This window comes from Kribbella sp. NPDC003505, from assembly GCF_040610875.1.
Lineage (GTDB): Bacteria > Actinomycetota > Actinomycetes > Propionibacteriales > Kribbellaceae > Kribbella.
Genome location: NZ_JBEXNA010000009.1, coordinates 56,577 through 165,702, shown reverse-complemented (window position 1 = coordinate 165,702; position 109,126 = coordinate 56,577). Strand labels below are relative to the sequence as shown.

Sequence of the window (109,126 nt, the reverse complement as noted above, 5' to 3'; positions counted from 1 at the left end):
TGCTCGGCGTCACGTTCGTCGGCCCGGGGGTGACCGAGCTCCTCCACTCGGCGACGGTGGCGGTCGCGGGTCAGGTCACGATCGACCGGTTGTGGCACGCGGTTCCATCGTTCCCGACCATCAGCGAGGTCTGGTTGCGCCTCCTCGAGGCGTACCGAGGCTGAAGGAGCGCGGGCATGATCGACTGGGAACAGGTGACGCCGGCCGAGGTCGAGCGGGCGATGGACGAGTACGACCGGCTCGGTGCCGAGCCCTTCTTCGCCGAGCACGGCTACGCGCCCACGACGACGTACGAACTGGTCCGCGACGGGCGGACGTACCCGCCGAAAGCGATCCTCGGGACGGCGTTCGAGTTCGCGACCGGACACCGGCTGGCGTCCGCCGACTTCGAGGGCGGCAAGGCAGGTGCGGTGAAGGTGCTCGGACAGCTGGGCTTCACTGTGCAGCGCAAGAGGGAGCGGTGATGGAGCCGTCGAGCAACGGACAGGTTGTCGGCCTCGCGGACATAGCGCGGGCGGCAGGTTCTGCTCGTTCTGGCCGCCGTCGTACCGGGCGACCTACGACCTGCGGTGGATCGTCGAGGACGGGACCGCGGTCGGGCTGACGTTCGTCGACCAGGCCCGGGGATCGCGCTTCGACGGGCGGTACGAGCGCTAGCAGGTGATCTGAGAGGAGTAGTGCGATGGGGCTGGCGTGGCAGCAGGGGCCGTTGGCTGGTGGAGCGGTCGGAAGGTTTCTGGTTCCGGTGGAGCTGCCGGAGCGGTTGTTGTACGCGGAGCCGTCGCGGCGGCGGATGCGGGTGCGGTTCGGTGACAGCTGGATCGCGGACAGCGAGGACGTGGTACTGCTGCACGAGCCGGGGCGGTATCCGGTGGCGTACTTCCCGCTCGAGGACGTGGTGCCCGACGTGCTGACGACGGAAGACCGGACGACGAAGCACAAGGATCTCGGTACTACGACGTGGTTCACGGTGACGGCCGGTGATGCGCAGAAGACCCGTGCGGCGTGGCAGCACACGGACCTCCCGAACCACGCCGGCGACTTGAAAGGGCGGGTTGCGTTCGCCTGGCGGGCGATGGACGCGTTCTACGAAGAGGACGAGCGCATCGTCGGGCACGCGGCCGACCCGTACCACCGCATCGACATCCGGCGGACCAGCCGGCATCTGGTGGTCCGCGACGGAAACCGGGTCGTCGCGGACTCGTCCCGCCCGATGGTGCTGTACGAGTCCGGCTTCGCGCCGCGCTGGTACGTACCGCGCGAAGACGTCGACGACACCGCCCTGACCGCGGTCGAGGGCCAGACCTTCTGTCCGTACAAGGGTCTGTGCAGTTACTACGACATCGGGGCCGCGCACCGGGCGGCCTGGTCCTACGAGGACGCCTGGACCGAGGTACGGCGGATCTCCGGGCTGGTGTCGTTCGAGCCGGACAAGGTCGAGGTGGAACTGGACGGCACGCGGCTGCGATTGGAGCCCGGTCAAGGAGTGGTCTCCCACGGTATTGATCGTGACCTCTCGGTGGAGGAGTTGTCCGGATGAGTGAAGCGACTGTGGTGTCGGTGAACGTCGGTCTGCCGAAGGACGTCGAGTGGAACGGGAAGATCGGCGGCGCCGAGCTGGAGGTCACCCAGCCGCGGGTGACCTGCTACCGGGGACTGAGGCATGTGACGTACCCACCCGCTGGAGCTGCCGCACGGGCGTTTGCCACAACTGCATCACGCCACTGTTGTCGGATGAGCTCACGTACTCGCCCCTCGAACCACCACCGGACGGCCAGGTCCTGATCTGCAGCTTCCGTCCGGGCACCGACCTCGTTCTGGACATGTGATGGACTACTCGATCCAAGTACTCACGATCCCCGTCAGCGATGTGGACGCGTCGCTGGCCTTCTACAAGTCGCTGGGCTTCGCCGTCGACGTCGACTACCACCCGCGCGACGGGTTCCGTGTCGTGCAGGTGACGCCACCGGGATCGGCCTGCTCGATCCAGTTCGGCGAAGGGCTGACGGACGCGTCGCCGGGGTGTTCGCGGTCGAACTATCTCGTGGTCCGCGACCTCGAGGCGGCGCATGCGGATCTCGTGGCCCGAGGCATCAAGGTCGGTGACGTCCGGCACAAGGCACCGGTCGAGACCTGGGCCGGCGACTTCGCACCGGGAGTCGATCCTCAGCGCCGGCCGTACGCAAGCCTGGCCGACTTCGCCGACCCGGACGGCAACACCTGGATCCTCCAGGAGATCAGGGCCACTGAGCACGCGATGTGAACCGCAACCTTCGAAAGGCGACTGATGACGATTCAGACACCACCCGATCCGGGCGCGGCCGACCTGGCGAAGCAGCTGCCGGCGGCGATCATGAGGTACCTGCGCCAGGCCGATCCCCAGCGCAAGGCGAATGCCCACGACCTGTTGTCGGCGTTCGCGGCCGACGCGACGGTGATCGACGACGACGGCACCACCTACACCGGCCACGACGAGATCCACCGGTGGCGGGAGAGCGAGACCAGCGAATACACCTACACGGTCGAGGTCGGCCACGTCGAGAAGTTCGATGACGCCCATTACGTCGGCGCTGGATAGGGATCGGCCGGGTGTTGGGTGGGGCCGGCTGGGAACCGGGGGTGGGAAGAGTTCGACGCCCTCGGATCGGAGTTGCCCGTGATGTTCTGCCCCGTGTGCTCGTGTAGTGCGGGCGCAGCGATCGGGGGCTGACGATGTCCTCCGAGCACCGCCTGTTGGCTGGGCGCTACCGTTTGCTTGATCAGCTCGGGCGCGGCGGCATGGGGATCGTGTGGCGGGCGCGGGATGAGCTCCTCGGCCGGCCGGTTGCAGTGAAAGAAGTCGTTGTTCCGCCGGAGCTGCCCGAAGACGATCGGGACGTACTTCGCCGGAGGACCTTCCGCGAGGCCCGGTCAGCGGCCCGGTTGACGCATCCAAATGTCGTCATGATGTACGACGTGGTCGAGGAGGACGGCCGGCCATGGCTCGTGATGGAGCTGGTGCCGTCACGCACGCTCGGGCAGGTGATTCACGAGCGCGGGCGGCTGTCGTGGCGGGAGGTGGCCGGCATCGGCCTCGAGGTACTGGCCGCTCTGCAGGCCGCGCGCTCGGCCGGCGTGCTGCATCGAGACGTGAAGCCGAGCAATGTGCTGCTGGCGGACGACGGACGGGTGGTGCTCACCGATTTCGGTATTGCCAACCTGGAGGGTGACGCATCGCTGACTCGTTCTGGCGCGCTGGTCGGTTCGCCCGCGTTCATCGCTCCTGAACGGGTCCAAGCGCGCGGCGCGGTACCGGAGTCGGATCTGTGGTCGTTAGGTGCCACTCTGTACACCGCCGTGGAGGGACGCTCACCGTTCGACCGGGGCTCCGCCTTGCCGACGCTGGCCGCCGCCGTCGCCGAGCCGCCCGACCCGGCTCACCATGCGGGACCGCTGTGGCCGGTTATCGAAGGCCTGTTGAGCAAGGATCCGGCCGCGCGGATGACGGCGGCCGAGGCGACCCGTCTGCTGCGCCTGGCGGTGTGGACGCCAGACGTCGCTGATCGATCAGCTGCGCCACGTCTCGAGTCCCCGCCAGCTGGTGCTCAGCGGACGTGGGAGGACCCTGACCGGGACAGCGGTCAGCGAACCCGCCTGCTGCCCATCGCGGCGTTCACGCCGGAGTCCGATCCGCCGACGCCATCGGGGCGTTCCCCACTCGCTGCAGGCGGCGATTCCAGTACAGGTGGGAACGATGGCGACCGGCCTCCTTCGGGCGCCGCGGCTCTCGCAGGACCGCCGAATCGGATTGTGCGAACAGTCCTCCCTGCTGCTGTGGCGTGCCTCTTGGTGCTGACGGCTGTGGCGGGGTGGGCGATGATGAGACAGACCGCTGACCCCTCGGAGGGCCGGTCGGCACCGGCCGCGCAGCCGACTCAGGCCAGCCAAGCGTCGCGCAGTACATCGACCGCCCAACGCCCACCGAGCGCCTCACCGACCGCGAAGGGCACCCGAACCGCGACGCCGACAGGTGCCACACGGGCGCCGACGGCAACTCGTACGCCATCCGTCACTCGGTCCCCTTCGACACAGCAGTCCACCCCGGTCGCGGCCGTGCCTGCCGGGTTCGAACGTCACCGTGACCCGACCGGATTTTCCGTCGCGGTACCCGAGGGGTGGAGGTCCGAACGAGACAGCGGCCAGGTGTACTTCCGCGAGGCTTCCGGCTCGGGCCTGCTGATTGTCGACCAGACGGATCGACCGAAGGCCGATCCCGTTGCCGACTGGGGCCATCAGGAGGCTGCACGTCGCAGCGGCTATGCCGATTACCGCCGGATTCGGATCGAAGCAGTCGACTACTTCGACAAGGCGGCGGACTGGGAATTCACCTACGCCGCACGGTCCGGGCGTCAGCACGTCCTGATTCGTGGTGTCGTCACCAGCGCGAAGAAGGCGTACGGAATCTACTGGTCCACACCCGCCGACCAGTGGCAGGAGAACCTGCCGGTCTTGCGAACCATCTTCGAGACCTTCCAACCCGCCTCGTAATGGGTTAGCCCTCGACCACGCCGTGCGAACAACAACAGGCCGGCAGTCCCTGGCTTCCATCTGCGCGAGTGCTTTGACGGAGGCCCCGCGTGGGGGTCTCGATGCCGCATCGGGCGACACGAGTAGCAGGGCCTCCGCGATCAAGGGGCAGTGCCCGATCCATCCAAAGGTGTGAGTCACGTCAGGTACCCGGCTCCCAAACCCGGCAGCATCCTGACTGACATTGCGGGGTTCCGAATGCACCGCTGTTTCAGCCGGATTTGCTCACCCCCGACACCGCCGCGGTTGCGCGCGGCCTGCACGCGATTTCGGGGCGATTGTTTCAGGTTCGCGGGGGTACCGGATTGCGCACAGATTGAGATTGCCCGCGATCGGCTGGGGAGATCAGCCGGGCTGGTCGAAGGGACACAAACCCATGGATCTCACCAAGTCCTGGAATGACGCGGTCGGAGCGATCATCACGTTCCTGCCCAAGTTCGCGATCTTCTTGGTCATCCTCCTGGTCGGGTGGCTGATCGCCAAAGCGCTGCGCAAGCTCGTCGACGTCGTACTGAGCCGCGTGGGCTTCGACCGAGCAGTCGAACGCGGCGGGGTCGGCCGCGCGCTGGAGCGGTCGAAGTACGACGCGAGCGGGCTGATCGCGGCATTGGTGTACTACGCGGTGTTGCTGATCGCGTTGCAGTTCGCGTTCGGCGTGTTCGGGCCGAACCCCGTCAGCGATCTGCTCGCGACCATCGTCCGCTGGCTGCCGAGGGCAGTCGTCGCGATTGTGATCGTCGTCGTCGCGGCTGCGATCGCCAACGCACTGCGTGACCTGGTCGGCAGTGCGCTCAGCGGGCTGAGCTGGGGCCAACTGGTGGCGCGGATCGTTCAGGTCTTCGTGATTGCGTTGGGCATCATCGCTGCCCTGAATCAGATGGGCATCGCCACCGCGGTCACCACTCCGGTCCTGATTGCGGTCCTCGCGACCGTCGGCGGCGTGATCGTGGTCGGCATGGGCGGCGGGCTGGTTCGGCCGATGCAGCAGCGCTGGGAGCGCTGGCTGGATCGCGCCGAGCGTGACCTGCCCCGGGCGCGCGCCCGTGAAGAGGCCTACCAGCGCGGGCGCGAAGACGCTGAACGCGACGCTTGGGCGACGCCGGCGAGCGGTCGCGAGTCGGCCGCGCCGTACGGAGCGTACGGTGCGGAGGGTACGGCGGACCGTCTGCGTCAGGGGCACCTGCCCGAGGAACCCGGTTCCTCGACTGGATCTGCCCGGGACGACGGGACTTACTGAACCGTCGTCGTCACATCTCCTGCACTTGCGGTGACGAGAGAACACGCCGCCGCAAGTCGCAGGCCGACCCAGTCGGTGCTGAGGTCGGCGCCGGGCCGCCAACCCCGACCGAAAGCGCCGTCCTCGACACCTTGGGCATACCCGGCCAGCTCAACCGGTCCGATCCGGCCCGGGCTGATGGCGAGAATGTCGCGGACCGCCGCAGCGTGCTGGTCGATCGCGGCCTGAACGGCCGGCGTGACGACCATCCTGCTGAGGACGAGCCGGGACAGCGCACCCAGTTCGCGCCGCGCGGAAGCTTCCAACCATCTGCCCAGCCACATCATGGCGAACAAGAGTAGGACCGGCCCTCGTCGCGGTGATCCCACGGGTGGGATGAACGACACGGCGTGATCGACCGCTGACGACGTGCTGCGCACCCACTTCTGCACCGGCCGTTCCCACCATGGGCGTCCGCGGGCAAAAGTGGTCAGTGATCCGGACACGCCACGTCAGGAGCTGAGCGGATTCTGTTACGGCCCCGGGCCGTTTCGTTATGTCGCCTCCGAGCTCATACTGAGCTGTAGGGAGTGCGGTTCCGGCCTTGCGCCGGCGCCGCAGGGGAGGGCTGTTTTTGGGGGTGAGTGCGATGGAGGCTCGCACGCGTTCGGCTTCGTCGTTGACTCGGCGTACGTTCATCAAGGCGGCGGGTGGCACCGCGGTCGGCTTCGCGCTGTACACGTACCTGCCCGGGGGAGGAGTCCGCGCGATGGCGGAGATCCCGGGCGGCACGCTCGGCCCGGGCGATGTTCCCAAGTTCCAGACCGCCCTGTTGATTCCACCGGTGATGCCGCGGGCCGGCATCCTGACCATGCCGGGCGGCAAGCCCGCGGACTACTACGAGATCTCGATGCGGCAGATCTCCCAGCAGATCCTGCCGGCGCCGTTGCCGAGCACCACCGTCTGGGGGTACGGCGCGGTCAAGACCGCGAGCAGTCGTGGCCTGCTGATCCATCATGCGCCGTCGCTGACGATCGAGGCGAGCGTGAACCGGCCGGTGCGGGTGAAGTGGATCAACGACCTCGTCGATGCTGCCGGCAACTTCCTGCCGCATCTGCTGCCGGTCGATCCGACGCTGCATTGGGCGAACCCGCCGGGCGGTGTCGCGGACCGGGACAGCCGGCCGGACTTCACCGGTCAGCCGACGCCAGGCAGGTACACAGGCCCGGTTCCGATGGTCACGCATGTGCATGGTGCGGTCGGGGTGGCCGACGACAGCGACGGGTACGCCGAGGCGTGGTACCTGCCCGCCGCGGCCGACGTCGGGGACTTCGCGCAGACCGGCACCTGGTACGACTTCTTCGCCGGCAAGGCGAAGGCGAGCTACGGAGTCACCTGGGGCCCGGGTTTCGCGACCTTCCAGTACCCGAACCTGAACCGGGCCTCGACGATCTGGTACCACGACCACACGCTCGGCATGACGAGACTGAACGTGTACGCCGGACCGGCCGGGTTCTTCATCCTTCGCGGTGGTCCGGCCGGCGACAAGACGGTGCTGGACAGCCGGACCGGTACGGTCGCGGTGCTTCCGGGGCCGGCGCCGATCGAGGGCGACAAGTTCCCGCCCAACAAGACCTACTACGAAATCCCGATCGCGATCCAGGATCGCGCGTTCAACACCGACGGCTCGCTGTTCTATCCAGACACTCGCAGGTTCTTCGACGAACTGGCCGACCCGTACATCCCCGACGGTCCCTTCTCACCGATCTGGAACCCCGAGTTCTTCGGCAACATGATCATGGTCAACGGCAACACCTGGCCGTTCCAGACCGTCGAGAAGCGGCGCTACCGGTTCCGGTTCCTCAACGGCTGTCAGTCGCGGTTCCTGATCCTCGACTTCAGTCGCATTCCCGGTGCAGAGGTGTGGGCCATCGGCAACGAGGGCGGTTTCCTCGCCGCGCCGGTGAACCTGACCGCGACCAACAACAGCCGGCTGTTGATGGCTCTGGCCGAGCGTGCCGACCTGATCGTTGACTTCACCAACGTTCCGGCCGGCAACTACCTGCTCGGCAACGTCGGGCCCGACGAACCGTACGGCGGCGGTCTCCCCGGGGCCGAGTTCCAGCCCGCCGATCCGGACTCGACCGGGCAGATCCTGCAGTTCCGGGTCGTGCCGGCGGTCGCACCCGACCCCACGACGCCGCCCCGGTTCCTCCGGCTACCGTCCAGCACGCCGCTGCCGACGGCCACCGTCACGCGGCAACTGGCGCTGATCGAGGAGGCCGACGTCGGCCTGAACGAGGTCGAGGAGGAGGTCGAAGGACCCGTCGAGGCACTCCTCGGAATCGTCCAGAGCGGCTTCACGGTGAAGAAGCTGTGGATGGATGACGTGACCGAGAACCCGGCCGTCGGCTCGACCGAGATCTGGGAAATCTACAACACCACCGCCGACGCACATCCCATGCACATCCACGAAGTCGCCTTCGAGGTCGTGAACCGCCAAGACATCCTGTCCGACGACGACACCGGCGCCGTCCAGATCGCTCCAGGATCCGTACCACTCCCGCCGGAATCCTGGGAAACCGGTGTGAAGGACACCGTTACCGCGCTGCCCGGTCAGGTGACCAGGCTGCGGCTCCGATTCAGCACCCCCGGGCAGTTCGTCTGGCACTGCCACATCGTCGAGCACGAGGACAACGAGATGATGCGGCCCTACCGCATCGGCCCGCCCCAGCCCGGCCAACCAGCCTGAAGGGTGAACGGAGTGCCCCGGTGTGAATCGGGGCACCCGTCCCGTGTGCGGCCTTGGGTGGCAAGGCCAGATCACACGATGGGGGGATTTCAGCGTACGCCCTCGTCCGAGCTGCTGTCCCCTGCTCAGAACCTCGGACATGACGTCTACCGCGAACTCTTGGCCAGCTCGTTCGTGCATTTCCGGACCATCGCCGCGAGGACGCAGGCATCGCGCTCCCCGCGTCGTGTGCGTATGTCAGCCGACCTAGTCTGATCCTGGCAGTGGTGCAGCGGCATCGTGAAGGGACTGAGTGGCCATGTCTGAACCTCGGCTCACGAAGGCCGACGTCCGGCGCTACCGTGCAATGCTTGCGGCCGAGCGGGACGCGGCTGCGCTCTACCAGGCGTTGGCGGCGGTCGAGAGTGGGACGCGGCGGGACGCGTTCACCGAGTTGGCCGCCATCGAGGAGCGGCATGCCGCGCACTGGGAGGCGAAGCTTCGCGAGGCGGGTGCCGAGGTGCCGGCGGCCGGTCGGCCCGGGCTGCGTACCCGACTGCTGGGCTGGCTGTCGCGCCGGGTCGGTGCCGGGCCGCTGTTGCCGTACGTCGAGCGGATGGAGCGTGCCGATGCGAACAAGTACGACGCCGACCCGCAGGCCGCGGAGGGGATGGCCGCTGAGGAACGCCGCCATGGACGACGCATCGCGCGGATGCGCTCGGGAGGTGCGGGCACGCCGACAGAACAGATCGCGCAGCGTGAGCGATGGCACCGTGGCGATCGGTCCGGTGGTCTGCGTGCTGCCGTGTTCGGCGTCAGCGACGGGTTGGTGTCCAACGCCGCGTTGGTGATGGGTTTCGCCGGCTCAGGGGCAGGGCGGTCGACGGTGCTGCTGGCCGGCGTTGCCGGTCTGCTCGCCGGGGCGTTCTCGATGGCTGCGGGAGAGTACGTCTCGATGTCCAGCCAGCGGGAGATGTTCGAGCGTGAGATCAGCTTGGAGGCGGCCGAACTCGACGAGAATCCTGAGGAGGAGCGGCTCGAGTTGGCGCTGCTGTACGAGGCGAAGGGCATTCCGAAGGACGAGGCCGCCCGCTTGGCCGACCAACTGATGGCCGACCCGCCTGCGGCCCTGGACTCGTTGGTCCGTGAGGAGCTCGGTCTGGATCCCGACGCGCTCGGCAGTCCCTGGACGGCCGCGGCCTCGAGCATGATCGCGTTCGCGGCCGGTGCGTTCGTCGTGGTTCTGCCGTACCTGATCGGCGGCGGAACGGCGGCGTTCGTCGCGGCGCTGGTCGCCGCGCTCGTCGCCATGTTCGCCGTCGGCGCCGGCATCGGCGTGCTCAACGGCCGCGCAGCCCTCCGTTCGGGCCTCCGCCAGCTTGTCGTCGGTGCACTGGCCGTTGCTGTGACGTACGGCGTCGGCAGCCTGATCGGTACGACGGTCTCGTAACGCATCGGCTGCACCAGGAATCATCGCGGCGAGCGCTGTCCGGAGCCGACGCGGGGAAGCGTCATTCGACGACGCGGAGGGCTGCGGGGATGTCCATCCGGCGTTGGCGTCGCAGGCCGAGGAGGGGCGCGAGTGCAACGATCGTGGTGCCGAGGAGCAGGACCGCGACGATCGTCGTGGTCGAGAGGGTCGGTCGTACCAGCAGGTCCGGGGTGACCTCGCCGAAGCCGGACACGATGTACCTGAGTCCCACGTACCCGCCGGCGATCCCGGCGAGTGTGCCGAGCAGACCGATGACCGCGTTCTCGGCGACCGCGATGCCCAGCACGACCCGTGGCGTCAGGCCGAAGGCGAACATCGTGGCATGCTCGCGGGTGCGTTCGTCCGCGGTGATGCCGGCGGTGTTGAACGCGATCAGCAGGGCGAGCAGCAGGGTGGCGACCTCGATCACGCGAAGGATGCCGGTGAACTGGGCGAGGGCGTTGTCGAGGACGTCGGCGAAGGCGGCGGCCGCATCGACGGAGGAGACCCCTGGCAGCCCGAACACCGCGCGCTCGAGGTCGTCGACGTTCCCCGACGGCAGCACGAGGACTTGGTTGGCGGTGCCGGTCAACCCGAACCGTGCGGCACCGTCGGCGTCGAGGTAGGCGAACGTCCGCCAGGGGTCGGGGTGGAGTGCGCGGACCGGAACCCGGCTGGTGACCAGGCGGAGGCCGTCGGAGGATCGGACCGGGTGCCGCAGCTCGACCATGTCGCCGGGGGCCACGCCGAGGTCTTCTGCTGCCTTCTCCGACAGCACGATCCCGTTCTTCGGGCCGCGGTCGGCGAGCAGCGTCGGAGTCCAGATTCTGTTGGTGAAGTCAACGACTTGGACGATCGAATCGATGTCGGCGCCGTGGCCGAGGAGCGTCGCCGGCACCGCCAACTGCGGCTGTGCCGCCGCGACGGCGGGAGTGTCGCGGATCGCCCGCAGCGGCGCGGAGTCGAGCGCGTAGTACGTGTCGAAGCTGACGACCAGTCGACCCGGGCTGCTGTGCCCGACCTCTTCGGCATGCGCGTCTCCGGCAGCGCTGAAGGTGTCCAGAAGGCCGAGGACCGCGACCAGCGATGTCATCGCGGCGGCGACACCGAGCGCGGTGAACGCGGTACGGCGGGGGGTACGGAGGACGTTGCGCAACGACATCGACAGGTAGGTGCGGCCGGGTAGCTCTGCCCTGGACAGCAGTGTCAGGAGGCGTCCTGTCGGCCGCGCCGACGTGTACGCACCGGTGCGAATCGCCTCGACGGGACGCATCCGGACCGCTCGCACGGTAGGCACGACCGAAGCGATCACGGGGAGGACGAGACCGAGCACGGCGGCCTGGGCGAAGCGGCCGCCCTGGAACGGGGTGACCCAGATCGGCAGCGGAAGCAGATCGGCCATGACGTTGCCCATGGCGCTGCCGATGAGCCAGCCGACGCCGATCCCGGCGACCACCCCCACGGTCGCGATCTGTACGCCGACGAGCAGCGGCCGGACGGCGAGCATCCGCGGTGGCACGCCGAGCGCCATCCCGACGCCGATCTCCCGGCGCTGCGACTCGATCATCCGGCTGACCAGGTTGAAGGTGGCGAACGCCGCGCCGAACAGGATCAGGAACGCGAAGACGTTCCAGGTGGTCTGGTCGTTCCTGGCGTCCTCGTACAGTGCGCGGTGGACGGGATCCTCGGCACGGGTGGTGACCGTTCCGCCCAAGGGTGCGACGGCAGCGGTCAGTTGCCGGCGTACCGCCGCGTGATCCGCGCCGGGGCGCAGCCGGACGACGAGGTCGTTCACCTGACCGACGTGACCGGTCGCTCGCTGTGCCACCGCGAGCGGCGTGAACATGACCGCGAAGCCGGTCTCGCCGAGCACCATCCCGCTGCGGCCGGTCACCTGGAAGTATTCGGGCGTGTAACCGGTCCCGACGTACTCGAGGGTCGTGCCCGTGCCGAGCAGGAGCCTGCCGGTCGAGGGCAATCCGTGGCCGGCGGCGAACTTGGACTCGAGTACGGCGACCGTCGAGGCGGGACCACGCGCACCGAGGCCTTGGCCGCGGTCGACGTACAAGGCGTTGACCGGCGAAGAACCCGACGGCATACCGACGACCTCACCGGGGACGAGCAGTTGGTCCGCGCCGGTCGAGGCGTCCACCAGGGTCGGCGCGATCAGGCGCTCGACCGCCGCGTCGACGGCGGACGCGTCCGCTGTGCCTCCGATCGCTCGGAGCAGTGATCCCTGTGGGACGAACGCGCCCGCGGGCAGCTGCACCCGCAGATCGTGCATCCGAAGACTCGCGTAGCTGCGGTCGTTCGATGCGAGCCGCCAGGCGGTGGTCCCGCCGAGGCCGGCGTACGCGCCGGTGCCGAGGGAGATGACCAGAGCCAGCGCCGTCACCAGGAGCCATCGTCGTCGCAGGTCGCGCCACGACCAGATGACCCACAGACGAAGCGACCCGGTGCGCATGACGCCTACCAGTGCAGGTCGGCGGTGCGGCTCTTGCCGCCGGCGGGTGGACCGTCGCTGACGATGCGGCCGCTCGACAACTCGATCACCCGGTCGGCGACCCGGGACAGCTCACGGTTGTGCGTGACCACGAGCACCGTCTTGCCTGCCTCGGCTTGCTGCTGGAGCAGCTCCAGGATCTGTACTCCGGTGCGGAAGTCGAGCTCACCCGTCGGTTCGTCGGCCAGCAGGATCGGGTTGTCGGTGGCCAATGCCCGGGCGATCGCGACCCGCTGCTGCTCGCCACCGGAGAGTTGGTGCGGAAAGTGATGCAGGCGATCGGCCAGACCGACCCGCGACAGCTCCTCCCGGGCGACGTCCGCCGCCGCCGGACGGGCCGCGACATCGGCGCCGAACTGTACGTTCTCGAGGGCGGTCAGCCCCGGGAACAGGTTGAACGTCTGGAAGACGAAGCTCACCGTGTGGCGCCTCAGCTCGAACTGCCGGCGCCGTGACGCCCTGGTGGTGTCACGTCCGTTGAGAGCGACTCTGCCGCCGGTCGGCGTGTCGAGCAGGCCGATCATGTTGAGCAGCGTGGTCTTGCCGCTCCCCGAAGGACCGAGCACGACCACGAAAGCGGCCTCGTCGATGTGCAGGTTCACCTCGGCCAACGCGGTCACCGTAGTGTCGCCGACGACGTACCGCTTGACCACGTCGTCCAGGTCGACCCGCGTGCCGACGGACAGGTCGGGCGACGACGTCCGGAGGTGCGTACTGATGTCCTGCCCCATTCGTTCACCGTCGCAGTCCGATCGCACGGACGGCAGTGACCAAAGTCCTCTCGACCGCGGGCCATGCAGCCTCGGGCCGGCCGTTGGAACACATTGTGGTTCTGCTTCGGGGAAGTGGAAGCGCCCCAGGCGGGACTCGTAGCGGGGCCCGCGCGGACAGATCCGCGGCGAGGAGCCGGTGAACACGAAGTCGTTATGAAGCTGGGCTTCGAGAAGTACTTCCTGTGGAAGATGCGTCACGGGTACGTGCAACTGCCGTGAACCTCACCCTGCCAGGGTGATCGAGATCTCCGGCGGGGTGGTGATCGAGTTGTGCACGGTGCAGTGGTTGACGACGGCCAGCAGGGCGTCGCGCCGCGCGGGCGGGAGGTCGACCGGGAGCTTGACGGTGACGTCGATCCGGTCGACCCGCGCCGGCTTCTGCGCCAGTCCGAAGCTGGTCTCGACGCTGAGGCCGGTGGTGTCCAGGTTGTGCCGGTGCAGGTAGCGCCGGGCGTAGAACGCGACGCATGCGGCGAGGGACGCGACGAAGAGTTCCGTCGGCGTTGGGGCGGTGTCCTCGCCGCCGGCGTTCTTCGGCTGGTCGACGGTGAGCGTGTGCTCCCGGATCTGGATGCCGAACCGGTCGCCGTCCAGATGGCCGACCCGAATCGTCGTAGTGCCGTTCGGCTCGGAGGCCGGCGGTGTAGCTCGGCGCAGCCAACGGAAGTGCTCCTGGTTTCCCAGCAGGTCGAGGCGGTGCCAGAGCACACTCGTGGGGACGGCCTGCGAGGCGTGCGCGAGGCTTGCGATGCGCTGGTTCTCCCGGTCGACCGGAACCACCAGGTCGATGTCTCGCGAGTCGTGCCCGGCGAAGGCTGTCCAGAATTTCCGGTTCAGCCGGTCGGCGATCAGGCGCGGGATTGTCCAGCCGAGGACGGGCAGGTCCACGCAGCGAGCAGCTGCCAGCGCGGCGGCGGTGGCGGCCGAGTGGTCGGGATGCCCGCTCACCCCGGACGGGTCGAAAACGAGGATGCCGTCTGCGCCCGATGCCCTGATCTGGGCGAACACGTCGCTCTTCAACGTGTTCAGGTCGACGGTGGCCAAGGCGCCGTCGGGATGATCGAGCAGGACGGCCGAGTCGACGCCCAGTGCGCCGGCTGCGATCTGCAGCTCCTTGGCACGAAGGACGGCGAGGTCGCCGGCAGGTCCGAGCGTCGAGGCCTCCCCGTGCGTCAGGCACAGCACCGAGACGGCGCTGCCGGCCCGTGCGAAGGCGTCGAGCGCCGCGCCGAGCCCGAACGATTCGTCGTCCGGATGCGCGACAACCGCCAGCACGGACGACCAGCGGGGCAAGGTACTCGTCACGTCGATGGTTGATCGGACTCGAGTCATCGTGCACCTCCGGACCGTCGGCGGGCTCGCCACGAACGCCGCACCGTACGTCGATCGTCCGTCCGGCGCAGCGCCGACCGAACGGACGAAGGTCCCGACCTCCGTCCGCAGACGTCCCGCTGCTCCGCACCGATGTCGGCCAAGGTCTCAAGCACGGGCCGGGTCCTGATCAGAGGCGGACGCGTTCGAGATGCCTGGGCGTCACTGCGGTCCAGTCGAGTTCGTCGCGGATCCGCCCGGCCAGTACGGCGCGGGCGTGGTCCTCGCCGTGGACGACGTACACGGTCTCGGGAGCGCTCGGCGCCGCCGACAGCCAGTTGAGCAGTTCGTCGGAGTCGGCGTGGGCGGAGAACTCGGACAGCCCGACGACCTGAGCGCGGACCGGCACGTAGCGGCCGTGGATCTTGAGCGCGCGGGCGCCGTCCAGCAGTGCGCGGCCGCGGGTGCCGGGAACCTGGAAGCCCGGGAGTACGACGGTGTTGCGCTTCCCGGGCAGCAGCCGCGCCAGGTGGTACAGGACCCGTCCTCCGGTCGCCATGCCGGACGCCGAGATCACGACCGACGGACGGCCGGGGTCGCTGATCCGCATGGACTCCTCGACGGAGTGGACCAGGCGCAGCGTCCCGGGGTCGAACGGGTCCGGCCCGCCGAGGATCCCGGGGCGCAACTCGGGTGACTTGTTCGCGACCGCTGCGCGGTAGACGTCGAGGGCGGCCAGGGCCATCGGGCTGTTGACGTACACCGGCAGGTGCGGGATGAGACCGTCGCGCATCAGGCCGGCGAGTTCGTGCAGGAGGATCGCGGTGCGGTCGATCGCGAAGGCCGGCATCAGGACGACACCCCCGCGTGCCGCGGTGGCGGAGATCAGGTGCGCGAGCTGGGCATGGTCGAGGGCGTCGTGGTGGCGGTCGCCGTACGTCGCCTCGATCAGGACCGTGTCGACGGCCGGCGGCGGCTCGGGCGGGCGGAGCAGCGGATGCTCTTGGCGGCCGAGATCCCCGCTCACCAGCAGCCTGCGCCCGTCGAACTCGAGCTCCGCGAAGGCCGAGCCGAGGATGTGGCCGGCCCGGTGCAGTCGTACGGAGGCGCCGGACAGGTCGACGCCGTCGGTCACGGGGCGGAAGAACCGGATCGCTCGTTCGGCGTCCTCGGAGTCGAAGAGCGGTTGCGGTGGATCGTGCTTGGAGTAGCCGCCGGCGCGGGCGTGCTGAGCGTCCTCCATCTGGAGCCGGGCGGCGTCACGGAGCACGATCGCGGCGACGTCCGCCGTACCGGGCGTGCAGATCACCGGTCCGTGGAAGCCTTGCCGGACGAGGCCGGGCAGGTAGCCGCAGTGGTCGAGGTGCGCGTGGGTGAGTACGACGGCGTCCAGCGACGCCGGGTCGATCGGGAACGGGTCCCAGTTGCGGCGTCGCCAGCGCGCCTCGCCCTGGAACAGGCCGCAGTCGATCAGGATCCGCTCGTCGCCGTGTTCCAGCAGGAACTTGCTGCCGGTCACCGTTCCGGCCGCGCCGAGGAAGGTGAGCGCCGTCATGTCCACTCCTCTCATGCCGGTCTCGTCAGGCTCGCCGGTGGAAGGAAGCGAAGGCAGCGGGCAAGAGTCCCGAGCTTCGGGGCCGTTCGGCACCCGCTACGGCTTGAGGCGCTGCTCGAAGAACGTCAGTACGCGATCCACGGCTTCCTGCTGGCGGTGCTCGGTCAGTGTGGCGTGTCTGCGGCCGGGGAACTCGACGGCGATGAACTTGTCGCCGAGCTCACGGCGAAGGGTGTCGAAGCGTGTCCCGACCGCAGGATCACCCGCGTAGCGCAGGCCGAGCACCGGACAGCCGGCGGCGACCTTGGCCTTGACAGCGCCGAGGTCGCCCGGGCTCAGTCCGAGGTCGGCCTTCCGCGCTCGTCCCACCGGGGCCGGCGAGGCGGGCTGAGCGAGCACAGGCGCGACGACGGGTGCGTCGGCCAGCATCGCGAGCGCGAAGCCTCCGGTCAGGCACATGCCCACGGCCCCCACGCCGGATCCGCCCAGCTCACTATGGAGCTCGCGCGCCAGGGACCGTAACCAGGTCGCCACCGGGCTGGTACGACCGAGCGCGAACAGGCTGAACTCCCGACTGACGCACACCTGAGCGATGCTCCGCACGGACTCCCGGACGGTCGCCCGGGCCCCCGGGTGCCCGAACAACGAAGGCATCACCACCGTGAAGCCGCGCCCGACCACCTCCTCGGCGAACGCGATGACCGCTGGTGTGATCCCCGGGATCTCGTGGATCACGATCACCCCCGGACCGGCGCCCTTGCGCAAGGTCGGATGCGTCGTCCCGCCGGCGGTGTAGCTCCCCGGCGCCCAGGAGTCGAGTCGTCCCATACCTGCACAGGCTACGGCCGACCTGGCGGGGACGTCAGCTGCTCCTGATGGGGCTCCGTCAGTGGGATGTCGGCAGGGCCCAAGGTCCCGCGGACACAGGACATTCCACCCTACGGAGGAATCCGCCCGCCGCGGTGGACTGAAAGCTCATCCTCCTCGTCGTTCGATGCACCGTCACCGATCCGCTGGAGCGGCCTGTCGAGGGGATTGCCGCTCCGGCCGCCGGGTGCCGGGCGACCGAACCTCACCGGCCGCTCGGCACCCTGCTTCGCGCGTGCCGGCGTCTTTCACCCCGGTACTGCGGTCATCTGCGGTAGGCGGATCCGCAGGCCGAGCCGGCGAGCAGGTCGGCGCGGACCTCGCGGTCGGCGAGGAGGTCGAGCAGATCGTCGCGGCTCAGCGTTCCGACCACTCGATCGTTGTCGACGACCGGCAGCAATGCCGCCGTGGTCGACCGGATCAGGTCGATGGGCACCGCGATCTCGTCGTCGCACCGTACGCAGGCGGTACGGCGTACCTGGACCTCACCGACGCGGTGGGTCGGCGCCGCGTCGCGGTCGGCGCCCTGCTCGGTTTCGTGCGTGCGCAAGTCGCTCAGTTCGACGGTACCGACGAGTGCCCGGGAGTCGTCGACGACGACGATCGACGTGAGCTGTTCATCGCCCATCAACCGCGATGCCGCGCCGATCGAGGTCTCCGCGGTCACGGTCGTCGCCGGTGTGGTCATCACGTCCCGGACCCGCATCGTCTAGGTCCCCACCCTCACTTTGCGCGGTCGTGCAGTTGCTCGAGCTGTTCCGCGGTGAGGATGTGCGTCCCGGGACCGGGCACGAAGACGGACTCGGTGCCGGTGTCGTCCCAGCGGACGAGGTACGGCGGGGAGCCGTCCGGACCATGGACCTCCATGATCAGGCCCTGCCGCTTGTGCTCGTTCAGGTGCGTGCTTTCGACGATGATCCAGTTGCCGGTGACTGCGTGCATGGCCGTTCCTCTCTCTCACTTGCACGCTGACGCTTCCGCTCGCCACGGGCCAGGACCGTTGGTCACCGAAGTCGGGCCGTTGGGCCCTGCTCGGGCGGCCGTTCGGGCCGGGACGCTCGGAGGGTGAGCACGATGCTGGATCGGCTGCGGCGCTTCCGTCCGGTCGGTACGCCGGGCGGCGCCGGGCCTGTCGGCGTGCCGATGGACAGCCGCACCGGCGTACCGGCCGAGCTCGTCCCCGTCTTCAGGGCACTCGATGCCGCGATCGCCGACAGCGAGGAGATCCGGGCACGAGCGAGCGAGCAGGCTGCCGGCCTCATCGCGACCGCCCGGACCGACGCCGCCGGGATGGTCATGGACGCTCGAGCGCGGGCGACCGGCGAGCAGGCGGAGGTGACCGCGGCGATCCAGGCCCGGGCAGACTCGGCGGTCGAGCAGCTGCTGACGACCGCGGCAGCCGCCGCGGTCCAGCTGCAGGAGGCCGGATCGCAGCGGATGGACAGCCTGGTCGCGGCGGTCCTGGACCGGCTCCGCGCGGATGTGTGGAGGACGTCCTGATGGGCGCGGGCTGGGTGGCGGCGACCGTTCGGGCGAAGGCGATGGCCCGCCGCCGGATGGGGGCCGGCGCGGCACGGCGGCTCGCGTCGTCCGCAGGGCTGCCCGATGCGCTCCGTCTGCTCGACGGTACGGCGTACGCGCGGGCCGCCGTACCGGGGACGACGCTGCCCGAGGCCGAACAACTGGTCACGGCTGCCGAGCTGTGGCAGCTGCGGGTGCTGTCCGGCTGGATGCCTGGATCCGCCGGCGGCCTGGCTCGGGCGCTCGCCGGACGCTACGAACTCGCCAACATCGAGGCGCACGCCCGGGGGCTGGCGGATGGACGGCGGCGGACCTATCTCGAGCTGGGCAGTCTGGCGACGTCCTGGCCCAGGATCGCGGTGACGACCTCGGCGGACGGCTTGCGGCGTGCGCTCGCCGCGTCACCTTGGGGTGATCCCGGTGATTCCATGGCCGAGAACCTGCACGACGTACTGGTGCTGCGCTGGCTGCGGATGGTCGTCGCCGAGGCGCCGCAGACGATCGGATGGGCGTCCGGCGCCGCGGTCCTGCTGGCCGCCAAACAGTTGCTGACGGCAACAGGAGGGCACGCCGTCGGCAGGGCCGCGACGCCACTGATCGGGGACGGTTGGCTGCGAGCCCGGTCGGTGGCGGCCCTGAGGCCGGCGGTACCGGTCGCCGGACGCTGGGTTCTGGAGGGAGTCGGCTCGCCGGCGGAGCTCTGGCGCGCCGAGGCGGGACTTGCCGGCCGGATCGAGGCGGACGGGTTCCGCCTGCTGCGACAGGGAACGCCCGGCATGGATCCGGTCCTGGGGGCAGTCGCTGTGCTGGCGGTCGACGGCTGGCGGGTGCGGGCCGCGCTCGGAGACGCGTCGTACGGCGCCGGTCCGGGGGAAGTGCTCGATGTCCTGGCGTGACGCCGTCCGACCCGTGCGCATGCAACGGATCGCGCTGGTCGCACCCGGTGCGCATGAGCGCGAACTGCTCGCCCGGCTGAGCTCCGCGGGCGTCGTCGAGCTCGATCCGGTGCGGTCCGACATCGAACTGGCCGTCGCGGCCGACCGGCAGCCGGACTGGTCGGATCGCGAACTGGAGGTCCGCCGGCGGACGGCCCAGGCGACTCCGCACGGCCCCGTGGTGGCACTCCTCGGCTGGACGCCGGCGTCGGCTCTTCCCGAGCTGACGGAGGCCTTGACGCCCGTCGGCGGGACCGCCGTACCGCTGCCGCCGCCACCCGGCGTGCAACCGCCGACCTTGTTGCGTCAGCACGGACGCGGCCGGTCGTTCGAACTGCTGGTGCAGACGTACACCACGGTTCCGTACGCCGATGTCGACCCCGCACTCGTCGCCGGACTCGCCTACGTGGCGATGTTCGGGATGATGTTCGGCGACGTCGGCCACGGGATCCTGCTGCTGCTCGGCGCCGTGATCGTCCGCAGCGGACGTCTCGGCCGATTGGCGAAGCTCCGGCCGGCCTGGCCGTTCCTCGCCGGAGCAGGCGCCGCGAGCGTCGTGTTCGGCGTGCTGTACGGCGAGATGTTCGGGCCGACCGGTCTGGTTCCGGTGGTGTGGCTCTCGCCGGTGGACGACATCACCACTTTGCTGCTGACCGCGATCGGGGTGGGGGCGGTGCTGCTGGCCGGCGCCTATGCGCTGGGCATCGTCAACCGGTTCCGCGAAGGTGGCTGGGCGTTCGCGCTCTACGCCCGGACCGGGATCGCCGGTGCGCTGCTGTTCCTCGCGCTCGGTGCGGTGGCCGGGGGCGCCTACTTCGGCAGCGGCTGGTTGCTGATCGGTGCGGTCCTGCTCGGGATAGCGGGTCTCGTACTCACCTTCCTCGGTCTGCTGGCCGGCTCGGGCGGCGGCGGCGCCGGTGTGCTGCAGGCGAGCGTCGAGCTGTTCGACGTCGTCGTCCGGCTGGGATCGAACGTGGTGTCGTTCGCGCGGCTGGCCGCCTTCGGCCTCACGCACGCGGCGCTGGGAGCGATCGTCTGGGCAGGCACCGTCGCGCTGTGGAACAGCGGCTCGGTGCCCGGCCGCCTGGGCGCGGGGCTGGTGCTGGTCGTCGGGACGGGCATCGCGTTCGCGCTCGAGGCTCTGGTGGCAGGTATCCAGGCGTTGCGGCTCGAGTACTACGAACTGTTCTCCCGGGTGTTCGCCACGGACGGACGCCCGTTCCGGCCCTGGCGACTGCCGGCGGACGACCTGGAGGTGACCTCATGAGGGAGTTCCTGCGGCGGCATCCCCGGGCGGCGGTGCTGCTGACCGTCGCGAACCTGCTGTTGCTGACCGGCGCAGTCGCCCTGCTGATCGTCATCGTGACCGCCGACTGGGGGTTCGCGGCCGGCCGCCCGGATGCGGCCGGGAGCCAGACCGTGCAGGCCAACGGGTCCGCACTGCTCGGCGCGGCGATCGCGGTGGCCGGCTCGGCAATCGGGGCCGGGATCGCGGTCGCCTACACCGGTGCCGCGGCGCTGGCGGCGATGAGCGAGCGGCCGGAGTTGTTCGGGCGCGCGATGGTGGTGGTCGGACTCGCCGAGGGCATCGCGATCTACGGCCTGATCGTCGCGATCATCCTGGTCGGGGAAGCACGATGACTCGGGTGGCCGTCCTGGGCGAGCCGACCCGGACGGCGGGCTACGGGCTCGCGGGCGTCACGTTGCTTCCAGCAACTACAGAGACAGAGGTGCGGCGGCAGTGGCGCGAGTTGCCCGCCGACGTCGGGGTCGTTCTGCTGACCGGCGCGGCGGCCGGGGCGCTCGGCGAGGAATGCCTGCGGACCGCTGCGGTGCTGACGGTGGTGCTGCCGCCGTGAGCCGGCCGCTGTCCGCAGCCGCCGATGCGGCTCTCGAACCGGTCCGCGCGGCGTTGCTGGCCGCGGCTCGTGCCGAAGCGGCCGAGGTCGCGCGCCAGGCCGAGGCTCAGAGCAGCCGGCTGCGCGAGGAGGCACGCTGTGCCGCCGACCGGATGATCGCCGATGCTCGCGCGGCGGGCGAGGCGACCGCGACCGCAGCCCTCGCGGTCCGGCTGGCGCGAAGCCGGCGGGAAGCCCGCCGATCGGCCCTGTCCGCGCAGCGCGGTCTGTACGAGGAACTCCGCCGCCGTTGCCGGCAAGCCGCCGCGTCGATCGCCGGGACCGCCGAATACGAACTGCTTCGGCGGCGGTTGGTCGATCGGGCGCGGGAGCAACTGGGCATGGAGGCGGACGTGGTGGACAGTCCGGACGGAGGCATCCTGGCGTCGGTCGGGAGCAGGCGTGTGGACTTGAGCCTGCCTGCGCTGGCGGATCGAGCGCTGGAGCAGTCGGGGCCGGAGGTGGCCGCACTGTGGACGGCTTGACTCGACCGGCGGCCATGGCCGGCCGGATCCACCGGGTCAACGGTCCGCTCGTGACGGCGACCGGCATCCCGGACGTAGCGATGTACGAGGTCGTGGAGCTCGGTGCGCAGCGGGTTCCGGCCGAGGTGGTCGCGATCGACGATGAGACGCTCACCCTCCAGGCGTTCGAGTACACGGGCGGGCTGATGGCGGACGACGTGGTCCGCCGGACCGGCAGGCCGCTGTCGGCACGGCTGGGGCCGGGTCTGCTCGGCCGGGTCTTCGACGGCCTGCTGCGACCGTTGTCGTCGGCACCGACCTGGTTGTCGCCACAAGCCCTGGCGCCGAGCGAGCAGGCTTCTGCCCGCTGGCACTTCGAGCCCAGGGCCGCTCCGGGCGACGAGCTCCGGCCGGGCGTTCTGCTCGGTGTGGTGGCCGACGCCGGGGCGATCGAGCATCGGGTGCTGGTGCCGCCTGGAGTGAGCGGCGAGCTGCGGTTCCTGGCCGACGCCGGAAAGGTGCCCGAGGCAGCGGTGGTTGCGAAGGTCGGAGAGGTCGAGCTCGGCCTGTTCGAGCAGTGGCCGGTCCGGCGGCCGCGGCCGTTCGCGGCGCGGGAGGAGACGTTCGCGCCGCTGCACACCGGACAACGGGTGCTGGACCTGCTGTTCCCGATCGGCGCCGGCTCGAGTACCGCCGTACCGGGTGGCTTCGGGACCGGGAAGACCGTGTTGCTGCAGCAGTTGGCGAAATGGTGTGACACCGACGTCATCGTGTACGTCGGCTGCGGCGAACGAGGCAACGAGATGGCCGACGTGCTCGGCGAGCTGGCCGAGCTCACCGACCCGCGGACCGGCGGCCGGATGATCGATCGGACGGTGATCCTGGCCAACACCTCGAACATGCCGATGATGGCGCGGGAGGCGAGCGTCTTCACCGCGCTCACCGTGGCGGAGTACTTCCGGGACATGGGATATCACGTGGTCGTGGTGGCCGACTCGACGTCGCGGTGGGCCGAGGCGCTGCGCGAGTTCGCCTCCCGCAGCGGCGCGTTGCCTGCCGAGGAGGGCTATCCGGCCGACCTGTCCTCGTCGCTCGCGGCGTTCTACGAGCGCGCGGGACGGGTCCGGACCGAAGGCGGCCGGATCGCGGCGGTCACGGTGGTGGGGGCGGTCTCGCCACCCGGCGGGGACCTGACGGAGCCGGTCACCACCGCGACGGAACGGTTCGTCCGCGGAGTGTGGAGCCTGGATCGCGATCTCGCCTACGCGCGGCACTACCCGGCGGTCAGTTGGTCGGCGTCGTACTCGCACGACGCGGAGGCGGTGGCCGCGTGGCAGGCCGGCCACGACAATCCGGGCTGGGCGGCGCGCCGCGCACGGGCGATCACGGTGCTCGCCGAGGCGGCGCGGCTGAGCGAACTCGCCGAGATCGTCGGGACCCGGACACTGCCGGGCCGGGAGCGGATGACGATTCTCGGGGGCAGGCTGCTGCGGGACGCTGTCCTCGCGCAGAGCGCGCTGAGCCCGGTCGACGCGACCTGCTCCGCCGAGCGGGGCGCGAGCTTGCTGCAGTTCGCCCTCGATGTGATCGACCGCTGTCTGAGCCTGATCGATCGGGGCGTGGCCGCGACCGAGGTCGAGCAGTTCGATTTCGGTGCGCTGGTGCGGGCGCGTGAGGAAGCCCCCTCGGCGGCGGAGCTGGACGCTTGCCGCAGCACGCTCATGACGGCGCTGGAGGCCTTGGCATGAAGGATCTCGAGTACGGTGACGTCCGCTCGCTGGAGGGATCGCTCCTGGTGGTCCGTGGCGTCCGCGGGGTGGGCTGGGACGAGTCGGCGGTGATCGGGGTCGACGACGGCAGCGAACGTCATGGCGTGGTGCTGGAGGTGGCCGGCGACCTCGCCGTACTGCAGGTGCTGGAAGGTACCGCGGGCATGCGGCCCGGCGGGGTCCGGGTGCGATTCACCGGCAGTCCGTTCCGGATTCCGCTCGGCCGGAGCTGGCTCGGCCGCACCTGCGACGGCCGTGGCCAGCCCCTCGACGGCGGCCCGCCGATCCTCGGAGCGACGGCGGCGGCGGTGAACGGGTGGCCGCTCAATCCGGTCGAGCGCGAGCCGCCGCGAGAACCGGTGCGCACCGGAGTGTCGGGGATCGACGCGCTGACCACGGTCGTCCGCGGGCAGAAGCTGCCGATCTTCTCGGTACCCGGTCTGCCGCACCTGCAGCTGGCTGCTCAGATCGCGGCCCAGTCATCGGCCGCCGGCGACCCCTTCGTGGTCGTCTTCGCGGCGATGGGACTGCCGCACGCCGAGATCGACTTCGTCCGGACGGCGCTCGAGGAGCGGGCCGCCGCGGGTGAGCTGGTGATGGTGCTGAACGGCGCCGACGACCCGGTGATCGAACGTTTGCTCACACCACGGATCGCCCTCACGGTCGCCGAGCACCTGGCATTCGTCGAGGGCAGCCACGTACTGGTGGTGATGGCCGACATGACCAGCTACTGCGAGGCGGTCCGGGAGGTCGCCGCGGCACGCCAGGAGATCCCGGCCCGGCGGGCGTATCCGGGCTACCTCTACAGTGACCTGGCCTCGCTGTACGAGCGGTGCGGCCGGATCCGCGGGCGCCCGGGATCCGTGACGATCATGCCGGTGCTCACCATGCCGGCGGGTGACATCACCCATCCCGTGCCGGATCTGACCGGCTACATCACCGAGGGACAGATCGTGCTGGCAGAGGATCTGCACGCCCGCGGCCTGTACCCCCCGCTCGATGTCCTGGGATCGCTGTCGCGCCTGATGCGCCACGGCGCCGGCCCGGGACGGACCCGGGACGATCATCTCGAGATCGCCGCACAAGCCGTCGCGGCGCTGGCCCGGGCCCGTCAGGCGGCCGAGCTGGCCGACCTGATCGGTACAGGTGCGCTGAACGACACCGATCGTGGCTATCTGGCCTACGCCACCGCGCTCGAGGACTCCTTGCTGCGACAGCGGCCGGATGAGGCTCGTACCTTCGAGGACACCCTCGACCGGTTGTGGCAAGCAGTGTCCGTGCTGCCCCGGCGCGAGCTGACCATGGTTTCGAAGGCGTCACTGGCCGAGCACCTGGCGGGCACCCGATGAGCCGCGCGGTGACCGGGCGATCGGGACGGCTGGTGCTCACCGGCCGGCTGGCGACCGCCCAGCGGGCGGTGGAGTTGCTGGATCGCAAGCAGCGTGCCCTGGCGATCGAACAGGAGCGGCTCGAACTCGTCGCGGGACGTGCCGCCGAGACCTTCGAGCGGGAGGCCCGAACGGCCGCCCTCTGGTTGCGGCGCAGTCTCGCGCTCGACGGGCACCGAAGGTTGCTCGCCTCGGCGCCGACGGCGGCCGTCGACGTCGTCGTGGGGTACGACGTGACGATGGGCGTCCGGCACCCGACCGGCGCGGAGATCACCTTCGGCCCCGAACTGCGGCCGGCCGGCTCGTCCGCGCTGGTTCAGGCGCTGCGTGCACACCGGACGGCGCTCGTCGCGGCGGTCGAGCTCGCCGCCGCCCGGCGCTCGGTCGTCCTGATCTCGGACGAGCTGGCGCTCACCCGTCAGCAGCAGCGGGCGCTCGAGCTGCGCTGGATCCCTGAACTGCGGCGGCAGTTGACGGTACTGGCGCAGCGCCTGGACGAAGCCGAACGGGAGGAGAACCTGCGACTGCGGTGGGCGGCCAGGCGGAGGGGATGGGAGCGATGATCAGGCAGATCCTTGCGGTGGTGGACGACTCCGCCGCGGCCTTGCGCGCGGCGCAGTTGGCGATCGACCTGGCGTCGGTGGTCGGCGCCGGGCTGACGCTGGTCACGGTGGTCGAGGACCACGTGCTCGATGCGCGACTCGGGGCGGCCTCGATACCGGAGGCGGCCGAGCGGCGGGTTCAGGGCGCGGTGGCGATGATGACGCGAATCACCGCCCGTGCGTCGCTGCGAGGTCTGCAGACCCACCAGGAGATCCTGTCCGGACGCGGCGCAGAGCAGGTGCTGGCGACCGCCGTACGGTTCGGAGCCGACCTGATCGTGGTCGGCCGCGACCCCGGCGGCAATGCGTCGGTGAACCTGGCCCATCTGCTGGAGTTCACCGGTGTTCCGGTGCTTGTCGTACCTGCCGGCGACTCAGGCGCGGGACCAGCTGTCACGTACTCAGGAAGCTGATGCAACCGGTCATCGTCCGAAGGGCGGGGTAGTCGTCCTCGTCGATCCGGCGGCCCGAGCCGGTGCTGAGCAGTTCCACGAAGCTGAGGAAGTCCAGCGAGTCCAGTTCGAGTTCGTCCCGGAACTGCGCGTCGTCTCCGAGCGCGTCGAGGTCGGCGTCGGGGACGATCCGCAGCAGCGAGTTGCCGACCAGTTCGCGTGCGTCCTGCAGGGTCAGGGTCATAGCTCCTCCGGTGTTTGCAGCAGGCGGTCGACGGTGGCCAGGAAGCGGCCGCCGGTGAAGCCGTCGGTGGCGCGGTGGTCGGCGGCGAGCGTGAGCGTCAGCGTCGGTCGGACGCCGAGCAGGCCGTCGACGGCCCACGGCCGCTCGACGATCCGGCCGGCGCCGACCAGCGCGACCTGAGGCGGGTAGATGATGCCGTGCACACTTTCCACGCCTTGGTCGCCGAGATTGGTGACGGTGATGGTCGCCTCGGTCATCTCGGTCCGGCGCAGTCGGCCGGAGCGCGCACGTTCGACCAGGTCCCGGAGGCCGGCCATGAGTTCGCGGACCGGCAGCGACGCGGCGTCGTGCAGGGCCGGCGCGACCAGGCCGCCGCCGCGGAGTGAGACGGCGACGCCGAGATGGACCTGCTCCGCGGCCCGGAAGGCGTCGTCGGTCCAGTATCCGTTGAGTTCGCGGTGGCGGTGCGCCGCGAGTGCAGTGGCCTTGAGCAACAGAGCCGCCGGCACCAGTCGTTCGGCGACGGGGAGCTCGCGGTTCGTCCGGGTCAACCAGGCGACGGCCGCGCCCATGTCGACGGTGGTGGACAGGTAGTACTGCGGGATCTCTTGGTTCGCCCGCACCATCAGCCGCGCAATCACTCCCCGCTGCGCGGCTCCTTGTCCGGCATGCCGCGCCGGCGATGCGCTGTCCGACGTCGGGGTGGTGGTGGGCACGGACTCTCGTTCAGCGGGGGTTGCGGCGTAGCGGCGCACGTCTTCGGCGGTGACCATGCCGTGCTGCCCGGTCGCCGGTACGGCGCTCAGTTCGACGCCGAGCGAGTAGGCGAGCTTGCGTGCGTACGGTGACGCCTTCTGCCGTTCAGCCGCCGGGCCGGACCTCACCGGACGCGGTGCAGGGACCTCGGCCGGTGGCGCCAGGGCGGTGGGTTCGGGCCGTGATGCCGGGGCGGCGGGTTCGGCGTGGGCGACTGGGGCGGTGGGCTGCGGGGCCGCCGGCGCTTCGGTGCCGTTGATGGTGGCGAGCGGGGTCCCCACCTGGACGCGTTCGCCGACCGGTACGAGGAGGCGGTCGATCGTGCCGGCAGCGAAGGTCTCGACCTCGATGGCGGCCTTGTCGGTGTCGACGACCGCGACCGGGTCGCCCTTGTGGACCGTGTCGCCCGGCTTCACCAGCCATTCGATCACGGTGCCCTCGTCCATGTCCGCGCCGAGTGACGGCATCCGGAACTCAGCCATCGCCGCCCACCACCTTCCGGGCGGCCGCGACGATGCCGGCCGTCTGCGGGAGCGCGGCGTCCTCGAGGTGTTTCGCGTACGGCATCGGCACCTCCGCGCTGCAGAGCCGCTCGACCGGGGCATCCAGATCCTCGAACGCCTGCTCGGTGATCCGCGCGCTGACCTCGGCCGACAGGCTCCCGCTGCGCCACCCCTCGTCGACCACCACAGCGCGGTGCGTACGGCGGACCGAGCCGACGACCGTGGCGTCGTCGAGCGGCCGCAGCGTGCGCAGATCGATCACCTCGGCCGAGATGCCCTCGGCGGCGAGCTCTTCGGCGGCGTCCAGCGTCTTGCCGAGGCTGCCGCCGTACGTCACGAGTGTCACGTCGCCGCCGGGCCGGCGGACCGCGGCGTGGTCGATGTCGACCGGCGCGGCGTCCGCGGCGAGTTCGCCGGCCTGGTTGTACAGCGAGCCGTGCTCGAACAGCAGCACCGGGTCGGGATCGAGCAGCGCCGGCCACAGCATGCCGCGGGCGTCCTCGAGGGTCGCGGGAGCGATCACCCGCAGGCCGGGAATGTGCGCGAGCCAGCCCTCGAGACTGTGCGAGTGCTGGGCGGCGAGCTGGCGGCCGGCACCGGTGGTCATCCGGATCACCAGCGGTACGCCGACCTGGCCGCCGGACATGTGCCGCAGGGTCGCGGCGTTGTTGAGGATCTGGTCCAGGGCGAGCAGGCTGAAGTTCACCGTCATGATCTCGACGATCGGCCGCATTCCGGCCATCGCCGCCCCGATCCCGGCGCCGACGAACGCCGACTCCGACAGCGGCGTGTCCCGGATCCGGTCCGGTCCGAACTCCTCCAGCAGCCCCAGGCTGACCCCGAAACAGCCGCCGTACGCCCCGACGTCCTCACCCATCAGAAACACCCGCTCGTCGCGGTGCAGCGCTTCGCGGATGGCTTCCCTGAGCGCCTCCCGGTACGTCGTGGTCATGGCTGCTCCGCATACACGAAGCGGGTCAGGTCCTCGACCGGCTCGAGCGGCCCGGCTTCGGCGCCGGCGATCGCCCGCCGCAGCTCGTCGTCGACCTCACGGTTCACCGCCTTGAGCGCGTCGTCGCTCAGGTCGTCCTCGGCCCGCATCCGCCGGGTCAGCGTCTCGATCGGATCGCGTTCCTTCCAGCGCTCGATCTCGGCCTTGTCCCGGTAGCGGTCGGAGTCGTACATCGAATGCGCCCGGAACCGGTACGTGCGCAGCTCCAGGAAGCACGGCCCGCCCCCGCCCCGGATCTCTCGGCCGCCCGCTGCGCGGCCTCCTCCACGGCGAGCACGTCCATCCCGTCGACGGCCCAGGCCGGCATGCCGTACGACGCTGCGCGCAAGGCCAGATCCGTCTGCGCCTGCGCCCGCGCGAGCGCGGTACCCATCGCGTAGAGGTTGTTCTCGCAGCAGAACAGCACCGGCAGCTTCCACAGCGCGGCGAGGTTCATACACTCGTGGAACTCGCCCTCGGCAACAGCGCCGTCGCCGAAGAAGCACGCCGTCACGTGGCTGTCGCCGCGGAGCCGATCGGCCAGCGCGATCCCGGTCGCGAGCGGCAGTCCGCCGCCGACGATCGCGTTGCCGCCGTAGAACCGCCGCTTGGCGTCGAACAGATGCATCGACCCGCCGCGGCCCCTGCTGCACCCGGTGGTGCGGCCGAACATCTCTGCCATCACGGCCTCCATCGGGATGCCGCGGGCCAGCGCGTGGCCGTGCTCGCGGTACGTCGTGACGATCGCGTCGTTCGCGTCCAGGCTGTTCATCACGCCGGCCGCGACAGCCTCCTCCCCGACGTACAGGTGCAGGAAGCCGCGGATCTTGGTCGCGCTGTAGAGCTCGACGCAGATCTCCTCGAACTTGCGGATCCGCAGCATCTGGCGCAGCAAGCCGGTGCGCTGTTTGACCACTTCGGTGTTCATCGTTGCCGCTCCAATGTCGACAGGTCGCCCTCGGGCAGACCGAGTTCGCGGGCCTTGAGCAGGCGGCGCATGACCTTGCCGCTGCTGGTGTGCGGGAGGTTCTGGTCGAACGCGATCTCCCGCGGTGCGACCGCACCGAGCCGGCGCCGCCCGAACGCGATCAGCTCCGCGCGCAACGCGTCGTCCGGTGCGTACCCCGCGCGCAGCGTGACGAAGGCCTTGACGATCTCGCCCGCGACCTCGTCCGGTACGCCGATGACTCCGGCCTCGGTCACGGCCGGGTGCTCGAGCAGGGCGCTCTCCACCTCGAAGGGTCCGACCAGGTGCCCGGAGGACTTGATCACATCGTCGGCGCGGCCAACGAACCAGAAGTAGCCGTCGGCATCGATCCGGGCCAGGTCGCCGGTCAGGTACCAGCCGCCCGCGAAGGACTTGCGGTACCGGAGCTCGTCGTGCAGATAGGTGCGGAACATCGACGGCCACCCGGGCCGCAGCGCCAGTTCCCCGACCTGGTCCGTACCCAGTACGTCGACCTGATCGTCGGTGACCGCGGCGCGTCCGTCCTCGGCGCAGCGCAGGACGGCGGCGTCGACCCCCGGCATCGGCCGGCCCATCGATCCGGGCCGGATCGGCATCGAGGGGTAGTTGCTGATCATGATCGCCCCGGTCTCGGTCTGCCACCAGTTGTCGTGGACCGGTAGGCCGTACGCGTTCTGTGCCCAGACGACTACTTCCGGTTCAGTGGCTCGCCGACGCTGGCGATGTGCCGCAGGGCGGACAGGTCGTAGCGCGACGCCATCTCGGCGCCGGCCCGCATCAGCATCCGCAAAGCGGTCGGTGCGGTGTACCAGACCGTCACGCGGTTGTCCGCGAGCACCTGGTACCACCGGGCGGCGTCGAAGTCACCGTCGTCGGCCAGCAGTGTGACGCCGTGCGTCAGGGGCGCGATGATGCCGTACGACGTACCGGTCACCCAGCCGGGATCCGCCGTACACCAGAACACGTCGTCGGGCCGCAGGTCGAGCGCGAACGCGGCCGTGACGTGGTGCGCGACGACAGCGTCATGGACATGGACGGCGCCCTTCGGCGTGCCGGTCGTTCCGCTGGTGAAATGGAGCAGCGCCATCTGTTCCGGGTCGGTGGCGGGAATCGTCCACAGGTCGGGCTGCGCCGCGAGGGCCGCCTGAAGGTCCAGCGTGCCGCGCGGCGGCTCGTCGGGTGCGTCGATCAACAGGACATGGCGGAGCCCGCAGAGCTGGTCGCGTTGGGGGGCGATCTTGCGCCGGTACAGGGAGGTCGTGGTGACCAGGACCTGTGCGTCGCCGAGCAGCAGCCGGTTCCGGATCGGTTCGGGGCCGAAGGCGGCGAACAGCGGCGACAGCACGCTCAGGCTCTTCCAGCACCCGAGCGCCACGGCGTACAGCTCAGGTTGCCGGCCCAGCAACGTGAAGACTCGTGCGCGCGGCCCGACGTCGAGCGATCGCAGCAGGTTGGCGAAGCGATTGCTCTGCTGACTCAGCTCCCGATAGGTCACGTCGCGCGTCCCCGTGCGCCCGATCGCCCGGATCGCCACGTGCTCGCCCCGGCCCGTAGCCACATGCCGGTCGACCGCCTCGTAGGCGATGTTGAGGCCGTGTCCTCCGGGGAGGCCGCTCAGCAGCTGTGCCGCAGCGCTCCACGAGAAATCCTGCCTGGCCTTCTCGTAACTGATCAGGTTGGGCGGTCGTGTGATCGGCATCGTGATCTCTCCTCCGCACCGCGGGGCTGTCCGGCTCTCGGCACCGGCAACCCGTCCCTGCGAACAGGGCGCTCATAGCACGACACTGCGCCGCCCTCGGCACCCCGCACAGAGCCGAAGGTCCCTAAGGGGTGAATCTGCACAGCGCGGCGATCGGCGGCGGGCCGTTCTCGATGATGCGGATCTCCGCGTCGGTCAGGACGGCGGCGCGGATCGCGACGTCCTCGAGCGCGGCCTCGTACGCCGGGATGCCCGCCTGCCGAAGCTGGTCCGGCCGCAGGTCGACGGCTGTCGGAGCAGGGCCGAACCAGGCGCGGGTGTCCGGCGACGGAGTCGCGGGCAGCAGCAGGACGCGGACGCGGCCGGCGGCGAGTGCCGCGACGGTGTCGCCGGCGCCCTGCACCGCTGACCCGCCGGTGCCCACGTGGGCGGCGAACTCCGCGAGGAGTCCGGCGTTCTGCTCGGCGACGATCTGCCGGGTCTGTACGGCGAGTTGTCCGGTACGCCGTTCTGCGGAGCCGTCCTCGCTGCGCCCTCCGGTGACGCGACGTACTGTCACGCCGGTGTGGATCCAGCGGGGGAGGTGCTCGTCGAGGTACTGCAGAGCGCGCACGTCACCGGCGAGCAGCAGCACACGGGCATCGAAGCGTTTGACGAGCCGGGCGAGAACCTCGGCCACGGCGACCGCGTTGTGCTCCCAGGAGTCCTCGGCGCGGTGCTGGTAGCGGCCTTGTGCCCATCCGCCCGGCGCATTGCGCTCGATCTCGTCGTCCGGCCCGGTCACGGTCGTGTCCACGGGCGAGGTGCTGCCGGCGGCGTAGACCGAGAGATCCGCGCCCGTCCGGTCGAGGACGGCCAGGACCCGGGCCGGATGGTCCTGTTCCCACGCCAGGAGCGGTCGCAGGTACGGCAGGGCGCCGTACCGAGCGGTGTCCGGCATCGACAGGTCGGGCAGATCGACGGCGAACCTCACCGTGGTGCCGTGCGCGAAGGCGGCCAGCACTCCCGGCCCCGGCACGGCATCGAGCACTCGCCGCTCCAACGCATCGATGATCTGCGTCGGTGCGCCGTCCTCGGCGAGCCGGCCGGCCAGTGCTCGCCAGCGGATCGGGACGTCCGCGGTCGCCCGCACGTCGAAGTACACCGAGGCGACCGGCACGGGCTCGATCAGCAGGGCTCTGATGGGCGTGTTGTTCGGCATGGTGCTCACCCCTTCGCGGTTCCAGCCCAACTCGGCGACGTGCTGCGGAACAGGGCACAAATGCCTGGCCGCGGGTACCGAACGCCCCTGCCGATCGCCGCGGACCTCAGGGCCTGGTGACGAAGCGGTAGCCGGTGACGAGTTGGAGGTCGATGCCGATCAGGACATCCAAGGGGAGGTCGGCCCACGGCTGGACCAGTGGGGTGTAGCGGGCGATTCGATCGGGATCGTCGATGGTGCGTGCCGTGCCGGTGACGACGACACTCCACCCCAGCCTGCGGATCGTGTCGAGATCGTCGGCCTCGTACGCGACCACTTCCCCTGCCGCGCTGCTGACGCACGCCGACAGTCGGGTGCGCATGACGATCCGTCCGTCGATGACGGCGTGGTTCACCGGGCGAATGGCCGGCAACGCGTTGCGGGTGAACACCACGCGACCGACGCGGACGCTCGCCAGCAGGGCGACTGCTTCCTGGCGATCGACCTCCACCAGGTGCCTCGCCTCGTCGACCGGCGCCTGGAGGCCGCGAAGATCGCCGTACCGAGCGGACATGGTCTGGGTCCTTTCGTACGGATGGCCTGCGCTCACGATGCTGCCCCGGAGGCCCGCATTCCAGGGCCGAAAGTCCTGATCTCGTCGAACCCGGCGGGGTCGCTCCGACGGCGGTGGCGACTTACGGGTCACTCACCTTTCGCGGGCAGGGGCGCGGCTCGGCCGGTGGCGTGCGAAGGTGGGGAGATGGTGATTCAGTGGTGGGACGGGGACCGTGAGGTGTTGCGGGGACTGTTCCTGGAGGCGGACGACTCCGAGGCGGAGATCGATCGGTACCTGGGATCCGGGGACATTCTCGTTGCCGAGGACAACGGACTGGTGGTCGGGCATCTCCAGGTCGTGGACCGTGACGGCGCCGTCGAGTTGAAGAGTATGGCGGTGCTGGCGGAGCGACGGGGGACCGGTGTGGGCCGGGCGTTGGTGGCGGCTGCCGTGGAGCACTGCCGGCGCGGTGGGGCTTCCAGGATGGTGGTCTCCACCGCGACGGCGGATGTGGGGAATCTCCGGTTCTACCAGCGCCAGGGGTTCCGGATGCTTCGGGTGGAGCGGGACGCTTTCACTTCCGCGTCCGGCTACCCGGACGGCATCGTCATCGACGGCATCCCGTTGCGAGATCGGATCTGGCTGGATCGGGAGCTCGTGGCGGACGAGTCGTGACCGGCCGGCTGTTCTGCGACCTCGGGCTCGCCGAGCGGATCGAGCAGGCCGAAACCGGGCTGATCGAGGCCAGCGCCCGGGCCACACATCGCCGGTTGGGCGACGGCCGGGGATTCGTGATCCCGGTGGGCGGCGGGCTGGCGAGCTTCGCGGCTGACGACTCGCCGTACAACAAGGTCGTCGGGCTCGGCTTCGGCGGCGTACCTGCCGAGCGGGAGCTGGACGAGATCGAGCGTGCCTACGCCCGGGTCGGGGCACCGGTGCAGGTCGAGCTCGCGCATCTCGGCGACCCGGAGATCGGCGTCCTGCTCAGTCGGCGCGGGTACCAACTGGAATCCTTCGAGAACGTACTCGGGCTCGCGATCGAGCAGCGCTACGACGTGACGCCGCCCGAGGGGATCACGATCCGGGTGAGCGGCGACGACGAGCTCGACCGGTGGCTGGACGTCATGGCCGACGCCGTCGCCGCACCGGACACGCAAGGGGTTCCGTGGCGCGAGGAGTTTCCGCGCGAGACCTACATCGAGGCGGAACGCGACGCCGCCGCCGCGGACATCACTCGGTACGTCGCCGTGCGGCACGGTGAGATCGCGGGCGGGGCCGGGCTGCGCACGGTCGCGGGCATCGCTCAGTTCGCGGGCGCCGCCACACTTCCGGAACACCGACGACACGGTATCCAGTCAGCATTCCTGACGACCCGCCTCGCCGACGCCGCGGCCGCCGGCTGCGACGTCGGAGTGATCACCACGCAACCGGCCTCCAAGTCCCAGCAGAACGCCCAGCGCAGCGGCTTCGACCTCCTCTACACCCGCGCGGTCCTCGTCAAGCACCCCTGAGCCTCGGCGGCTTGGCCGGTGCGAGCCCAATCGCGACGCCGGAAGGTGGTGCGGCCGGCAGCAGGGCGTCAGGACAGGACGAAGTAGCGCAGCCAGAGGTACGGCGCCGCGACGGCGATGGTGATCGCGGTCATCACTACGCCTTTGCGGGTGAATTCCCAGAAGCTGATCGGGTTGCCGGCGCGCAGGGCGATGCCGATCACCACGACGTTCGCGCTGGCGCCGATCGCGGTCGCGTTGCCGCCGAAGTCGGCGCCGGCCGCAAGGGCCCACCACAGGGCGTGGCCGTGGGCCGGGTCGGTGACGGTCTTGGTCAGTTCCAAGACGACCGGGCTCATCGTGGCGACGTACGGGATGTTGTCGACGACGCCGGACAGTACGGCGGACACGACCAGGATCAGCATCGTCGCCAGCAGGGGTCTGCCGTTGGTCACCTCGCCGACTGCCTGGGCGAGGTCGGCGATCACCCCGGTCCTGACCAAGGCTCCGACCATGATGAACAGACCAGCGAAGAAGAGCAGCGTCTGCCACTCGACACTGGACATGTAGTGGCGTGTGGGGACCTTCGAGATCAGCACGAGCAACCCCGCACCGAGCAATGCGACGACAGCCGGCTCGATGTGAAGCACCGTGTGCCCGATGAATCCGGTGAACACCAGGAGCAGGACCGCGCCGCACTTGATCAGGAGGCGGGTGTCCTGGATGGCTTCGCGCTCGTTGAGGCGCAGCACATCGGCGACGCGGTCCTCGTCCACCGCGAACGCGCCTTTGAACAGTCGCGGCAACACCACGACGAAGACAATGAGCTCGATCACGACCAACGGCGTGAGATGGATCAGGAAGTCGTTGAAGGTCAGTCCGGACCGGCTGGCGATGATGATGTTCGGCGGATCACCGATCAGGGTGGCGGTGCCGCCGATGTTGGACGCCATCACCTCGGCGATCAGGAACGGCACCGGGCTGATCCCGAGCCGGTCGCACACCAGCAGCGTCACCGGCGCGATCAGCAGGACGGTGGTGACGTTGTCGAGGAACGCCGAGGCGAGCGCCGTCATCAGCGTGAGCAGGATCATCACCCGCAGGGGTGATCCCTTGGCGCGTTTGGCCGCCCAGATCGCGACGTACTCGAAGACGCCGGTGCGGCGCAGGATGCCGACGATGATCATCATGCCGAGCAGGAGGAAGATGACGTCCCAGTCGATGCCGGTCTCATGGGAGTAGAAGGCATGCTCGGAATCGGTGACGCCCACTGCGAGCAGGACCGCTGCACCGCCGAGCGCGGCGAGGAGTTTGTGCGTCCACTCGGTCGCGATCAGAAGGTAGGCGACGAGGAAGACAACGACGGTGAGGGCCGTCACGCCGTCACCGCCAAGCGGTCAGGCGGCCCTAGTGCGGTATCACCAGTTGCAGCAGCCTCGCGGCGGTGATTGCTCCGACGATGTCCTTGTGCTTGACGACGGCAACCAGCGGACACCGCAGGCGGGCCATGATCGCAGCCACTTCCAGGACGGTGTCGTCGTGGTTCACCACGGGTAACTCCGCGGGCTCGTCCGGCAGCATCTGCCGGACGGTCACCTGCGCGAGCTTGTCGGCGACCCGATCCGCCAGCGACTCGTCGATCACCCGCGCGAGCGACGGGTCGTCCTGCACATAGCTCGGCACCAGGCAGCGGACCACTTGTGACGCGGGCAGGACCGAGTACGGGCGTTGGTCGTTGTCGACCACGATGATGCCGGGCAGCCGCTGTGAGGCGAGCAGCTCGGCCGCCTCGCGAGCGTTCGTGTCCAGCCTGACCACTGGATACGGCTCGGCGATCTGTTCTGCGTGCACAATCGCACCATACGCCGACGGCGACCGACGCACAGGATCTGTCCTCGGCGCTCGGGCTCGTGGCCGTCCACGTCACAGTGCCTCCTGGGATCGCCGGTCTGCCCGCACCCCAGGTCGAGGACGGGTACTGCCGACCAGACTTCCCGGCACACCGCGGCCCAGCTTCCCCCATCGACCGCGCCGAACGCAAACGATCGCCGCCCTTCGGCGCGGGCGGTTCCCACGGACTGCCGGCTCTGTCGTCTCGGTGGCTACCCGTGGGCACGGCGACTACCCGCGGAGCGCAGCCGTGAGTACGCGAGCCAGGCGCCGGCGATCGCGACACTGGTGGTGCCGCCGATCGCGACGAGACCCGAGACGCCGGATGGAATCCCGGTGTCGGCGGCGAAGTCCTCGGCGTCCACGAGAGCCATGACCTGAGACGGGTCGTCGGGCTTGTAGAGGATCCGCAGTGGCGGGGCGTACCGTGTTCCGGCCGCCGGTGGGTGCCGGCCCTCGGGATTGCCTTCCGGGTCGCCCAGGCTGTTCGACAGCGTCGCCAGGTGTCGTTGCGTCGCCACGACGAAGGTCACCTCGACGGTGTCGATGGAGCTTCCGCCCTTGCCGTACCGGACGTCGACGTCGACCCCGTCGGCGGTGGTCGCGACACCGGCGTCCAGGAACTCCTGCGCGACGGTTTGCTGGTGATGGATGTCGAGGACGGCGACGACACCGAACAACGTCGCCAGGAGCGCGTAGATACCGAGTACCGCGGCCCAGCGGGGAACATTCAGCATGATGTGCTTCCTTCGCAAGGGGCTCGCGCGTTACAGGCGTCAGGACGACAGCAGCAGCGGCATCGTGAGGGCGTAGGCGCCGAGGAGGACGACGGCCTCGACGCGGGTGAGGGCGAGACCGCGGCGCAGGAGCATCCAGGCCAGTGCCGCGGTGAGGATCATCGTGACGCTCAGGGCGACGGCTGCGCGTTCGGTCGGAGCTGAACCGGAGGCGATACCGACGACGGCGCCGCCGACCAGGCTGTTGAACAGGTTGCTGCCGAACAGGTTCCCGACGACGAGTTCGGACTCGCCGCGGCGCTGGGCCTGGACCGTGGTGACGAGCTCGGGAAGCGACGTCCCGAGCGCGACCAGCGTGAAGCCGATGATGACCTGCGGTACGCCGAGATCGGTCGCGATCGCCGACGCGTTGGAGACGAGCAACTGAGCACCGGCGAGAACCCCGGCCAGGCCGAGGACCGCGCGTACCGGCTCGAACCAGGTCGGCAGCCTCGACGCCTGCACCGGAACGTCAACGGCCGCGGGTGCCTTGGTGAACTCCGTTGCCTCCTCCGCGACCTCCTCGTTGCTGCGCCCCTCGCGGGCCCAGCGGACGAGGACGAACACCGCGCACACCCCCGCGGCGCCGAGCACCGCGCCGGTCACCGGGTGCAGGCCAACCCAGGCCAGGAACGAGAACAGGACGACCGCGCCGACGGCGAGCGGCACTTCGCGGCGGATCACGTGCGAGGTCACCGCGACCGATCCGGCCAGTGCGGCGATGCCGAGCACGAGAGTCAGGTTCAGGATGTTGGACCCGGCGATGTTGCCGACCGCCAGTCCGATCTCCCCGCGCGCCGCCGCGACGCCCGAGACGAGGAATTCGGGCGCCGACGTACCAAGGCCGATGACGACCACGCCGACCACGACCGGGCTGATCCGCAACCGCTGCGCGAGCCGCGACGAACCGAGCACCAGATGATCCGCCGCGAAGGTCAGAACGACCAGCCCCGCAACGGCAAGCAGAATCCGCACCACCATGAGATCGCCCTCCGATCGGCAAACAACACCCCTGCCGCCGACCAGGCTTCCCGGCACACCAAGCAGCAAGATACCGCAGCGATCGTCGAAACCGCGCGCCTTGTCGGCCTGTCAGCCGGGGTGGCCGTTTCAGGGCCTCCGGCCCAGAGGGGGCAGGGACCTCCGGCGGACGGAGTCAGGCCCGATGGATGTGGTACCGGTCACAGCCCGAGCCGGAGACTCGAAGCAATCGACAGGAGGCTGCGATGAGCACGGTGGGGGACTTGGACGAGGCGGTACGACTGACGGCGCTGTCGGCGCACGGTGTGCGGTTCCCGGATCTGATCGTGCGGTACGGCGAGGTGGTCGTGCTGTTGGGCCCCAATGGATCGGGCAAGAGCACGATCAGCCGGGTGGTCGTCGGCGACCTGGCCGCCGAGGGGACGGCGCGGGTGCTGGGGGCGGACCCGTTCACCGCCGACCTGAAAGGCCGGATCGGGTTCTTGGTGAAGGATCTGGAGACGATGGGGTCGTTGACCTCACGCGACGTCCTCGACATCTGCGCCGCCGTTCGCGACTGCGGTACGGCGTACGCGCATGAGCTGGCCGCGCGCCTGGAGCTGGATCTGGATCGCCCGATGGCACGACTGTCGCGTGGCCAGCTCCGACGGCTCGGCATCGTGCAGGCTCTGATGCACGAGCCCGACCTGATCGTCCTGGACGACCCGATGACCGAGCTGGACGACGAGGCGCGTCAGGTGCTGCCCGCGCTCTTGCGTGAGGCAGCTGCTCGCGGCGCGGCCGTTCTGGTCACCGCGCAGACGGAACTGCACACCGAGAGCTTCGCAGACCGGATCGTGCCGCTCCAGCAGCACGACGAGGACAGCCCGAGCCCGGCGCCGGTCCTGATCACCTTGAGCGTTGCGCGCATCCCCGACTCGCAGAACACCGAGCAGCCGACCGCGATCACGTCGCCGCGTCCCCCCGGGCGATCCCGCGAAGCATCTCGTCCGGCCTGGCGACGACACCGGTCGAAGTGCACGCGTCGGCCACCGCCCGCCCCCGCGCCGGCTGAGCCGTTCGTGAGCTGACCGTCGGGGATCAGGGCAGCAGCTGGATGACGGTGAGTGTGACGAAGACAGCGACCACGATGATGGCGATCACGCGGATCGCGATCTGCAACGGCCGGCTCCACCACGGGAGCTTCTCGGTGTCCGGCTCCGACCGGCGCATGCTCATCCGACCCTCCTTCGGTCAGCGGCGAAGGGAACCCGCCACGGCTGTGCGGGCACGGTTCGCGGAGGGGGGTTTCCGCTGCTTCGTACCTCTCGGCTCCCTCCGCCTACCTTCAGTCCACACCGGCAGGCGATCGCACGGCAGAGCCGAAGGTCACCAGTCCCCCGAGCCGTCCGACGGCTTCTCGTCCGCAGGCTTCTCGTCGTGGAAAGCGTGGACGGCGGCCGGTACGGCGAAGGCCAGGGCCGGGACGGACCAGAGCCAGAAGCCCCAGCCGAAGAGCATCAGCGCCAGGTGGAAGAGGATCACGGCGACGTAGCCGATGCGGGGGGACTTCACCAGCAGGACGGCGATGGTGAGTTCGGCGGCGGCGAGCAGCAACGCCCAGACCGTGGGGTGCGCCAGGAAGATCTGCTGCCAGGCGTCGTGGGTCCAGTCGAACAGCGCCGCGTCGGCGAAGCCCTGGTACGAGTCCGGAGTGAACAGCGCCAGGAAGGTGTGGACGGCGGCGCCGGAGCCGAAGAGGGCGACGAAGCCCCACTGGATCGCGCGCCAGGCAGTTGCCGCGGGCACCTGTGTGTCGGGCGTGGTCATGGTCAGCCTCCCGTCACGGCGAGCCTCGGTCGTCGGTGCGCCGCCGGCCAGTGACCAAAGACCTCTGGCCGCCGCCGAAGGTCACGACTGACAGCTTCTCCGTTCCCGTAGGAGGCCCGATCTGTCGTCCACATCACAGCGATCACCCGCCGGACGGGTCTTTCGGCCCTACGAGTGCCGCCGGGGCGGCGGTTCGCTCGAAAGGCACGGACTCGTCGAGTCGAAGGAGAAGGATCATGCAGTACGTCGCACCCGGGAAGCCCGGAAGTCCGGTCGAGGTCGCGGCACGGTACGCGAACTTCATCGGCGGCAGGTGGGTGGAGCCGTCGAAGGGTGAGCATCGCGTCGACCTGAGCCCGGCCACGGCCGAGCCGATCACCGAGGTGGCGCACTCGACGCCGGAGGACGTCGAGCTGGCGCTGGACGCCGCGCACGCCGCGAAGGATGCCTGGGGTGAGAAGTCCGCGGCCGAGCGCGCAGAGGTTCTGAACGCGGTCGCCGACGCGGTGGACGCGAACAAGGAGATGCTGGCTGTCGCCGAGAGCTGGGAGAACGGCAAGCCGGTCCGCGAGACGCTGAACGCGGACATTCCGCTGGTGGTCGACCACTTCCGGTACTTCGCCTCCGCGGCGCGGGCCGAGGAGGGCCGGTCGACGGAGATCGGCAAGGACCTGGTCGCGTACCACTTCCGTGAGCCGCTCGGCGTCGTCGGTCAGATCATCCCGTTCAACTTCCCGCTGCTGATGGCGGCCTGGAAACTCGCGCCGGCGTGGGCCGCGGGCAACTGTTCGGTCATGAAACCCGCCTCGCCGACCCCGTGGTCGATCCTCAAGCTGGCCGAGGTGATCGGCGATCTCGTTCCGCCGGGCGTGCTCAACATCGTGACCGGGCCGGGCGCCGAGATCGGCAAGGCGCTCGCCACCAGTCCGCGGATCGCGAAGATCGGATTCACCGGCGAGACGGTGACCGGGCGGCTGATCATGCAGTACGCCGCGCAGAACCTGATCCCGTCGACGGTCGAGCTCGGCGGCAAGAGCCCGAACATCTTCTTCGGCGACGTGATGGCGCACGACGACAAGTTCCTCGACAAGGCGGTCGAGGGTCTGGTGCTGTACGCGTTCAACAAGGGCGAGGTCTGCACCTGCCCGTCGCGCGCACTGATCCAGGAGGACATCTACGACGCGTTCATGAGCCGCTGCCTGGACCGGATCGCGCTGATCAAGCAGGGCAATCCGCTCGACACCGAGACCCAACTCGGGGCGCAGGTCTCGCAGGCGCAGCTGGACAAGATCGCGTCGTACGTCGAGATCGGCCGCGGCGAAGGCGCCGAGGTGCTGATCGGCGGTGAGCGCGCGAAGGTAGCCGGTGAGTTCGAGAACGGGTACTACTTCCAGCCGACCGTGCTGCGCGGCGACAACCGGATGCGGGTCTTCCAGGAGGAGATCTTCGGGCCGGTGCTCGCGGTGACCACGTTCAAGGACGAGGCCGAGGCGCTCGCGATCGCCAACGACACGCTCTACGGCCTGGGCGCCGGCGTGTGGACGCGGGACGGCAACCGTGCGTACCGGATGGGCCGGGCGATCAAGGCCGGCCGGGTATGGACGAACTGCTACCACCAGTACCCGGCGGGCGCGGCGTTCGGCGGCTACAAGATCTCCGGTATCGGCCGGGAGAACCACCGGATGATGCTCGACCACTACAGCCAGACCAAGAACCTGCTCGTCAGCTACAGCGACGAGCCGCTCGGGCTGTTCTGACCTGATGTCCGTCAACCGCATCACGGCCACCGCGGCCGCGCACACGGCGATCCTTCGCCTGTGCGCGGACCGCGGGCCGGTCATGTTCGTCCAGTCCGGCGGCTGCTGCGCCGGCAGCGCCCCGATGTGTTACCCGTCCGGCGAGTTCCTCATCGGCGCCGGCGACGTGCTGCTCGGCGACATCGAGGGCTGCCCGTTCTACATCGACTACGCACTGGACCAGGCCTGGGGCGAGTCCACGTTCGAGCTCGACGTCGCGGCCGGGGAGCCGGAGGGGTTCTCGCTCGCGGCCGGGCCCGGCACCCATTTCGTCACCCGGTCCGCCACATGCTCCGTGAACGAACCGTCGTGAGCGCCGCGCCCGCCGTTCGTTCCCGGATTCCGATGATGAAAGGTGCGAGATGAGCCTGTTGATCGGCTGCCCGCAGGAGACGGGCTGGCACGAGAACCGGGTGGCGGTCACCCCGGACGTGGTGGGCCGGCTGCGCCGGGCCGGTTTCGAAATCGTCCTCGAGGCCGGCGCCGGGACCGCCGCCGGCTTCCCCGACGAGGCGTACGTCGTGGCCGGCGCGCGGATCGCGGAGCGCGCGGACGTGTTCGCCCAGGCGGACATCCTGGCGGTGGTCCAGCGTCCGGACTGCCGGCGGCTGCGTCCCGGCCAGATCGTCATCGGCCTGCTCCGCCCGTACGACGCGCCCGAGGAACTGGCCGGTGTCACCGCGCTCAGCTTCGAGGGACTGCCGCGGACGCTCAGCCGGGCCCAGTCGATGGACGTGCTCACCTCGCAGGCCAACGTGGCGGGGTACAAGGCCGCCGTACTCGCCGCGGACACCTTCGGCGGGTTCTTCCCGATGATGATGACCGCGGCCGGAACGGTCCGTCCGGCCAAGGTCCTCGTGCTCGGCGGCGGAGTTGCCGGCCTCCAGGCGATCGGTACGGCGCGCCGGCTCGGCGCGCTGGTCACGGGGTACGACGTCCGCGCCGCGGCGCGCGCCGACATCGCGTCGACCGGCGCCGCCGTCCTCGATCTGGGGGTGGACGCCGAGGGCGAAGGCGGCTACGCGCGGACCCTGACCGCGGACGAGCAAGCCGCCCAGCAGCGGGCGCTGGTGGACGCGATCCGGGACTTCGACGTCGTCATCACCACCGCTCAGGTTCCGGGGCATCGTCCACCTGAACTGGTGCCGGCCGCGGCGCTCGCTGCGATGGCGCCCGGATCGGTGGTGGTCGACCTGGCGGCCGGTCCGCTCGGCGGCAACGTCGCGGGATCGCCTGCGGACGGCCGGATCGAGACCGGGAACGGCGTGGTCGTCCTCGGGGCGGGCAACCTGCCGGCCCAGTTGCCGCGCGCCGCATCGCACGCCTGGGCGCGCAACCTCGCGTCCGTGCTCGAGTACCTGACCCGGGACGGTTCCGTCGTGCTCGACCCGGACGACGAGATCACGACCGGCCTGCTCGTGCACCCGAAGGAGACAGTCTCATGACACCGGTACTGCTCGCCGACATCACGGTCTTCGTGCTCAGTGTGCTGGTCGGCTTCGAGGTCATCACCAAGGTCCCCGCGACCCTGCACACGCCGCTGATGTCCGGCGCCAACGCCATCCACGGCGTGGTCCTGGTCGGCGTCATGATCGTTGCTGCCAGCATCGACACGACGATCGGCTACGTGCTGCTGTTCGTCGCCGCCGCGTTCGCTGCCGCCAACGTGGTCGGCGGGTACGTCGTCACCGACCGCATGCTGGAGATGTTCCGCCGATGAACACCGCGACGCATCTGCTCTACCTGGGTACGGCGGTCTGCTTCGTGCTCGGTCTGCACCTGATGAACTCGCCGGCGACCGCCCGCCGCGGCAACCAGCTGTCCGCGTTCGGGATGGCCGTGGCGATCGCACTCACCGTCGTCGTGCTGATCGACGACGGCACGATCACGCTCACCGCGACCGTCGTCCTCGCGATCGGCGTGCTGGTGGGGTCCGCGGCCGGGCTGATCGCGGCCCGGCGGGTGAAGATGACCGCGATGCCGCAGCTGGTCAGCCTGTTCAACGCGGTCGGCGGCGGCGCGGCAGCACTCATCGCGTTCGGCGACGCGCTGCCCGGCTCGGCAGGCCGGCCGACCAGTACGACGCTCGCCACGTTCCTGGATGTGCTGATCGGCGCTGTCACGTTCTCGGGCTCCTTGATCGCCGCGGGCAAACTCGCCGGTGTCGTGCCCGGGCGGCCGTTGACGTTCGCCGGCGGACGGCTCGTCAACCTGCTGCTCGGTCTGACCGCGCTGACCGCTGGGGTGTTCTACACGGCGCGGGGCGGCCTCGGAGCCCTCGGGATCCTGACCGGGGCCGCGCTGGCCGTCGGCGTACTGGCGACGCTGCCGATCGGCGGCGCCGACATGCCGGTGGTGATCTCGCTGCTGAACGCCTGCACCGGAACGGCGGTGGCGATGGCGGGGTTCGTGATCGGGAGTACGCCGCTGATCATCGCGGGGGCACTCGTCGGCGCGGCCGGTGGCATTCTGACCAAGCTGATGGCGGTCGCGATGAACCGGTCGCTGCTGAACATCGTCGCGGGCGGATTCGGCACCGGCGACGAGCAGGCCGCGTCCGCGGCGACCGCGATCGGTAGCGTCCGCGCGGTGACGGCGGACGACGCGGCGCTGCAACTTGCCTACGCCCGCAAGGTCGTGATCGTGCCCGGCTACGGGCTCGCGGCGGCGCAGGCCCAGCACGAGGTGGTGGAGCTCGCGCAGGCCCTCGCCGAGCGCGGCGTCGACGTCAGCTACGGCATTCATCCGGTCGCCGGCCGGATGCCGGGGCACATGAACGTCCTGCTGGCCGAGGCGAACGCGCCGTACCCGCTGCTCAAGGACCTCGACGAGATCAACCCGCAGTTCGCGGCGACCGACGTCGTCCTGGTCGTCGGAGCGAACGACGTGACGAATCCGGCCGCGCGCCGGCCGGGCAACGCGGTCTCCGGGATGCCGATCCTGGACGTCGACAAGGCCCGCAGCGTGATCGTGGTGAAGCGTTCGCTCGGCCACGGGTACGCCGGGATCGACAACGAGCTCTACACGAATCCGCGTACGGCGATGCTGTTCGGCGACGCGAAGGTCGTCCTGACGGCCCTGATCACCGAGCTCCAGGCCTACGCCGTAGGGCGCTGAGCCGGCCGCGCAGCCGTCGGCCTCGCCCCGCACAGGACGTTCGGCCCTGCTCCGCGGGTACGCGACGGCAGACGCTGGATGCATGAGGGCATCAGCCAACGACCCGCGGTCGATGTCGAATCTCAGGGGGATGCCATGAGCTCGGTGAATGTCCAACTCACTGTCCGCGGCGACGTTCCGGAGTCGAGTGCGGAGTACGCGCGCGACAAGTTCCGCCACCTCGTGAGCCGCCGGGCAGACCGCGTCGACCTCGTGCACGTGGTACTGGCCGTTGCGGCCAACCCGGCGCACGAGGCGCCGGCCAGTGTCGCCGCCGACGCGGATGTCGGTGGGGCACGGGTGCACGCGCACGCGACGGCGTCGGTACTGACGGAGGCGGTCGACGAGGCCGTGGATCGCCTCCGTCGCCGGCTCACCGACCTCAGCGAACGGCCGCGGTCCCGCCGCCACACCGGGCCGCCGAAGGCAGCGGCCGGGGACCAGGACGACGAAGCATCGGAGGAACAGGACCATGAGTGAGAACGGACCTGGGCGCCCTCCGGACCGGGTGGTCCGCGACGTCCGTGCACGCTGGGCGATCGCGGTCGCCTGCCTGGCGATCATCGCGCTCGCGGTGGCGATGGTCATCCTGTTCAACGATTCCGGCAAGGATTCCGGCAAGGATTCCGGTACGTCGCAGGCGCCGGCCCCGACGGTCACGCAGACCGGGCCGACGGTGACCGGGACGCCGGAACCGTCGCCGACGACGAGTACACCGGCGCACCAGACCTTCCGCTACCAGCCTTTGTGGCCGTTCACGTCCGAGGACGCGGTGGCGGACTGGCAGCAGGCCTACCGCAGCGGCGGCAAGCAACCCTGGCACCTCGACCCGGCGCAGACCGCGCTGTCGTTCACGACCGGGTTCCTGGACTTCCACGAGATCGACCTGGTGGTCGCGAAGTCGGTGCGGGGTGACGAGGCCTACGTGTCGGTCGGCTACCGCGCCGAGCACAACCCGCCGTCGGTCGCGGCTGTCGTCCACCTCGCCCGGTACGGGCAGGGCGACGACGCCCCGTGGGAGGTCGTCGGGACCCGGGACAGCAGCCTGACGCTGACGCAACCGCGGTACGGCGCCGCGGCCCGCTCACCCCTCACGGTCGGCGGGCGGATCACCGGCGTCGACGAGGCCATCCGCGTGGACGTACGTCAGGCGTCGACCGAAGCGCGGCTCGGAACGTTGTGCTGCGTGGCCGCGGGTGGCGAGTCGCAGCCGTGGTCGGCGCAGGTGACCTTCCAGGGAGCGACGGATCCCGCGGTCGTCGTCGTGGCGTCGACCGGCGGCCACTACCAGGGCGTCGAGGCCTTCGCGATCACGGCGATCCGCACCGTCGACTGAAGGAGCCCGATGACACTCGATCTGCGGACGCCGCCCGGCCGCCCGCTGCGGTTGCGACGATGAACGAGACGCTGCGGTTCGGGCGGATCGCCGGCATCCCGATCGGCGCGCACTGGTCGGTGCTGCTGATGATGGGGCTGGTCAGCTACACGCTGGCCTCGACCGCGCTGCCCGAACTCGTTCCGGGCCGCAGCGCGGCGGCGTACTGGACCACGGGTGTCGTCGCGGCGATCGCCTTCGTGGCGTCGCTGCTCGCCCACGAACTCGCGCACGGGCTGACCGCCCGCCGGTACCAGCTGCCGGTTCAGCGGATCACGCTGTGGATGCTGGGCGGCGTGAGTGTGCTGGACGGCGATCCGGCCACCCCCCGTGCGGCGTTCATGATCGCGGCCGCGGGGCCGGCCACCAGCGTCGGTATCGGTGTCGTATCCGGCGGTGGCGGGTTGCTGCTCGCCGCCGTCCATGCTCCGGAGCTGTTGCAGGCGACCGTGCTGTGGTTCGCGGTGATGAACCTCGCGCTCGGTGTCTTCAACCTGCTGCCCGGCGTACCGCTGGACGGCGGCCGGGTGGTGCGCGCCTGGCTCTGGCATCGATACGGCGACCCCGACCGGGCGACCGCGGTGGCGTCGGTAGCCGGCCAGACCGTCGGCGGGCTGGTGGCGGTCGCGGGAATCGTGCAGCTGGTGACGGGGGACGCGGGCGGCTTCTGGCTGATCGCGGTCGGTTACGTCATCGCGATCGCGGCGACCGCCGAGGGCCGGCAGGCACGTGCTCGCAGCGCGAGTGCGCGGCTGGTCGCAGGTGACGTGATGCGGCCGGCGACCAGGTCCGGCGCCGCGTCCCTGTCGATCGACCGGTTCCTTGCCGAGATGCTTCCGGACATCCCGCAACTCGTCTTCCCCGTGGAGGGACCTGACGGCCGCACGACCGGCGTGGTCAGCCTCGGCCGGCTGGCCGGCGTACCGGTGGAACTGCGCCCCACGACAACGCTCGCTGACGTCCAGACCCCGCTCGAACAGCTCCCCGTCGTCGACCCCCGGGCACCGCTCGCCGACTTGCGGCAACTCGGCCCTGACGATGTCGCGCTGGTCGTCGAAGCCGCGGAGCTGGTCGGTTTGGTCACCGGGTACGACGTGGCGCGCGCCCTCGATCAGGACGTGTCGAGATCGACGTGAGTCCGGTGCCCAGGGGCCTGAGGATTCGGGACCAAAGGCCCTGCTCGGCACGGTCGACCGCGAGGAGGCTTGTGGACACGTCCGTGGGGGAGGTGGGGCACAGGTGTGTATCGGCATCGTGGGCCGGGTCGTCGACTTCGACGCCGCCGGGCCGGCCGTGGCCCGTACCGGGACGGTGGACACCGAGGTCGGCCGGCGGCAGGTCTGTTTCGCGTTCCTGCCGGACGCCGCGGTGGGTGACTTGGTGCTGGTGCATTCCGGGTACGCGATCGATCGGGTGGACGATGCCGACGGTGATGGGGGAGGCCGATGAGAGGACCCAGGGCACAGGGGATCGTGCTCGCCTTCGGTACGGCGCTGATCAGCGGCGTGTCCGTGTTCGTCAATTCGTACGGCGTCCGGGTCGTCCGCGACGCCACGGTGTACACCACAGCGAAGAACCTGGTCGCCGCGGCGGTGCTGATCCTGCTGGTGGCCGGTGTCCACGGACGACGGCCGGCGCCACGCCTCTCGAGGCGTCAATGGGCCGGCCTGTTGGCGGTGGCCGTCGTCGGCGGATCGGTGCCGTTCGTGCTGTTCTTCAACGGGTTGGCGCATGCGTCGTCGACCCACGCGGCCTTCGTACACAAGACGCTGGTGCTGTGGGTGGCGTTGCTCGCCGTACCGCTGCTGGGTGAGCGACTCGGGCTCCTGCAATACGTCGCGATCGGACTGCTGCTCGGTGGGCAGGTCGCGCTCGACGGAGGCCTCGGGGGGTTCCGCTTCGGGACCGGGGAACTGATGCTGCTGGCTGCGACGCTGCTGTGGGCGGTCGAGGTGATCGTGGTGAAGCGGCTCGTAGTCGCGGTGGCGCCGGACCTGCTGGCGGTAGCTCGAATGGGCCTTGGCGTGCTGCTGCTGATCGGCTGGGTCGCGGTCAGCGGGCATTGGTCCGGGTTCATCGGGCTGAGTGCGGCGGGCTGGCGGTGGGCGGCCCTCACCGGACTCCTGCTGGCCGGGTATGTCGCGACCTGGTACCGCGCGCTGGCGCTGGCTCCGGCGGTCGACGTCACCGCCGTACTGGTGGTCGCTGCCGTCATCACCGCCCTGCTCAACGCGATCGTCAAGGGCACAGTCGTGACACCGCAGGCCGGTATCGGTATCGCTTTGCTGGTGGCCGGCGCGGGCCTTGCGGCTCTGGCCCGGCCGCAACCGGTCCTGGCGCGATGAACCGCGCATCGGGTCCGCTGCTGTTCGCGCAGTACGCCTACCCGCCCAACGCGCTCGGCTACTGCGGCCCGCAGGATTCCGACGAACTGCTGGAGTACGCCGACAGCGCTGTGACCGATCGCGGTCTGGTGGCGATCGCGCAACGGTTCCTCGGTGCGTGGCCGTACCTGTCGCTGATCGCCGCGGCGAACGCACGCGACCCGCTCGATGCCGACGTGGTGGAGGCCTACTGGGTGGGCAACCGCCTGCTGGACAACGTCCCCGGCTCCTTGCTGGCCGCGCACCTGACCGACCGGTTCGACCGCCCCCTCAAGCACGGGGCGGCTGACCCGGTCGGACTGGCGATGCTCGGCGGCCGGCCGCACCACAACTTCCACGTGTTCGCGGTGTACCCGTGGACGGGCCTGCTGCGGGCGGGGCCTGCGGCCGATCCGTTGCGCGTGCTGGACAGCTGCCGGATCTCCTGGGGCACTGTCGTTGCCGTCGACAACGAGGCGGCGGACGTGAGCGTGCGCCCGTTGCGCTACGACAACGGCCGGCTCTGGTTGGGAGAGCCGACCGTACGGCGCGTGCAGAGAGGCTCGCGTGGCCGCCAGTTGATCCACTCGGCACAACCGGGCGATCTCGTCGCGGTGCACTGGAACTGGATTTGCGACGTCCTGACCCGCGCGCAGGTATCCGCGCTGCGCGAGACCACGGCGTACCTGCTCACGCTGGTCAACTACGCCCTCGGCCGCCCCGCGGTCGGCGGCGTACTCGAACCGGCGGTCAGGCCCGCCGTGGTCCGCTGACTGTTCAGATCTGACTGTTCAAAACCTTCAGACCATGTGGTGCTGGTGTCGGTAAACCGACCGGCTCGCCGGTACGGCAGCCAGCGCGGCGACCACTGTCACGCCTCCGGTGATCCATGAGGTCCACGCGGCCGCGGTGGCGTCGGTGTAGGTGAACACCCACGGGGCCGCGATCGCGGCGGCGCCGCCGACTGCGGTCATCCACTCGTCGAAGGGACCTAAGTCACAGCTTCGGAACGACCTTCGGCGGGCTCAGAGTTCGGGCACGACGAGCAGCGGTTCGACGGTGGCGTAGTCCACGACGGGGCCGTCGCGGCAGAGCAGCAACGGGCCGAGTTGGCAGTGGCCGCAGAGGCCGACGCCGCATTTCATCGAGCGCTCGAGCGACACCTGGATCCGGTCGTCCGGCACCCCCGCACCGCGCAGGACGCGGGCGCTGAACCGCATCATCGGCTCCGGTCCGCAGAGGAACGCGACAGTTCGCCCGGGCGTGATGCGCAGCCGTCGAAGTGGCTCGGTGACGAACCCGACCGCTCCGCGCCAGCCGTTCGCCGGGCGGTCGACGGTCAGCTCGGCGTCGAGGTCGTCGCGATCCGCCCAGCGGTCCAGCTCGGCGCGGAACAGGAACTCGTCCGGCGTCCGGGCGCCGGCGATCAGGACGATCCTGCGGTACGCCGCGCGCCGGCTCAGCGCCGCGAGCAGCAGCGGCCGCAGCGGGGCGAGACCGACTCCGCCGGCGACCACGACCAGGTCGTTGCCGTCGGCATCGTCAAGGTCCCACGTCGTACCGAACGGCCCGCGGACGCCGAGGATCGTTCCGGGACCGGCGTCGTGCAGCGCCCGGCTGACCGCGCCGACCGCCCGCACGGTGTGGATCAGCGTGCCGTCGTCGCCGATGCCGCTGATCGAGATCGGCACCTCACCGACGCCGTACGCGTAGAGCATGGCGAACTGTCCGGGATGGAACGGCGGCAGCCGACGCTCGACAGGTCGCAGCGACACCGTGGCCGAGTCGTGGGTCTCGACCGTCCGGTCGACGACCCGGTACCGGACCGGCAGCATCGGTTCAGCCACGAGCTCCGTCCTCAGGGATCGCATCGCCGTACAGATCGAGCAGCCGCGCCCGGGTCGTCTGCAGCCGGTCGAGGACGACCGCGAGCAGCTGCCGGGTGAGGGCGTACCCGAGCCGGGGATCCTGGTCCGCGAGCGCCCGGAGCCGGGCAGCGTCGAACGCCGTGGCCTGGACGGCGCCGATCGCGCGGGCGCCGAAATGCCAGCGGTACGGCGGAACGAGCCACGACCAGCCGAGCAGATCACCCGGGCCGAGTGTCTGTACGACGACGTGGCCGCGACCGGGGACCGCCGTGTCGAGCGCTACCCGGCCGTGCCGGATGAGCCAGCAGTAGCCGGCGGGCCCGCCCTCCTCGAACAGCCGGTCGCCGTCGTCGTAGGAGACCTCGTGGGCGGTGCTGAAAAACGCCTCCCGTTCGGGGGCGGTGAGGTCGTCGAAGAGCGTGGTGTCAGCCATGCGCGGACTCGGCGAGCCGGCCGACCTCTTCGGTGAGGTCGATGCCCACGGGACACCAAGCGATGCACCGGCCGCAACCGACGCAACCGGATCCGCCGAACTGGTCGTGCCAGGTGCCGAGCTTGTGGGTGATCCACTGCCGGTAACGGCTCTCGCCGGAGCTGCGGACGCTGCCCCCGTGCAGGTACGAGAAGTCGAGCTCGAAACACGACGACCAGCGTTGCCACCGTTCCGCGTGGTCGCCGGTGAGATCGGTGACGTCCTCGGTGGTCGTGCAGAAACAGGTCGGGCAGACCATGGTGCAGTTGCCACACGTGAGACAGCGCTCCGCGACGTCCTCCCAGTGCGCGGACTCGCGACTGCCGGCCAGCAGCGCGCGCAGGTCCACCTCCGGCATTGCGCGCCCCATCTTGTGGGTCGCGTCCTCGACCGCCAGGCGCGCGGCGGACGTCTCGTCCGCGGCGGCGTCGCGATGGTCGATCCGGGCCAGCAGAGCCTCGCCCGCGTCGGTCCCGGCCTCGGCGAGGAACCGGTGGCCGTCGGTCGGGGTCAGCTCGGTGAGCGTCAGGTCGGCGCCCGGCCCGGCGGCCGGTCCGGTGCCCATCGACGCACAGAAGCAGACCTCGCCGGGCTCGGTGCAGTTGACCGCCACGACGAACAGCGCGCGGTGCCGGTCCTGGAACGAGCCGTCCGGATGCGGACCGCCGCCGAGCACGTCGCGCAGCTTGCCGATCGCGGCCAGGTCACATCCCCGGACGCCGAGCAGCGCATACCGCCGGGCCGGCTCGTCGGCAGGACGGAACGAGCCGTCCGCATCCGTCTCCCACAGCGTGCGGCGGGGTGGATGTAGGAAGGTCTTCCAGGACTGCGGACCGGCCGAGTGGGCGAACATCGCGTCGTCCTCGCGACGGTGCAGGCGGTAGTGGCCGGGCCCGGTCTCGACGCCCCACCCGGCCGGCAGTTGGCCTGCGTCGGTGAGCTCCGCCAGCACGATGGCGCTGCCGGACACGGTCGGACCGACGACCTGGTAGCCGTCGCTCATCAGTACCTCGACCAGGTCGTCGAGGCCTTCGATGATCGCCTGCGTCATACCCGCGATGGTGCCTCCGGGGGCCGGAGCTCTCCAAGGGCCGAAGGTCCCGGCGGAGGCTGTCCTCGGCCCCTGGCCGTCGGTCCCGGTCAGCTGGTGTCCTGGCAGACGATGGACACTCCGACGCTAGCGGTCTTCAAACTCGCCTCGTGTGACGGTTGCCAGCTCACCGTGCTGGACTGCGAGGACGAGCTACTGACGCTGGCCGGGCGGGTGCGGATCGCGCACTTCCTGGAGGCGTCCAGCGCGGTCGAGCCCGGGCCGTACGACGTGGTGCTCGTGGAGGGATCGATCACCACGACGGCCGACGCCGAGCGGATCCGCCGGATCCGGGCCGCGGCGCGCGTGCTGGTGGCGATCGGCGCCTGTGCCACCGCAGGCGGGATCCAGGCGCTGCGGAACTTCGGCGACGTGGCCGAGTTCGCGTCCGTGGTGTACGCCCGGCCGGACTACATCGAGACCCTGGCGACCTCGACCGCGGTGGCCGACCACGTGCCGGTGGACTTCGAGTTGCGGGGCTGCCCGATCGATCGCCGGCAACTGCTCGAGGTACTGACCGCCTTCCTCGCGGGCCGGAAGCCCGATCTGCCGGAGACCTCGGTGTGCACCGAGTGCAAGCGCCGCGGTCTCACCTGTGTGATGGTGGCCGAAGGGACGCCGTGCCTCGGTCCGGTCACCCATGCCGGCTGTGGAGCGTTGTGCCCGGCGTACCGGCGGGGTTGCTTCGGCTGCTTCGGGCCGATGGCCAAGCCCAACGTCGCGGCCCTGCTCCCGCGGCTGCGTGAGACGGGGATGAGCGACGACGACATCGACCGCGTCTTCCACACGTTCAACGCCGCGGCAGCGGGCTGGTCGTCGTGAGCCACCGCGCCCGCCAGTTACGGGTCAGTTCGCTCGCCCGCGTCGAGGGGGAGGGCGCGCTGCACGTCGTCGTCCGCGACGGTGAGGTGGAGCGCGCGGACCTGCAGATCTACGAGCCGCCGCGCTTCTTCGAGGCGTTGCTGCGCGGCCGGGCGTACACGGAACCGCCCGACATCACGGCCCGGATCTGCGGCATCTGCCCGGTCGCCTACCAGACCAGCGCGATCGCCGCGATCGAGAACGCCTGCGGAGTCGTGGTCCGCGGCCCGATCGCCGACCTCCGGCGGCTGCTGTACTGCGGTGAATGGATCTCGAGCCATGCACTGCACATCTATCTGCTGCATGCCCCCGACTTCCTCGGTTATCCGGACGCCGTCGCACTGGCGACCGATCATCGCGACATCGTCGAACGCGGCCTGGCCCTGAAGAAGGCGGGCAACGCGATCCTCGAACTGGTCGGCGGCCGGGCGATCCACCCGATCAACGTCCGCGTCGGCGGCTTCTACGCCGCACCGAGCCAGGCCCAGCTCGACAAGCTCGCCGCTCAGCTCCGGCCGGCGCTCGACGCGGCGGTCGCGACGGTGCGCTGGGTCGCCGGCTTCGACTTCCCCGACCTGGAACTCGAGCACGAACTGCTGGCCGTCCACGACCCCGCGGGCTACGCGATCGAGCGCGGCACGACGCTGCGCCGCAGCGCGGGACCCGCCTTCGCAGTGGATGCCTTCAGCAACCATGTGGTCGAGGAACACGTCGCGCACTCGACCGCGCTGCGGGCCCGGCTCGACGGTGCGAGGTACCTGACCGGACCGCTGGCCCGCTATACGCTCAATCATCAGCACCTGTCCCCGTTGGCACTGGAACTCGCCGCAGACGCGGGGCTGGGGAACGAATGCCGCAACCCGTTCCGCAGCATCGTGGTCCGCGCGGTCGAGACCGTGTACGCCGTCGAGGAGGCGCTGCGGCTGATCGAGTCGTACCGGCAACCCGAACCGTCGTCCGTCGGCGTACAGGCCCGGGACGGTGTGGGCCACGGTGTCAGCGAAGCGCCCCGCGGTCTGCTGTACCACCGGTACGAGCTCGGCGCGGACGGCCTGATCCGGTCCGCGACGATCGTCCCGCCGACCTCACAGAACCAGGCGGCGATCGAGGACGACCTCCGGCGGGTGGTCGCGGCCAACCTCGACCTCGGCGACGGCCCGCTGACCGGGCTCTGCGAGCGCACTGTCCGCAACTACGACCCCTGCATCTCCTGCTCGACGCACTTCCTGGACCTGACGATGGAGCGCCTGTGAAGACAGCTGCGCCGGCTGCCGTGGTGATCGGAGTCGGCAACGAGTACCGCCGCGACGACGGGATCGGGCCCGCGCTGGTCGCCGCTCTCGAGGACCACTGGCTGCCGGGTGTGAGACTGGTCGTCGCCGACGGCGAACCCGCACGATTGATGGACGACTGGGCCGACGTACCGCTGGCCGTGGTGGTCGATGCGGTGGTGTGCGAGCCGTCCGCACCTGGCGAGATCCATCGGACGGACGTGTCGCTGCGGGAACCAGCCGATCCGGTCGTCGAGACCCACGCGCACTCGGCGGGCTCGCACAGCCTGGGCATCCCGGACGCGCTGCGGCTGGCAGGGGCGCTCGACCGGCTGCCGGGCCGGCTCGTCGTCTTCGCGGTCGAGGCCGCCGACGTCGGGTTCGGCACCGAGCTGACCACCCCGGTCTCCGCCGCACTGCCACGGCTGGTCGAGGCCGTGCTCGGCGAACTGCTCACGAACGCCACAGAGCGGGGGAAGCCTACCGCCGCTACTGCAGCGGGCCGAGATGTGCGGTGAACGGCGGGGACCGCTACTCCGCACCTTTTGGGTCTGGCTTCCCTCGCCCACCTCCAGTAGAGCGCGACCGCGCACCGAACAAGAGAGCCGAAGGTCCCGACTGCCGGGGACGGTCGGGCGCCGCCGGTCGCGGTGGGTCCGGTGAGGCGAGGCCTGTTGGACGGCGCGGACGGGGCTTTGGCCGGTGTTCACCCGATCCACCGGCCACGACGCTGAGGGTATGAAGCGTGTGCTGCAGTGGCTTTCGGGGCGCCGGGCGCGAGTGGTCGCGGCTGCCGTTGTGCTGGTCGCCCTTGTCGCCGCCGGCATCGGGTTCTCCCTCTGGAGGGGTGACGGCGAGTCGTCGCTGCCGTCGGAGACGCCCACAGCGCCGGCACCGACCGGCGACGGTCCAGTGGACATGGCCGGCCGTGCGCCGTTGACCGGGGTGCCGACCAAGGACGAGCTGAATCGGCCGGCCGTCACCGTCAAGGTCTCGAACACGCCCGACGCGCATCCGCAGCGAGGACTGGACCAGGCCGACATCGTGTTCGTCGAGCCGATCACCGGCGGCACCACGCGGCTCGCGGCGATCTTCCACTCCAGGCTGCCGGCGCAGGTCGGCCCGGTGCGTTCGCTGCGGCCGATGGACGCGGCGCTGATCGGCCCGACCAAGGGCATCATCGCCGACACGATGGCCGATCGGTGGGTCCTGGAGTACGTCGACCGGGTCGCCGATCTCGACGATCTGGGCACTCTGCGGGTGCCTTCGGGGACCTATCGCCTCGACGACATCAGGCGGGCTCCGAACCACGTGTTCGCGCGCCCGGACCAGCTCCTGCGCCTGAGCGCCCGCAAGGCCGCGCCTGCGCCGTACTTCAGCTACGCGGCGGACCTGCAGCGGTCGACCGCACAGCGGGCCGGCACGCCGGCGTCTTCGGTCACCATCGGGTACGGCGGTTCCGCGACCGCCACCTGGACCTACGACGGGGCGTCGCACCGCTGGCTGCGGGCGGAGAAATGGTCACCGCACGTGATCGAGAACGCTGGTCAGGTGGCGGCGGACAACGTCGTCGTACTGACGGCCCAGCGGGACATCAGCTTCGCCAGGGCCAAGCCCGCGATGACGATCCTCGACGTCTTCGACGCCTCCGGAACGCTGAAGCTGTTCACGGGCGGCAAAGCCGTCACCGGCCGGTGGAGCAAGGGCGCTGTGAACGAAGCCTTCAAGTTCACCACCACCGACGGCAAGCCGCTGCTCCTGACCCCGGGAACGACCTGGGTCGAGTGCGCCCTCACCACGATGCCCGTCCAGGTCCGCTGAAGCCATGGGTGGAGCCTCAGTCACGAGAAGCGACGGGAGTCGGGACCTTTGGCCCTAGAGAGTAGCGCGCTAGTCCGGTTTGTTGGGTGACGGCAGGGCTGCTGTGGGTGATCGCGGAGCGGCCACTAGCAGCCGTCATTCGATGGACGAGGGGGAACAACATGCGCGGACGTCTGCGCCCTGGAGGACGGACAGGACTGGCACTGCTCGCGGGCTTCGGCCTGCTGCTGGCCGGTACGTCGGTGTCCTCCGCAACCCATCAGAACGCCACGGGGACGACTGCGTCGACGAGTGCCGCCACGTCGGCCGCGGTCGTGATCAAGAACAACGATTTCAACGGCGACACCAACTCCGACGTGCTGTCGGTCGACACGGCCGGCCGGTTGTGGCTCTACCCGGGCAACGGCTCGGGTGGCTGGCTGCCACGCATCGGGTACAGCTACGGCTGGGACGCCATGACGGCGATCCTGGCGCCCGGAGACTTCGACGGGGACGGGCACGCGGATCTGATGTCGGTCGACAGCGACGGCTATCTGCGGTTGTACTCGGGCAACGGCGCGGGCGGCTGGCTGATCTGGAAGCGCTACGGAAGTGGCTGGAACGCGATGACGTCGGTGTTCGGGCCAGGCGACTTCAACGGCGACGGCCACATGGATCTGCTGGCGCGCCAGAGCACGGGCCAGCTGTGGCTCTACCCGGGTGACGGCAAGGGCGGCTGGCTGCCCCGCGTCGGCTACGGGTACGGCTGGAACGCGATGACCTCGGTGCGCGGACCGGGCGACTTCGACGGCGACGGTTTCGTCGACGTCACGGCCCGTGACGGAGACGGGAACCTGTGGCTCTACCGCGGCAACGGTACGGGCGGCTGGCTGGCCGGCCGAACCCTGATCGGAACCAGTTGGCAGAACCTCACGGCGATCGTGACACCGTGGGACTTCTCCGGCGACGACAAGGTGGACCTGCTGGTTCGCAACGCGAGTGGGGCCCTCTACATGTATCGCGGTAACGGTACTGGCGGGTGGATCTTGCCGCCGGTGCTCGTCGGCTCGGGCTGGAACAGCATGACGGCCATCACGGCCTGACCATCTCGCGGCACAACTCGTGGCGGGGGCTCTGCGTTCCCGGTGCCGCCGGATGCGGCAGCGGATCCCCACCAGGGCCTTCGCCACCCCCTGTGCCCGCCCGCCTGCTGCAGGGCTGAAGTGCCTGCCGGATCGGGACTGGAGGTCCCTGGCGACTGCACGGGCCGCGTCCGGACGATGGACGTGAGAGGAGGCCGCGCAGATGGCCGAAACCACTGCCCCCGTGTTGGAGGTGTCGCGGCTCGGCAAGCGGTTCGGGGACCGGGTCGCCGTCGATGAAGTCAGCTTCGACGTCGCGCCCGGCGAGACCTACGGACTGCTCGGGCCGAACGGCGCCGGGAAGACGACGACGATCCGCCTGGTCTGCGGCCTGCTGCGCGCGGACGCCGGCCAGGTCCGGGTCGCCGGTACGCCGGTCGGCGCGACATCGACCGCGGCGAAACGTGCCATCGGCTACGTACCGCAAGAGATCGCGCTGTACCCGGACCTGACGGCACGGGAGAACCTGCGGTTCTTCGGCAAGCTCTACGGAATACGCGGTACGGCGCTCAACCGGCGCGTCGGCGAGGTACTCGAGCTGATCGGGCTGTCGGAACGCGCCACCGACCGGGTCGAATCGTTCTCCGGCGGAATGAAGCGCCGCCTGAACATCGGCGCCGGGCTGCTGCACGAGCCGACGCTGCTGGTCCTGGACGAGCCGACGGTCGGAGTCGATCCGCAGAGCCGGCACGCCGTGATGGAGAGCGTGCGGTCCTTCGGCGCCTCGGGTATGGCGGTGCTCTACACGACGCACTACATGGAGGAAGCCGAGCGGCTGTGCGACCGGGTCGGCATCATCGACCACGGCAGGTTGGTTGCCGAGGGCACCCGCCGTGAGCTGGTGGCTGAGCTCGGCGAACGGGACCGCATCACGTTGGCCGCCGCCGGCGACCTGGGTGTGCTGGCAAAGCGTCTTCGGGGCCTGGCCGGTGTGGACCGGGCGGACGTGAAGGACGGGGAGGTCCAGCTGCTGGCCGCTGACGGACGGCGGCTGCTGCCCGGCGTCCTGGAAGCCGCCGAGCGTTCCGGGCTGTCCCTGCGATCCGTGGAGGTGGACGAGCCCGATCTCGAGGCGGTCTTCCTGCATCTGACCGGTACGGCGCTGCGGGAGTGATCATGTTCGGCGCCTTCGTCATCGCTGCCAAAGATCTGCGGCAACGCTTCCGGGACAGGTCGGCGCTGATCCTCGGCTTCGTGGCGCCCGTCGCGGTCGCTGCGCTGATGAGTTTCGCGTTCTCCGGCGTGGAGTCCTTCCACGCGAACATCGCACTGGTCGACAACGACCGCGGCCAGATCGCCACCGCCCTGCGTGGGGCGCTGACCGGTCCCGAGCTTTCCGACGTACTGACGATCCGCCAGGCGTCCAGCGATGCGGAGGCGCGCAGGATGGTCGACGACGGGGACGCCGGCGCCGGCCTGATCATTCCCGCCGGATTCAGTGCTGCCGCAGTCGGTGACAGGCCCATCGGCCTGCGGGTGCTGGGCGATCCGGACGAGCCGCTGCAGGCGCAGGTCGCCCGTGCGGTGGCCGATGCGTATGTCGCTCAGCTCAATGCCGACCGGCTGGCGGTGCATACGGCTCTGGCCGCTGGGTTCCCCGAGAGCCGCACTGCGGAGTTGGCCGCGGCGGTGGCGAAGCTTCAGCTGCCGGAGTCTGTACAGCCGCAGCCGACCGGCTATCGCCAACTCCGGACCGCGAGCTACTACGCGCCCGCGATGGGGATCATGTTCGTGCTGTTCGCGATCGGCTTCACCGCGCGGAGCTACTTCGCCGAGCAGCGCAGCGGCACGCTGGAGCGGATCGGCGCGGCCCCGTTGTCGCGCGGCGTCGTACTGCTCGGCAAGTCGCTGGCCGTCTTCGTCTACAGCGTCGTCAGCCTGAGCACGCTGGCGATCGTGTCGTCGCTCGCGTTCGGTGCCGAATGGGGGCCACCGGTTCCGGCGTTCGCGTTGATCCTCGCGATGTCGGCCGTGCTGGTGGCGTTGACCGCCCTGGTCGTCGCGACGGCACGCACCGAGCGTCAGGCCGAAGGGCTGGCGACGATCGTCACGTTCGTGCTGCTCCTGCTCGGCGGCAACTTCGTCCTGCTCAGCCAGGCGCCGGAGACGCTGCGCAGACTCGCGCTGCTCACCCCGAACGGCTGGGCCCTGCGCGGGTTCACGGATCTCGCGACCGGGGCGGGCGCCACCAGTGCGATCGTCCCGGTCCTGGTCATGCTCGGTATGGCCGCGGTGCTGGGAGCGATCGCCGCGATCGTCGGCCGCGGGAGGCTCACATGAGGGCTGCACTGGCTGTTGCGGGCGTCTCGCTGCGCCGGATGTTGCGGGACCGGACGGCGCTGTTCTTCATCGTGGTGCTGCCCGTCGTCATCATCACCGTCATCGGCACCGTCGTCCAGAACCCGGGCGGTTTCCGGATCGGAGTGCTCGCCGATCAGCTCGCGGGTCCGCAGCTGGCGACCAGCTTGGTCGACGAGCTGAAGTCGGTCGGGCCGCTGCACACGATGGCGGACGAGCCGGCGGCTCGGACGGCGTTGCGCCGGGGAGAGATCGACGCGGTCGTGCTGGTGCCGACCGGCCTGGACGCCGACCTGCTGAGCGGGAAGGACGTACGGATCCCGGTGCTCGCGGGAGGCGCCGAGTCGACGCAGAGCGCCGTACGGTCGGCCGTCGCCGCCGCGGTCGCCCGGCACGCCGAACGCGTCCAGGCGGCGGCCTTCGCGGCCCGGACGACGGGTACGACGACGGCCGAGCAGTTGCCCAGGGCAACCGCGCTGCAGCGGGTGACGCCGCGGATCGGCATCAGTACGGAGAACATCGCGACCGGGAGCGACTACCTTCCGCTGGGCTTCAGCTACAGTGCGCCGACGATGCTCGTCCTGTTCGTCTTCATCAACGCGCTGGCCGGCGGGGCCTCGATCATCCAGACGCGGCAGCTCGGCATCTACCAGCGGGCCCAGGCCGCGCCGATCCGCGTGCGGAGCCTGGTCCTGGGGGAGACCCTCTGCTACCTGGTCTTCGCGTTGCTGCAGTCGGTGCTGATCGTGGCGGTCGGTGCGCTGTTGTTCGGTGTGAGCTGGGGCAATCCGGCGGCGGCCGTCGCCCTGATCGGCACCTGGGCGCTGGTCGGCACCGGAGCCGGGATGCTCAGCGGCGCACTCTTCAAGACACCGGACCAGGCGTCCGCGATCGGCCCGGTGATCGGTATCGCGTTCGCCATGCTCGGCGGCTGCATGTGGCCGTTGGAGATCGTCCCGAACGCGGTGCGCACGCTCGGCCACGTCACGCCGCACGCCTGGGCGGTCGACGCCTGGATCACCGTCCTGTCGCGGAACGGCGGCGTCGCCGACATCGCCGGGAACCTCGCCGTACTCGCCGCCTTCGCGGTGGCCATGCTCGGTCTCGCCTCGATGATCCACCAGCGCAGATTGACCAGCTGATTCCCCACTTCGGCCGGGATGCCTACACTTCGAGGAGGAGTGTGAGTTCGATGGTGGGTGTGGCCGAGTGGGAGCCGTTCACCCCGCCGGCCGCGCTGCGCCGGCGTGAGGTGTTCGGGTGGCTCGGGTACGTCCAGGCCGTGGGGCCGCGGGTTCCGGCGGTGGACGCTCGGCGGTCGGCGCCGGTTCCGGTGCTGACGGTGCCCGGCTTCCTGACCGGTGACTGGTCGATGATCCCGCTGGCGCGGCACCTGCGTCGCTCCGGCCACGCGACGTTCACGAGCGGTATGGCGCTGAACTCGGGCTGTACCGAGATGCATCTCGAACTGCTCGAACGACGCCTTCAGCAGGTTGTCGACGAAGCGGGTCGTCCGGTCGCGCTGGTAGGACAGAGCCGGGGCGGCACGCTCTGCCGGATGCTGGCGGTTCGGCGGCCGGAGCTGCTGGCCGGTGTGGTCACACTGGCGTCCCCGCTGCTGCATCAGCTCGCGGCGACCCAGGCGCTGATCAGCCAGGTGAAACTCATGGCTCGGTTGAACGTCTGTGCGTGGCCGTGGTTGCTCTCCACCGACTGCTTGTTCGGTGGCTGTGCGGAACGGACGAGCGCGTTGCTCGAATCGCCGTGGCCGGCGGGACTGCCGTTCGTGTCGATGTACTCGCGGCAGGACGGCGTCGTGGACTGGCGCTCGTGTCTGGATCCGGCCGCCGAGCACGTCGAGGTCGGCAGCACCCACAACGGGATGGGAACCGACCGGCACGTCCAGCGACTGCTCGCGGCGAAGCTCGGGTCGTTCGGCGCCGGTCGGTCAGGGCTGGGCGAGCCCGACCAGTAGGCCGAGCTCCTCGCCCATCCAGTCCGCGATCCGCTGCACGTCGGCGACCTGATCGCGGTCGGCGACGACGCCGGCCGACAGCTGGTCGCGGTAGCTCAGCACGGTCACATTCAGCCCCAGCCCGTCGGTGATACCGGCCAGCGGCACCATCGATTCCACTGTCGCGCCGGCCAGGTACAGCCGCCGGCCCGGTCCGCGGATGTTCGAGATGTTCACGTTCATCGCCGGTGTCAGCGGCGCCCAGGCGTTCAGGTTGGTGAGCAGCTGGACGGTCCGTACGGTGAACGCCGGCGGGACCATGCGGACCGTGTCGACGAGCGCGTCCGGCGCCGTCGTACCGAGGTCGTGCAACGCGGTGAGCATCGCCCGGTGCGCGACCGCCAGCCGGGCGGCGGCGTCGTCCACATCGGTCGGGATCGGCACGACGACGGCGCTCAGCTGGTTGCCGAAGGATTGCGCGTCGGGATCCCGTAGAGCGACCGGCACGACCGCGGTGAGCGGCCGCTCCGGGAGCTCCGAGTGCTCGATGAGCCACCGGCGCAGTGCACCCGCCGAGATCGCCATCACCACGTCGTTCACACTCACCGCGAAGTGGTTCTTCACCGCCTTGACGTCGCCGAGCGCCAGCGTGGCGATGCCGATCCGGCGGTGCCGCGAGATCTGCCGGTTGAACGACGTACGCGGCGCCCTCGCGAGTCCGGTGTGCAGGCGCTGACCGCGGATCAGTGAGGTGGTGGCGCCGAGCAGTCGCGCGCCGGGCAGGGTGCCGAAGACCGGCAGTTCGTCGACGCCGGACAACGCCGCGGGTACGCCGGACAACGCTCGCAACGGCTGCCGAACCACGCCCGCCAGGCCGCGCAGCAGCATCGGCAGTGCAGCAGGTGGCGACGGCGGCGGTTCGGGCGGTTCCGGCGGTGCCGGCGGTTCTGTGGCTCGGCGGGCTCTGCGTGGTCCGGTGTCCGTCAGGGCGGAGAGGATCTGGATCCCGGCGCGGCCGTCGGCGATCGCATGGTGCACCTTGGTGAGTACGGCGGCCCGCCCGCCGCCGAGGCCCTGGATCAGGTACATCTCCCACAGTGGCCACGCGCGATCGAGCGGACGGGCGAAGATCCGCGCGACCTGTTCGCGCAGTTGTTCGTCGTCGCCCGGCGGGGGCAGCGCGATCTCCCTGAGGTGGTAGTCGAGGTTGGGGTCCGTCTGCGTCCAGTACGGCCGATCCAGCCCGAGCGGTACGCCGGTGAGCCGCCGGCGGAACGCGGGCACCTGATCGATCCGCTCGCGGACCAGCTCGCGCAGCCGGCCGAGGGTGAGGGTGCGGCCGGGCAGCCTGGCCGGATCGACGATCATGAGAATCGCCGTGTGCGTCCGGACCCGGTCGTTCTCCGCGGCGAGATACATCGCGCCGAGGTCGTCGACCTGGTGCATGGTCACAGCGCCTCCGCGGCGAGGTCACGGCGTACGGCGTCCTCCGGCACGCCCAGGTGATCGAGGGGATCCTCCAGGCGGCGACGCAGCAGCTCGGCCGACCGAGCGGCGTACAGACCGTCCTCGATCCGCTCGTCGAACGTCCACCGCAGCGGGAGGATCGGCCGGATCCGGATCTGCCCGTCGTGGACGACGGGTGTCGGACGGACCCGGCCGACGACCAGGAACAGCGGGCAGTTGCCGTGCTCGTACAAGTGGTGGAAGGCGGCGTCGGTCTTCAGGCTGCCCAGATTCGACACGAAGGCCGACGAGTACATCGGATCCGACCGGGTCAGGGCGGACGGAAGCACGCCACGCGCGTCCAGCCAGTGGAACACCGAGACGGCGAGGTCGAGCACCGGCACCGGCAACGAGAGGAAAAGTCGCATTTCCTTGTCGACCTCGGCCACGCCGGACGTCCGGGCGTTGCGGACCGCGCCGTCGAGGTCGTTGATCACCGCCGCCAGGCTCTCGTCCGGCTCGAACCGGCGCTTGATCATCTCCAGCGGCGCGTTGTCCGCGAACTCCTTGATGGCGCCGAACGACAGGTGGACGCCGTCACGCTGGTACAGCCGGCGGCCGGCCACGAAGCGGTTCATCCGCGGCCGGGCGTGCAACATGCCGGCGACCTCGTGCAGCACCAGGACGAACAGGCTCAGGTGCGGTCCGCCGGCCGCGTTCCACCGCTGGATCCAGTCCTGCGCGGCGGCGATGTCGACGAGCTGCTCGAAGTACACCGCCGACTCGGTCCGGCGGCGCATGATGAACGGCATGATCGCCCGCTCGTCGGGAATGTCGGTGACGAGCCGGCCGTCACGGCGTCGCGCTCCGGGATGCAGTCTGCTCCGCATGGCGTCCTCCCTCGCTCCCGATGGTGAACATCTGCGAGGTCCCCGAGTAGGGCCGAAGTACCTGCTGGTGTGCCTTTCCGTGGTGCCGGATGCGGTACTCGCCGGCGGCGTCGGCGGGTACGGTCCAGGTCACGACGGCGAGCTGTGCGGTCCGGGTCCGGCGCCAGCGGAACGTCGTGGACCAGTCGCCGTCGTCGGCAACCGTCTCCCAGCCGTCCGCGATCCGGCGCTGGACCTCCAGGTAGGTGCCGTTGCGCCGCAGGTCGTTGTTCGGGTACGCCGCCACGAAGATCGCGGTGACCAGGTCACCGGGCCGGTACCGGCGCCGCGGCTCGACCACCACGTCGCCGAACGCGTGGCCGGCCGGCGTACGGTCGTAGGGGATCCGCGGCCGCGCGAGTCGTTCCTGTCCGGTCAGATCCGGCCCTTCGTCGCCGTAGCGGACCGGGCGGCCGTCCCGCATCGCCTCGGCGAGCTGTCCAGCCACCTGTTGCAGTGCGGGCAGGGTCCACCGGCCGAACAGGGTGCTGCCGCCTTCGTACTGCTGGGTGTCGTACTCCTCCGGCGTCGTGACGTAGTGCAGGTAGCCGTTGCTGTAGCCGACGACCAGCACGTCGGCGAGCTCCGCGCCGACGATCGAGGCGACCGTACGGCGCAGCCGCAGGCCCGCGACGACCGTGACCTCGGCCGGGATGCCGAGCAGATACAACTGACCGATGCGCAGCAACTGGATCGGCGCGTTCCGTGCGACGTAGTGTCCCCGGAGACCGCCGACCACGAGTGCCTTGGGCGCCTGGACGTCGCGGAGGCGCGGATTGCGGTGGTAGAGCGTTCGCGACACCGTGTCCCACACCGGATTCCGGCCCTCGTGGAAGCCGCGGAAGGCAGGGCCGTCCTCCTGGCTGCCCGCCAGCGCGGCGGCGCCGCCGATCGGAGCGCCCGTCCGGTGCTCGCGGCCGTCGCCGGTGAACTCCGGGCGGACGACGGCCGCGCCCAGATCCACGTGGGTCAGCCGGTGGTCGACGCCTCCGTCCAGGACGGATCCCGGCGCCGCCATGAGGCGGGCGGCGGCTTCGTACTGGCGCAGGCCGATGATCCGTGTGTTCTCCGTCTCGTCGGAGCCCGGGCCCTGACCGGGCCGCAGGTCCAGGTTCGGGGTGAGATCGCCGGCGTTGGTCTGCGCGAACGCCGCCACGAAGTCGTCCGGTCGGCGATCCAGGTAGTCGACACCGGCCACCAGACGTTCCCAGTGATAGGCGGCGTACCCCTTGTTGTCGCCGCTGATCAACGTGTTCGCGTTGGTCATGCTGGTGTTGTGCACCCCGAACCAGTTGATCGCCCCGATCGGTCTCCCGGCGCGCTCGATCCGCAGCAGTGTGGTCTGGGCGTCGACGCCGTCCGGGAACCGCTGCCGGTCGGCCGCCGGATTGTTGTCGAAGGCCACTTTCGACCGGTTCGCGCTGGCGTCCCGGAGCTCGCCGTGCGACAGCGTGAGCGCGGCGGGGGAGAGGTCGCCGTGCGCCCGGACGACGGCCTCGGTCATCCCGTCGACGATCGCGTCGAACGTCTTCGGGCGGAAGCCGCCGGTGTTCGAGTGGTACAGCCGATGGTGCGAGTAGCCGCCGGGACCGCTGTGCGTGTGCGTGGCCGTGATCATGGTGTTGTGCTCGGTGTACAGCGTCCCGTACTCATGCCGCAGCCGGTCGAGCACAGCCCGGCAGACGTTGTCGAACACCATCGGCAGGTCGTTCACGACCAGCAGCACCCGTCGTCCGCTCGCGGGGTCCGCGATCACGAACGCGCGCGACCGCAACCGCAGGTGGATCCCGTCGCTGCGTTGCCGGGACTTGCCGTACCCGAGCATGCCGGTGTCCGCCGGTTCGCCGGTGATGTCCGCGATCCCGCGACCACACAGGAACATCAGCGGGCCACCTAACCGGTCACCAGCGCCTTGAGGCTCTGCCAGACGAGCTGCTCGCGGTCGGCGATCTCGTGCAGTGGGGTCGTGGCCGCTTCCAGGAGGTCCGCCGGATCGTCGAGTTCGGCGGCCGCGGCGAAGGTGGCCGCGACGCCTTCCCAGAGGTCGCCGATCGCGTTGAGTTCGCTGCCGAGCTCGTCCAGCCGGGACTCACCCGTGATGACGGTCGCCTCGCCGAGGAACCGCGCGTACATGTACCGGAAGATGCCCCCGCCGGTGCCGCCGCGGGAGTCGATGAACAGGGCGGTCTCGAAGCAGGTACGACGCAGCGCGGCGGCGTCGAGGACGTCGGGCCACCGCAGCGTCTCCTGGAGAGCTTTGCGGATCCCGCGGACGCCGAGGTTGGCGATCGGCGGCGTCAGCATGCCGTCGCAGACCTGGTCGATCGCCGCCCGGACGTCGTCCGCGTGCGGCTCGCGCGCGCCGGCGAAGTCGAAGGTGTACCAGGTGTGCCGCGGCGGGAACGGGCGGAACCTCGACCCGCGTGCCGCTTCGAGGACGTCCCAGTCGACCGGATGGAGTTCCCGATCCCGATCCGCGATCAGTACCCGTCCGGTCGGCGGGTCGTAGCCTGCCGCCACGACCACATGGCCGCCGAAGTGATAGTCCGGCGGCAGGTCGAAGTACGGCAGGAATCCCATGTCGACGTAGAGCAGCGCGGGCTCGCCGGCCTCCAGGACCTTGCGGAGCTCGGCCTGCGCGACGCGGGTGCTGGACGTGGAGCGGGACGTGACCGCGACGCCGGTACGGCGACCCGCCGTCTTCTCCAGGCCCTCTTCCCGCGGGCTCGCGTTGTTGGCGCGGCCGCCGAAGAACGGGTCGGTGCCCTTGAAGTGGAAGTACACGAACCCGAGACCCGCCCCGAGCCCGAACAGCAGCTCCTCGCTGATTGGGTAGCCGTAGAAGTCGTACACGTGCTTCAACGACCCGGTGACGCAGTGATGCGTCGGATAACTGCCGAAACCCGCGAAAGGCCTGAACCTCTCCGGCCCACTGACCGTGGTCGTCATCTCAGTACCTCCCGATCACCCGGTTGCCGCGATCCAGCCTGGTCCGGCGGGCTCGTCGGGCACAGGGCCGAAGGTCCTGTCGTGTGCGGCGGACTGCCGCGGCAGGCCAAGTCCAGGACTTTCGCCCCTGGCTGCTCCGGGGTGCGGTGCAGAGCGTGGAAGTGAGCGGAGGGAGAAGCGCATGTCCAAAATCCGCACGATCCTCGCGGCCACGACGATCCTCGCAGCCCTCGTCACGGCCGGCTGTGGTGCCGGCGGAAAGGCATCCGCGCCCCCGGCCGGGTCCACCACGGCGTCGGCCGGTCCGGCGACGCCGAGCACGCCGTACGTCACCAGGGTAGGAAAGCTGCCGGCCGCGCAGATCCTCGCCCGTGCCAAGGCTGCGCTGACCGCGGCCGGCAGCGTCCGGGTGAAGGGCAGTGTGACGTCCGAAGACGGGAAGCCGACGACGATGGACCTGGCGCTGACCCGGACGGCCGGCAGGTCCACGATCGGCTTCTCCGGCGGGCGGCTCACGGTCATCGTGATCGGGCGCACGGCCTACTTCCAGGGCGACGACGCCTTCTGGAAGGCGAACGCCGCGGACGCCCGGCAAGGAGCGGCGTACGCCGCCATGTTCCGCGGCAAGTGGCTCAAGACGACCGCCGGGGACAAGCGGTTCGGCGACTTCTCCGACCTGGCGAACATGAAGGCCTTCGTCGCGGAGCTGGAGACTCCGGGGACCGCGAAGAAGACCGGACCGCGGATCGTCGACGGGGTCAACTGCATCGGCTTGGTGGGCGACGACGGCTCGGTGCTGTGGATCGACCAGGTCACCGCCCGACCCGTTCGGGGAACGAGTTCCGGTGCGGGCACCGGTCTCGCCTTCACCGACTACGACCGGGTACCGACGCCGACGGCCCCGCCGTCCGACCTCGTGATCGACGCCGCCGCCCTGCACTGACCGGCGTGGTACTCCCGATTCCCGGGACTTTGGGCCCTGGCCGGTAGCCATGGCCGGTCGGACGGTGAAGGTATGACGGAGTTGGTGCAGCACGTGGTGAGCGGTGCCTGGCCGGACTGGGGCGGCGACGAGCTCGGGCCGCGGTCGGTGACGATCTTCCGCCTGCCGGGTGAATTCCGGGCGGTGGTTGCTGTGGACAACGTGACGCTCGGACCGGCGATCGGCGGCGTCCGGATGCGGCCGGAGGTGACACCCGGTGAGGTGATCCGGCTGGCGCGCGGGATGACGCTGAAGTGCGCGGCGGTCGGACTGCCGCACGGGGGCGCGAAGGCGGGCATCGCCGCGCCGCCGTGGCTGGACGTCCGGACCAAGGAGGCGCTCATCCGCACGTTCGCGGTGCGGATCGCCGATCTGACCGACTACTGGCCCGGCCCGGACATGGGGACGGACGAAACCGCGATGGCGTGGGTCCACGACGAGATCGGGCGATCCGTCGGCCGGCCGGCGGCGATCGGCGGGATCCCGCTCGACACCCTGGGGGCCACCGGGTACGGCCTCGCGATCTGCGCCGAGGCACTCGAGAAGTCCGGCAGACTGGAGATCGACGGCGCCCGGATCGCGGTCCAGGGCTTCGGCGCGGTCGGCCGGTCGGTGGCGTTGCAGCTGCACGAGCGGGGAGCCCGCGTCGTCGCGGTGTCCGACATCGAGGGGGCGGTGACCAATCCGGACGGGCTGGACATCGCCAAGCTGATCGACTTCCAGCACGAGCGACCGCTGAACCAGTTCCCCGGCGGTGCGCCGATGATCCGCGACGAGCTGCTCGGCGTGCCGTGCGACGTACTGATTCCGGCCGCGCAACCCGATGTCCTGAACCGGGCCACCGCCGCCCAGGTCCGGGCCTCGATCGTCCTCGAGGGAGCCAACATCCCCGCCACCATCGAGGCCGAGCAGATCTTCGCCGCGCGCAACGTCCTGGTGGTTCCGGACATCATCGCGAACGCCGGCGGCGTGATCTGTGCCGCGGCCGAGTCCCGTGGACTGACCGCGGCCCAGGCGTTCGCCGACATCGCGGAGCGGCTGCGCGCCGCCATGACCGAATGGCTCGCGCGCACCGAGTCAGGCCAGGCCCCGCGGAACGCCGCGCGCACGATGGCGCAGGAACGGCTCCAGGCTGCCGCGGCATACCGGCGTACGTTCTGACCGCGTCACGCGACCTTTGGCCGTCGCAGTGAGACGGCTCTTCCTCGGGCGGTGGGTTCCGGGTCAGGATTGGGGTATGACCGCGACCATCGTCCTGACCCACGGCTTGGTGAGCCGGCGGTGGCGGTGGCGTGCGCTGAGGCTCTGAGTACCTCCGAGAAGTCCGGCTGTCACCGCCCGCAGGTCACCCCGGGACGGTGGCCGTCGCGCTGACCGTCAGCCGGTGTGGTGATCCCTCCCCGGCGTCCCGGTTGCCGCATGCCGTACCTGTGAAACGTTTCCACACCGTGCCGAACAGTATGAAGAAAGGACAGAGCGATGCTTGATCCCGTCGTCGGCAAAGGTCAGCTGACCGAGACCGACCGCTTCATCTTCGAGTCGTGGGGCTACTTCCTGATTCCGAACGTCCTGACCAAGGACGAGGCCGCCGAGGCGTACGACGTGTCGCAGCGTCTGCACCAGAGCCGCGACCGTGAGTTCGGTCAGATCGGCCGGACCTACGAGAGTGAGCCGGTGCTCGAGCGGCTCATCGACCACCCGGACGTCCTCCCCAAGGTGCAGGGTCTGCTCGGGGACCGGTTCGTACTGCAGGCCGGCTGGAACACCATGCAGCCGGCGCATGCGGGCAACGGCGGGTGGCACCAGGACGGATCGTCCGCGTTCGACTTCAAGGACCTGGGCTACCCGGTCCCGTTGCTGCAACTCAGGGTGTCGTACCTGCTCACCGACCAGACGGTGCCCGGTATGGGCAACATGGAACTGATCCCCGGCAGCCACCGCTCGCGGGTCGGCCTGCCTGATTCGATCCGGGAGAGCAAGGGCGACATCGCGATCGGCCATGTCGTGTGTGCCGAGGCCGGCGCCGCGCTCGTCTTCCACAACGGCGTCTGGCACCGGACCTTCCGCCACGACGGCGACTACGACCGCTTCACCACCCACTACGTCTACAGTCCGCCGTGGGTGCGCATGGCCGACCGTTTCGGCAACGACCCCGAGTTCCTCGAACGCACCACCCCGCTCAGGCGCGCCCTGATGGGGGAGTTCACCAGGCCGGACGCCCCGTTCGGCGCCAACTACGACCCGCTACCGATCTGACCCGCACTCGTTCCGGCGCGGCACCGGCTTCCCAGAGGCCGGTGCCTGGCCGACGTCAGTTGCTGATCTTGAACTTCGGCGACGTCACCAGTTCGGCCAGCTGGTCGGCGGTGAACACCGGTTGCTTCAGCGGCGACCGTGCGTCGTTGTCGCTCTTCTTGGTCTGCGCGAGGACCACGACGGTGCCGTCGTCGTACCGATAGGCGGCCCACTGGTCATACCGTGCGTCGGAGCCCTTGGTGGTGAGCACACCGACCTTCTTGCCGCCGACGTCGACGACTGCGCAGGTACCGGTCCCGCCCCAGAACTTCTGCGCGACCTTGCACGGGTTTGTCGCCGGCTTCCCGTCGGGCGTGGTCGACTGCACGAGCAGTTGGCCGACCCGGTCGTCCTTCTGCACCGGGATGGTGGCCATGTAGTCCCAGTAGTCCTGCTCCCCGTCACTGGATGCGTATTGGCTCTGCGGGTAGCTCATCCGGCGACCGTCCGGGTACTTCAGGTCCGGTGTGCCGAAACCTGCCGGTACGGCCGAGCGCAGGTCCTGCATCAGCGTCACGGCCCGGGTGGCGCGCGGCCCCGCGGTCGCCGTACGGTCCACCTGGCCCTCCGGCCAGGGATCGTTCGACTTCCGCGCCTTCGGCGTCACCGTGGAGACCGGCCGCGTCGGAGGTTGGGTCGTGGGTTGGGTCGTTCCTGTGTCGCCGGCCACCATCTGGCCCGCCGACCGGTGACCGCTGTAGTTCGCGATCACGGTGGGAGCGGCTCCGACCCCGACCACCAGCGGTACGGCGGCGACCGCCGCCCACCTCACCCTGCGCCGCTTGCGCGTCCGGCGGGCCCGGTCGAGCGCGTGGGCGGGATCCATCGACGGCGGCGGGGTGCTGCGCACCATCACGTCGCGGAACGCCTCGCTGAGATCCTCTTCGTTCATCGAACCTTCTCCTCCTCCAGCAGACCGCGCATCGCGGCCAGCCCGCGCGATGCCTGGCTCTTGACAGTTCCGGTCGAGCAGTCGAGCAGCTCGGCCGTCTGCTCCACGGACTGGTCCTCCCAGTACCGCAGCACCAGTACGGCGCGTTGCCTCGGCGGCACCTTCACCAGCGCCTCGAGCAACACGAGCCGTTCCTCGGTGGGGCCCGCCGACGCCGTCGGCGGATCGGCCGGCGGGACGCCGACGGACTCGTACCTGAACCACCCCCGGCGGCGCTCGGACAGGAACGTCCGGATCAGCGTCTGCCTGGTGTAGTTGTCCATCGCGTCCTGCCGCTGGATCCGGCGCCACACCTGGTAGATCTTGGTGAACGTCTGCTGGACCAGGTCCTCCGCACGATGCCAGTCGCCGCACAGCAGGTACGCCGTACCACGCATGGCATCGGAACGAGCCGCGAAATAGGCCTCGAACGCGGCGTCCCGATCACTCATCTGCCCTCCCCATCCTCGGTACCGGGTTAGACACGCCCCGAGCGCCGAAGTTGGTTGCACGCTCGTCACGCTCACGCCGTTCCTTCGACACCAGACCGGCCCGGAGTAGTGTCGGGCTGGAGTCGAATCGGGAGATGACCGTGAACGAGACCAGGATGCCCGTTGCTTTCCTTGGCCATGGCAACCCGATGAACGCGCTGCAGACGAATCGCTACACGCAGGCCTGGCGGGTTTTCGGGGCGGCGGTGCCGAGACCGCGCGCGATCCTGGTCATCTCCGCGCACTGGTACACCAATGCGACCGCGGTGACCGCGATGCCGCGTCCCCGCACCATCCACGACTTCTACGGATTCCCGCAAGAGTTGTTCGATGTGCAGTACCCGGCGCCCGGTGCGCCCGAGGTCGCGGAACTCGTGGCGGACGTCTGCAAGCCCAGGTGGGTGGGGCAGGACCTCGACAGTTGGGGAATCGACCACGGCACCTGGTCGGTCCTCCTGCACGCCTTCCCGGACGCCTCCATCCCGGTCGTTCAGCTGTCTCTCAACGCGTTCAAGGACTTCGACCACCATCTCGAACTCGGCCGCAGACTGAGCCCGCTGCGCGATGAGGGCGTTCTCATCGTCGGCAGTGGCAACATCGTCCACAATCTGCGCGCCGTCGATTACCGCAAGCCGGACTCGGGGTACGACTGGGCACTGCGCTTCGACGAGGCGGCACGCGAGCTGCTCGAGGCTTCACCCTCGGAGGTGGCCGCTCTCGACGCCCACCCCGACTTCGGTCACGCAGTTCCCACACCGGATCACTTCCTGCCGCTGCTCTACGCGGCCGGGCTCGCCGGCGACGAGCCGTTCGATCTGCTCGTCGACGGACATGCCGCCGGCTCGATCTCGATGGCGGCGTACACCCTCGGGCTGGCCTGTGACGCGGCCGTCGGACCGGACGCGGGCCCTGCGGCGCCACTGCCCGATGGCTTCCCCACATCGGACAGCAACCTCTGACGCCGTGTGATCCGAGCCAGAGGACGATCTCGAGCGGGATGGAAACAATCCTCGTGCTGCTGGTGGGCGCGACGGCGGTGTCCCTGATGGTCAGAGTTGCCGCGCGACGGTACCGAGACAAGCCGCAGGTCTGGCGCAGTCAGGCATTTCTGTCTGGTGTCAGTTCTTCACCACGGCCGGAGTTAGAAGGTCGACGGCGCGGTCCATCCATCCCTTGCGCGGCGAGCCGAACCTGAGGACCTCAGCGAGGTAGGCGCCGACCAGTACGCCGAGGACCGTGTCAGGATCGATCTTCGGCTGCAGGCGTCCGGCCTTCCTGTCGATCGTCATCAGGTCGGCGAGCGCGCTCAGTCGAGTGGCGAGCCGTGACCGCACCGCCGTCGAGAACTCGGGATCGCTGTCGGCGATGATCGCGGCCGTGGCGCCCGGTCCCAGCCGGTTCTCCAGGATGTCGCTGATCCGCTCCATGACCCACCGCAGCTTCTCGCCGACCGGAAGGTCAGGCGCCAGGGGCGCCGGGTCGATGAGGTGCTCCAGGATCGCGTGCATCAGGTCGTCCCGGCTGCGATAGCGGCGATAGATCGTCGTCCGGGCGACGCCGGAGCGAGCCGCGACGGAGTCGATGTTCACCGCGGCCGGCCCCTTCAGGCGGAGCAGTTCGCGCGCCGCCTCGAGGATGCGCTGGTCGGTCGACTCGAGCCGGGGCCGGCCGCGGCCGCTCGTAGTGGGTGGCATGGGCCCAGTCTGCCGGGAACAGACGTGCGGCGATATACGCTACAAACTATGTATCGAAAATGTTAGGAGGAGGTCATATGAGTACGTCGACGTTCGATGCGATCGACCTGGTGCTGCTGATCGTCGTCGGGGTGGCTGCACCCCTGGTCTGCCTCGGAGGTGTCGGGCTCGCCCATCGGGCGCAGGAGCGGGCCTCGGCCAGAACGCGCTCGAAGCGTACGAACCACGTCTGAGGAGGGTCGAGATGGAGAAGATCGTTGTCGGCATCGACGGCAGCAAGGGTGCTCGACGAGCACTCGAATGGGCGGTCGCCGAGGCACGAGCGCGTGGCGCCGGCCTCGTCGTCGTCCACGCCTGGCAGCAATCCACGGCGGCGCTGATGTCGCCGTATGCGCCGCTGCTGGCTGATCCTGCGAGTCTCGTCGAGACGGCACACAAGACGATGACCGACAGCCTGGCGACGGTAGATCTCAGCGGACTGGCCCGCGAGGCTGAACGACGGATCGTCCAGGGCCCCGCCGCGCCCGCTCTGCTCACAGCTGCACGGGACGCGACGTTGCTGGTCGTCGGCTCGCGAGGGCGGGGCGGATTCGCCGGGCTGCTGCTCGGCTCAGTCAGCCAGCAGGTCGCCCATGAGTCCACGATCCCGGTGGTCATCATCCCGCCGGCAGCCCGCTCCAACAGCCGGCCGGACGGCTGACATGGCCACCGCACAGACTGTTGCCCTGGACAAGCGTCAGCTGTCGGAACATGACCTGGCTGAACTGCAATTCAGGCTGCAGGAACACCGCATCTTCCGCCGGAATCAACTGCACGACTTGTTTGCCTCGCGCAACTTGAATGAGCTCCGGGAGAGTTGCAACTCTGGTGGCCCTACGCGTCGCTCTCGAGGCGAACGCAGCAGTAGTCCGGGGTCGGCCGAAGGTGGGCTTGCAGGTTGGTGATGCCGAGGCCTGAGAGGAGACCTTCGACGAGGCAGAGGTTCATCTCGCAGACCAGGTCGGTGTGCTGTCGGGCGAGGGTGTGGAACGGGCAGTTGCCGAGGACGATCGCGTCCCGCTGACTGCGCGGCTCGAAGCCTTGCTCCTCGAGCAGACGCATGAGCGCGCGTGCGCCGGTCGGGTCGGACGTGTGGTCGACGGCGGCGGCAAGGTCGGTGCCGAACTGGCGGGCGCGACGGTCGAGGGCTGCGCGTGGGGTTTCGCCCGAGGCCTCGACGTCCTCGAGGGCAGTGGCGAGGAGGCTGCCGGCGAGGTCGTAGCGGCGTTCGGGCAGGGAGACGCCGATGTACTCGCTGGAGCGTCGGTACAGCTTCGAAGGTCGTCCTGCTCCCGGGCCGGTGCGGCCGGTGCGGCGCTCGAAGACAACCTCGAGCAGCCCTTCCTCGGCCAACTTGTCGAGGTGGAAGGCAGCCGTCGAGCGAGGGATCTCCAGCGCGGCGGCCGCCTCGTCCCGCGTCACCGGATCGGCCTGGCGTGCGACGTGGTCGTACAGCAGGCGCCGTGTCGGTTCTTCCAACGCTGCGACTGCCGAGATCCGGGCGTCCCTGGAGTCGTTCACCTGACCCACTCTAAAGCCAAGGTCCATTGACGAAACGTTGAGGCTCCTTCTAAAGTCAGAATACGTCTATTTTAGAAGGAGTCGATCATGAGCACTGAGGGGCGCACAGCCCGCACCACCGGCCGTGAGTCGCTGTCGGATCCGGCGTACCAAGCCTTCCTGGCCCTGCGAACCGTCTTCACGGTGGCGCCGATCGTCTTCGGCCTGGACAAGTTCGCCAACCTGTTGACCGACTGGCCGAACTACCTGGCCCCCTGGATCAACGACATCGTTCCCGGCTCCGGCCAGGACGCGATGTACGTCGTCGGGGTCATCGAGATCGTCGCCGGTATCGCCGTCGCAGTCATCCCGCGCTACGGCGCACTGCTCGTCGCGGCCTGGCTCGCGGGCATCATCGTCAACCTGCTGACCCTCTCCGGCTTCTACGACGTCGCCCTGCGCGACTTCGGCCTCCTGGTCGCCGCCGTCGCACTGGCCCGCCTCGCCACTCGGTACGCGCCGGCCCGGCACGGTTCTTCGTCCACGACGAGCTCCGGTACGTCGAGCACCAGGTAGAGCTGCTAAGCCCGGTCGACCGCGTCAGTGCGTCTTCTGCAGCAGTGTTGCCAGGACGGCTGCTTGGCTGTGCTCCGTGTCCTTGGTTGCGGTCAGCAACGTCACGGTCGACTTCGTGGCCAGCGCGCGCAGGTGATCAAGGGCTGCCCGCGGACCGGATGTCGCGAGTTCCTCGCGGTAGCGCGCCTCGAACTGCGAGAACTTCTCCGGAACGTGGCCGTACCACTGACGCAGTTCCGTGGACGGCGCGACGTCCTTGACCCACTCGTCGATGGCGGCCGTTTCCTTGCGGACGCCTCGGGGCCACACGCGATCAACCAGAATCCGGAGGCCGTCGTCGGAGCCTGGCTCGTCGTAGATCCTGCGGACCCGCACCGGGTGGCCTGCGGATTGGTCGTCGTGCATCGTGTCAGCCATGACATCAACGTCCTCAAGGGGTGGACCGACGGTGCGTGGAACCACCTGGACGGTCCGAGGTTCTCTCGGTTGCGACGCTGGGCCGGCACATCCTGCGGCGAGTCCGCGCCGCTGAGATGATACCGGCCCAGCTGATGGGGGGCAGGCTGGATTGCCTGCGAGGAATGCCCGCGCGTAGCCGCGCGGCGCGGAGGTCATGGCAGTTCCTTCAGCTCCGGAAGCCGCTTCCGTGCTGCGACCCGGCGACCGGGCCGGCTCCGGGGGAGCGCGGACCGTGCACGGTCGGGGTGGACGACGGCCACCGGACAGGCAGCGTGCTGGAGAACGGCCTGGCTGACCGAGCCGAGGAGCATGCCAGTGAAGCCTCCGTGGCCGCGGGAACCGACGACGACCAGGTCGGCCGCGTCGGATGCGTCGATCAACGCCTGCGCGGGATGGCCGTGCACGACCTTCATGTCCAGATCGATGCGGGGATCGAGGACTCGCCGGCTTTCCATCGCCGCGGCGAACAATTGTTCCTCGACCTGTTCGACGACGTGCGGCGGGACGCGCAGCGAGGACTGCTGCCGAGCCGGCGGTACGGCGTGGACGGTCAGGACACCGACGCGCCGTCGGACTGCCTCGTGGTACGCGAACCGGATCGCCGCGGCGGAGACCTCGGAGCCGTCGACGCCGACCACGACCCGGCCGGTCCGAAGCGCCGGGAACGCCGTACCGTCTCGATGCGGACGAACGACGACGACCGGGCATCGGGCGTGGGCGGCCACGGCGGTGCTCACCGAGCCGACCAGCAAGCCCCGGAAGCCGCCGATTCCGCGGCTGCCCAGAACCAGCAGTTCCGCGTCGTGTGCCTGACTCAACAGTGTCGGCGCGGCTCCGGCGACGAACAGCTCGCGAGTGATGGTGATGTCGGGTGCCAGGTAGCGCGCGGAGGACTCCGACTCGGCCAGGACCCAGTCGGCCACCGATCGGAGGTCGGCGGTCAGATCCCTGATCGGGATCATGTCGGGTGCGCTGCCGAGGAGCGGCACAGTGAACGTGTGGATGATGCGTAGCGGGCAGCGCCGGGCGGACGCTGTCAGGGCGGCCCAGGCCAACGCCCCCTGCGCGGAGACCGAGCCGTCGACACCGACCACGACGGCGCGGCCGCGGGTGTGAGGAACAGTTGTCATCGTCATGTTCGCCGCTCCGCTTCGGTTCTGGATGTCCTGCGGTCCCGAATGTGCCGTTTCCGCGGCGCGACGGGTACGGCCGTCCTCGGCGAACCTGTGACCAGCCTTATGGCCGACGTCCGGCAACGATGCTCTACTGGACGGCACCGCGCCCCGGCAACGGTTCCGCCGGGGGAAGGGAGCGAGATGGGCGGTTCCGGTGGAGTGCGATGGCCGGGGTCCGGCGCGGACAACAGCGCGGACGAGGCTTGGCTGACGGCGATCGCGGAGGCGGCCGCGGGCGACTCGCAGGCACCGTTGGAGCTACTGGTCGAATACCTCACGCTGCTCGCCGATGCCGCCATCTCCGGGCGGCGGCCGCGCGACCACGAACTGGCGATCGTGCGTGAACTCGGCCGGCGGGCCGCTGAGCAGGGCATTCCGGCCGGGCGGGTCGTCGACCTGTACCTCGCGGCGGCCTGGCGGATGTGGCGCGACCTGCCCGACGTCGTGCCGTACCGCGACCGCGACACGGTGCGAGCCTCGGCCCAGACCGTGCTGCGCGTCGTCGGTGAGGCGATCGCGGTCCTCGTCGACAGCTACCAGGTCGCAACCCAGCACCTGATCCGGCAGGAGGAGGCGCTGCGCCGCGAACTGGTCGACGACCTGCTGCGTGGCGACGCCGACGTGTCCCGGATCGTCGAGCGTGCCGAGCCGTTCGGGCTCGATCTCGGCCGGCCCCATCAGGTGGTGCTCGCCGTTCCCGCGGATGGCCTGGCCGAGGGCGACACCGCGACCACCATGCTCGAGCGGTTCATCCTCGACCGCTTCGGCGACCGCGAAGTCCTGGTCGCGACCAAGGACGGCCTTCTGGTCGTGCTCGTTCCCGCAACCACCGCGACTACTGCGACTGCTGCTCCGCGGACGGGTGCCAAGGGCGTCGGGGCGCCGATTCACGAGGCGCTGGTCCGGCACCGAGCAGGGCGGGCGTGGCGGGTTGCGACCGGTCGCGCCTATCCAGGCGCCTATGGCATCGCCCGCTCGTACGAGGAGGCTCGTGAGGCGCTGACCCTCAGCGAACGGCTGCAGCTCGACGCCGCTGTTGTGGACGCGCGTGACATGCTCGTGTACCGGGTGCTGGTCCGCGACCAGGCAGCGATCGTCGATCTCATCAACGCCGTACTCGTCCCGCTGACCCGCGCGCGAGGCGGCGCTGAATCGTTGCTGCAGACCCTCGAGACCTACTTCGCCACCGGCGAGGTGGCCACCGAGGCTGCTCGGCGCCTCAACGTGTCGGTCCGCACCGTCACTTATCGGCTGGCCAAGGTCAGGGAGCTCACCGGCCAGGACCCAGGTGATCCGGCGCAGCGGTTCACCTTGCACATCGCCGTACTCGGCGCCCGGCTTCTCGACTGGCCGGCGAGCGACCTTCCGCCGAACGCCCTAGGTCCTGTGCGGAGCTGGTTGCCGGGCGTCGGCGATCTGGACGGCTCCGGGTTCGCCGGTCGCTGCCGTACAGATTCCGGCCGCGGAGCGGCAGAGTCGTAGCTGCACGATCAGCTCGGAAGCGGTCAGGAGGTCTCCGGTGAACCTGTCATCCGCCGTCCTGCAGCAGGCCGTGGTCGAGGCCGCAAGGGTGGTTCCGCGATGAGGATCTACCGTGCCGGTTGGCTGGTCGTGTGCGGCAGCATCGGCGTACTCGGTCTGATCGTGTCGTTCACCTGGTCGCTGGCCGTGATCATGACGATCTTCCTTTGCGCAGTCCTCAGCGGCTGGGCAGTCGCGTTGGTTGCCCTGAGCCCTGAAGACGGCACACGGCTTCCCCGGAACCTCCGGCGAATCGTTGCCCGGAGCGCCGTCCTCACGGGTGCCGGAGTCGTCGCATTCATCGGCCTGGGCACCTTGCTCGGAGCTCCGGCCGCGGTGCTCCTGGTGGCGACAACGGCGGGCGGATCGCCGTACGTCACCACGCGCTGTGTTCACTGGCTCCACGAGCATGGTCATCTCTCTGAGCCCGCAGCGCGTCCTCCGCTACCGGATTCCGCTCAGCAGCCTCGCCAGTCCACCCCGCTGCGGATCACACCGGTCGATGGCGAGTGGCGGCTGGAACCCGCGGATCTGGCGTCCCTCAGCGACGAGGCCCTCTGCCTGGCCTGGCGCGCCAGCTACTCGGCCCTCCAACGGGCCGAGTCACCAACGCAACGACTGAGTGTCATCGAGGAGCGACAGGGCTATCTGGACGAGATCGAGCGCCGCAACGCTCCGGGGATGGCCGCCTGGTTGGCATCGGGCCCCAGGGCCGCGGGGGATCCCAGCAGGTTCGTTCTCGGGGACAGCGCCACCAGTCGCGCTCGCATCGACTGGAACGAACTACTCCACGACACAGACCAGTGACTCTGCTGCTCGCCGACGGAGCGTTCGCAAGCGCCAGGGGCAGCGCGCCTCGCGGCCCGGAGTCACGAGCGGCCGGCGCCGTCGCTGGGGTGCGGTGAGGTCGCGACCTCCGGATGGTGCAGGTCGAACGCGGGAGACTCCGAGCGGATCCGGGGCAGCTTCTCGAAGTTGTGGCGAGGTGGTGGGCAACTGGTGGCCCACTCGAGCGACCGGCCCCAGCCCCACGGGTCGTCGACGCCGACCGGCGGTGTCTTGCGGGACTTGTAGATGTTGTAGAAGAACGGCAGCATCGACGCGCCCAGGATGAAGGCGCCGACGCTGGACACCTGGTTGAGGGTGGTGAAGCCTTCGTTGGCGCCGTACGACGCGTAGCGCCGCGGCATACCCTCGACGCCCAGCCAGTGCTGCACCAGGAACGTGGTGTGGAAACCGACGAACAGCAGCCAGAAGTGCAGCTTGCCCAGCCGCTCGTCCAGCATCCGCCCGGTGAACTTGGGCCACCAGAAGTAGAACCCGGCGAACATCGCGAACACCACCGTGCCGAACACGACGTAGTGGAAGTGCGCGACCACGAAGTACGTGTCGGTGACGTGGAAGTCGAGGGTCGGCGACGCGAGGATCACCCCGGTCAGGCCGCCGAACAGGAAGGTGGTCATGAAGCCGAGGGACCACAGCATGGGTGTGTCGAAGGAGACCGAGCCGCCCCAGATCGTGCCGATCCAGTTGAAGAACTTCACCCCGGTCGGGACCGCGATCAGGAAGGACATGAACGAGAAGAACGGCAGACTGACGCCGCCGGTGGCGAACATGTGGTGCGCCCAGACACCGGCGGACAGGAAGGCGATGGCCATTGTCGCTCCGACGAGGCCCATATAACCGAAGACGGGTTTACGGCTGAAGACCGGCAGGATCTCGGTCACGATGCCGAAGAACGGCAACGCGATGATGTAGACCTCGGGATGGCCGAAGAACCAGAACAGATGCTGCCAGAGCAGCGGTCCGCCGTTCGCGGCATCGAAGACATGAGCTCCCAAGGCTCTGTCCGCTTCGAGGACGAGCAGTGCGCCGGCCAGGACCGGGAACGCGATCAGCACCAGCAGTGAGGTGATGAAGACGTTCCAGGTGAAGATCGGCATCCGGAACATCGTCATACCGGGAGCGCGGAGGCAGATGACGGTGGTGATGAAGTTGACCGCACCGAGGATCGTGCCCAGACCGGCCATCCACAGACCCATGATCCACAGGTCCCCGCCGATCCCCGGCGAACGCACCGCGTTCGACAACGGGGCGTAGGCAAACCAGCCGAAGTCGGCGGCACCGCCGGGGGTGAAGAAGCCGCTGATCGTGATCAGGCCGCCGAACAGGAACAGCCAGTAGCTGAACATGTTCAGCCGCGGGAACGCCACATCGGGAGCGCCGATCTGGATCGGCATGATGACGTTGGCGAAGCCGACGAACAGCGGCGTCGCGAACAGCAGCAGCATGATCGTACCGTGCATGGTGAAGAGCTGGTTGTAGACCTCTTCGTTCACGATCTGCAGACCCGGCTTGGCCAGCTCGGCGCGGATCAGCAGCGCCATCACGCCGCCGATCAGGAAGAACGCGAACGACGTGACCAGGTACAACTGGCCGATCAGCTTGTGATCGGTCGTGGTGAGCCACTTCGCCGCGACCCGGCCCATTTGCCGACGGCGGGCTTGCGGCGCGACGGCGCGGCCGAGTTCCGGCATCCCTGATCCTCCTCGCCTCGTCGGGACCGGCGGATCAGTACGCCGTACCTTCGATCCGGCGGCCTGAGGCCCACCTTCTCGCCGAGCGCGACGACGAGGTAGGTCGACGACCGGCCAACAACCGGACGACCCGCCTGCCGATCACCGGCAACACGACCGTCCGGGTCACGGTTCGAGGAGGCCGGCCCGGATGGCGTAGCGGGTGAGGTCGAGGCGGTCGCGGAGGCCGAGTTTCTGGAGCATGTTCGAGCGGTGGCGCTCGACGGTCTTGATGCTGATCGTCAGGATCTCGGCGATCTCCTTCGACGAGTTGCCCTCGGCCACCAGTTTGAGAACCTCCTCCTCGCGGGCGGTGAGGATCTGGGCGGGCAGATCGATGCCTTGCCGGACCCGGTCCAGGTAGCTGCGGACGAGTCTGGTGACAGCACCTGCGTACAGGAACGGTTCGCCGCGCATCGCGGCGCGGCAGGCCTCGATCAGATCCCGGTCCAGCACGGACTTGAGTACGTAGCCCGACGCTCCGGCCTTGAGAGCCTGGAAGAAGTACTGCTCGTTGTCGTACATCGTCAGCATCAGCACGCGCACGTCCGGCCGAACCGCCGCCAGTTCCCTGGCCGCTTGCAGCCCGGTCATGCGAGGCATCGCGATGTCGAGGATCGCCAGATCGATCGGCTGACTGCGGGCCGCCGCGACCGCCTCGTGTCCGTCGGAGACCTCCGCCACGACCTTCAGATCGGGCTCGGCGTCCAGGATCAGGCGTACGCCGCGGCGTACCAGCGCATGGTCGTCGGCCAGCAGGATCCGTGCCGGTTCCGGTGTCACGCCGTGCCTCCAGGCCTGGGCACCGTGAGCGTCACCTCGGTCCCTCCTGACTGTCCGTCGGCGACCACGAGGTTCGCGCCGATGAGCAGCGCCCGCTCACGCATCCCGCGTATTCCGGCGCCCTCGTGCGCGAAGCCGATGCCCCGGCCGTCGTCCTTGATCCGCAGTACGACGTGACCGTCGCGCGTGTCCAAGGTCAGCTCGACCGCGGACGCGGCGGCGTGCCGGGCGACGTTGGTGAGGCCTTCCTGCGTGACGCGATAGAGCACGAGCTCCGTCTGGTCGTCCATCACCGGCAGGTTGTTGCCGAAGTGGTGCGTGATCCGCAGACCGGTGTGGTCGGAGATCTCTGTCGCCAGAGCCGTCAGCGCACTGACCAGGCCGAGATCGTCCAAGACGCCAGGCCGCAGCCGGCGTGCCAGACGACGTACCTCGTCGAGGCTTTCACGGGTGGTTTCCTGGGCCTGGGTGAGCTCGTCCCGCAGGGCCTGATCGTCGGCAAGATCGGCAGCCCTCTTCAGGTCGAGGAGTACGGCGGTCATGCTCTGCCCGACTTCGTCGTGCAGTTCGCGGGCGACCCTTCGGCGCTCGGACTCCTGGGCGGACAACGCCCGCGCGGCACTCGTCGCCCGTTCGGCCTCCAGACGATCGAGCATGGCGTTGAAGGCGCGAAGGAGGTCGGCGACCCCGCCGTGGCCGTGCACCGCCAACCGGTCCTCCGGACGCAGCAGGTCGACCGTCGACATCTGACGGCTCAGGCGCACGAGCGGCGCGAGGCCGATGCGCAGCAGGGCCGCATTCGCAATGAGCATCACGACCAGTCCGCCGATCAGGACGACGGCTTCGGTGAAGAGCACGGGGACCGACACAGTCACGGGCGCCCACAGCAGCAACGCCGTAGCCGCGCCGAGAACCACAGCGTTGAGGGCGAAGATCCGCCAGAACAACGACATCGCCGGCATCCCTTCCTCGAGTGCGACACCGTCCATTGTCCCGGGTGTCCCGGGTGTCGCCGGTCGGTGCGCCGAGTACGTCTCGTCGAAGGTGCGATGTAGTGCCGTCCTGCCCACCTGTCCAGCATGGGCAGCGTCTCCGGACGTGTCCATCGGGACTGACCCCCATGTGCGCGCGGCCCGCCGAAAGATGGGTGCTGGTCCCGATTGGCCGGCGATGGTCCACGGGCGACTCTGGGGCCATGACGACACACCGGATGACCACCCGGGCGGAGGCTGCCGACGAGCGTCGGATGCACGAGCCTCTGCGCCGGTTGCAGCGGGAGCGCAACACCCGGCTGGCGCAGCTCACGGCCATGGAGGCCGACCGGCCGAACGCCAACGAGGAACTGATGACGGCGCAGACGAAGGCGATCCGCCTGGTCCTCGCCGAGATCGACGCCGCGGTGGAGCGTGCCAAGAACGGCGCGTACGGAGACTGTCAGGACTGCAAGGTCCGGATCCCGGTCGAACGACTCGAGATCCTGCCCTACGTCCGGTACTGCGTGCGCTGCCAGCAACTCGCCCTCGACGCGGGCAGCTGACGGAGAGAGGAACCGAGCGCAATGGCTGGACGAGTCGCACCAGTTGCCAACGCCGGAATTGCCAGCCGTGATCTTGCGGTGCTGCGGTCGAGCCTGCTCGAACAGCGTGCGTTTCGCCGTGAGCAGTTGCGGCGGATCCGCCAGTCTCCCGGGAGCCCGGCGCGACTCCGCTCCGCAATGGTCGAGGTGCAGGACTGCCTTGCCATGGGAGCGAGGATCGTTCTGGCTGATGTGGAGGCCGCACTCGCCCGGATGGAGACCGGACACTACGGACGGTGCTGCCAGTGCCGCGAAGCCGTCGGCCTCGCGCGGTTGCGCATCTGCCCGCAGACGTTGTACTGCGCAGAATGCCATCGCCTGCGGGAACAGGGATGATGCGAGCTGGGCGGCTGACGAGCATGACGCGACGCCGAGGCTCGGAGCCGGGCGGACCCCTGCTCTACGGCGTCGCGGCGGACCTCGGCAGCGCCCGTGTGAAGCTGTGGACCTCCGACCGGCGCGGCCCCGTCGAGGTTCGGACGGCCGAGGGCGACCGGACCGTCCTCGTACGTCGTGGCGCGATCGTCGACGTGGCGGCGATCGCGTCCTTGCTGGACGGTTTGGTCCCGGTCCGCGCCCACCGGGAATCCGTCGTCATGGTGACGACACCGGTTGGTAGCGGCGACGGCCATCGCCGCGATCTGCTCGAGATCCTCGGTCCGCGGCGCTTGCTGACCATCGACGGTGTGAAAGCGGCCGCGCTCGGTGCACGAGCCGATCTCACCAGGGCTCTGCTGGTCGTCGACCTGGGAGCACAGCTGACGGAGGTGGCTCTGATCGAGGCGGGCCAGGTCAGCCGGGGACACCGTACGCCGTTGGGGCTCGACGATCTGGGATCCGGCGTGTCACCCGCGGATCTGGTCCGCGCGATCGCGACCGCGACGATCCAGATGCTCGACGACGACTGCGGACCACGGGTGGTCGACGCCCTCGACCGCGGGGTCCTGCTCACCGGCGGCGGCGCCCTTCGTCCCGAGCTCACGTACAAGCTCGCACAGCAACTCGGCGCGAAGGTCAGACCCGCACCGGCGCCGATCACCGCCGCCGTCCGCGGCGCTGTCCTCGCATTGCAAGCGACCTGCCGTCACCCGGGCTCGATGAACCGGTGAGAGGTCCCGGTCCACGCGAACGCGAACAGGCCCTCGGGCCGGTCGGGACGGGACCTAAGGTCCTGGGGACGGGGTGGCGGACCGACATAGCCTCGCGGCATGTGCGAACACTGTGGCTGCCGTGAGATCGAACCGATCGCCCGATTGATGGACGAGCACCTGGAGATGCGGGAGCTGTCGGGCCAGATCAGGCGCTCGCTGCTGGCCGGCGACCGGGCGACCGCCGAAGGGGCGCTCGCCTTGCTCGGTGCGCGGCTCGTCCCCCATGCGCGGCGCGAGGAGCGTGGTCTGTTCACGGCGCTCGAGGAGCAGGGCGACTTCGCCGACGAGGTACGACGGCTCGAGGCCGACCACCGCGCCTTCGACGAGATCTTGGACGAGCTCGACGCCACTGCGCCGGACTTCGAGCAGCGGGTCACGGCTCTGCTCGCCGACCTCTCACTGCACATCGATCGGGAGGACCTCGGCATCTTCCCGGTCAGCGTCGTCACGCTCGGCGCGGAGGGCTGGGAGACAGTCGAGCGCGCCCACGCCGAGAAGGACGAAACACCGACGCCGGCGCACTGAAACCGGGTCGAGCGGCCTCGGCCCGGTCTCGATTTCTACCGCTTCTACCGCGGCTGGTCAGTCGGCTCGAATGCGACGCGCCACACGTCGGGGCCCTGGGCGACGTACTCCACCGAGAACCTCCCTGGCGCGCGCTGTTCGAGTTGGGCGAGCAGCGGCAGCGGGTCGTGTGACGCGGTCAGGACGAGGCAACTTCCGGGGCGGAGAGCGTCGAGGGCGCCGAAGATCGCCCCGTGCCGAACGGCGTGCGGAATGGCGCTGCTGTCGAGCTCCAGAGCTGGACCGTCGCCGTCACCGCAGGCGCAGGTGTCGTTGCTCTCGTCTGCCGGTGCGTTGGGGCTCGGGTGCGGATGAGCCTCTTCGCCGATCAGCTCGTGCATCCCCGCGAGCAGTTGAGCGACCGACACGTCCGGGGCCGCGAGCAGGATCGGGAGGACCTGCTCGTTCTCCTTGGCCAGGTGCGCACCGAACAACACGCTGAGCGCGCGAGCGTGTTCGGCGGCTCTGGGGGCGTCTGTGGTCGCGGCCAAGGCATCGACCAGGCCGACGATCACCCGGTGCTCGGCCACCATCGCTTCGACGAGAAGACGCAGGTCTTCGCGTCGGGCTGCTTCGGCGTACAGGGTTCGTTCCTCGGCCAGAGCATGCGGCACCAGCTCTGTGCGGCACCACTCGACCAAGCCGAGGCGAGCCGTGTCGGCAGCCTGCCACCGGCGGGCGGCCGCGGCCGCGGACAGCGTCTCCACCTGTCGCGCGAGCGCGCCGGCCAGCTCGGAGTGATGCCGCTCGACGGCTTCGCCGGCGTGCACCTCTGCCTCGCTCGACGCGATGGTCACGTCGTTCATGTTCGACCTCCTCAAGCCCCATCTGCTATCGAATTTATACTATAGTTAGCTCCGTGGAAAATAGGCCGTCTTCTGATTCCGAGTGGGGCCCGCGCAGTGCCGTGCGGTCGCCCCGGCGGCTGTCGCCGGCGCGGGCCGCCGTGCTCGACCTGCTGAAGGGTCAGACCGAACCGCTCAGCCAGGCGGCGCTGGTCGAGGCGAGCGGACTGCACGCAAACACCGTTCGGGAGCACCTCGACGGCCTGCGCCGGCGTGGTCTGGTCCGGCGGCTGCGCGCGGAATCGTCGGGCCGCGGGCGCCCGGCGTGGCTGTACGAGGCGACCGACAACGAGTCCACGGCTTCGGAGTACGGCGGGTTGGCCGCCGCTCTCGCGGCAGCCATCGCCCGGACCAGCGAACGGCCCGCAGAGATCGCGGCGGCAGCAGGTGAGGAGTGGGGCCACGAGTTGGCCAGGGATCGTGGTGCCGCGCCGGCTGTGCCGACAACAGCGCGCCGGCACGTGATCGGCCTGCTGGACGAGCTCGGGTTCGAGCCCGAAGGCGGCGGCTCACCGGACCAGGTGCGGCTCACCGAATGCCCGCTGCTCGAGGCCGCCCACCGTTATCCCGAGGTGGTGTGCGCGGTGCACCTGGGCATCGTGCGCGGTGCCCTCGAGGAGTACGGCGCCGATCCCACCGGCGCCCGGCTGGTGCCGTTCGCCGAGCCCGGTGCGTGCAGGCTCGTCGTACCGCCCATCGAGGGACCGGGCGCATGAACCGGCGCTCCGGTCGCGGGTTCTGGCCGTTGCGCGACCTTCCCGTGGTCTTCTGGCTGTTCGCCACGGTGGTCGTTGCGTTGCTGCACCCGATGGTGCCGGCGCCGCGGTGGCTGCTCATCCATCTGGTGCTGCTCGGCGCGGTCAGCCACTCGATCCTCGTGTGGAGTCGTCATTTCGCCGACGCGTTGCTGCGCGCGCCGACCGGGCCGGTCGAGCGCCGCGAGCAGAGCCTGCGGCTGCTGCTCTTGAATGTCGGTGTTCTCTGCGTCGTCACGGGAATCGTGGCTGACCACTGGTTCGTCACGGTGGCGGGGGCCGTCGCCGTGATCGTGGCTGTCGGATGGCACGGGGCGCGTCTGGTGATGCAGTTGCGGACAGCGCTGCCGGGACGGTTCGCGGTGACAGTTCGGTACTACGTCGCGGCCGCGGCGTTGCTGCCTGTCGGCGTCACGATCGGTGTCGTGCTGGCGAGAGTGCAGGCCGATCCGTGGCACGTGCGATTGCTGGTCGCGCATGCGTCGATCAACCTGTTGGGCTGGATCGGGCTGACTGCCCTCGGCACGCTGGTGACGTTGTGGCCGACGATCTTGCGGACGAGGATCGCGTCCGGCGCCGAAAGCTCCGCGCGTCGCGCACTCCCGGTGCTGTTGGTTGCTGTGCTGTCGGCGGCTGCTGGTGCATTGATCGATGGACGGCTGCTCACGATCGCCGGTTATCTGCTGTACCTCGCAGGCGTGGGCCTGCTGGCGAAAGCCTTCGTGACCGCAGCTCGCTCGCGTCCACCGCGAGACTTCTCGGCGTACTCCGTGGTCGCGGCGCTGATCTGGTTCGTCGGTTGCCTGGCGGCCCTCGTTGTCGCGTTGAGTACGGCGAGCACCTGGAGTCAGGTCGACGCCCGCTTCGCCTGGTTCACGCCGTTGCTCGCGGCCGGGTTCGGCGCACAGTTGTTGATCGGGGCCCTGGCGTACTTGATTCCGGTGGCCCTGGGCGGTGGCCCGAGCGCGGTTCGGGCGGCGAGCCTGACGCTCGATAGCGCGGGTGGACTGCGGGCGGTCGCGGCGAACGGCGCTCTTGTCGTCTGTGCGTTCCCGGTTCAGGCAGCTGTCCGGGTGATGTGTGCCGGAGTCGTGCTGGTGGCCTTGGCGTCATTTCTTCCGCTGCTCCTGCTCGCCATCCGGGCCTCCCGCAGCGTCAAGCGTGGTGGCGCGGGACCGAGACCTGTGCCAGATCGTCCGAACCGCCTGCGACGGGCGAGCGTCGTGGGATTGGCCGTCGTGATGACTGCAGTGGCTGCCGGAGTGATCGTCGGCCAGGTCGCTGCCGGGGCGTTCCGTGGGGAGTCGGCGGCGGCCGGCGTGGCAGCGACCGGACGGACCACGGTCGCCAAGGTCACGGCGTCCGACATGCGATTCCATCCGGCCTCGATCAGTGTTCCGGCAGGCGACCGTCTCGTCATCGAACTCACCAACGCCGACACCGAGGACGTCCACGACCTTGTCCTCGACAACGGCCAGGACAGCGGGCGACTGCGGCCGGGAGCCTCCGCGCGAATGGACGTCGGCATAGTCGGGCGTGACGTCTCCGGCTGGTGCTCGGTGATCGGTCACCGGCAGATGGGCATGACGCTGTCGATCGTCGCCGTCGGCGGCGAACCCGCAGCGGCGTCCGGTGACACGACGACCCATCACCACTCCGCCGTCGATCTTGCCAAGTCGCCCGCTGCCGGGTTCACTGCTTACGACCCACACCTTCCCGCCCTCGAGCCGGGCCGCGTCCACCGCCGTACCTTGCATATCCGCGAGGTTGAACGTGAGGTCGCGCCGGGCGTCACGCAGAAGCTCTGGACGTACGACGGTTCGGTGCCAGGACCGACCCTGCACGGCCGGGTCGGAGACCAGTTCGAGATCACCCTGGTCAACGAGTCGGAGATGGGCCACTCGATCGACTTCCACGCCGGGTCTCGCGCTCCTGACCAGGTGATGCGGACCATTCCACCCGGGGGCCGGCTGGTCTACCGCTTCACCGCCGGCCGCGCGGGTATCTGGATGTACCACTGCTCCACGATGCCGATGTCCGCCCACATCGCCAACGGGCTGTTCGGCGCGGTCGTCATCGACCCGCCAGATCTCGCGCCGGTCGACCAGAGCTACGTGCTGCTGCAATCCGAGCTCTACCTCGGCGCCGACGGCGGTGAAGTCGACACGGACAAACTCCTGGCCGAACGTCCTGACCTCGTGGTCTTCAACGGGTATGCCAACCAGTACGACCATCAGCCGCTTCGGGCGCGGACAGGTGAACGGGTCCGAGTGTGGGTGCTCGACGCCGGTCCGAACCGCACCACCGCGTTCCACGTGGTCGGCAGCCAATTCGACACCACGTACCTCGAGGGCGCCTGGACCCTGCGCAACGCCGCGACGGGAGGCAGCCAGTCGCTTGCGCTGGCTCCCAGCCAGGGCGGTTTCGTCGAACTGACCTTCACCGAACCGGGCCGCTATCCCTTCGTCTCCCATCAGATGATCGACGCCGAGCGCGGCGCCCACGGCACCTTCGCCGTCACCCGGTGATCGCTGGAAGATGATCAGATCGTTTCCTGCGGAGGGGCCATCGTAGAGATGAGTGAGCGCGTGATCCGGATCGAGCCGTACGATCCTGCGTGGCGTCGGCGCTTCGGCGAGCTCGGGGCGCGGCTGCGAGATGCGCTGGGGGATGCTGCCCTGCGCATCGACCACATCGGGTCGACTGCGGTGCCTGAGCTGGCGGCGAAGCCGGTGATCGACGTCCAGATCTCGGTGGCGGCACTCGAGCCGGTCGAGCCGTTCCGCCGACCGCTGGAACGGCTGGGATTCGTGTATCGCCCGGGAAACGCCGAGCGGACGAAACGGTACTTCCGGGAATCACCGGGCGAGCGGCGTACGCACATTCATGTCCGCAAGGCAGGCACCTTCTCCGAGCAGTTCCCGTTGCTGCTGCGGGACTACCTGCGCGAGCATCCTGAAGAGCGCACCCAGTACGAGCAACTGAAGCGCGATCTCGCCGAAGAGTACGGACGCGACCGCGCCGGCTACACCGACGCGAAAGCGCCCTGGTTCTGGCAGACGATCCGGCGCGCGGATGCCTGGGCGCAGCGAACCGGTTGGGAGGTCGGCCCGAGCGACGCCTGAGCGTAGCTACTGAGCCGTGCCTCGGCGGGACGAGCGCACCGCGACGATGCCGAACGTCAATGCGGCGAGGCCCAGCAGGCCGATCACCGCGGCGACGATCAGGAACCCTCTCAGCATCGCGCTGAACGCCTCGCCGTCGCCACCGCCTCCGAGCAGAAACAGGCCGAACGGGAGCACCAGGACGACCAGCGCCACGCCCAGCAGAACCACCCCGGCAACGACCCCCGCGACACCGCCCCGCCGCCGCGCATCAGATGCTCCTGATTGTTGCCTCGGGCCAACATTCCACGCACTCATGAGGCCCGACAATAGCTGAACCTATTGGAGCGGGCAGCAAGCTGCGGCTCGCTCGCCAGGGGGACCAGCTTGCTGGTCTGAGGAGGACGTAACGGGTAGGGCCGTCTGGGCGATGTGGTGGGCGGGGGAGTTGGAGTATGGAACCAGATGAGGGTCGACAAGTTCTGACGTTACGTGGGCGAGGTCCTCGTCACGCTGTTATTGGCGTGCTGTTCTCGCAGCCGGGTCTGCTGCGGTCTCGTGGCCGGCTTGGGCGGTTGATGGGTGTTGCGCCGCTGACCGAGCAGGGGATGGCTTGGTACCGGGGTGCATTGGCGGAGATCGCGGTTGGGCGGATGCTGTCGAAGCTCGGACCGCGGTGGGTCGTCATGCACGCGGTACCGGTTGGGCGCCGTGGTTCTGACATCGACCATCTGGTCGTCGGGTCGTCCGGCGTGTTCACGGTGAACACGAAGAACCACTCCGGTCAGAGGGTCTGGGTCATGGATCGCCATGTCATGGTGGCCGGGCGCCGGTGTGATCACGTCCGGAACAGCGAGTTCGAGGCGAGTCGGGTTGCCAAGCTGCTCGGCGAGATTCTCGGGTGGCCGGTGCCCGTCCGAGGCGTTGTCGCGGTGCTGGATCCGGAACGGCTGGTCGTCGAGCAGCGGCCTCCGGGCGTCGAGGTGCTGGAGGCTCGGAAGCTGGTGCGCTGGCTGAAGAAGCGGAAGGAGTTCCTCGATCCTGGACAGCTGGCGCAGATCGAGTCGATCGTCGGACTCCGAACGACCTGGCAACAGGGGCCGGAAACTCTCATGGACCTGGACCGGCGCGAGGAGTTCGAGCAACTCCAGCGCACGGTGAGTCACGCCAAGCGCCGACGGATGGCTTGGGCAGTCGGCGGGCTGGGCGTGCTTGTCGTCGGGGCGTTGCTGCTGTTGGTGTGAACGGGGGATCCGGGCGTTGTAATTGTGTGGACAGTGGACTAGACGAGTGCGATGGTGGCGAGAGTTGTCGCGCCCGCGGGTTGTTGGTTGAGGTTCCGTTGTTGTGGCCGGGTCGTTCTGTGCTGAGCGAGAGGAGTTAGTGCGATGAGTTGTTCCAGGCAACAAGCTTCCGCTTTCATCGCTCAGCGTGCGTTCGAAGGACGCGCCGGATTCACAGGAGTTGGTCCCCACGTTCACCCCAGTCGGGCGGGTTGTCGGAATCGCGGCCGGTACGGCGCTGCTGACGACCGCTTGTGCATCGTCGTCTGACAACGAACCGCACACCTACACCAGCGGTGACCAGCGCCGCTACGCCGCGAGTCCTGATCCGTTTCCGGGGCGGGCTGTCGGTGTGCCTGACACCGTCGTTCACATTCCTGCGGAAGAGACCGTTCTGGCGATCCGGTCGGGTGCCGGCGACAGCCAGGCCCCGGTCGCTCTCCCCGCAGCTCCGGAGCTCGTGCTGTACGCGCGGTGCAGCGGAGGCCGGGTCGGGCTCAAGGGAGAGTTCGGCGCGGAAGTACAGATTCCTTGCGGGCCCGTGCAGATCCGCCAGCAGGTCGTGGGCGGTGACCTGATCAGCGTGGTCGGTGATCCGTCGGCGCGCTGGACCTTCGTCGTGACGCGCCGGCACGAATGACCAAGGGGTCAGCGGACGGCCTGTTTCGTCAAGGTGCTGATTTGGGCTTCTACTGCGGGTGTTAGCTGGGTCAGGGCGAATGTGGTCGGCCACATCGTGTCCTGGTCGAGGTTGGCCTGGTCGCTGAAGCCGAGGGTGGCGTAGCGGGCCTTGAACTTCTCGGCGCTCTGGAAGTAGCAGACGATCTTGCCGTCGAGCGCGTAGGCGGGCATCCCGTACCAGAGCTTCGGCGCGAGGGCCGGAGCGCTGGACGTGACTACGGCGTGGACACGCTCGGCGAGGACGCGGTCCGAGTCCTGCATCTCGGCGATCTTCGCGAGTACGTCCCGGGCCGCCTCGGCGGCCTTGTCCGCGCGGGAGCCGCGGCGTGCCGCGTTCTTCTGCTCCCGGGCGTGGTCCTTCATCGCGGCCCGTTCCTCGGCCGTGAATCCTTCGTACTTACCGGTGGTGACGCTGCTCATGGCGGAGTTCTCCTGCGGTGGATGCTGTGCTGGTCAGGCGGTCGCGGTTTCCCAGACGAACTGGTCTGGGTCGGTGAGGGGACCGGCCGAACCGCTGAGCACGATGCGGTGCGATCCGGTGCCTTCCTGGCCGACGCCGGTGTCCTTGGCGAGGGCGCGCCGCGGGTAGAGGGCGAGCGTGACGGCCGACGACGGGGTGTCGAACTCGACGTACTTCCCGCCGAAGCTCTTCGCCACCGCCAGGCCCTTGCCGACGTAGAACCGCTTGCTGGCCTTGACGTCGGCCACGCCGAGCAGGAGTGCGACCTGGTCGATGGTGCGGGAAGCCGGGGCGGTGTCCTTCTTCTGCGAGGTCGCGACCTTGATGACGGTGCCGTCCGGGGCCTGGATGACGCCGCCGTACCCCCAGAAGCTCTTCGTGGCCGGCTTCAGCACCGTCGCGCCGGCGCCGACGGCGGCGTCGATGATCGCGTCGACGTTGCCCGGCTGCGACGTCACGGGCGACAGGGCGAAACCGCGGAAGCCGGTGGTCGGCGCGTCCGTGCCCCGGACGCTCACGTAGCTGTCCAGGCCGGCGGCCCGGTAGAAGGCCTCGGCGGCGGTCGGGTCGGACACTTCCAGGATGACGGAGTCGAAGGCGGTCATGGCAGATCCTTTGTGATCGAGAAACGGGATGAGGTGTCGTGCTCGCGAGCGGTGGGCGCTCAGCGGTCTTGCAGGAGCCCGAGGACGTTGCCGTCAGGGTCGATGACGGTGGCCACCAGTCGGCCGGCGCCAACCTCGTGCGCGGCCTCCTTCACGGTGGCCCCGGCCGCGGTCAGGTCGGCCAGCTTCGCCTCGATGTCAGGCACGTGCCAGTAGGCCACCGGCGAGACCATGCCCTGCGGTCCACCGCCCGGAACCAGGCCGATGTGCTGGCCCTCGGCCTCGAAGCCGACGTAGTACTGCGAGTCGGTTTGCGGCGGTATGCCGAGCAGGGCCGCGTAGACGGCCTTGGCCTTGGCCAGGTCGGTCACGGGGTGCAGCACGGTCTTGATGCCGTGGGTGGAAGCGCTGGTCACGGTCACTCCTCTGGTCGTGGGTCCCATCGACCCGCTGTCGTGGTCACAGTCTTTCCGCCGGCCCCGCCGCACCACATCCGTGCCGAGCACGGATCCCCACCACGGATCCCCACCACGGATCAGGGCCACGGATCAGGGCCACGGATCAGGGCACGGACCGGTGGCACCGATGAGGCAAGATGGGGCGGTGACAGCAACGGTGGACATCTCGCTTCGCGAAGCCGAGGTACTGGAACTGGTCGGCGCCCGGCTCAGCAACGCCGAGATCGCGGCCAGGCTGTACATCTCGGTGCGCACCGTGGAGAGCCACGTTTCCTCGCTGCTGCGCAAGCTGGAGGTGCCGGACCGCCGTGCGCTTGCCCAGCGCGCACCCGAGCCGGCCGGCGACGACGCTTCGGCCCAGCCGGTGCCGGTGCTGCCGGCCCCGTTGACGGCGTTCGTCGGCCGGGTCGCCGAGCAGGCCGAGCTGGCCGAGCTGCTCGAGGCCCATCGGGAGGTGACCGCGGTCGGGCCGGGAGGGGTCGGCAAGACACGGCTCGCCTTGGCCGTAGCCGCCGAAACATCCGGCCGGTACGGCGACGGAGTGTGGTTCGTCGACCTCGTTCCGGTCACGGATCCGGGCATGATCGCGACGGCGGTCGCCGGTGCCCTCGGCCTCGGGGAGCAGCCTGGCCGTGACATGACGGAGTCGGTGATTGCCGCGCTGGCCGATCGGCAGTCCTTGCTGGTGCTGGACAACTGCGAGCAAGCCCTCGACGGAGTGGCGCTGTTCGTCGAGCGGCTGCTGGCGTCCTGCCCTCGCGTGACGGTGCTGGCGACGAGCCGGGCCCGGTTGATGGTGCCGTTCGAGCGGGTGTACCAGGTCCCGCCGCTGTCGCTGCCCGTCGACGGCCAGTCGGACGCGGTCGCGCTGTTCCTGGCCCGGGCCGCAGCAGCCGGCTCGCCGCTGGATCCGACGTCGCGTGAGGATATCGTCTCCATCTGCGAGCGGTTGGACGGTATGGCGCTCGCCATCGAGCTGGCCGCCGCGCGGTACCACTCGCTCGGCCTCGACGGCGTCACCGCTGCTTTGTCTCACCCGCTCCGGATGCTCACCGGCGGCTTCCGTGCCGACGAACGACACCGTTCGGTGCGAGCCGCACTGGACTGGAGCCATGCCCTGCTGGACCCGACCGACAAAGCATTGCTGCGCCGGGTGTCGGTCTTCATGGCGCCGTTCACGGCCGCGGCGGCGGCGAAGGTGACCGGGACCGAGGAGTTCCTGGTGGCCGAGGGGCTCGCCCGGCTGGCCGAGCAGAGCCTGCTGGTGGTCATCACGTCCCCGGGCGGTACGGCGTACCGCGCGCTGGAGACGATCCGCGAATACGCGACGGAGCAGCTGATCGAGGCCGGCGAACTGGTCGACACGCGATCCCGGCACCTTCACTGGTGCCTGGCACAGGCCACTGAGCTGGAGGTCGTCCGGCCGGAGTGGCGGGCCGGCTTCGACGCGATTGCCGACGATCTTCGCGCCGCGCTGGCGTGGGCGGCGCTGGAACCAGAGCAGCGCACCGACGCCTACCGGGTCGCGGGCACGCTGGCCGAGCTGACCTTCACCCGCAACCTGATCGGCGAATCCCAGCAACGCTACGAGCAGGCAGCGGCACTGGCCGAGGACCCGCAGTCAGCTGCGTCGGCACTGCGCCAGGCCGCGGCGGTGGCTGGTTGCCGAATGCGCGGCGACGACGTGTACCGCCTGTACGGCGAGGCCGCGGAGGCCGCCTCCAGGGCGGGTGACAGCGCGGGCGCCGCCCGGGATCTCGCGGCGATCGCCACGACTGCGTACCGGTTCTCGACCAAGTTCGTAAGGAAGCTGTCCGTGGAGGAGACGGACTCGCTCGTCGCCCGTGCACGGGACCTGGCCGGCGACGATCCTGCGGCGCGGGCCACCGTAGCGGTGGCCGAGGCCGGCCAGCTGCTCAACGGCGCGATCAGCACCGCCCAAGGCCACCCCGGTGCGTCCGTCACGGACACGGTCGCCCGCGCCGAGCGAGCGGTGGACCTGACGCATCGGACAGGCGATCCGCTCGACGAGTCCGTCGCGCTGGATGTCCTGACCGGGGCCCTCAGCTGGGCAGGTGACCCGTTCGCCGCGGCGGCCACGACCCAGCGCCGGATCACGCTGCTGTCGTCCATGCCGAAGGCTCCGGCCGCCACCCACGAGCTGCTCGAGGCGCTCGCCGAAGCGGCCGAAGCCAATCTGGGCACCGGCGACCTGGCGGCCGCTCGCCGGTGGGCAGGACAACTCGCCGACCATCCACTGCTCGCCGAGGTCGGCCACCGCGCCACCAGCTGGCTTCTGGTCGCGGACGCCTTCGCAGGCAACGTCGAGCAACTGCTCAACGGGAGCGTTCGATTCCTCGACGCGTGGCGACGGGCCGGTCGCCCCGCACGGTCGTCTCTCGGCCCGGCCGCCGCCGCGGTGGCGATGACGCATGGCCTCCGTGGAGACGACGACGCGCGGCAGGAATGGAACCTGGTGCTGGATGAGCTCGGCCCGCTGCCCGAGCACGCCCACGGCTACGGGGCGGTCTTCGACACCCTGCTCCTGCTGCACCACGGGCAACTGCCGGAGGCGCTGGAGCGGATGTCTCCCGCGCCGCAGGAGGTATGGAAGTGGGTCACCTGGATCTGGCACCACTGGTACGTCGCGCTGCGTGCCGAGGTCGCTGTCCTGGCGGGGACGCCCGACGCTCGCGACCGTCTGGCTGAGGCGCGGACCATTGTGACCGGCAACCCGGTTGCCGGAGGCATGGTGGCGCGAGCCGCGGCCCTTCTCGACGGCGAGCAGGAGGCTCTGCTCGCCGCCGCAGACGCGTTCGACGTTGCCGGCTGCCACTATCAAGCCGCACGCACTCTGGTGCTGGCAGGCGGCGAGCACGCTGAGCGCGGGGCCGCAGTACTCGCCGCACTCGGCCTCGCTCCGATGAGCCCGACCGGCGCGTAGTCGCGAGGCCCGACCGGCGCCTCACTGTCCAAAAGCGCTTCCCGCGTAGCCTGGCGCGTGTGGAGGAGCTTCGTGGGCAGCTGACGGCTTGGGTGCAGAAGTGGCGTTGGTACCAGCGGAGTTCGTTGCCGTGGAACCGGGGGCGGATCCACTGGGAGCTGATGCGGCGCGGGGCGTTCGCGCGGTGGCCGTTGCACGGGAACGTGCTGGAAGCCTTGCGGGACGGGCGGCTCGAGGTCGGGGCCAACACGCTGTTCGAACCCAATGTGTGGATCACGATGGGCGACGAGGGGCGGGTGCGGATCGGGGAGGGGACGTTCCTCAACATCGCGGTGATGGTCGCGGCGCTCGACCTGGTGGAGATCGGATCGCACTGCATGCTGGCGAACGGGTGCTTCGTGACGGACGCCAGTCACCGGTACGACGATCCGGACCGGCCGGTGCCGTGGCAGGGGTTCGACTCCAAGGGGGCGACGCGGATCGGCGACAATGTCTGGCTGGGCGCGAACGTGGTCGTCACGAGCGGCGTGACGATCGGCGAGAGGTGCGTGATCGGCGCCAACAGCGTCGTCACGCAGGACATCCCGCCGTACTCCGTCGCGGCCGGTGCCCCGGCGAAGATCCTGCGAGCCGTCACCTACCCGAACGCCCGACCCTGACAGTTGTCGGATTCCGGGTAGCTGGTTCGTGGAGAGGGCAGAGGGACCGAAAAGACGGGCCCAGACTCAAGGAGAACCACGATGCCCGACCGGGCCAGTACGACCAGACCATTCCGCTTCGGGGTCGTTGCCCCGGTCGGTCCGGACCTGCGGGCGTGGCGGGACCGCGCACGACGGATTGCCGACCACGGTTACTCGACGTTGCTGATGCCCGACGTACCCACGTGGCAACCGACGCTTGGTCCCACGCTGGCGACCGCGGCCGCGCTCACTGACCTGCGGATCGGCTCGTGGGTGTACGCCGCCGCGCTGCGCGAATCATGGAGCACAGCATGGGAGGCGCACTCACTCTCAGTGCTCACCGAAGGCCGCTTCGAGATGGGCATCGGAGCCGGCCGGCCCGGAATCGAAGTCGAGTTGGGGCTGCCCGCCGTCTCCCCGGCCGAGCGTCGTGCCAGGATGCGGGAGACCGTGGAGACCCTCCGGAGGTTCGACGGACCCGATCTGCACACGCCGGTGGTCATGGCGGTGAGCGGACCGAAGTCGCAGGCGCTGGCGCTCGAGGTCGCCGACGCGGTCACGTTCGTCCTCGCGACGGACGACGACCGGGCCGAGACCACGAAACGGGTCCGCGACTTCGCCGCCCGCGGAGACATGGAGCTCGCTCAGCACGTCGCCGCCGTCGGTGACCGTGCCGCTCCGTTCATGGCGGCGCCCAACCTCGACACCGCGGCGCTCCGCGAGGCCGATTCGCTCGTCATCCTGCCGAGTGACCCCGCCGCAGCGGCCGAGGAAATCCAGCGGCGGCGCGAGGAGATCGGCTTCTCGTACTTCGTGATCGGCGCCGACTTCGCCGACACGCTCGCCCCCGTCGTGGCGAAGCTGGCCGGGCGGTAGACCCCGGCGACAGCTCGTGGTCAAACATCGCGTCCTGAACGGATGCGCTTGGTAGCAGACCGGTGACGCGCGGGGCACGTGTGGCTGCAGGTACCTGCAGAATCCTTGGTGTGGCGGCGTTCCCGCTTCCCGAGCGGTCGCGCTGTTGGCAGGATGCGAAGCGTTCCGCACCTGGGAGAGTTATGACCGAGAACAAGTCCGGGGGCGCGCTCGGCGCCGCGTTCCTGGCATTCCTGCTGCTCCTGGTCGGCGTGGCGGTCGCGATCGCGATCTGGGGCTCGCTGTCCGACTCCGACGGGCCACCGCCGTCCGGCACGACCGACAGCGGAGCGGCCCTCGTCGCGAGCTGCCCCAAGGTTTGCTCGATGCTATGAGGCCGGGATGCGGCCTGGTGCCCAGAGGTCGTTGACGTCCTCTCCGGCGGCTTCGCGGCGCCGGAGGTCTTCGAGGAACTCGATGAAGTCGTGCCGCGGGCGCCAGCCGAGGAGGTCGGCGGCCGCGCTGAGATCATGCTGCTCGACGCGGTCCGGCAGCGCGAGTCGGTGGCGCTCGATCAGGGCCGTCGCGCCGGGCAGCCTCGACTCCGCCCACGCGGCGCCGTGCGTCGTGAAGTCGTCCTGGACTTCCTTCGGCATTGCGTGATCGCTGTGCACGATCGTGCTGAAGAGATCGATGCGGCCCGCCAGCGCGGCCTCGGTCGCGGCGGCGGTCGCGGTCGCGATGTCGCGTACGTCGACGCCGTTGCGTAGCAGCCGCTCGCCCCAGCGCAGGTACGGCTCGGGCACGAAGCCGTGGTAGCGCAGGAGCGCGACCGACGCGCCGGTGACCTCGCGGTACATCTTCCAGAGGTCCTCGCCGAGGACCTTGGTGACGCTGTAGACGCTTCCCCAGCCGTACGCCATCGAGGAGGCGAAGACGACGCTCCGGACGCCGGCCGCGCGGCACGCCTGGACGACGTTGAACGTGCCGTCGACGTTGACCGCGAAGATCGTCGCGTCGCTGACCCCCGGCTGGTGAGCGTTGTGCCAGGCGGCGAGGTGGACGACCGCGTCGCACCCTGCCACCGCCTCGAGCACGTCGGTCGGCGTCCGGGTGTCGCACCGAACGAACTCGCCGATCGCGGCGTCGGCGGGATCGGGCGACGGGGCGATGTCCGCGCGCCGTACGTGATGACCCGCTGCGGCGAGCACCCGCGACACCTCACGCCCGGCGATACCTGACGCACCGGTGACCAGGACTGTGCTCATCGGAATCCTCCACAACGAGTCGGACAGCACGACCGACGCGACGTTACCCGGCCAGGCGGCCGTCGGCGACCTCGGCGATCCGGTCGGCGGCGCTCAGGTGGGTGCGGTCGTGGGTGACGAGCACGGTGGCGGTCGAGTGGTCGTGGGTGAGCCGGGTGATGAGGTCGATCACGGCCGCGCCGCGTTCGTGGTCGAGTGCGCTGGTCGGTTCGTCGACGAGGAGCAGCTTCGGGTCGTTCATCAGGGCCCGGGCGATGTTGATGCGCTGGCGCTGACCGCCGGACAGCTGGTGCGGGCGCCGGCCGGCCTGGCCGGCGAGGCCGACGGCGTCGAGGAGTTCGGATGCCTTGCGGGCGGCGGTGCGCGGACTGCGGCCGTCGATCTGTGCCATCACCTGGAGTTGCTCGGTGGCGGTGAGGGACGGCAGCAGGTTCGGTTGCTGGAACACGATGCCGATGGTGTGGCGGCGGAGCTCGGCGAGCTCGCCGCGGGTGAGTCCGGCTGTCGTGCTGCCGTCGACTGTGACTGTGCCGCTGTCGGGGGTGATCAGGGTCGCGGCGACGGCGAGGAGGCTGGACTTGCCGGAGCCGGAGGGGCCGATGACGGCGGTGAGGCTGCCGGGAGGTACGTGGAGCGTGACGTGGTCGAGTGCGGTCAGGCGAGAGTCGCCGTCGGGGTAGGTGAGGGTGATGTCGGACAGTTCCAGGCTCATCGGGCGCTCCCCAGAGCGGTCAGCGGGTCCACCGACGTGATCCTGCGTACGGACAAGGCGGCCCCGGCGGCGCCGAGGACGACCATCACCGCCGCCGGGACGGCGACGACCGGCGGAGTGAGGACGAACGGCACGGCCGAACCGGCGACGGCAGCTCCGAGGACCGCCGCGAGACCGATGCCGATCAGCGTGCCGCCGACGAGCAGGACGACGGCCTGGCCGAGCGCGTCCCTCAGCAGCGCGGCCGTCGAGGCTCCCAGGGCCTTGAGTACGGCGATGTCGCCGCTGCGCTGGATCGTCCATACGGTGAAGAACGCGCCGATCACCAGCGCCGAGATCGCGAACAAGAAGCCGCGCATCAACTGCAGCGAGCCGTTCTCGGAGCGGTACGAGCCGATCGCCGACAGCGAGTCGTCCTTGCCGACCGTTCGGGTTCCGGCCGCCCTGTCCCCGGCCTGGAGGTCGGCTCCGGACGTCGTGTTCAAGGCGATGACGGTGGCCGTCGGGCCCCCTGGCGGCGCGGCCTGCTGCCACGTGTTCAGGCTGATCCAGATCACCGGAGCATGGCTGAAGGAGGCATCGCCACGGACGGCCCCGACGACCAGTTCCCGGCCGGCCAGGGTGACGGTGCCGCCCGCGGCGACGCCGAGGTCCGCTGCGGCCGCTGTCGACACAACCGCGGTCCCGTCGTCGATGACCGCGCCGGCCGGAGGGAGGGCGGACGCGGGCTGAACGCCGAACGCCGACACCCCGATGCTCCTGGCGCCGGCGACGGCCCTGGTCAGCGAGATGCCGAGTGGCTCCGCGCTGCGGACTCCGGGCGTCCGCGCCCACTGCTGCCACTGGGCCTCGGTGACCGTCGAGTTCGAGTACGACGGTTCCTGCCCGGCACCCGCGGCGCCGAACACGATGTGGCTCGCCGGGAGTTCGGTGATCGCGGACACGTTCTGCCGGCCGAGCCCGGCGGTGAGGCCGGACAGCAGTCCGACGAGCAGCGTGATCAGCACGATGACGGTCCCCATCAGGGCGAAACGCCCCTTGGCGAACCTCAGGTCTCTCCAGGCAACGAACATAGCTCCAGGATCGCCACCGAGACGCTGCCGGACATCTGGCGCAGGACGGCACTCGCGGTGCCGAAAGAGAGCCGGCGGCTTCCATCTTTCGATAGAGGTCCGGCCATCGCTTTGCCTCTAACCTGGGAGCACAGTGAACGCCGTTGTCCTGACCCCGACCACTCGAATGCTCGCGTGGTGCCTGCATCTGCTGGTCATCGCCCTGCTGGCCCTGACTGTGATCCGGGCCGTGGCCGACGACAACCCGCGAGTGGCACTGATCGCGGTCGCAGCCGCGATCTGCGCGGCGGTCTACGTGTCCGGCCCGGCGTTGCCCGCCGTACGACGTTCGTCGCGCAACGCCCTTGTGTGGCTGACTGTTCTCGGGGCGGCGTGGGTGGTCGTACTGGCGCTCTCCGCCGACGGGGTGTGGCTCGCCTTTCCGCTGTACTTCCTGCTGCTGCACCTGGCGCCCCGGCGTACCGGTCTGGTCGCCGTGGTGCTGACTGCGATCGTGGCGATCGTCGGCTTCGCCGCGCATCAGGGCTCCTTCAGCGTCGCGATCGCGATCGGACCGGCCCTCGGCGCCGCCGTGGCCGTGGCTGTGGTCTGGGGTTATCAGGCCTTGTACCGAGAGAGCGAACAGCGCCGGCGCCTGATCGGCGAGCTGACCGCTACGCGCAGCGACCTCGCGGCCGCCCAACACGCCGCCGGCGTCGCGGCCGAACGGGAACGCCTGGCCCGCGAGATCCACGACACGCTCGCCCAGGGACTGTCGAGCATCCAGTTGTTGCTGCGCGCCGCCGAACGATCCCTCCCGGCGAACCCGCAGAACGCGTCGGAGTACGTCGACCAGGCCCGCCGGGCCGCCGCTGACAACCTGGCCGAGGTACGGCAGTTCGTCGCAGCGCTCGCCCCGCCCTCCCTCGACGGCGCGACGTTGGCCGGCGCGTTGGAGCGTCTGTGTGCCACGACCAGCGCCCGGCACCACCTCGATGCGCGGTTCCGCCAGGAGGGCGACGCCGTACCGTTGCCGACGGCATCGGAGGTGGCGCTGTTGCGGGTCGCCCAGTCCGCGCTCGCGAACGTCGTCCGGCACGCCGGCGCGAGCATGGCCGACCTGACCCTGAGCTTCTCCCACGACCACGTGGTCGTGGGCATCGCCGACGACGGGCGCGGGTTCGACCCGAACGAGTTGCCGGACCGGACACCGGACGGTGGCGGCTTCGGCCTTCCCGCCATGCGGTCCCGGCTGGAGGAGCTCGGCGGGTCCTTGACGATCAAGTCCGTCCCCGGCGACGGTACGACGGTGCTGGCCGCACTGCCGGCATTGCCCGCTGGGACGACCAGGGCTCGCTCGTGACCGACGTACCCATCCGTGTCCTGCTGGCGGACGACCACCCGATCGTCCGGGCCGGGCTGCGTGCGGTCCTGTCGACCGAGCCGGACATCGAGGTGGTGGCCGAGGCGGCCACGGCGGAGGAGGCCGTCGTCCGGGCCGCCCGAGGCGACATCGACGTGGTCCTGATGGACATCCAGTTCGGGAAGGACCTGAACGGCACCGAGGCCACGGCCGCCATCGTGGGCCGGGCCGGAGCGCCCCGCGTCTTGATCGTCACGACGTACGACAGCGACGCCGACATCCTGCCGGCCATCGAGGCCGGCGCGACCGGCTACCTGCTCAAGGACGCCCCACCGGAAGACCTGGCCGCCGCCGTGCGCACCGCCGCCGAAGGCCGTACGGCGCTGGCGCCCAGTGTCGCGGATCGCCTGATGACCCGGCTCCGGACACCGGGCACCGCCCTGACCCGGCGCGAGACCGAAGTCCTCGCGCTGGTCGCCCAGGGACTGTCCAACCAGGCCATCGGCGAGCGGCTGCACCTCACCGAGGGCACGGTGAAGTCCCACCTGGCCCGCATCTACACCAAACTCGGCGTCGACTCCCGCACCGCCGCCGTCGCCACGGCCACCTCCCTCGGTCTGATCCGGCGTTAGGTGAAGTCGGGGAGGGGCTACCCCTGTGACTACCCTCCTAAGCGACCGAGGGGCCGAGGCCCAGGGATTGGGGGGTGCTGGAGTCGGGGGAGGGCTGGTGCAGGCCCTCGTCGAGTGCGCCGTACTCGGTCATCAGGGCGGGGCTGCCGCCCCACGGGGTCTGCTCCTCGGCGATCAGGGTGTTGGTGGTGAGGAGCAGACCCGCGACCGAGGCACCGTTCTGCAGCGCGGAGCGAGCCACCCGGAGCGGGTCGATGATGCCCATCGTGAGCATGTTGCCGTAACGACCTTCCAGGGCGTCGAAGCCGTCGTCGACGTCCATCGCCGACGTGCGCTGCAGCACCTCGGCGCCGTTGTAGCCGGCATTCGCCGCGATCAGGTACGCCGGTTCGCGCAGCGCCCGCCGGACGATGTCGACCCCGGTCCGGTAGTCGCCCTGCACGTCCAGGCCGTCGAGCGCGGAGGCGGCATGCAAGAGAGCCATGCCGCCACCCGCGACGATGCCCTCGGCCATCGCGGCCCGCGTCGCGGACAGCGCGTCCTCGACCCGGTGCTGCAACTCCTTGAGCTCCGCCGGTGTCGGCGCACCGACCCGGATCACCGCGACCTTGCCGGACAGCGCGCCGATCCGCTCGGTCAGGACGTCCTCGTCGACGCCGAACGTCGCCCGCTCCAGTTCGGCCCGCAGCTGTGCGACTCGGAACGCGACAGCGTCCTCGTGGCCCGAACCGGCGACGATCGCCGTCCGGTCCGCGTCCACCCGCACCTGGTCCGCGCGGCCCAGCTGGTCCAGCGTCATGGTCTCGAGGCTGAAGCCCGAGTGCCGGCTGTAGACCGCGCCCCCGGTGATCGCCGCGATGTCCTCCAGCTTGTGCAGCCGCCGGTCGCCGAACCCCGGCGCCTTCACGGCGACGCACTGGAACAACCCGTTGACGTGGTTGTGCACCAGCATGCTGAGTGCCGTGCCTTCGAGGCTCTCGGCGATGATCACCAGCGGCCGCGGCTCGCGCATGATCCGGTCCAGCAGCGGCATCACCTCCTGGACCTTGGTGATCTTCTCGCTGCACAACAGGATGTAGGGGTCGTCGAGAACGGCCTGCAGACTTCCCGGATCGGTCACCATGTACGGCGACAGGTAGCCGTTGTCGAACTCGAAACCCTCGACGAAGTCGACGGCCATCCCGTGCACCGACGACTCCTCGACCGTCACGATGCCGCCGTCGCCGACGGTGTGCAGGGCCTTCGCGATCACCGCGCCGACCACGTCGTCGTCGTTCGCCGAGATCGCGGCGACCCGCGCGTAGTCCTGCTCGGTCACCACCGGGTGTGCGACCTCGCGCAGCCGGTCGACCAGCTTGCCGACGGCCAGGTCGATCCCCCGCTTCACCAGGACGGGGTTCCCGCCGGAGCCGATCGCGGCCATCCCCTCGCGGATGATCGCCTGCGCGATCACGGTCGCGGTCGTGGTGCCGTCGCCGACGATGTCGTTGGTCTTGATCGCGGCTTCCTTGACCAGCTGGGCGCCCATGTTCTCGAACTGGTTCTTGAGGTGGATCTCCCGGGCGATCGTGACGCCGTCGTTGGTCACCACCGGCGACCCGGTGATCTTCTCCAGGATCACGTTGCGGCCCTTGGGGCCGAGCGTCGACTTCACCGCGTCCGCGAGCTGGTCGACCCCGGCCAGCAGCAGATCACGGGCGTTCTCTCCGAAGCGCAGCTCCTTCGCCATGACTTCCCTCCAGAATCACGGAACCAGAATCGCCCGGCCGCGGACGCGGCCGGCGTCGAGATCGGCGACCGCGTCGGCGGCCGCCTCGAGCGGGTAGGTCCTGGTGTGCAGCGTGACCTTCCCGGCCTGGGCGAGTGCCATCAGCTCGGCCAGCTCGTTGAACGTGCCGACGATGTTGCCGACGATGTTCCGTTCGGTGGAGATGATGTCCAGGGTCGGGATCTGCACCTGGCCGCCGTACCCGATGACGAAGTACGACCCGGCCCGGCCGGTCATCGCGAAGCCGTCCTGCTCCGCGCCCTGCTCGGCGACGAAGTCCAGGACGACGTGCGCGCCGGCGCCGTCGGTCAGGCCGAGCACCGCGTCCACCTGTTGGCCGTCGGCAACGACCGTCTGGTCGGCGCCGAGCTGCTCGGCCAGCTTGAGCGCGTCCGGGTTGCGGTCGACGACGATGATCCGGGCCGCGGTCAGTGCCGCCAGACACTGGACGCCGATGTGCCCGAGACCGCCCGCGCCGATCACGACGCAGGTCGTTCCCGGCGGCAGCAGCGGAATCGCCTTGCGCACCGCGTGGTACGCCGTGATGCCGGCGTCGGCCAGCGCGGCGACGTCCTGCGGCCGGGTGCTCGGATCGAGCTTGACGCAGGCCCGGGCGGAGGTGAGGAGGTACTCCGCCATCCCGCCGTCGCTGTCGAGTCCCGGGAACGTGCTGTTCACGCAGTGCATGTCGTCCCCGGCGCGACAGGCCGTGCAGAGCCCGCAGGTGGGCGTCGGGTGCAGGATGACGGTGTCGCCGACCTGTACGTTGGTGACGGCCGAGCCGATCTCGTGCACCCAGCCGGCGTTCTCGTGGCCGATCGTGTACGGCAGCTTCGGGTGCATCGCCGCGTCCCACTGGCCCTCGATGATGTGCAGGTCGGTACGGCACACGCCGGCGCCGCCGATCTTGACGACGACGTCGAGCGGGCCCTTGACGACCGGTTCCGGTACGTCGTCGACCACTGGTTGCTGGTGGTACCCGTGCAGTCGAACGGCCTTCATGACGATTCCTCCTCGCCCGCACCGGACTCGGCGTACCGGTGCTTCAGCATTCCTCGACAGATGCCTGTGTTGGCCTCGATCCCGGTCCGGGTCAGCCGGGCCAGCCCGAGGTGCCGGGCCGCGGCGTCCGCGGCGATCGCCGCACCCGTGCCGACGTCGACGAGCAGTGGCGCGTCCGGACCCACCGGCAGCCCGAGCTCGGCCCGGCGGCGCAGCAACCGGTCGAGCTCGGGCGACGGCGGCACGTCGGCGATCGCCAGCCGGGCGACGCCGGCCGGATCGATGCCTGACGCAACCAGCGGGCGGCAGACCTGATCGGTTCCGGCCAGCACCGCCTTGGCGACGAACGTGCGGCGGAGCTCGTCGAGCTCCGCGGCGGCCTCACCGTCGAACGACGCGACGAATCCGGCCCGGGCGGCCACGCCGGCGTTGATCTGCGCGGCCGCGAAGTGGTCCTCGAGCGCGACGTCGACCGAGCGCACGGCGGGCACCGCGGAGACCACGTCGTACGCGTCGGCGACCATCAGGAAGGCGAAGTTCGGCGCACAGAAGTAGGTGGGCAGCCGGAGCCGGACGACCACGTCGCCGGCCGCCGACACGACGCAGGTGGACACGAAACCCAGCGTCGTGATCGGCTCGTCCAGTTCCGGGTCCCGGACGGCGGCCAGCGCGTCCAGGACCCGGTCCCGCTCAGTCGCCACTGCCGGCATCAGGACGTGACCAACTTGGAGTCGTCCTGTGCGGCCGGCGTCGCCTCCTTCAGTTGCAGTTCGTCCGGCACCTTCAGGTCGTAGAGCTTGGCGGCGTTCAGCCCGAGGATCTTCTTCTTCCCCTCGACCCCGAGCCGCGGGTAGTCGGCGAACTCCGGCTCGTCGGGGAGCTCCCAGTCCACGAAGCCCTCGACCTGCCACTTCGGCTCCCAGATCCCGTAGTCGCTGCCGAACGTCATCTTGTCCTCGCCGACCCAGAACAGCAGCTCGCCCATCACCTTCGCGAAGAACCGCGGCCGGGCGTGCATCAGGCCGCCGATGACGACCGACAGACCGGCGTACACGTTCGGTTCCTGGGTGGCCATGAAGCAGAAGTCCTCGATCCGCGGCAGGCCGACGTGCTCGACGATGAAGTTCAGCTCCGGGAAGTCGGTCGCGGCGTGGTCGACGTCGGAGACGTCGAACGCGTCCTTGTCCAGCGGCCAGATCGTCGGGCCCTTGTGGACGTGGATGTTCTTGATCCCCAGCTCCTGCGCCCTCTCCAGGTACCGGTACGCCGCGGTGTCGGTGAGCTTGTAGCCGCGGGACCCCGCGTTCCACTCGGCCGTGTAGAGCTTGACGCCCTTCGAACCGTACCGGTCGACGTTGTGCGCGAGCTCCTCCAGCCCGGCGTCCCCGTCGCGCGGGTCGAACCGGGTGTTCAGCACGAACATCCCCGGGTGCTTCTCGCCGAGCGTCGCGTTCTGCTCGGTGGTGTTGAACCCCTCCTTGTACCACTCCTTCAGGTACGTCGGCTGGAAGATCGCCACGTCCACGTAGCCGTCCTCGAAGACGTCCCTCATCAGGTCGTCCTCGGAGTAGCGCATGAACTTCTCGAGCGGCCAGTGCGTGTTCTGCGGCGCCAGGCTCATGTACGCGTGGAAGCACTCGATCCAGCCCTTCGCGTACTGCTCCGCGCCCGGCACCCAGTTGTCCGGTGCCGCGTTCCAGAAGTGCATGTGGCTGTCGACCACGAAGTACTTCTCACCGTTCTTCTCGTACACGACAGACCCCCTTGTCAGGTGGATGCGGTCAGGTGGATGCGGTCAGGTCGAAACCGATGTAGTCGGCGGCGTCCTCGGGATTGGCGAACAGAATCGTCCGGTCGTCCAGGTGCACCATCCGCCCGTAGTGGGTGGACATGTTCTCCTCGAACTCGGCCTGGTCGAAGTAGCCCGGCTCCTCGCCGAGGGCCTCGGACACATCGTCGTAGACGACCTCCATCTTGCCGATCGCGTCGACCCGGATCATCGACGGCAACGGCGTCACGGTGACGTTCTCGTAGGCCTTCATCACGTCCGCGACGACGACGCCGACCTGGTTGTTCATCAGGGTGAAGCCGCACTTGTTCGACGCCGTGCTGTCGGACTTGAACGGGCTCTCGACGACTGCCTTGAGCGTGGTCACTGTGCCAACTCCTTCGGTTCGGTCAGGCCCAGCGCGGTGACGATCCCGCTGAACCGGCTCTTCGCGCGGTCGAGTCCGTCCTCGAACCGCGGCGGTTTGGCGTCCGGCTGCGACCACAGCGGCTGCAGCGTCCGGGCCGCGGCGAGCGCCTTCGCGGTCCAGCTCGACAGCCAGCCCGCCATGATCGTCTTGTTGTGGTCGGCGAACTCCCGGTCGTCGGTCAGCAGCTCGAACATCGCCGTGGTGTAGCGCAGGTCGCGTTCGGCGAAGTCGTACTCCGCCGCGCCGATCACGGTCGGGGTGACGAAGTCGCCGTTGCGCGGCGCGGCCTGCTGGACCAGCTGGCTGCGGAACAGCTCGCCGACCAGCGGTTCGAACACGACGTTCGCCGCGAAGATCGCCTCGCACCAGTCGTCGATCGCCGTCAGCCCCTCGGCGACCTCGCGCACGCCCTGCCAGGCCGGGTCGTTGTTCCAGGTGTCCAGGTGCGCGCTGCCGTCGAAGCCCTCGATCTCCTCCGACAAGGTGAGGTTGTAGAGGGCGAGGTCCTGCGCGGCGCGGATCCGGTGCATGCTGTTCACCGAGATCGCGTTGTTGTGCATGTTCGTGGGCGCACGCCGGTTGGCGTTCGCGAACAGGTACAGACCGAGTCCGTGGTCGACGTGCATCCAGGCGCCGATGTGGTGCTCGACGAAGCGCACCCAGTTCGCGTTCCACTGCTCGAAGGCCTTCGACTGGCGGGCCGCCTCGACGTTCTGGGTGACCTGCCGCACGACGTTGGAGTTGTAGCGGTAGAGCGTGAGCTCCCACTCCTCGTTCGGGTCCCGGAACTCGTGCCAGCCGGTGGCCGGCCAGTCCTTCACGAACAGTCCGCCGGTGCCCGGCCCGCGCTTCGGCGCCGGCTGGTCGGAACCCCAGGCCTTCAGGGCGGTCCAGTCCAACGGGTAGCCGCCGCGCCCGTCGGAGAATCCGTACAGCCAGCCCTGGCTGAGGTAGTGCCGCGGATCCGGCTGGACGTCGACCGTGACGTCCTCATAGTGGCTCTGCTTGCGCTTCTGCGGCTTGTAGTAGTTGTAGTGCCGCAGGGTCGAGTCAGGGAACTCGCGGGCGCCCGCCTCGGCATCGGTGAAGACCGGCTTGGGGACACTGCGTTCGGTCTTGGGTGCGTCCTGTGTGGTGGTCATCGGCTTTCTGCCTCCAGCACCTTCGAGTCACCGGCGTCGCCGGTCGTGGTGAACTTGTCGTAGTAGATGTGCTTCGTCGCGACGCCGAGCTGTTCGAGCAGCGGGATCGCCGCCTCGACCATCGGCGGCGGACCGCACACGTAGGCATCCGCTCCGGCCAGGTCGGGCTCGAGCCGCCGGACCACATCGGTGATCAGTCCGCTCTCGCCGTCCCAGTCCGCCTCCGACAGCGCCGGGACGTACCGGAACCGGGGCAAGGTCTGCTCGAGCGCCCGCAGTTCGTCCTCGAAACACAGGTCGAGCTGCGTGCGGGAGCCGTAGTAGAACGTCACCGGCCGGTCGATGCCGCGCTCGGCCATCGACCGCAGCAGCGCGAGGATCGGCGCCATGCCGGCCCCGCCGCCGAGGAAGACCAGCCGGGCGTCCGGGTTG

119 protein-coding genes and 1 pseudogene (2 of these 120 only partly in view) are annotated in these 109,126 nt (G+C 69.7%); 66 read left to right on the top strand and 54 right to left on the bottom strand.

Features of this window, described 5'->3' with window-relative positions; genetic code table 11:
- From ABZX12_RS28855 to ABZX12_RS28820, 8 genes are all read left to right on the top strand, one after another.
- Nucleotides 1-164 carry the final stretch of an NAD(P)/FAD-dependent oxidoreductase gene (locus tag ABZX12_RS28855; protein ID WP_355698170.1) on the top strand. The gene continues 1,282 nt to the left of window position 1, outside the view, so 164 of the gene's 1,446 nt are visible here — the last part of the coding sequence; the start codon falls outside the window, past its left edge; it ends in the stop codon at nt 162-164.
- Between the two features lie 12 nt (nt 165-176).
- Nucleotides 177-464 (top strand): hypothetical protein, encoded by a 288-nt coding sequence (locus tag ABZX12_RS28850; protein ID WP_355698168.1) that lies wholly within the window; start codon nt 177-179, stop codon nt 462-464.
- A 218-nt stretch (nt 465-682) separates the two neighbouring features.
- Nucleotides 683-1,540: a DUF427 domain-containing protein gene (locus ABZX12_RS28845; RefSeq protein WP_355698166.1), complete on the top strand. Its 858-nt coding sequence runs from the start codon at nt 683-685 to the stop codon at nt 1,538-1,540.
- Between the two features lie 49 nt (nt 1,541-1,589).
- Nucleotides 1,590-1,829, top strand: a complete 240-nt coding sequence (locus ABZX12_RS28840; RefSeq protein ID WP_355698164.1) for a 2Fe-2S iron-sulfur cluster-binding protein — start codon at nt 1,590-1,592, stop codon at nt 1,827-1,829.
- Nucleotides 1,829-2,263 carry a VOC family protein gene (locus tag ABZX12_RS28835; RefSeq protein WP_355698163.1) on the top strand — a complete coding sequence of 145 codons (435 nt, stop codon included), beginning with the start codon at nt 1,829-1,831 and terminating at the stop codon, nt 2,261-2,263. The genes ABZX12_RS28840 and ABZX12_RS28835 overlap by 1 nt, the downstream gene beginning before the upstream one ends.
- Nucleotides 2,264-2,287: 24 nt before the next feature.
- A complete protein-coding gene (locus ABZX12_RS28830) occupies nt 2,288-2,578 on the top strand; it encodes a hypothetical protein (RefSeq protein ID WP_355698161.1) in 291 nt (96 codons plus the stop codon).
- Nucleotides 2,579-2,712: 134 nt separating this feature from the next.
- Nucleotides 2,713-4,527 (top strand): protein kinase, encoded by a 1,815-nt coding sequence (locus ABZX12_RS28825; protein WP_355698159.1) that lies wholly within the window; start codon nt 2,713-2,715, stop codon nt 4,525-4,527.
- Between the two features lie 415 nt (nt 4,528-4,942).
- Nucleotides 4,943-5,803, top strand: coding sequence for a hypothetical protein (locus ABZX12_RS28820; protein WP_355698158.1), 861 nt, complete (start codon nt 4,943-4,945; stop codon nt 5,801-5,803).
- Here the strand turns inward: ABZX12_RS28820 and ABZX12_RS28815 are convergent.
- A complete protein-coding gene (locus ABZX12_RS28815) occupies nt 5,797-6,129 on the bottom strand; it encodes a DUF6401 family natural product biosynthesis protein (protein WP_355698156.1) in 333 nt (110 codons plus the stop codon). The two genes, ABZX12_RS28820 and ABZX12_RS28815, sit on opposite strands and share 7 nt — an antisense overlap.
- Before the next feature lie 332 nt (nt 6,130-6,461).
- Between ABZX12_RS28815 and ABZX12_RS28810 the strand changes: the two genes are divergently transcribed.
- Together ABZX12_RS28810 and ABZX12_RS28805 are read left to right on the top strand one after the other, a co-directional pair.
- Complete coding sequence (locus ABZX12_RS28810; RefSeq protein ID WP_355698154.1) at nt 6,462-8,534, top strand: multicopper oxidase; 2,073 nt, start codon at nt 6,462-6,464, stop codon at nt 8,532-8,534.
- A 298-nt stretch (nt 8,535-8,832) separates the two neighbouring features.
- Nucleotides 8,833-9,963 (top strand): VIT1/CCC1 transporter family protein, encoded by a 1,131-nt coding sequence (locus ABZX12_RS28805; RefSeq protein ID WP_355698152.1) that lies wholly within the window; start codon nt 8,833-8,835, stop codon nt 9,961-9,963.
- Between the two features lie 61 nt (nt 9,964-10,024).
- Here ABZX12_RS28805 and ABZX12_RS28800 read toward each other — a convergent pair whose 3' ends face one another.
- From ABZX12_RS28800 to ABZX12_RS28770, 7 genes are all read right to left on the bottom strand, one after another.
- Nucleotides 10,025-12,448: an FtsX-like permease family protein gene (locus ABZX12_RS28800; protein WP_355698150.1), complete on the bottom strand. Its 2,424-nt coding sequence runs from the start codon at nt 12,446-12,448 to the stop codon at nt 10,025-10,027.
- 5 nt (nt 12,449-12,453) lie between these two features.
- Complete coding sequence (locus ABZX12_RS28795) at nt 12,454-13,218, bottom strand: ABC transporter ATP-binding protein (RefSeq protein ID WP_355698148.1); 765 nt, start codon at nt 13,216-13,218, stop codon at nt 12,454-12,456.
- A 264-nt stretch (nt 13,219-13,482) separates the two neighbouring features.
- Entirely contained in the window at nt 13,483-14,592 is a 1,110-nt protein-coding gene (locus ABZX12_RS28790; protein ID WP_355698146.1) for a PIG-L family deacetylase, read from the bottom strand.
- Nucleotides 14,593-14,761: 169 nt separating this feature from the next.
- Entirely contained in the window at nt 14,762-16,126 is a 1,365-nt protein-coding gene (locus ABZX12_RS28785; protein WP_355698144.1) for an MBL fold metallo-hydrolase, read from the bottom strand.
- 96 nt (nt 16,127-16,222) lie between these two features.
- The gene (locus tag ABZX12_RS28780; protein ID WP_355698143.1) at nt 16,223-16,954 is read right to left on the bottom strand and encodes a dienelactone hydrolase family protein; all 732 of its coding nucleotides are present in this window, start codon (nt 16,952-16,954) and stop codon (nt 16,223-16,225) included.
- A 304-nt stretch (nt 16,955-17,258) separates the two neighbouring features.
- A complete protein-coding gene (locus ABZX12_RS28775; RefSeq protein WP_355698141.1) occupies nt 17,259-17,699 on the bottom strand; it encodes a CBS domain-containing protein in 441 nt (146 codons plus the stop codon).
- A gap of 17 nt (nt 17,700-17,716) precedes the next feature.
- Complete coding sequence (locus tag ABZX12_RS28770; RefSeq protein ID WP_355698139.1) at nt 17,717-17,935, bottom strand: DUF1918 domain-containing protein; 219 nt, start codon at nt 17,933-17,935, stop codon at nt 17,717-17,719.
- Between the two features lie 123 nt (nt 17,936-18,058).
- On the opposite strand from ABZX12_RS28770, the gene ABZX12_RS28765 reads away from it, so the two are divergent.
- From ABZX12_RS28765 to ABZX12_RS28720, 10 genes are read left to right on the top strand one after another with little or no spacing between them, the layout of a single operon-like run.
- Entirely contained in the window at nt 18,059-18,493 is a 435-nt protein-coding gene (locus ABZX12_RS28765) for a hypothetical protein (RefSeq protein WP_355698137.1), read from the top strand.
- The gene (locus tag ABZX12_RS28760) at nt 18,478-19,410 is read left to right on the top strand and encodes a V-type ATPase subunit (protein ID WP_355698135.1); all 933 of its coding nucleotides are present in this window, start codon (nt 18,478-18,480) and stop codon (nt 19,408-19,410) included. The genes ABZX12_RS28765 and ABZX12_RS28760 overlap by 16 nt, the downstream gene beginning before the upstream one ends.
- A gap of 19 nt (nt 19,411-19,429) precedes the next feature.
- On the top strand, nt 19,430-20,716 hold the full coding sequence (locus ABZX12_RS28755; protein WP_355698490.1) for a V-type ATPase 116kDa subunit family protein: 1,287 nt from the start codon (nt 19,430-19,432) through the stop codon (nt 20,714-20,716).
- Nucleotides 20,713-21,090 (top strand): ATP synthase subunit C, encoded by a 378-nt coding sequence (locus tag ABZX12_RS28750; protein WP_355698133.1) that lies wholly within the window; start codon nt 20,713-20,715, stop codon nt 21,088-21,090. The genes ABZX12_RS28755 and ABZX12_RS28750 overlap by 4 nt, the downstream gene beginning before the upstream one ends.
- Complete coding sequence (locus ABZX12_RS28745; protein ID WP_355698132.1) at nt 21,087-21,308, top strand: V-type ATP synthase subunit F; 222 nt, start codon at nt 21,087-21,089, stop codon at nt 21,306-21,308. Before ABZX12_RS28750 ends, ABZX12_RS28745 begins: the two co-directional genes overlap by 4 nt.
- Nucleotides 21,305-21,832: a hypothetical protein gene (locus ABZX12_RS28740; protein WP_355698130.1), complete on the top strand. Its 528-nt coding sequence runs from the start codon at nt 21,305-21,307 to the stop codon at nt 21,830-21,832. The genes ABZX12_RS28745 and ABZX12_RS28740 overlap by 4 nt, the downstream gene beginning before the upstream one ends.
- Nucleotides 21,829-23,559: a V-type ATP synthase subunit A gene (locus tag ABZX12_RS28735; protein ID WP_355698128.1), complete on the top strand. Its 1,731-nt coding sequence runs from the start codon at nt 21,829-21,831 to the stop codon at nt 23,557-23,559. The genes ABZX12_RS28740 and ABZX12_RS28735 overlap by 4 nt, the downstream gene beginning before the upstream one ends.
- Nucleotides 23,556-24,929 carry a V-type ATP synthase subunit B gene (locus ABZX12_RS28730; protein WP_355698126.1) on the top strand — a complete coding sequence of 458 codons (1,374 nt, stop codon included), beginning with the start codon at nt 23,556-23,558 and terminating at the stop codon, nt 24,927-24,929. The genes ABZX12_RS28735 and ABZX12_RS28730 overlap by 4 nt, the downstream gene beginning before the upstream one ends.
- An 8-nt stretch (nt 24,930-24,937) precedes the next feature.
- Nucleotides 24,938-25,531 carry a V-type ATP synthase subunit D gene (locus ABZX12_RS28725; RefSeq protein ID WP_355698125.1) on the top strand — a complete coding sequence of 198 codons (594 nt, stop codon included), beginning with the start codon at nt 24,938-24,940 and terminating at the stop codon, nt 25,529-25,531.
- Nucleotides 25,528-25,983, top strand: a complete 456-nt coding sequence (locus ABZX12_RS28720; protein WP_355698123.1) for a universal stress protein — start codon at nt 25,528-25,530, stop codon at nt 25,981-25,983. Before ABZX12_RS28725 ends, ABZX12_RS28720 begins: the two co-directional genes overlap by 4 nt.
- On the opposite strand, the gene ABZX12_RS28715 is transcribed toward ABZX12_RS28720, so the two are convergent.
- The 8 genes and pseudogenes from ABZX12_RS28715 to ABZX12_RS28680 all read right to left on the bottom strand — a co-directional run bounded on the left by ABZX12_RS28715 (nt 25,964) and on the right by ABZX12_RS28680 (nt 32,876).
- Nucleotides 25,964-26,206, bottom strand: coding sequence for a hypothetical protein (locus tag ABZX12_RS28715; RefSeq protein WP_355698121.1), 243 nt, complete (start codon nt 26,204-26,206; stop codon nt 25,964-25,966). The two genes, ABZX12_RS28720 and ABZX12_RS28715, sit on opposite strands and share 20 nt — an antisense overlap.
- Nucleotides 26,203-27,444, bottom strand: coding sequence for a dihydrolipoamide acetyltransferase family protein (locus tag ABZX12_RS28710; RefSeq protein WP_355698119.1), 1,242 nt, complete (start codon nt 27,442-27,444; stop codon nt 26,203-26,205). The genes ABZX12_RS28715 and ABZX12_RS28710 overlap by 4 nt, the downstream gene beginning before the upstream one ends.
- Nucleotides 27,437-28,417: an alpha-ketoacid dehydrogenase subunit beta gene (locus ABZX12_RS28705; protein ID WP_355698117.1), complete on the bottom strand. Its 981-nt coding sequence runs from the start codon at nt 28,415-28,417 to the stop codon at nt 27,437-27,439. Before ABZX12_RS28705 ends, ABZX12_RS28710 begins: the two co-directional genes overlap by 8 nt.
- Nucleotides 28,414-29,339 (bottom strand): annotated as a pseudogene (gene pdhA, locus ABZX12_RS28700) (pyruvate dehydrogenase (acetyl-transferring) E1 component subunit alpha). The gene ABZX12_RS28705 and the pseudogene pdhA overlap by 4 nt, the downstream one beginning before the upstream one ends.
- Before the next feature lie 41 nt (nt 29,340-29,380).
- A complete protein-coding gene (locus ABZX12_RS28695) occupies nt 29,381-30,040 on the bottom strand; it encodes a hypothetical protein (protein WP_355698115.1) in 660 nt (219 codons plus the stop codon).
- A 71-nt stretch (nt 30,041-30,111) separates the two neighbouring features.
- Nucleotides 30,112-31,122, bottom strand: a complete 1,011-nt coding sequence (locus tag ABZX12_RS28690) for an AMP-binding protein (protein ID WP_355698113.1) — start codon at nt 31,120-31,122, stop codon at nt 30,112-30,114.
- 124 nt (nt 31,123-31,246) lie between these two features.
- On the bottom strand, nt 31,247-32,323 hold the full coding sequence (locus ABZX12_RS28685; protein WP_355698111.1) for a Vms1/Ankzf1 family peptidyl-tRNA hydrolase: 1,077 nt from the start codon (nt 32,321-32,323) through the stop codon (nt 31,247-31,249).
- A 106-nt stretch (nt 32,324-32,429) separates the two neighbouring features.
- Nucleotides 32,430-32,876 (bottom strand): pyridoxamine 5'-phosphate oxidase family protein, encoded by a 447-nt coding sequence (locus ABZX12_RS28680; RefSeq protein ID WP_355698109.1) that lies wholly within the window; start codon nt 32,874-32,876, stop codon nt 32,430-32,432.
- A gap of 186 nt (nt 32,877-33,062) precedes the next feature.
- Between ABZX12_RS28680 and ABZX12_RS28675 the strand changes: the two genes are divergently transcribed.
- Together ABZX12_RS28675 and ABZX12_RS28670 are read left to right on the top strand one after the other, a co-directional pair.
- Entirely contained in the window at nt 33,063-33,533 is a 471-nt protein-coding gene (locus tag ABZX12_RS28675; protein ID WP_355698108.1) for a GNAT family N-acetyltransferase, read from the top strand.
- Nucleotides 33,530-34,369 (top strand): GNAT family N-acetyltransferase, encoded by an 840-nt coding sequence (locus ABZX12_RS28670; protein ID WP_355698106.1) that lies wholly within the window; start codon nt 33,530-33,532, stop codon nt 34,367-34,369. The genes ABZX12_RS28675 and ABZX12_RS28670 overlap by 4 nt, the downstream gene beginning before the upstream one ends.
- 68 nt (nt 34,370-34,437) lie before the next feature.
- On the opposite strand, the gene ABZX12_RS28665 is transcribed toward ABZX12_RS28670, so the two are convergent.
- The 4 genes from ABZX12_RS28665 to ABZX12_RS28650 form a co-directional block, all read right to left on the bottom strand.
- Nucleotides 34,438-35,727, bottom strand: a complete 1,290-nt coding sequence (locus tag ABZX12_RS28665; protein ID WP_355698104.1) for an ArsB/NhaD family transporter — start codon at nt 35,725-35,727, stop codon at nt 34,438-34,440.
- Nucleotides 35,728-35,755: 28 nt separating this feature from the next.
- Nucleotides 35,756-36,199, bottom strand: a complete 444-nt coding sequence (locus ABZX12_RS28660) for a CBS domain-containing protein (protein ID WP_355698102.1) — start codon at nt 36,197-36,199, stop codon at nt 35,756-35,758.
- A 251-nt stretch (nt 36,200-36,450) separates the two neighbouring features.
- Nucleotides 36,451-36,975 (bottom strand): hypothetical protein, encoded by a 525-nt coding sequence (locus ABZX12_RS28655; RefSeq protein ID WP_355698100.1) that lies wholly within the window; start codon nt 36,973-36,975, stop codon nt 36,451-36,453.
- Nucleotides 36,976-37,014: 39 nt separating this feature from the next.
- Nucleotides 37,015-37,995, bottom strand: coding sequence for a calcium/sodium antiporter (locus tag ABZX12_RS28650; RefSeq protein WP_355698098.1), 981 nt, complete (start codon nt 37,993-37,995; stop codon nt 37,015-37,017).
- 245 nt (nt 37,996-38,240) lie between these two features.
- Here ABZX12_RS28650 and ABZX12_RS28645 point away from each other — a divergent pair, with 245 nt between their 5' ends.
- A complete protein-coding gene (locus tag ABZX12_RS28645) occupies nt 38,241-39,065 on the top strand; it encodes an ATP-binding cassette domain-containing protein (RefSeq protein ID WP_355698097.1) in 825 nt (274 codons plus the stop codon).
- 10 nt (nt 39,066-39,075) lie between these two features.
- Here ABZX12_RS28645 and ABZX12_RS28640 read toward each other — a convergent pair whose 3' ends face one another.
- Nucleotides 39,076-39,213, bottom strand: coding sequence for a hypothetical protein (locus tag ABZX12_RS28640; RefSeq protein ID WP_355698095.1), 138 nt, complete (start codon nt 39,211-39,213; stop codon nt 39,076-39,078).
- A gap of 150 nt (nt 39,214-39,363) precedes the next feature.
- Nucleotides 39,364-39,804, bottom strand: a complete 441-nt coding sequence (locus tag ABZX12_RS28635; protein WP_355698093.1) for a hypothetical protein — start codon at nt 39,802-39,804, stop codon at nt 39,364-39,366.
- Between the two features lie 236 nt (nt 39,805-40,040).
- Between ABZX12_RS28635 and ABZX12_RS28630 the strand changes: the two genes are divergently transcribed.
- From ABZX12_RS28630 to ABZX12_RS28580, 11 genes are all read left to right on the top strand, one after another.
- On the top strand, nt 40,041-41,561 hold the full coding sequence (locus ABZX12_RS28630; RefSeq protein ID WP_355698091.1) for an aldehyde dehydrogenase family protein: 1,521 nt from the start codon (nt 40,041-40,043) through the stop codon (nt 41,559-41,561).
- Between the two features lie 4 nt (nt 41,562-41,565).
- Nucleotides 41,566-41,913 (top strand): DUF779 domain-containing protein, encoded by a 348-nt coding sequence (locus ABZX12_RS28625; RefSeq protein WP_355698089.1) that lies wholly within the window; start codon nt 41,566-41,568, stop codon nt 41,911-41,913.
- A 49-nt stretch (nt 41,914-41,962) separates the two neighbouring features.
- Entirely contained in the window at nt 41,963-43,045 is a 1,083-nt protein-coding gene (locus ABZX12_RS28620; RefSeq protein WP_355698087.1) for an NAD(P) transhydrogenase subunit alpha, read from the top strand.
- Nucleotides 43,042-43,320 carry an NAD(P) transhydrogenase subunit alpha gene (locus ABZX12_RS28615; RefSeq protein WP_355698086.1) on the top strand — a complete coding sequence of 93 codons (279 nt, stop codon included), beginning with the start codon at nt 43,042-43,044 and terminating at the stop codon, nt 43,318-43,320. Before ABZX12_RS28620 ends, ABZX12_RS28615 begins: the two co-directional genes overlap by 4 nt.
- Complete coding sequence (locus ABZX12_RS28610) at nt 43,317-44,717, top strand: NAD(P)(+) transhydrogenase (Re/Si-specific) subunit beta (RefSeq protein ID WP_355698084.1); 1,401 nt, start codon at nt 43,317-43,319, stop codon at nt 44,715-44,717. The genes ABZX12_RS28615 and ABZX12_RS28610 overlap by 4 nt, the downstream gene beginning before the upstream one ends.
- A 135-nt stretch (nt 44,718-44,852) precedes the next feature.
- Nucleotides 44,853-45,236 (top strand): HPF/RaiA family ribosome-associated protein, encoded by a 384-nt coding sequence (locus ABZX12_RS28605; RefSeq protein ID WP_355698082.1) that lies wholly within the window; start codon nt 44,853-44,855, stop codon nt 45,234-45,236.
- Nucleotides 45,229-46,092: a hypothetical protein gene (locus ABZX12_RS28600; RefSeq protein WP_355698080.1), complete on the top strand. Its 864-nt coding sequence runs from the start codon at nt 45,229-45,231 to the stop codon at nt 46,090-46,092. The genes ABZX12_RS28605 and ABZX12_RS28600 overlap by 8 nt, the downstream gene beginning before the upstream one ends.
- A 59-nt stretch (nt 46,093-46,151) precedes the next feature.
- Nucleotides 46,152-47,267, top strand: a complete 1,116-nt coding sequence (locus ABZX12_RS28595) for a site-2 protease family protein (protein WP_355698078.1) — start codon at nt 46,152-46,154, stop codon at nt 47,265-47,267.
- A 103-nt stretch (nt 47,268-47,370) separates the two neighbouring features.
- Nucleotides 47,371-47,580 carry a HypC/HybG/HupF family hydrogenase formation chaperone gene (locus ABZX12_RS28590; RefSeq protein WP_355698076.1) on the top strand — a complete coding sequence of 70 codons (210 nt, stop codon included), beginning with the start codon at nt 47,371-47,373 and terminating at the stop codon, nt 47,578-47,580.
- Nucleotides 47,577-48,476, top strand: a complete 900-nt coding sequence (locus tag ABZX12_RS28585; RefSeq protein ID WP_355698074.1) for a DMT family transporter — start codon at nt 47,577-47,579, stop codon at nt 48,474-48,476. Before ABZX12_RS28590 ends, ABZX12_RS28585 begins: the two co-directional genes overlap by 4 nt.
- The gene (locus ABZX12_RS28580; RefSeq protein ID WP_355698072.1) at nt 48,473-49,267 is read left to right on the top strand and encodes a DUF6390 family protein; all 795 of its coding nucleotides are present in this window, start codon (nt 48,473-48,475) and stop codon (nt 49,265-49,267) included. The genes ABZX12_RS28585 and ABZX12_RS28580 overlap by 4 nt, the downstream gene beginning before the upstream one ends.
- Before the next feature lie 27 nt (nt 49,268-49,294).
- Here ABZX12_RS28580 and ABZX12_RS28575 read toward each other — a convergent pair whose 3' ends face one another.
- From ABZX12_RS28575 to ABZX12_RS28560, 4 genes are read right to left on the bottom strand one after another with little or no spacing between them, the layout of a single operon-like run.
- Nucleotides 49,295-49,468, bottom strand: coding sequence for an SPW repeat protein (locus tag ABZX12_RS28575; protein WP_355698070.1), 174 nt, complete (start codon nt 49,466-49,468; stop codon nt 49,295-49,297).
- Between the two features lie 51 nt (nt 49,469-49,519).
- Nucleotides 49,520-50,341 (bottom strand): FAD/NAD(P)-binding protein, encoded by an 822-nt coding sequence (locus ABZX12_RS28570; RefSeq protein ID WP_355698068.1) that lies wholly within the window; start codon nt 50,339-50,341, stop codon nt 49,520-49,522.
- Nucleotides 50,334-50,795, bottom strand: coding sequence for a cyclic nucleotide-binding domain-containing protein (locus ABZX12_RS28565; protein WP_355698066.1), 462 nt, complete (start codon nt 50,793-50,795; stop codon nt 50,334-50,336). The genes ABZX12_RS28570 and ABZX12_RS28565 overlap by 8 nt, the downstream gene beginning before the upstream one ends.
- Entirely contained in the window at nt 50,788-51,885 is a 1,098-nt protein-coding gene (locus ABZX12_RS28560) for a 4Fe-4S dicluster domain-containing protein (protein WP_355698064.1), read from the bottom strand. Before ABZX12_RS28560 ends, ABZX12_RS28565 begins: the two co-directional genes overlap by 8 nt.
- Nucleotides 51,886-51,996: 111 nt before the next feature.
- On the opposite strand from ABZX12_RS28560, the gene ABZX12_RS28555 reads away from it, so the two are divergent.
- The 9 genes from ABZX12_RS28555 (at nt 51,997) to ABZX12_RS28515 (ending at nt 61,271) form a co-directional block, all read left to right on the top strand.
- On the top strand, nt 51,997-52,746 hold the full coding sequence (locus ABZX12_RS28555; protein WP_355698062.1) for a hypothetical protein: 750 nt from the start codon (nt 51,997-51,999) through the stop codon (nt 52,744-52,746).
- The gene (locus tag ABZX12_RS28550; protein WP_355698060.1) at nt 52,743-54,038 is read left to right on the top strand and encodes a Ni/Fe hydrogenase subunit alpha; all 1,296 of its coding nucleotides are present in this window, start codon (nt 52,743-52,745) and stop codon (nt 54,036-54,038) included. Before ABZX12_RS28555 ends, ABZX12_RS28550 begins: the two co-directional genes overlap by 4 nt.
- On the top strand, nt 54,035-54,574 hold the full coding sequence (locus tag ABZX12_RS28545; RefSeq protein ID WP_355698058.1) for a hydrogenase maturation protease: 540 nt from the start codon (nt 54,035-54,037) through the stop codon (nt 54,572-54,574). The genes ABZX12_RS28550 and ABZX12_RS28545 overlap by 4 nt, the downstream gene beginning before the upstream one ends.
- A gap of 220 nt (nt 54,575-54,794) precedes the next feature.
- A complete protein-coding gene (locus tag ABZX12_RS28540; protein WP_355698056.1) occupies nt 54,795-55,877 on the top strand; it encodes a DUF3048 domain-containing protein in 1,083 nt (360 codons plus the stop codon).
- A 161-nt stretch (nt 55,878-56,038) separates the two neighbouring features.
- Nucleotides 56,039-56,959 carry a VCBS repeat-containing protein gene (locus ABZX12_RS28535; protein WP_355698054.1) on the top strand — a complete coding sequence of 307 codons (921 nt, stop codon included), beginning with the start codon at nt 56,039-56,041 and terminating at the stop codon, nt 56,957-56,959.
- A gap of 202 nt (nt 56,960-57,161) precedes the next feature.
- On the top strand, nt 57,162-58,112 hold the full coding sequence (locus ABZX12_RS28530; RefSeq protein WP_355698052.1) for an ABC transporter ATP-binding protein: 951 nt from the start codon (nt 57,162-57,164) through the stop codon (nt 58,110-58,112).
- A gap of 2 nt (nt 58,113-58,114) precedes the next feature.
- Entirely contained in the window at nt 58,115-59,278 is a 1,164-nt protein-coding gene (locus ABZX12_RS28525; RefSeq protein WP_355698050.1) for an ABC transporter permease, read from the top strand.
- A complete protein-coding gene (locus ABZX12_RS28520) occupies nt 59,275-60,438 on the top strand; it encodes an ABC transporter permease (protein ID WP_355698048.1) in 1,164 nt (387 codons plus the stop codon). Before ABZX12_RS28525 ends, ABZX12_RS28520 begins: the two co-directional genes overlap by 4 nt.
- A gap of 41 nt (nt 60,439-60,479) precedes the next feature.
- Nucleotides 60,480-61,271, top strand: a complete 792-nt coding sequence (locus ABZX12_RS28515; protein ID WP_355698046.1) for an alpha/beta fold hydrolase — start codon at nt 60,480-60,482, stop codon at nt 61,269-61,271.
- Here ABZX12_RS28515 and ABZX12_RS28510 read toward each other — a convergent pair.
- From ABZX12_RS28510 to ABZX12_RS28495, 4 genes are read right to left on the bottom strand one after another with little or no spacing between them, the layout of a single operon-like run.
- A complete protein-coding gene (locus tag ABZX12_RS28510) occupies nt 61,245-62,696 on the bottom strand; it encodes a wax ester/triacylglycerol synthase family O-acyltransferase (protein ID WP_355698488.1) in 1,452 nt (483 codons plus the stop codon). The two genes, ABZX12_RS28515 and ABZX12_RS28510, sit on opposite strands and share 27 nt — an antisense overlap.
- 2 nt (nt 62,697-62,698) lie before the next feature.
- Entirely contained in the window at nt 62,699-63,586 is an 888-nt protein-coding gene (locus tag ABZX12_RS28505; RefSeq protein WP_355698045.1) for a 2-oxo acid dehydrogenase subunit E2, read from the bottom strand.
- Nucleotides 63,549-65,507, bottom strand: a complete 1,959-nt coding sequence (locus tag ABZX12_RS28500; protein ID WP_355698044.1) for a neutral/alkaline non-lysosomal ceramidase N-terminal domain-containing protein — start codon at nt 65,505-65,507, stop codon at nt 63,549-63,551. Before ABZX12_RS28500 ends, ABZX12_RS28505 begins: the two co-directional genes overlap by 38 nt.
- 11 nt (nt 65,508-65,518) lie before the next feature.
- Entirely contained in the window at nt 65,519-66,574 is a 1,056-nt protein-coding gene (locus ABZX12_RS28495; RefSeq protein WP_355698043.1) for a BtrH N-terminal domain-containing protein, read from the bottom strand.
- Nucleotides 66,575-66,755: 181 nt separating this feature from the next.
- Between ABZX12_RS28495 and ABZX12_RS28490 the strand changes: the two genes are divergently transcribed.
- The 3 genes from ABZX12_RS28490 (at nt 66,756) to ABZX12_RS28480 (ending at nt 69,812) form a co-directional block, all read left to right on the top strand.
- Nucleotides 66,756-67,517: a hypothetical protein gene (locus tag ABZX12_RS28490; RefSeq protein WP_355698041.1), complete on the top strand. Its 762-nt coding sequence runs from the start codon at nt 66,756-66,758 to the stop codon at nt 67,515-67,517.
- 72 nt (nt 67,518-67,589) lie between these two features.
- Nucleotides 67,590-68,717, top strand: coding sequence for a Glu/Leu/Phe/Val dehydrogenase (locus ABZX12_RS28485; RefSeq protein WP_355698039.1), 1,128 nt, complete (start codon nt 67,590-67,592; stop codon nt 68,715-68,717).
- 318 nt (nt 68,718-69,035) lie between these two features.
- On the top strand, nt 69,036-69,812 hold the full coding sequence (locus tag ABZX12_RS28480) for a phytanoyl-CoA dioxygenase family protein (RefSeq protein ID WP_355698037.1): 777 nt from the start codon (nt 69,036-69,038) through the stop codon (nt 69,810-69,812).
- 55 nt (nt 69,813-69,867) lie between these two features.
- Here the strand turns inward: ABZX12_RS28480 and ABZX12_RS28475 are convergent, their stop codons facing one another.
- Together ABZX12_RS28475 and ABZX12_RS28470 are read right to left on the bottom strand one after the other, a co-directional pair.
- Nucleotides 69,868-70,743, bottom strand: a complete 876-nt coding sequence (locus tag ABZX12_RS28475) for a hypothetical protein (protein ID WP_355698035.1) — start codon at nt 70,741-70,743, stop codon at nt 69,868-69,870.
- The gene (locus ABZX12_RS28470) at nt 70,740-71,234 is read right to left on the bottom strand and encodes a SigE family RNA polymerase sigma factor (RefSeq protein WP_355698033.1); all 495 of its coding nucleotides are present in this window, start codon (nt 71,232-71,234) and stop codon (nt 70,740-70,742) included. The genes ABZX12_RS28475 and ABZX12_RS28470 overlap by 4 nt, the downstream gene beginning before the upstream one ends.
- Nucleotides 71,235-71,368: 134 nt before the next feature.
- On the opposite strand from ABZX12_RS28470, the gene ygiD reads away from it, so the two are divergent.
- The gene (ygiD, locus tag ABZX12_RS28465) at nt 71,369-72,232 is read left to right on the top strand and encodes a 4,5-DOPA dioxygenase extradiol (RefSeq protein ID WP_355698032.1); all 864 of its coding nucleotides are present in this window, start codon (nt 71,369-71,371) and stop codon (nt 72,230-72,232) included.
- A 159-nt stretch (nt 72,233-72,391) separates the two neighbouring features.
- Here the strand turns inward: ygiD and ABZX12_RS28460 are convergent, their stop codons facing one another.
- Nucleotides 72,392-72,967 (bottom strand): helix-turn-helix domain-containing protein, encoded by a 576-nt coding sequence (locus tag ABZX12_RS28460; protein ID WP_355698030.1) that lies wholly within the window; start codon nt 72,965-72,967, stop codon nt 72,392-72,394.
- A gap of 77 nt (nt 72,968-73,044) precedes the next feature.
- Here ABZX12_RS28460 and ABZX12_RS28455 point away from each other — a divergent pair, with 77 nt between their 5' ends.
- Both ABZX12_RS28455 and ABZX12_RS28450 read left to right on the top strand, forming a co-directional pair.
- Nucleotides 73,045-73,200 carry a hypothetical protein gene (locus tag ABZX12_RS28455; RefSeq protein ID WP_355698028.1) on the top strand — a complete coding sequence of 52 codons (156 nt, stop codon included), beginning with the start codon at nt 73,045-73,047 and terminating at the stop codon, nt 73,198-73,200.
- A gap of 11 nt (nt 73,201-73,211) precedes the next feature.
- Nucleotides 73,212-73,667: a universal stress protein gene (locus ABZX12_RS28450; RefSeq protein ID WP_355698026.1), complete on the top strand. Its 456-nt coding sequence runs from the start codon at nt 73,212-73,214 to the stop codon at nt 73,665-73,667.
- 173 nt (nt 73,668-73,840) lie between these two features.
- Here ABZX12_RS28450 and ABZX12_RS28445 read toward each other — a convergent pair whose 3' ends face one another.
- Nucleotides 73,841-74,527 (bottom strand): helix-turn-helix domain-containing protein, encoded by a 687-nt coding sequence (locus tag ABZX12_RS28445; RefSeq protein ID WP_355698024.1) that lies wholly within the window; start codon nt 74,525-74,527, stop codon nt 73,841-73,843.
- An 87-nt stretch (nt 74,528-74,614) separates the two neighbouring features.
- On the opposite strand from ABZX12_RS28445, the gene ABZX12_RS28440 reads away from it, so the two are divergent.
- Nucleotides 74,615-75,082: a hypothetical protein gene (locus ABZX12_RS28440; RefSeq protein ID WP_355698022.1), complete on the top strand. Its 468-nt coding sequence runs from the start codon at nt 74,615-74,617 to the stop codon at nt 75,080-75,082.
- 24 nt (nt 75,083-75,106) lie between these two features.
- Here the strand turns inward: ABZX12_RS28440 and ABZX12_RS28435 are convergent, their stop codons facing one another.
- Together ABZX12_RS28435 and ABZX12_RS28430 are read right to left on the bottom strand one after the other, a co-directional pair.
- Nucleotides 75,107-75,499 carry a DUF488 domain-containing protein gene (locus ABZX12_RS28435; protein ID WP_355698021.1) on the bottom strand — a complete coding sequence of 131 codons (393 nt, stop codon included), beginning with the start codon at nt 75,497-75,499 and terminating at the stop codon, nt 75,107-75,109.
- Between the two features lie 194 nt (nt 75,500-75,693).
- Nucleotides 75,694-76,671: a universal stress protein gene (locus ABZX12_RS28430; protein ID WP_355698019.1), complete on the bottom strand. Its 978-nt coding sequence runs from the start codon at nt 76,669-76,671 to the stop codon at nt 75,694-75,696.
- A gap of 186 nt (nt 76,672-76,857) precedes the next feature.
- Between ABZX12_RS28430 and ABZX12_RS28425 the strand changes: the two genes are divergently transcribed.
- Both ABZX12_RS28425 and ABZX12_RS28420 read left to right on the top strand, forming a co-directional pair.
- The gene (locus ABZX12_RS28425; RefSeq protein ID WP_355698017.1) at nt 76,858-78,198 is read left to right on the top strand and encodes a helix-turn-helix domain-containing protein; all 1,341 of its coding nucleotides are present in this window, start codon (nt 76,858-76,860) and stop codon (nt 78,196-78,198) included.
- A 99-nt stretch (nt 78,199-78,297) separates the two neighbouring features.
- Nucleotides 78,298-79,044, top strand: a complete 747-nt coding sequence (locus tag ABZX12_RS28420; protein WP_355698015.1) for a hypothetical protein — start codon at nt 78,298-78,300, stop codon at nt 79,042-79,044.
- A 62-nt stretch (nt 79,045-79,106) separates the two neighbouring features.
- On the opposite strand, the gene ctaD is transcribed toward ABZX12_RS28420, so the two are convergent.
- From ctaD to ABZX12_RS28405, 3 genes are all read right to left on the bottom strand, one after another.
- Complete coding sequence (ctaD, locus tag ABZX12_RS28415; protein WP_355698486.1) at nt 79,107-80,726, bottom strand: cytochrome c oxidase subunit I; 1,620 nt, start codon at nt 80,724-80,726, stop codon at nt 79,107-79,109.
- 213 nt (nt 80,727-80,939) lie between these two features.
- Nucleotides 80,940-81,596, bottom strand: a complete 657-nt coding sequence (locus ABZX12_RS28410; protein ID WP_355698013.1) for a response regulator transcription factor — start codon at nt 81,594-81,596, stop codon at nt 80,940-80,942.
- A complete protein-coding gene (locus ABZX12_RS28405) occupies nt 81,593-82,666 on the bottom strand; it encodes a sensor histidine kinase (protein ID WP_355698011.1) in 1,074 nt (357 codons plus the stop codon). Before ABZX12_RS28405 ends, ABZX12_RS28410 begins: the two co-directional genes overlap by 4 nt.
- Before the next feature lie 125 nt (nt 82,667-82,791).
- Between ABZX12_RS28405 and ABZX12_RS28400 the strand changes: the two genes are divergently transcribed.
- The 3 genes from ABZX12_RS28400 (at nt 82,792) to ABZX12_RS28390 (ending at nt 84,848) form a co-directional block, all read left to right on the top strand.
- Complete coding sequence (locus ABZX12_RS28400; protein WP_355698010.1) at nt 82,792-83,133, top strand: TraR/DksA C4-type zinc finger protein; 342 nt, start codon at nt 82,792-82,794, stop codon at nt 83,131-83,133.
- 398 nt (nt 83,134-83,531) lie between these two features.
- A complete protein-coding gene (locus ABZX12_RS28395) occupies nt 83,532-84,281 on the top strand; it encodes a rod shape-determining protein (RefSeq protein WP_355698009.1) in 750 nt (249 codons plus the stop codon).
- Nucleotides 84,282-84,380: 99 nt separating this feature from the next.
- Entirely contained in the window at nt 84,381-84,848 is a 468-nt protein-coding gene (locus ABZX12_RS28390) for a hemerythrin domain-containing protein (protein WP_355698007.1), read from the top strand.
- Between the two features lie 44 nt (nt 84,849-84,892).
- On the opposite strand, the gene ABZX12_RS28385 is transcribed toward ABZX12_RS28390, so the two are convergent.
- Complete coding sequence (locus ABZX12_RS28385) at nt 84,893-85,693, bottom strand: DUF2249 domain-containing protein (RefSeq protein ID WP_355698005.1); 801 nt, start codon at nt 85,691-85,693, stop codon at nt 84,893-84,895.
- Between the two features lie 101 nt (nt 85,694-85,794).
- On the opposite strand from ABZX12_RS28385, the gene ABZX12_RS28380 reads away from it, so the two are divergent.
- The 3 genes from ABZX12_RS28380 to ABZX12_RS28370 are packed head-to-tail and all read left to right on the top strand — an operon-like array spanning nt 85,795 to nt 89,612.
- Nucleotides 85,795-86,448 (top strand): helix-turn-helix domain-containing protein, encoded by a 654-nt coding sequence (locus ABZX12_RS28380; RefSeq protein WP_355698003.1) that lies wholly within the window; start codon nt 85,795-85,797, stop codon nt 86,446-86,448.
- A complete protein-coding gene (locus tag ABZX12_RS28375; protein WP_355698001.1) occupies nt 86,445-89,015 on the top strand; it encodes a multicopper oxidase domain-containing protein in 2,571 nt (856 codons plus the stop codon). Before ABZX12_RS28380 ends, ABZX12_RS28375 begins: the two co-directional genes overlap by 4 nt.
- Nucleotides 89,016-89,063: 48 nt before the next feature.
- Entirely contained in the window at nt 89,064-89,612 is a 549-nt protein-coding gene (locus ABZX12_RS28370) for a GrpB family protein (protein ID WP_355697999.1), read from the top strand.
- A 6-nt stretch (nt 89,613-89,618) separates the two neighbouring features.
- On the opposite strand, the gene ABZX12_RS28365 is transcribed toward ABZX12_RS28370, so the two are convergent.
- Complete coding sequence (locus ABZX12_RS28365; protein WP_355697997.1) at nt 89,619-89,822, bottom strand: hypothetical protein; 204 nt, start codon at nt 89,820-89,822, stop codon at nt 89,619-89,621.
- A gap of 377 nt (nt 89,823-90,199) precedes the next feature.
- Between ABZX12_RS28365 and ABZX12_RS28360 the strand changes: the two genes are divergently transcribed.
- Nucleotides 90,200-90,835, top strand: a complete 636-nt coding sequence (locus ABZX12_RS28360) for a nuclease-related domain-containing protein (RefSeq protein WP_355697995.1) — start codon at nt 90,200-90,202, stop codon at nt 90,833-90,835.
- A gap of 187 nt (nt 90,836-91,022) precedes the next feature.
- Nucleotides 91,023-91,514 carry a hypothetical protein gene (locus tag ABZX12_RS28355; protein WP_355697993.1) on the top strand — a complete coding sequence of 164 codons (492 nt, stop codon included), beginning with the start codon at nt 91,023-91,025 and terminating at the stop codon, nt 91,512-91,514.
- A gap of 8 nt (nt 91,515-91,522) precedes the next feature.
- On the opposite strand, the gene ABZX12_RS28350 is transcribed toward ABZX12_RS28355, so the two are convergent.
- Genes ABZX12_RS28350 through ABZX12_RS28340 form a run of 3 tightly spaced genes read right to left on the bottom strand, consistent with a single transcriptional unit; the run spans nt 91,523 to nt 93,036 of the window.
- Complete coding sequence (locus ABZX12_RS28350; protein WP_355697991.1) at nt 91,523-91,975, bottom strand: DUF1801 domain-containing protein; 453 nt, start codon at nt 91,973-91,975, stop codon at nt 91,523-91,525.
- A gap of 33 nt (nt 91,976-92,008) precedes the next feature.
- Complete coding sequence (locus tag ABZX12_RS28345) at nt 92,009-92,620, bottom strand: glyoxalase (protein ID WP_355697989.1); 612 nt, start codon at nt 92,618-92,620, stop codon at nt 92,009-92,011.
- Between the two features lie 59 nt (nt 92,621-92,679).
- Nucleotides 92,680-93,036, bottom strand: coding sequence for a VOC family protein (locus ABZX12_RS28340; RefSeq protein WP_355697987.1), 357 nt, complete (start codon nt 93,034-93,036; stop codon nt 92,680-92,682).
- 187 nt (nt 93,037-93,223) lie between these two features.
- On the opposite strand from ABZX12_RS28340, the gene ABZX12_RS28335 reads away from it, so the two are divergent.
- From ABZX12_RS28335 to ABZX12_RS28320, 4 genes are all read left to right on the top strand, one after another.
- Complete coding sequence (locus tag ABZX12_RS28335; RefSeq protein ID WP_355697985.1) at nt 93,224-96,022, top strand: LuxR C-terminal-related transcriptional regulator; 2,799 nt, start codon at nt 93,224-93,226, stop codon at nt 96,020-96,022.
- Between the two features lie 59 nt (nt 96,023-96,081).
- Nucleotides 96,082-96,681: an acyltransferase gene (locus tag ABZX12_RS28330; RefSeq protein ID WP_355697983.1), complete on the top strand. Its 600-nt coding sequence runs from the start codon at nt 96,082-96,084 to the stop codon at nt 96,679-96,681.
- Between the two features lie 81 nt (nt 96,682-96,762).
- Complete coding sequence (locus ABZX12_RS28325) at nt 96,763-97,578, top strand: LLM class flavin-dependent oxidoreductase (RefSeq protein WP_355697981.1); 816 nt, start codon at nt 96,763-96,765, stop codon at nt 97,576-97,578.
- A gap of 182 nt (nt 97,579-97,760) precedes the next feature.
- Nucleotides 97,761-97,952, top strand: a complete 192-nt coding sequence (locus tag ABZX12_RS28320; protein WP_355697979.1) for a hypothetical protein — start codon at nt 97,761-97,763, stop codon at nt 97,950-97,952.
- On the opposite strand, the gene ABZX12_RS28315 is transcribed toward ABZX12_RS28320, so the two are convergent.
- The 3 genes from ABZX12_RS28315 to ABZX12_RS28305 are packed head-to-tail and all read right to left on the bottom strand — an operon-like array spanning nt 97,947 to nt 100,610.
- On the bottom strand, nt 97,947-98,825 hold the full coding sequence (locus ABZX12_RS28315; protein ID WP_355697977.1) for an NAD(P)-dependent oxidoreductase: 879 nt from the start codon (nt 98,823-98,825) through the stop codon (nt 97,947-97,949). The genes ABZX12_RS28320 and ABZX12_RS28315 overlap by 6 nt on opposite strands.
- 43 nt (nt 98,826-98,868) lie before the next feature.
- Nucleotides 98,869-99,537: an ABC transporter ATP-binding protein gene (locus ABZX12_RS28310; RefSeq protein WP_355697976.1), complete on the bottom strand. Its 669-nt coding sequence runs from the start codon at nt 99,535-99,537 to the stop codon at nt 98,869-98,871.
- Nucleotides 99,534-100,610, bottom strand: coding sequence for an ABC transporter permease (locus tag ABZX12_RS28305; protein WP_355697974.1), 1,077 nt, complete (start codon nt 100,608-100,610; stop codon nt 99,534-99,536). The genes ABZX12_RS28310 and ABZX12_RS28305 overlap by 4 nt, the downstream gene beginning before the upstream one ends.
- A 133-nt stretch (nt 100,611-100,743) precedes the next feature.
- Here ABZX12_RS28305 and ABZX12_RS28300 point away from each other — a divergent pair, with 133 nt between their 5' ends.
- Both ABZX12_RS28300 and ABZX12_RS28295 read left to right on the top strand, forming a co-directional pair.
- Nucleotides 100,744-101,952 (top strand): sensor histidine kinase, encoded by a 1,209-nt coding sequence (locus tag ABZX12_RS28300; protein WP_355697972.1) that lies wholly within the window; start codon nt 100,744-100,746, stop codon nt 101,950-101,952.
- A complete protein-coding gene (locus tag ABZX12_RS28295) occupies nt 101,949-102,584 on the top strand; it encodes a response regulator transcription factor (RefSeq protein ID WP_355697970.1) in 636 nt (211 codons plus the stop codon). Before ABZX12_RS28300 ends, ABZX12_RS28295 begins: the two co-directional genes overlap by 4 nt.
- A 37-nt stretch (nt 102,585-102,621) precedes the next feature.
- Here ABZX12_RS28295 and groL read toward each other — a convergent pair whose 3' ends face one another.
- The 7 genes in view from groL to ABZX12_RS28260 are tightly spaced (at most 28 nt apart) and all read right to left on the bottom strand, a layout consistent with a single transcriptional unit that may run on beyond the window.
- Entirely contained in the window at nt 102,622-104,313 is a 1,692-nt protein-coding gene (gene groL, locus ABZX12_RS28290; RefSeq protein WP_355697968.1) for a chaperonin GroEL, read from the bottom strand.
- Nucleotides 104,314-104,328: 15 nt separating this feature from the next.
- Nucleotides 104,329-105,354, bottom strand: coding sequence for an NAD(P)-dependent alcohol dehydrogenase (locus tag ABZX12_RS28285; RefSeq protein ID WP_355697967.1), 1,026 nt, complete (start codon nt 105,352-105,354; stop codon nt 104,329-104,331).
- Nucleotides 105,351-106,055 (bottom strand): iron-sulfur cluster assembly protein, encoded by a 705-nt coding sequence (locus tag ABZX12_RS28280; RefSeq protein WP_355697965.1) that lies wholly within the window; start codon nt 106,053-106,055, stop codon nt 105,351-105,353. Before ABZX12_RS28280 ends, ABZX12_RS28285 begins: the two co-directional genes overlap by 4 nt.
- Before the next feature lie 8 nt (nt 106,056-106,063).
- Nucleotides 106,064-107,107 carry an amidohydrolase family protein gene (locus tag ABZX12_RS28275; RefSeq protein ID WP_355697964.1) on the bottom strand — a complete coding sequence of 348 codons (1,044 nt, stop codon included), beginning with the start codon at nt 107,105-107,107 and terminating at the stop codon, nt 106,064-106,066.
- Nucleotides 107,108-107,135: 28 nt separating this feature from the next.
- Entirely contained in the window at nt 107,136-107,510 is a 375-nt protein-coding gene (mimD, locus tag ABZX12_RS28270; protein WP_355697962.1) for a propane 2-monooxygenase effector subunit MimD, read from the bottom strand.
- Entirely contained in the window at nt 107,507-108,694 is a 1,188-nt protein-coding gene (locus ABZX12_RS28265; protein ID WP_355697961.1) for a hypothetical protein, read from the bottom strand. The genes mimD and ABZX12_RS28265 overlap by 4 nt, the downstream gene beginning before the upstream one ends.
- Nucleotides 108,691-109,126, bottom strand: the end of a protein-coding gene (locus ABZX12_RS28260; RefSeq protein WP_355697959.1) for a 2Fe-2S iron-sulfur cluster binding domain-containing protein. Its footprint extends 602 nt past the window's final position; 436 of the gene's 1,038 nt are visible here — the last part of the coding sequence; its start codon lies off the right edge, out of view; it ends in the stop codon at nt 108,691-108,693. The genes ABZX12_RS28265 and ABZX12_RS28260 overlap by 4 nt, the downstream gene beginning before the upstream one ends.

What these genes read in the sequence shown, in the direction of transcription:
- ABZX12_RS28450 (WP_355698026.1), top strand. Translation starts at nt 73,212, where the DNA reads ATGGAGAAGATCGTTGTCGGCATCGACGGCAGCAAGGGTGCTCGACGA.
- ABZX12_RS28585 (WP_355698074.1), top strand. Translation starts at nt 47,577, where the DNA reads ATGAGAGGACCCAGGGCACAGGGGATCGTGCTCGCCTTCGGTACGGCG.
- ABZX12_RS28845 (WP_355698166.1), top strand. Translation starts at nt 683, where the DNA reads ATGGGGCTGGCGTGGCAGCAGGGGCCGTTGGCTGGTGGAGCGGTCGGA.
- ABZX12_RS28795 (WP_355698148.1), bottom strand. Translation starts at nt 13,218, where the DNA reads ATGGGGCAGGACATCAGTACGCACCTCCGGACGTCGTCGCCCGACCTG.
- ABZX12_RS28310 (WP_355697976.1), bottom strand. Translation starts at nt 99,537, where the DNA reads ATGAGCCTGGAACTGTCCGACATCACCCTCACCTACCCCGACGGCGAC.
- ABZX12_RS28350 (WP_355697991.1), bottom strand. Translation starts at nt 91,975, where the DNA reads ATGAGCAGCGTCACCACCGGTAAGTACGAAGGATTCACGGCCGAGGAA.
- ABZX12_RS28520 (WP_355698048.1), top strand. Translation starts at nt 59,275, where the DNA reads ATGAGGGCTGCACTGGCTGTTGCGGGCGTCTCGCTGCGCCGGATGTTG.
- ABZX12_RS28625 (WP_355698089.1), top strand. Translation starts at nt 41,566, where the DNA reads ATGTCCGTCAACCGCATCACGGCCACCGCGGCCGCGCACACGGCGATC.
- ABZX12_RS28440 (WP_355698022.1), top strand. Translation starts at nt 74,615, where the DNA reads ATGAGCACTGAGGGGCGCACAGCCCGCACCACCGGCCGTGAGTCGCTG.
- ABZX12_RS28425 (WP_355698017.1), top strand. Translation starts at nt 76,858, where the DNA reads ATGGGCGGTTCCGGTGGAGTGCGATGGCCGGGGTCCGGCGCGGACAAC.
- ABZX12_RS28385 (WP_355698005.1), bottom strand. Translation starts at nt 85,693, where the DNA reads ATGAACGACGTGACCATCGCGTCGAGCGAGGCAGAGGTGCACGCCGGC.
- ABZX12_RS28710 (WP_355698119.1), bottom strand. Translation starts at nt 27,444, where the DNA reads ATGGCTGAGTTCCGGATGCCGTCACTCGGCGCGGACATGGACGAGGGC.
- ABZX12_RS28630 (WP_355698091.1), top strand. Translation starts at nt 40,041, where the DNA reads ATGCAGTACGTCGCACCCGGGAAGCCCGGAAGTCCGGTCGAGGTCGCG.
- ABZX12_RS28530 (WP_355698052.1), top strand. Translation starts at nt 57,162, where the DNA reads ATGGCCGAAACCACTGCCCCCGTGTTGGAGGTGTCGCGGCTCGGCAAG.
- ABZX12_RS28285 (WP_355697967.1), bottom strand. Translation starts at nt 105,354, where the DNA reads ATGAAGGCCGTTCGACTGCACGGGTACCACCAGCAACCAGTGGTCGAC.
- ABZX12_RS28480 (WP_355698037.1), top strand. Translation starts at nt 69,036, where the DNA reads ATGCTTGATCCCGTCGTCGGCAAAGGTCAGCTGACCGAGACCGACCGC.
- ABZX12_RS28540 (WP_355698056.1), top strand. Translation starts at nt 54,795, where the DNA reads ATGAAGCGTGTGCTGCAGTGGCTTTCGGGGCGCCGGGCGCGAGTGGTC.
- ABZX12_RS28785 (WP_355698144.1), bottom strand. Translation starts at nt 16,126, where the DNA reads ATGACGGCGCTCACCTTCCTCGGCGCGGCCGGAACGGTGACCGGCAGC.
- ABZX12_RS28750 (WP_355698133.1), top strand. Translation starts at nt 20,713, where the DNA reads ATGAGGGAGTTCCTGCGGCGGCATCCCCGGGCGGCGGTGCTGCTGACC.
- ABZX12_RS28400 (WP_355698010.1), top strand. Translation starts at nt 82,792, where the DNA reads ATGACGACACACCGGATGACCACCCGGGCGGAGGCTGCCGACGAGCGT.
- ABZX12_RS28820 (WP_355698158.1), top strand. Translation starts at nt 4,943, where the DNA reads ATGGATCTCACCAAGTCCTGGAATGACGCGGTCGGAGCGATCATCACG.
- ABZX12_RS28565 (WP_355698066.1), bottom strand. Translation starts at nt 50,795, where the DNA reads ATGGCTGACACCACGCTCTTCGACGACCTCACCGCCCCCGAACGGGAG.
- ABZX12_RS28375 (WP_355698001.1), top strand. Translation starts at nt 86,445, where the DNA reads ATGAACCGGCGCTCCGGTCGCGGGTTCTGGCCGTTGCGCGACCTTCCC.
- ABZX12_RS28780 (WP_355698143.1), bottom strand. Translation starts at nt 16,954, where the DNA reads ATGGGACGACTCGACTCCTGGGCGCCGGGGAGCTACACCGCCGGCGGG.
- ABZX12_RS28675 (WP_355698108.1), top strand. Translation starts at nt 33,063, where the DNA reads ATGGTGATTCAGTGGTGGGACGGGGACCGTGAGGTGTTGCGGGGACTG.
- ABZX12_RS28720 (WP_355698123.1), top strand. Translation starts at nt 25,528, where the DNA reads ATGATCAGGCAGATCCTTGCGGTGGTGGACGACTCCGCCGCGGCCTTG.
- ABZX12_RS28825 (WP_355698159.1), top strand. Translation starts at nt 2,713, where the DNA reads ATGTCCTCCGAGCACCGCCTGTTGGCTGGGCGCTACCGTTTGCTTGAT.
- ABZX12_RS28505 (WP_355698045.1), bottom strand. Translation starts at nt 63,586, where the DNA reads ATGCGGAGCAGACTGCATCCCGGAGCGCGACGCCGTGACGGCCGGCTC.
- ABZX12_RS28575 (WP_355698070.1), bottom strand. Translation starts at nt 49,468, where the DNA reads ATGACCGCAGTCGGCGGCGCCGCCGCGATCGCGGCCCCGTGGGTGTTC.
- ABZX12_RS28325 (WP_355697981.1), top strand. Translation starts at nt 96,763, where the DNA reads ATGCCCGACCGGGCCAGTACGACCAGACCATTCCGCTTCGGGGTCGTT.
- ABZX12_RS28650 (WP_355698098.1), bottom strand. Translation starts at nt 37,995, where the DNA reads ATGGTGGTGCGGATTCTGCTTGCCGTTGCGGGGCTGGTCGTTCTGACC.
- ABZX12_RS28580 (WP_355698072.1), top strand. Translation starts at nt 48,473, where the DNA reads ATGAACCGCGCATCGGGTCCGCTGCTGTTCGCGCAGTACGCCTACCCG.
- ABZX12_RS28715 (WP_355698121.1), bottom strand. Translation starts at nt 26,206, where the DNA reads ATGACCCTGACCCTGCAGGACGCACGCGAACTGGTCGGCAACTCGCTG.
- ABZX12_RS28485 (WP_355698039.1), top strand. Translation starts at nt 67,590, where the DNA reads ATGACGGAGTTGGTGCAGCACGTGGTGAGCGGTGCCTGGCCGGACTGG.
- ABZX12_RS28595 (WP_355698078.1), top strand. Translation starts at nt 46,152, where the DNA reads ATGAACGAGACGCTGCGGTTCGGGCGGATCGCCGGCATCCCGATCGGC.
- ABZX12_RS28560 (WP_355698064.1), bottom strand. Translation starts at nt 51,885, where the DNA reads ATGACGCAGGCGATCATCGAAGGCCTCGACGACCTGGTCGAGGTACTG.
- ABZX12_RS28635 (WP_355698093.1), bottom strand. Translation starts at nt 39,804, where the DNA reads ATGACCACGCCCGACACACAGGTGCCCGCGGCAACTGCCTGGCGCGCG.
- ABZX12_RS28395 (WP_355698009.1), top strand. Translation starts at nt 83,532, where the DNA reads ATGACGCGACGCCGAGGCTCGGAGCCGGGCGGACCCCTGCTCTACGGC.
- ABZX12_RS28555 (WP_355698062.1), top strand. Translation starts at nt 51,997, where the DNA reads ATGGACACTCCGACGCTAGCGGTCTTCAAACTCGCCTCGTGTGACGGT.
- ABZX12_RS28615 (WP_355698086.1), top strand. Translation starts at nt 43,042, where the DNA reads ATGACACCGGTACTGCTCGCCGACATCACGGTCTTCGTGCTCAGTGTG.
- ABZX12_RS28775 (WP_355698141.1), bottom strand. Translation starts at nt 17,699, where the DNA reads ATGCGGGTCCGGGACGTGATGACCACACCGGCGACGACCGTGACCGCG.
- ABZX12_RS28690 (WP_355698113.1), bottom strand. Translation starts at nt 31,122, where the DNA reads ATGCCGATCACACGACCGCCCAACCTGATCAGTTACGAGAAGGCCAGG.
- ABZX12_RS28770 (WP_355698139.1), bottom strand. Translation starts at nt 17,935, where the DNA reads ATGCACGCAGTCACCGGCAACTGGATCATCGTCGAAAGCACGCACCTG.
- ABZX12_RS28645 (WP_355698097.1), top strand. Translation starts at nt 38,241, where the DNA reads ATGAGCACGGTGGGGGACTTGGACGAGGCGGTACGACTGACGGCGCTG.
- ABZX12_RS28265 (WP_355697961.1), bottom strand. Translation starts at nt 108,694, where the DNA reads ATGACCACCACACAGGACGCACCCAAGACCGAACGCAGTGTCCCCAAG.
- ABZX12_RS28800 (WP_355698150.1), bottom strand. Translation starts at nt 12,448, where the DNA reads ATGCGCACCGGGTCGCTTCGTCTGTGGGTCATCTGGTCGTGGCGCGAC.
- ABZX12_RS28815 (WP_355698156.1), bottom strand. Translation starts at nt 6,129, where the DNA reads ATGATGTGGCTGGGCAGATGGTTGGAAGCTTCCGCGCGGCGCGAACTG.
- ABZX12_RS28610 (WP_355698084.1), top strand. Translation starts at nt 43,317, where the DNA reads ATGAACACCGCGACGCATCTGCTCTACCTGGGTACGGCGGTCTGCTTC.
- ABZX12_RS28495 (WP_355698043.1), bottom strand. Translation starts at nt 66,574, where the DNA reads ATGACGACCACGGTCAGTGGGCCGGAGAGGTTCAGGCCTTTCGCGGGT.
- ABZX12_RS28600 (WP_355698080.1), top strand. Translation starts at nt 45,229, where the DNA reads ATGAGTGAGAACGGACCTGGGCGCCCTCCGGACCGGGTGGTCCGCGAC.
- ABZX12_RS28830 (WP_355698161.1), top strand. Translation starts at nt 2,288, where the DNA reads ATGACGATTCAGACACCACCCGATCCGGGCGCGGCCGACCTGGCGAAG.
- ABZX12_RS28535 (WP_355698054.1), top strand. Translation starts at nt 56,039, where the DNA reads ATGCGCGGACGTCTGCGCCCTGGAGGACGGACAGGACTGGCACTGCTC.
- ABZX12_RS28305 (WP_355697974.1), bottom strand. Translation starts at nt 100,610, where the DNA reads ATGTTCGTTGCCTGGAGAGACCTGAGGTTCGCCAAGGGGCGTTTCGCC.
- ygiD (WP_355698032.1), top strand. Translation starts at nt 71,369, where the DNA reads ATGACCGTGAACGAGACCAGGATGCCCGTTGCTTTCCTTGGCCATGGC.
- ABZX12_RS28620 (WP_355698087.1), top strand. Translation starts at nt 41,963, where the DNA reads ATGAGCCTGTTGATCGGCTGCCCGCAGGAGACGGGCTGGCACGAGAAC.
- ctaD (WP_355698486.1), bottom strand. Translation starts at nt 80,726, where the DNA reads ATGGGCCGGGTCGCGGCGAAGTGGCTCACCACGACCGATCACAAGCTG.
- ABZX12_RS28370 (WP_355697999.1), top strand. Translation starts at nt 89,064, where the DNA reads ATGAGTGAGCGCGTGATCCGGATCGAGCCGTACGATCCTGCGTGGCGT.
- ABZX12_RS28360 (WP_355697995.1), top strand. Translation starts at nt 90,200, where the DNA reads ATGGCTTGGTACCGGGGTGCATTGGCGGAGATCGCGGTTGGGCGGATG.
- ABZX12_RS28510 (WP_355698488.1), bottom strand. Translation starts at nt 62,696, where the DNA reads ATGCACCAGGTCGACGACCTCGGCGCGATGTATCTCGCCGCGGAGAAC.
- ABZX12_RS28420 (WP_355698015.1), top strand. Translation starts at nt 78,298, where the DNA reads ATGAGGATCTACCGTGCCGGTTGGCTGGTCGTGTGCGGCAGCATCGGC.
- ABZX12_RS28705 (WP_355698117.1), bottom strand. Translation starts at nt 28,417, where the DNA reads ATGACCACGACGTACCGGGAGGCGCTCAGGGAAGCCATCCGCGAAGCG.
- ABZX12_RS28835 (WP_355698163.1), top strand. Translation starts at nt 1,829, where the DNA reads ATGGACTACTCGATCCAAGTACTCACGATCCCCGTCAGCGATGTGGAC.
- ABZX12_RS28525 (WP_355698050.1), top strand. Translation starts at nt 58,115, where the DNA reads ATGTTCGGCGCCTTCGTCATCGCTGCCAAAGATCTGCGGCAACGCTTC.
- ABZX12_RS28500 (WP_355698044.1), bottom strand. Translation starts at nt 65,507, where the DNA reads ATGTTCCTGTGTGGTCGCGGGATCGCGGACATCACCGGCGAACCGGCG.
- ABZX12_RS28345 (WP_355697989.1), bottom strand. Translation starts at nt 92,620, where the DNA reads ATGACCGCCTTCGACTCCGTCATCCTGGAAGTGTCCGACCCGACCGCC.
- ABZX12_RS28490 (WP_355698041.1), top strand. Translation starts at nt 66,756, where the DNA reads ATGTCCAAAATCCGCACGATCCTCGCGGCCACGACGATCCTCGCAGCC.
- ABZX12_RS28475 (WP_355698035.1), bottom strand. Translation starts at nt 70,743, where the DNA reads ATGAACGAAGAGGATCTCAGCGAGGCGTTCCGCGACGTGATGGTGCGC.
- ABZX12_RS28685 (WP_355698111.1), bottom strand. Translation starts at nt 32,323, where the DNA reads ATGCCGAACAACACGCCCATCAGAGCCCTGCTGATCGAGCCCGTGCCG.
- ABZX12_RS28435 (WP_355698021.1), bottom strand. Translation starts at nt 75,499, where the DNA reads ATGGCTGACACGATGCACGACGACCAATCCGCAGGCCACCCGGTGCGG.
- ABZX12_RS28470 (WP_355698033.1), bottom strand. Translation starts at nt 71,234, where the DNA reads ATGAGTGATCGGGACGCCGCGTTCGAGGCCTATTTCGCGGCTCGTTCC.
- ABZX12_RS28745 (WP_355698132.1), top strand. Translation starts at nt 21,087, where the DNA reads ATGACTCGGGTGGCCGTCCTGGGCGAGCCGACCCGGACGGCGGGCTAC.
- ABZX12_RS28790 (WP_355698146.1), bottom strand. Translation starts at nt 14,592, where the DNA reads ATGACTCGAGTCCGATCAACCATCGACGTGACGAGTACCTTGCCCCGC.
- ABZX12_RS28755 (WP_355698490.1), top strand. Translation starts at nt 19,430, where the DNA reads ATGCAACGGATCGCGCTGGTCGCACCCGGTGCGCATGAGCGCGAACTG.
- ABZX12_RS28640 (WP_355698095.1), bottom strand. Translation starts at nt 39,213, where the DNA reads ATGAGCATGCGCCGGTCGGAGCCGGACACCGAGAAGCTCCCGTGGTGG.
- ABZX12_RS28695 (WP_355698115.1), bottom strand. Translation starts at nt 30,040, where the DNA reads ATGATCAGCAACTACCCCTCGATGCCGATCCGGCCCGGATCGATGGGC.
- ABZX12_RS28730 (WP_355698126.1), top strand. Translation starts at nt 23,556, where the DNA reads ATGAAGGATCTCGAGTACGGTGACGTCCGCTCGCTGGAGGGATCGCTC.
- ABZX12_RS28460 (WP_355698030.1), bottom strand. Translation starts at nt 72,967, where the DNA reads ATGCCACCCACTACGAGCGGCCGCGGCCGGCCCCGGCTCGAGTCGACC.
- groL (WP_355697968.1), bottom strand. Translation starts at nt 104,313, where the DNA reads ATGGCGAAGGAGCTGCGCTTCGGAGAGAACGCCCGTGATCTGCTGCTG.
- ABZX12_RS28315 (WP_355697977.1), bottom strand. Translation starts at nt 98,825, where the DNA reads ATGAGCACAGTCCTGGTCACCGGTGCGTCAGGTATCGCCGGGCGTGAG.
- ABZX12_RS28390 (WP_355698007.1), top strand. Translation starts at nt 84,381, where the DNA reads ATGTGCGAACACTGTGGCTGCCGTGAGATCGAACCGATCGCCCGATTG.
- ABZX12_RS28605 (WP_355698082.1), top strand. Translation starts at nt 44,853, where the DNA reads ATGAGCTCGGTGAATGTCCAACTCACTGTCCGCGGCGACGTTCCGGAG.
- ABZX12_RS28320 (WP_355697979.1), top strand. Translation starts at nt 97,761, where the DNA reads ATGACCGAGAACAAGTCCGGGGGCGCGCTCGGCGCCGCGTTCCTGGCA.
- ABZX12_RS28430 (WP_355698019.1), bottom strand. Translation starts at nt 76,671, where the DNA reads ATGACAACTGTTCCTCACACCCGCGGCCGCGCCGTCGTGGTCGGTGTC.
- ABZX12_RS28805 (WP_355698152.1), top strand. Translation starts at nt 8,833, where the DNA reads ATGTCTGAACCTCGGCTCACGAAGGCCGACGTCCGGCGCTACCGTGCA.
- ABZX12_RS28680 (WP_355698109.1), bottom strand. Translation starts at nt 32,876, where the DNA reads ATGTCCGCTCGGTACGGCGATCTTCGCGGCCTCCAGGCGCCGGTCGAC.
- ABZX12_RS28850 (WP_355698168.1), top strand. Translation starts at nt 177, where the DNA reads ATGATCGACTGGGAACAGGTGACGCCGGCCGAGGTCGAGCGGGCGATG.
- ABZX12_RS28655 (WP_355698100.1), bottom strand. Translation starts at nt 36,975, where the DNA reads ATGCTGAATGTTCCCCGCTGGGCCGCGGTACTCGGTATCTACGCGCTC.
- ABZX12_RS28455 (WP_355698028.1), top strand. Translation starts at nt 73,045, where the DNA reads ATGAGTACGTCGACGTTCGATGCGATCGACCTGGTGCTGCTGATCGTC.